This is a genomic window from Agreia pratensis (assembly GCF_900177685.1).
GTDB classification, from domain to species: Bacteria; Actinomycetota; Actinomycetes; order Actinomycetales; family Microbacteriaceae; genus Agreia; species Agreia pratensis.
In genome coordinates this window covers 224636-337663 of the sequence record NZ_FXAY01000002.1, presented here as the reverse complement: position 1 = coordinate 337663, position 113028 = coordinate 224636, and the positions used below count along the sequence as shown (strand labels likewise).

The 113028-nt window shown below is 66.0% G+C and carries 105 protein-coding genes, 1 tRNA gene and 1 pseudogene (2 of these 107 only partly in view); 53 read left to right on the top strand and 54 right to left on the bottom strand.

Annotated features, from left to right (window positions below; genetic code table 11):
• The 5 genes and pseudogenes from B9Y86_RS07010 to B9Y86_RS06990 all read left to right on the top strand — a co-directional run.
• Positions 1–1416, top strand: the 3' portion of a protein-coding gene (locus B9Y86_RS07010) for a gamma-aminobutyraldehyde dehydrogenase (RefSeq protein ID WP_085484395.1). Its footprint begins 24 nt before the window's first position; the window shows 1416 of its 1440 coding nt (coding positions 25–1440); its start codon lies beyond the left edge, outside the window; its stop codon occupies positions 1414–1416.
• Between the two features lie 10 nt (positions 1417–1426).
• Positions 1427–2773, top strand: a complete 1347-nt coding sequence (gabT, locus tag B9Y86_RS07005; RefSeq protein WP_085484393.1) for a 4-aminobutyrate--2-oxoglutarate transaminase — start codon at positions 1427–1429, stop codon at positions 2771–2773.
• A 91-nt stretch (positions 2774–2864) separates the two neighbouring features.
• Positions 2865–4796: pseudogene (locus B9Y86_RS07000) on the top strand (primary-amine oxidase); the annotation flags it as partial.
• Between the two features lie 34 nt (positions 4797–4830).
• The gene (locus B9Y86_RS06995) at positions 4831–5688 is read left to right on the top strand and encodes a universal stress protein (protein ID WP_085484389.1); all 858 of its coding nucleotides are present in this window, start codon (positions 4831–4833) and stop codon (positions 5686–5688) included.
• Positions 5689–5714: 26 nt separating this feature from the next.
• On the top strand, positions 5715–7283 hold the full coding sequence (locus tag B9Y86_RS06990; protein WP_085484387.1) for an APC family permease: 1569 nt from the start codon (positions 5715–5717) through the stop codon (positions 7281–7283).
• A gap of 96 nt (positions 7284–7379) precedes the next feature.
• On the opposite strand, the gene B9Y86_RS06985 is transcribed toward B9Y86_RS06990, so the two are convergent.
• Together B9Y86_RS06985 and B9Y86_RS06980 are read right to left on the bottom strand one after the other, a co-directional pair.
• Entirely contained in the window at positions 7380–8849 is a 1470-nt protein-coding gene (locus B9Y86_RS06985) for a GntR family transcriptional regulator (RefSeq protein WP_085484385.1), read from the bottom strand.
• A 47-nt stretch (positions 8850–8896) separates the two neighbouring features.
• The gene (locus tag B9Y86_RS06980; RefSeq protein ID WP_085484383.1) at positions 8897–10021 is read right to left on the bottom strand and encodes a class I SAM-dependent methyltransferase; all 1125 of its coding nucleotides are present in this window, start codon (positions 10019–10021) and stop codon (positions 8897–8899) included.
• Positions 10022–10097: 76 nt separating this feature from the next.
• Here B9Y86_RS06980 and B9Y86_RS06975 point away from each other — a divergent pair, with 76 nt between their 5' ends.
• From B9Y86_RS06975 to glpX, 3 genes are all read left to right on the top strand, one after another.
• Positions 10098–10931, top strand: a complete 834-nt coding sequence (locus tag B9Y86_RS06975; RefSeq protein ID WP_085484381.1) for a class I SAM-dependent methyltransferase — start codon at positions 10098–10100, stop codon at positions 10929–10931.
• 115 nt (positions 10932–11046) lie between these two features.
• Positions 11047–12393, top strand: a complete 1347-nt coding sequence (locus B9Y86_RS06970) for a glycosyltransferase family 87 protein (protein WP_139824786.1) — start codon at positions 11047–11049, stop codon at positions 12391–12393.
• A 30-nt stretch (positions 12394–12423) separates the two neighbouring features.
• Positions 12424–13302 carry a class II fructose-bisphosphatase gene (gene glpX, locus B9Y86_RS06965; RefSeq protein WP_085484377.1) on the top strand — a complete coding sequence of 293 codons (879 nt, stop codon included), beginning with the start codon at positions 12424–12426 and terminating at the stop codon, positions 13300–13302.
• 16 nt (positions 13303–13318) lie between these two features.
• Here glpX and B9Y86_RS06960 read toward each other — a convergent pair whose 3' ends face one another.
• The 5 genes from B9Y86_RS06960 to B9Y86_RS06940 all read right to left on the bottom strand — a co-directional run bounded on the left by B9Y86_RS06960 (position 13319) and on the right by B9Y86_RS06940 (position 18784).
• Entirely contained in the window at positions 13319–13741 is a 423-nt protein-coding gene (locus tag B9Y86_RS06960) for a heat shock protein transcriptional repressor HspR (RefSeq protein ID WP_085484375.1), read from the bottom strand.
• A gap of 48 nt (positions 13742–13789) precedes the next feature.
• Positions 13790–14779: a DnaJ C-terminal domain-containing protein gene (locus B9Y86_RS06955; RefSeq protein ID WP_085484374.1), complete on the bottom strand. Its 990-nt coding sequence runs from the start codon at positions 14777–14779 to the stop codon at positions 13790–13792.
• Positions 14780–14869: 90 nt separating this feature from the next.
• A complete protein-coding gene (locus B9Y86_RS06950) occupies positions 14870–15526 on the bottom strand; it encodes a nucleotide exchange factor GrpE (RefSeq protein ID WP_244894671.1) in 657 nt (218 codons plus the stop codon).
• A 2-nt stretch (positions 15527–15528) separates the two neighbouring features.
• Complete coding sequence (gene dnaK, locus B9Y86_RS06945) at positions 15529–17400, bottom strand: molecular chaperone DnaK (RefSeq protein ID WP_085484372.1); 1872 nt, start codon at positions 17398–17400, stop codon at positions 15529–15531.
• Between the two features lie 172 nt (positions 17401–17572).
• The gene (locus B9Y86_RS06940; RefSeq protein ID WP_085484370.1) at positions 17573–18784 is read right to left on the bottom strand and encodes an ROK family protein; all 1212 of its coding nucleotides are present in this window, start codon (positions 18782–18784) and stop codon (positions 17573–17575) included.
• Positions 18785–18884: 100 nt separating this feature from the next.
• Here B9Y86_RS06940 and B9Y86_RS06935 point away from each other — a divergent pair, with 100 nt between their 5' ends.
• Both B9Y86_RS06935 and B9Y86_RS06930 read left to right on the top strand, forming a co-directional pair.
• Positions 18885–20354: an MFS transporter gene (locus tag B9Y86_RS06935; RefSeq protein ID WP_244894670.1), complete on the top strand. Its 1470-nt coding sequence runs from the start codon at positions 18885–18887 to the stop codon at positions 20352–20354.
• A 564-nt stretch (positions 20355–20918) separates the two neighbouring features.
• Complete coding sequence (locus tag B9Y86_RS06930; protein WP_085484368.1) at positions 20919–21506, top strand: hypothetical protein; 588 nt, start codon at positions 20919–20921, stop codon at positions 21504–21506.
• On the opposite strand, the gene B9Y86_RS06925 is transcribed toward B9Y86_RS06930, so the two are convergent.
• From B9Y86_RS06925 to B9Y86_RS06900, 6 genes are read right to left on the bottom strand one after another with little or no spacing between them, the layout of a single operon-like run.
• Complete coding sequence (locus B9Y86_RS06925) at positions 21503–22363, bottom strand: prenyltransferase (protein ID WP_085484366.1); 861 nt, start codon at positions 22361–22363, stop codon at positions 21503–21505. The genes B9Y86_RS06930 and B9Y86_RS06925 overlap by 4 nt on opposite strands.
• A complete protein-coding gene (locus tag B9Y86_RS06920; protein ID WP_085484364.1) occupies positions 22360–22692 on the bottom strand; it encodes a lycopene cyclase domain-containing protein in 333 nt (110 codons plus the stop codon). Before B9Y86_RS06920 ends, B9Y86_RS06925 begins: the two co-directional genes overlap by 4 nt.
• On the bottom strand, positions 22689–23033 hold the full coding sequence (locus B9Y86_RS06915) for a lycopene cyclase domain-containing protein (protein WP_085484362.1): 345 nt from the start codon (positions 23031–23033) through the stop codon (positions 22689–22691). Before B9Y86_RS06915 ends, B9Y86_RS06920 begins: the two co-directional genes overlap by 4 nt.
• Positions 23033–24949 (bottom strand): phytoene desaturase family protein, encoded by a 1917-nt coding sequence (gene crtI, locus B9Y86_RS17760; RefSeq protein ID WP_244894669.1) that lies wholly within the window; start codon positions 24947–24949, stop codon positions 23033–23035. Before crtI ends, B9Y86_RS06915 begins: the two co-directional genes overlap by 1 nt.
• Positions 24946–25821 (bottom strand): phytoene/squalene synthase family protein, encoded by an 876-nt coding sequence (locus B9Y86_RS06905; RefSeq protein ID WP_085484360.1) that lies wholly within the window; start codon positions 25819–25821, stop codon positions 24946–24948. Before B9Y86_RS06905 ends, crtI begins: the two co-directional genes overlap by 4 nt.
• Positions 25818–26888 (bottom strand): polyprenyl synthetase family protein, encoded by a 1071-nt coding sequence (locus B9Y86_RS06900; RefSeq protein ID WP_085484358.1) that lies wholly within the window; start codon positions 26886–26888, stop codon positions 25818–25820. The genes B9Y86_RS06905 and B9Y86_RS06900 overlap by 4 nt, the downstream gene beginning before the upstream one ends.
• Positions 26889–27027: 139 nt before the next feature.
• Between B9Y86_RS06900 and idi the strand changes: the two genes are divergently transcribed.
• Entirely contained in the window at positions 27028–27564 is a 537-nt protein-coding gene (gene idi, locus B9Y86_RS06895) for an isopentenyl-diphosphate Delta-isomerase (RefSeq protein ID WP_085484356.1), read from the top strand.
• On the opposite strand, the gene B9Y86_RS06890 is transcribed toward idi, so the two are convergent.
• Entirely contained in the window at positions 27536–28000 is a 465-nt protein-coding gene (locus B9Y86_RS06890; protein ID WP_139824785.1) for a winged helix-turn-helix transcriptional regulator, read from the bottom strand. The genes idi and B9Y86_RS06890 overlap by 29 nt on opposite strands.
• 82 nt (positions 28001–28082) lie before the next feature.
• Between B9Y86_RS06890 and B9Y86_RS06885 the strand changes: the two genes are divergently transcribed.
• The 7 genes from B9Y86_RS06885 to mnhG all read left to right on the top strand — a co-directional run bounded on the left by B9Y86_RS06885 (position 28083) and on the right by mnhG (position 35433).
• Positions 28083–28799, top strand: coding sequence for an SDR family oxidoreductase (locus B9Y86_RS06885; RefSeq protein WP_085485293.1), 717 nt, complete (start codon positions 28083–28085; stop codon positions 28797–28799).
• A 183-nt stretch (positions 28800–28982) separates the two neighbouring features.
• Entirely contained in the window at positions 28983–32051 is a 3069-nt protein-coding gene (locus tag B9Y86_RS06880; protein WP_085484353.1) for a Na+/H+ antiporter subunit A, read from the top strand.
• Positions 32048–32497: a Na(+)/H(+) antiporter subunit C gene (locus tag B9Y86_RS06875; protein WP_085484351.1), complete on the top strand. Its 450-nt coding sequence runs from the start codon at positions 32048–32050 to the stop codon at positions 32495–32497. Before B9Y86_RS06880 ends, B9Y86_RS06875 begins: the two co-directional genes overlap by 4 nt.
• Before the next feature lie 8 nt (positions 32498–32505).
• Positions 32506–34071 carry a Na+/H+ antiporter subunit D gene (locus B9Y86_RS06870; protein ID WP_085485291.1) on the top strand — a complete coding sequence of 522 codons (1566 nt, stop codon included), beginning with the start codon at positions 32506–32508 and terminating at the stop codon, positions 34069–34071.
• Positions 34068–34718, top strand: coding sequence for a Na+/H+ antiporter subunit E (locus B9Y86_RS06865; RefSeq protein WP_085484349.1), 651 nt, complete (start codon positions 34068–34070; stop codon positions 34716–34718). The genes B9Y86_RS06870 and B9Y86_RS06865 overlap by 4 nt, the downstream gene beginning before the upstream one ends.
• A complete protein-coding gene (locus B9Y86_RS06860; RefSeq protein WP_085484347.1) occupies positions 34715–35050 on the top strand; it encodes an MrpF/PhaF family protein in 336 nt (111 codons plus the stop codon). Before B9Y86_RS06865 ends, B9Y86_RS06860 begins: the two co-directional genes overlap by 4 nt.
• The gene (gene mnhG / locus B9Y86_RS06855) at positions 35047–35433 is read left to right on the top strand and encodes a monovalent cation/H(+) antiporter subunit G (protein ID WP_085484345.1); all 387 of its coding nucleotides are present in this window, start codon (positions 35047–35049) and stop codon (positions 35431–35433) included. Before B9Y86_RS06860 ends, mnhG begins: the two co-directional genes overlap by 4 nt.
• 27 nt (positions 35434–35460) lie before the next feature.
• On the opposite strand, the gene B9Y86_RS06850 is transcribed toward mnhG, so the two are convergent.
• The 5 genes from B9Y86_RS06850 to B9Y86_RS06830 form a co-directional block, all read right to left on the bottom strand.
• Positions 35461–37245, bottom strand: coding sequence for a glycoside hydrolase family 35 protein (locus tag B9Y86_RS06850; RefSeq protein ID WP_085484343.1), 1785 nt, complete (start codon positions 37243–37245; stop codon positions 35461–35463).
• Complete coding sequence (arfA, locus tag B9Y86_RS06845) at positions 37238–38800, bottom strand: arabinosylfuranosidase ArfA (RefSeq protein ID WP_244894668.1); 1563 nt, start codon at positions 38798–38800, stop codon at positions 37238–37240. Before arfA ends, B9Y86_RS06850 begins: the two co-directional genes overlap by 8 nt.
• A 72-nt stretch (positions 38801–38872) precedes the next feature.
• Positions 38873–40225, bottom strand: a complete 1353-nt coding sequence (locus tag B9Y86_RS06840) for an ABC transporter substrate-binding protein (protein ID WP_139824784.1) — start codon at positions 40223–40225, stop codon at positions 38873–38875.
• A 63-nt stretch (positions 40226–40288) separates the two neighbouring features.
• A complete protein-coding gene (locus tag B9Y86_RS06835; protein WP_085484341.1) occupies positions 40289–41236 on the bottom strand; it encodes a carbohydrate ABC transporter permease in 948 nt (315 codons plus the stop codon).
• Position 41237: 1 nt separating this feature from the next.
• Positions 41238–42173, bottom strand: coding sequence for a carbohydrate ABC transporter permease (locus B9Y86_RS06830; protein ID WP_085484339.1), 936 nt, complete (start codon positions 42171–42173; stop codon positions 41238–41240).
• Positions 42174–42331: 158 nt separating this feature from the next.
• Here B9Y86_RS06830 and B9Y86_RS06825 point away from each other — a divergent pair, with 158 nt between their 5' ends.
• Positions 42332–43387, top strand: coding sequence for a LacI family DNA-binding transcriptional regulator (locus tag B9Y86_RS06825; RefSeq protein ID WP_425319465.1), 1056 nt, complete (start codon positions 42332–42334; stop codon positions 43385–43387).
• Between the two features lie 28 nt (positions 43388–43415).
• Here B9Y86_RS06825 and dcd read toward each other — a convergent pair whose 3' ends face one another.
• Positions 43416–44000, bottom strand: a complete 585-nt coding sequence (gene dcd / locus B9Y86_RS06820) for a dCTP deaminase (RefSeq protein ID WP_085485285.1) — start codon at positions 43998–44000, stop codon at positions 43416–43418.
• Between the two features lie 63 nt (positions 44001–44063).
• Here dcd and B9Y86_RS06815 point away from each other — a divergent pair, with 63 nt between their 5' ends.
• From B9Y86_RS06815 to B9Y86_RS06805, 3 genes are all read left to right on the top strand, one after another.
• Positions 44064–45458 (top strand): RDD family protein, encoded by a 1395-nt coding sequence (locus tag B9Y86_RS06815; protein WP_085484336.1) that lies wholly within the window; start codon positions 44064–44066, stop codon positions 45456–45458.
• 65 nt (positions 45459–45523) lie between these two features.
• Positions 45524–45594 (top strand) — tRNA-Gly (locus B9Y86_RS06810).
• 241 nt (positions 45595–45835) lie between these two features.
• Positions 45836–46342 (top strand): hypothetical protein, encoded by a 507-nt coding sequence (locus B9Y86_RS06805; protein WP_085484334.1) that lies wholly within the window; start codon positions 45836–45838, stop codon positions 46340–46342.
• Between the two features lie 54 nt (positions 46343–46396).
• Here the strand turns inward: B9Y86_RS06805 and B9Y86_RS06800 are convergent, their stop codons facing one another.
• Positions 46397–46717: a GlsB/YeaQ/YmgE family stress response membrane protein gene (locus tag B9Y86_RS06800; RefSeq protein WP_323743543.1), complete on the bottom strand. Its 321-nt coding sequence runs from the start codon at positions 46715–46717 to the stop codon at positions 46397–46399.
• 87 nt (positions 46718–46804) lie between these two features.
• On the opposite strand from B9Y86_RS06800, the gene B9Y86_RS06795 reads away from it, so the two are divergent.
• Positions 46805–47467, top strand: coding sequence for a response regulator transcription factor (locus B9Y86_RS06795; RefSeq protein ID WP_085484330.1), 663 nt, complete (start codon positions 46805–46807; stop codon positions 47465–47467).
• A gap of 68 nt (positions 47468–47535) precedes the next feature.
• On the opposite strand, the gene budA is transcribed toward B9Y86_RS06795, so the two are convergent.
• Complete coding sequence (gene budA, locus B9Y86_RS06790; protein ID WP_085484328.1) at positions 47536–48291, bottom strand: acetolactate decarboxylase; 756 nt, start codon at positions 48289–48291, stop codon at positions 47536–47538.
• Positions 48292–48320: 29 nt separating this feature from the next.
• Between budA and B9Y86_RS06785 the strand changes: the two genes are divergently transcribed.
• Complete coding sequence (locus B9Y86_RS06785; RefSeq protein ID WP_085484326.1) at positions 48321–48734, top strand: PPOX class F420-dependent oxidoreductase; 414 nt, start codon at positions 48321–48323, stop codon at positions 48732–48734.
• Here B9Y86_RS06785 and B9Y86_RS17505 read toward each other — a convergent pair whose 3' ends face one another.
• Complete coding sequence (locus tag B9Y86_RS17505; RefSeq protein ID WP_176223287.1) at positions 48735–48902, bottom strand: hypothetical protein; 168 nt, start codon at positions 48900–48902, stop codon at positions 48735–48737. It abuts the gene before it with no gap.
• A 98-nt stretch (positions 48903–49000) separates the two neighbouring features.
• Positions 49001–49333 (bottom strand): DUF7882 family protein, encoded by a 333-nt coding sequence (locus B9Y86_RS06780; RefSeq protein WP_085484324.1) that lies wholly within the window; start codon positions 49331–49333, stop codon positions 49001–49003.
• Between the two features lie 184 nt (positions 49334–49517).
• Between B9Y86_RS06780 and B9Y86_RS06775 the strand changes: the two genes are divergently transcribed.
• The 4 genes from B9Y86_RS06775 (at position 49518) to B9Y86_RS06760 (ending at position 52948) form a co-directional block, all read left to right on the top strand.
• A complete protein-coding gene (locus tag B9Y86_RS06775; RefSeq protein ID WP_085484322.1) occupies positions 49518–49781 on the top strand; it encodes a hypothetical protein in 264 nt (87 codons plus the stop codon).
• A 72-nt stretch (positions 49782–49853) separates the two neighbouring features.
• Positions 49854–50342 (top strand): NfeD family protein, encoded by a 489-nt coding sequence (locus B9Y86_RS06770; RefSeq protein ID WP_085484320.1) that lies wholly within the window; start codon positions 49854–49856, stop codon positions 50340–50342.
• Positions 50343–50376: 34 nt separating this feature from the next.
• Positions 50377–51840 (top strand): SPFH domain-containing protein, encoded by a 1464-nt coding sequence (locus tag B9Y86_RS06765; protein WP_085484318.1) that lies wholly within the window; start codon positions 50377–50379, stop codon positions 51838–51840.
• A gap of 142 nt (positions 51841–51982) precedes the next feature.
• Positions 51983–52948, top strand: coding sequence for a DMT family transporter (locus B9Y86_RS06760; protein ID WP_228515670.1), 966 nt, complete (start codon positions 51983–51985; stop codon positions 52946–52948).
• Here the strand turns inward: B9Y86_RS06760 and B9Y86_RS06755 are convergent.
• On the bottom strand, positions 52923–54179 hold the full coding sequence (locus B9Y86_RS06755) for an MFS transporter (RefSeq protein ID WP_085484316.1): 1257 nt from the start codon (positions 54177–54179) through the stop codon (positions 52923–52925). The genes B9Y86_RS06760 and B9Y86_RS06755 overlap by 26 nt on opposite strands.
• A gap of 102 nt (positions 54180–54281) precedes the next feature.
• Between B9Y86_RS06755 and B9Y86_RS06750 the strand changes: the two genes are divergently transcribed.
• Both B9Y86_RS06750 and B9Y86_RS06745 read left to right on the top strand, forming a co-directional pair.
• A complete protein-coding gene (locus tag B9Y86_RS06750; protein ID WP_085485281.1) occupies positions 54282–54953 on the top strand; it encodes a GntR family transcriptional regulator in 672 nt (223 codons plus the stop codon).
• A 34-nt stretch (positions 54954–54987) separates the two neighbouring features.
• A complete protein-coding gene (locus tag B9Y86_RS06745; protein ID WP_085484314.1) occupies positions 54988–55590 on the top strand; it encodes a hypothetical protein in 603 nt (200 codons plus the stop codon).
• A gap of 6 nt (positions 55591–55596) precedes the next feature.
• Here the strand turns inward: B9Y86_RS06745 and B9Y86_RS06740 are convergent, their stop codons facing one another.
• Both B9Y86_RS06740 and B9Y86_RS06735 read right to left on the bottom strand, forming a co-directional pair.
• Positions 55597–56289, bottom strand: a complete 693-nt coding sequence (locus B9Y86_RS06740; RefSeq protein WP_085484312.1) for a response regulator — start codon at positions 56287–56289, stop codon at positions 55597–55599.
• Between the two features lie 13 nt (positions 56290–56302).
• Positions 56303–57934, bottom strand: a complete 1632-nt coding sequence (locus tag B9Y86_RS06735; RefSeq protein ID WP_085484310.1) for a sensor histidine kinase — start codon at positions 57932–57934, stop codon at positions 56303–56305.
• Positions 57935–58141: 207 nt separating this feature from the next.
• Between B9Y86_RS06735 and B9Y86_RS06730 the strand changes: the two genes are divergently transcribed.
• Positions 58142–59572 carry a cation:dicarboxylate symporter family transporter gene (locus tag B9Y86_RS06730; protein ID WP_085484308.1) on the top strand — a complete coding sequence of 477 codons (1431 nt, stop codon included), beginning with the start codon at positions 58142–58144 and terminating at the stop codon, positions 59570–59572.
• Positions 59573–59680: 108 nt separating this feature from the next.
• Here the strand turns inward: B9Y86_RS06730 and yicI are convergent, their stop codons facing one another.
• The 5 genes from yicI to B9Y86_RS06705 all read right to left on the bottom strand — a co-directional run bounded on the left by yicI (position 59681) and on the right by B9Y86_RS06705 (position 66398).
• Complete coding sequence (gene yicI, locus B9Y86_RS06725) at positions 59681–61951, bottom strand: alpha-xylosidase (protein WP_085484306.1); 2271 nt, start codon at positions 61949–61951, stop codon at positions 59681–59683.
• A gap of 8 nt (positions 61952–61959) precedes the next feature.
• Entirely contained in the window at positions 61960–62808 is an 849-nt protein-coding gene (locus B9Y86_RS06720) for a carbohydrate ABC transporter permease (protein ID WP_244894666.1), read from the bottom strand.
• Between the two features lie 74 nt (positions 62809–62882).
• Entirely contained in the window at positions 62883–63794 is a 912-nt protein-coding gene (locus B9Y86_RS06715) for a carbohydrate ABC transporter permease (protein ID WP_244894665.1), read from the bottom strand.
• A gap of 143 nt (positions 63795–63937) precedes the next feature.
• Entirely contained in the window at positions 63938–65233 is a 1296-nt protein-coding gene (locus tag B9Y86_RS06710) for an ABC transporter substrate-binding protein (protein ID WP_085484300.1), read from the bottom strand.
• A gap of 139 nt (positions 65234–65372) precedes the next feature.
• The gene (locus B9Y86_RS06705) at positions 65373–66398 is read right to left on the bottom strand and encodes a LacI family DNA-binding transcriptional regulator (protein ID WP_176223286.1); all 1026 of its coding nucleotides are present in this window, start codon (positions 66396–66398) and stop codon (positions 65373–65375) included.
• A gap of 177 nt (positions 66399–66575) precedes the next feature.
• Here B9Y86_RS06705 and B9Y86_RS06700 point away from each other — a divergent pair, with 177 nt between their 5' ends.
• Entirely contained in the window at positions 66576–66809 is a 234-nt protein-coding gene (locus tag B9Y86_RS06700) for a hypothetical protein (protein WP_085484296.1), read from the top strand.
• Between the two features lie 14 nt (positions 66810–66823).
• Here B9Y86_RS06700 and B9Y86_RS06695 read toward each other — a convergent pair whose 3' ends face one another.
• Positions 66824–67189, bottom strand: coding sequence for a GntR family transcriptional regulator (locus tag B9Y86_RS06695; RefSeq protein WP_085484294.1), 366 nt, complete (start codon positions 67187–67189; stop codon positions 66824–66826).
• Positions 67186–68238 carry a hypothetical protein gene (locus tag B9Y86_RS06690; RefSeq protein ID WP_085484292.1) on the bottom strand — a complete coding sequence of 351 codons (1053 nt, stop codon included), beginning with the start codon at positions 68236–68238 and terminating at the stop codon, positions 67186–67188. The genes B9Y86_RS06695 and B9Y86_RS06690 overlap by 4 nt, the downstream gene beginning before the upstream one ends.
• A 149-nt stretch (positions 68239–68387) precedes the next feature.
• Between B9Y86_RS06690 and B9Y86_RS06685 the strand changes: the two genes are divergently transcribed.
• A complete protein-coding gene (locus B9Y86_RS06685) occupies positions 68388–68756 on the top strand; it encodes a PadR family transcriptional regulator (protein WP_085484290.1) in 369 nt (122 codons plus the stop codon).
• Positions 68753–69520 carry a hypothetical protein gene (locus tag B9Y86_RS06680; protein ID WP_085484288.1) on the top strand — a complete coding sequence of 256 codons (768 nt, stop codon included), beginning with the start codon at positions 68753–68755 and terminating at the stop codon, positions 69518–69520. The genes B9Y86_RS06685 and B9Y86_RS06680 overlap by 4 nt, the downstream gene beginning before the upstream one ends.
• A 118-nt stretch (positions 69521–69638) precedes the next feature.
• Here the strand turns inward: B9Y86_RS06680 and B9Y86_RS06675 are convergent, their stop codons facing one another.
• Genes B9Y86_RS06675 through B9Y86_RS06655 form a run of 5 tightly spaced genes read right to left on the bottom strand, consistent with a single transcriptional unit; the run spans position 69639 to position 74808 of the window.
• On the bottom strand, positions 69639–70418 hold the full coding sequence (locus tag B9Y86_RS06675) for an ABC transporter ATP-binding protein (RefSeq protein ID WP_085484286.1): 780 nt from the start codon (positions 70416–70418) through the stop codon (positions 69639–69641).
• Entirely contained in the window at positions 70415–71275 is an 861-nt protein-coding gene (locus B9Y86_RS06670; RefSeq protein ID WP_085484284.1) for an ABC transporter ATP-binding protein, read from the bottom strand. Before B9Y86_RS06670 ends, B9Y86_RS06675 begins: the two co-directional genes overlap by 4 nt.
• Positions 71272–72171, bottom strand: coding sequence for an ABC transporter permease (locus B9Y86_RS06665; RefSeq protein ID WP_217809180.1), 900 nt, complete (start codon positions 72169–72171; stop codon positions 71272–71274). The genes B9Y86_RS06670 and B9Y86_RS06665 overlap by 4 nt, the downstream gene beginning before the upstream one ends.
• Positions 72168–73223 carry an ABC transporter permease gene (locus tag B9Y86_RS06660; RefSeq protein WP_244894664.1) on the bottom strand — a complete coding sequence of 352 codons (1056 nt, stop codon included), beginning with the start codon at positions 73221–73223 and terminating at the stop codon, positions 72168–72170. The genes B9Y86_RS06665 and B9Y86_RS06660 overlap by 4 nt, the downstream gene beginning before the upstream one ends.
• A gap of 10 nt (positions 73224–73233) precedes the next feature.
• Positions 73234–74808 (bottom strand): ABC transporter substrate-binding protein, encoded by a 1575-nt coding sequence (locus B9Y86_RS06655; protein ID WP_139824783.1) that lies wholly within the window; start codon positions 74806–74808, stop codon positions 73234–73236.
• Positions 74809–75067: 259 nt separating this feature from the next.
• On the opposite strand from B9Y86_RS06655, the gene B9Y86_RS06650 reads away from it, so the two are divergent.
• Positions 75068–75652, top strand: coding sequence for an Lrp/AsnC family transcriptional regulator (locus tag B9Y86_RS06650; RefSeq protein ID WP_139824782.1), 585 nt, complete (start codon positions 75068–75070; stop codon positions 75650–75652).
• Here the strand turns inward: B9Y86_RS06650 and B9Y86_RS06645 are convergent.
• Positions 75624–76010, bottom strand: coding sequence for an avidin-fold protein (locus B9Y86_RS06645; RefSeq protein ID WP_085484280.1), 387 nt, complete (start codon positions 76008–76010; stop codon positions 75624–75626). The genes B9Y86_RS06650 and B9Y86_RS06645 overlap by 29 nt on opposite strands.
• A gap of 183 nt (positions 76011–76193) precedes the next feature.
• Here B9Y86_RS06645 and B9Y86_RS06640 point away from each other — a divergent pair, with 183 nt between their 5' ends.
• Both B9Y86_RS06640 and B9Y86_RS06635 read left to right on the top strand, forming a co-directional pair.
• Entirely contained in the window at positions 76194–77633 is a 1440-nt protein-coding gene (locus B9Y86_RS06640; protein ID WP_085484278.1) for an aminopeptidase P family protein, read from the top strand.
• Between the two features lie 79 nt (positions 77634–77712).
• On the top strand, positions 77713–78102 hold the full coding sequence (locus tag B9Y86_RS06635; protein ID WP_176223285.1) for a TraR/DksA family transcriptional regulator: 390 nt from the start codon (positions 77713–77715) through the stop codon (positions 78100–78102).
• A gap of 124 nt (positions 78103–78226) precedes the next feature.
• On the opposite strand, the gene B9Y86_RS06630 is transcribed toward B9Y86_RS06635, so the two are convergent.
• The gene (locus tag B9Y86_RS06630) at positions 78227–79117 is read right to left on the bottom strand and encodes a LysR substrate-binding domain-containing protein (RefSeq protein ID WP_085484274.1); all 891 of its coding nucleotides are present in this window, start codon (positions 79115–79117) and stop codon (positions 78227–78229) included.
• A gap of 90 nt (positions 79118–79207) precedes the next feature.
• Here B9Y86_RS06630 and B9Y86_RS06625 point away from each other — a divergent pair, with 90 nt between their 5' ends.
• A complete protein-coding gene (locus tag B9Y86_RS06625; RefSeq protein ID WP_085484272.1) occupies positions 79208–82696 on the top strand; it encodes a bifunctional proline dehydrogenase/L-glutamate gamma-semialdehyde dehydrogenase in 3489 nt (1162 codons plus the stop codon).
• 123 nt (positions 82697–82819) lie between these two features.
• Positions 82820–83158, top strand: a complete 339-nt coding sequence (locus tag B9Y86_RS06620) for a hypothetical protein (protein WP_085484270.1) — start codon at positions 82820–82822, stop codon at positions 83156–83158.
• A gap of 115 nt (positions 83159–83273) precedes the next feature.
• Here B9Y86_RS06620 and B9Y86_RS06615 read toward each other — a convergent pair whose 3' ends face one another.
• Positions 83274–84596 carry a M18 family aminopeptidase gene (locus B9Y86_RS06615; RefSeq protein WP_085484268.1) on the bottom strand — a complete coding sequence of 441 codons (1323 nt, stop codon included), beginning with the start codon at positions 84594–84596 and terminating at the stop codon, positions 83274–83276.
• 44 nt (positions 84597–84640) lie between these two features.
• Entirely contained in the window at positions 84641–85402 is a 762-nt protein-coding gene (locus tag B9Y86_RS06610) for a FadR/GntR family transcriptional regulator (protein WP_085484266.1), read from the bottom strand.
• Positions 85403–85505: 103 nt separating this feature from the next.
• Here B9Y86_RS06610 and B9Y86_RS06605 point away from each other — a divergent pair, with 103 nt between their 5' ends.
• The 3 genes from B9Y86_RS06605 to B9Y86_RS06595 are packed head-to-tail and all read left to right on the top strand — an operon-like array spanning position 85506 to position 88809.
• Entirely contained in the window at positions 85506–86453 is a 948-nt protein-coding gene (locus B9Y86_RS06605; RefSeq protein ID WP_139824781.1) for a proline iminopeptidase-family hydrolase, read from the top strand.
• A complete protein-coding gene (locus tag B9Y86_RS06600) occupies positions 86450–87841 on the top strand; it encodes an APC family permease (protein ID WP_085484262.1) in 1392 nt (463 codons plus the stop codon). The genes B9Y86_RS06605 and B9Y86_RS06600 overlap by 4 nt, the downstream gene beginning before the upstream one ends.
• Entirely contained in the window at positions 87838–88809 is a 972-nt protein-coding gene (locus B9Y86_RS06595; protein WP_085484260.1) for an acetamidase/formamidase family protein, read from the top strand. Before B9Y86_RS06600 ends, B9Y86_RS06595 begins: the two co-directional genes overlap by 4 nt.
• Here the strand turns inward: B9Y86_RS06595 and B9Y86_RS06590 are convergent.
• From B9Y86_RS06590 to B9Y86_RS06575, 4 genes are all read right to left on the bottom strand, one after another.
• The gene (locus B9Y86_RS06590; RefSeq protein ID WP_139824780.1) at positions 88806–89300 is read right to left on the bottom strand and encodes a hypothetical protein; all 495 of its coding nucleotides are present in this window, start codon (positions 89298–89300) and stop codon (positions 88806–88808) included. The two genes, B9Y86_RS06595 and B9Y86_RS06590, sit on opposite strands and share 4 nt — an antisense overlap.
• A gap of 46 nt (positions 89301–89346) precedes the next feature.
• Positions 89347–90996 (bottom strand): CYTH and CHAD domain-containing protein, encoded by a 1650-nt coding sequence (locus tag B9Y86_RS06585; RefSeq protein WP_085484256.1) that lies wholly within the window; start codon positions 90994–90996, stop codon positions 89347–89349.
• A 98-nt stretch (positions 90997–91094) separates the two neighbouring features.
• Positions 91095–91574: a MarR family winged helix-turn-helix transcriptional regulator gene (locus tag B9Y86_RS06580; protein ID WP_085485273.1), complete on the bottom strand. Its 480-nt coding sequence runs from the start codon at positions 91572–91574 to the stop codon at positions 91095–91097.
• Between the two features lie 61 nt (positions 91575–91635).
• Positions 91636–92523 (bottom strand): LLM class F420-dependent oxidoreductase, encoded by an 888-nt coding sequence (locus B9Y86_RS06575; RefSeq protein WP_085484254.1) that lies wholly within the window; start codon positions 92521–92523, stop codon positions 91636–91638.
• Between the two features lie 52 nt (positions 92524–92575).
• Here B9Y86_RS06575 and B9Y86_RS06570 point away from each other — a divergent pair, with 52 nt between their 5' ends.
• The 3 genes from B9Y86_RS06570 (at position 92576) to B9Y86_RS06560 (ending at position 94740) form a co-directional block, all read left to right on the top strand.
• The gene (locus B9Y86_RS06570; RefSeq protein ID WP_085484252.1) at positions 92576–93553 is read left to right on the top strand and encodes an aldo/keto reductase; all 978 of its coding nucleotides are present in this window, start codon (positions 92576–92578) and stop codon (positions 93551–93553) included.
• A gap of 96 nt (positions 93554–93649) precedes the next feature.
• A complete protein-coding gene (locus tag B9Y86_RS06565; RefSeq protein ID WP_085484250.1) occupies positions 93650–94093 on the top strand; it encodes a VOC family protein in 444 nt (147 codons plus the stop codon).
• A 5-nt stretch (positions 94094–94098) separates the two neighbouring features.
• Positions 94099–94740, top strand: coding sequence for a winged helix-turn-helix transcriptional regulator (locus B9Y86_RS06560; protein ID WP_085484248.1), 642 nt, complete (start codon positions 94099–94101; stop codon positions 94738–94740).
• Between the two features lie 107 nt (positions 94741–94847).
• On the opposite strand, the gene B9Y86_RS06555 is transcribed toward B9Y86_RS06560, so the two are convergent.
• The 4 genes from B9Y86_RS06555 to B9Y86_RS06540 form a co-directional block, all read right to left on the bottom strand.
• The gene (locus tag B9Y86_RS06555) at positions 94848–95117 is read right to left on the bottom strand and encodes an HPr family phosphocarrier protein (protein WP_085484246.1); all 270 of its coding nucleotides are present in this window, start codon (positions 95115–95117) and stop codon (positions 94848–94850) included.
• 80 nt (positions 95118–95197) lie between these two features.
• Positions 95198–97255: a PTS fructose transporter subunit IIABC gene (locus B9Y86_RS06550; RefSeq protein ID WP_085484244.1), complete on the bottom strand. Its 2058-nt coding sequence runs from the start codon at positions 97253–97255 to the stop codon at positions 95198–95200.
• Between the two features lie 16 nt (positions 97256–97271).
• Positions 97272–98261, bottom strand: a complete 990-nt coding sequence (locus B9Y86_RS06545; protein ID WP_085484242.1) for a 1-phosphofructokinase family hexose kinase — start codon at positions 98259–98261, stop codon at positions 97272–97274.
• Positions 98258–99055, bottom strand: coding sequence for a DeoR/GlpR family DNA-binding transcription regulator (locus B9Y86_RS06540; protein ID WP_085484240.1), 798 nt, complete (start codon positions 99053–99055; stop codon positions 98258–98260). The genes B9Y86_RS06545 and B9Y86_RS06540 overlap by 4 nt, the downstream gene beginning before the upstream one ends.
• 256 nt (positions 99056–99311) lie before the next feature.
• On the opposite strand from B9Y86_RS06540, the gene B9Y86_RS06535 reads away from it, so the two are divergent.
• The 3 genes from B9Y86_RS06535 (at position 99312) to B9Y86_RS17500 (ending at position 103534) form a co-directional block, all read left to right on the top strand.
• Positions 99312–99683: a TIGR02611 family protein gene (locus tag B9Y86_RS06535; RefSeq protein ID WP_085484237.1), complete on the top strand. Its 372-nt coding sequence runs from the start codon at positions 99312–99314 to the stop codon at positions 99681–99683.
• 42 nt (positions 99684–99725) lie between these two features.
• A complete protein-coding gene (locus B9Y86_RS06530; RefSeq protein WP_085484235.1) occupies positions 99726–102269 on the top strand; it encodes a phosphoketolase family protein in 2544 nt (847 codons plus the stop codon).
• A gap of 62 nt (positions 102270–102331) precedes the next feature.
• Positions 102332–103534, top strand: coding sequence for an SUR7/PalI family protein (locus B9Y86_RS17500; protein WP_176223284.1), 1203 nt, complete (start codon positions 102332–102334; stop codon positions 103532–103534).
• 70 nt (positions 103535–103604) lie between these two features.
• Here the strand turns inward: B9Y86_RS17500 and B9Y86_RS06515 are convergent, their stop codons facing one another.
• On the bottom strand, positions 103605–105089 hold the full coding sequence (locus tag B9Y86_RS06515) for an HNH endonuclease signature motif containing protein (RefSeq protein ID WP_085484231.1): 1485 nt from the start codon (positions 105087–105089) through the stop codon (positions 103605–103607).
• A 220-nt stretch (positions 105090–105309) separates the two neighbouring features.
• Between B9Y86_RS06515 and B9Y86_RS06510 the strand changes: the two genes are divergently transcribed.
• A complete protein-coding gene (locus B9Y86_RS06510; RefSeq protein WP_085484229.1) occupies positions 105310–106113 on the top strand; it encodes an alpha/beta hydrolase in 804 nt (267 codons plus the stop codon).
• 92 nt (positions 106114–106205) lie between these two features.
• On the opposite strand, the gene B9Y86_RS06505 is transcribed toward B9Y86_RS06510, so the two are convergent.
• Positions 106206–107831 carry a phosphatase PAP2 family protein gene (locus tag B9Y86_RS06505; protein WP_085484227.1) on the bottom strand — a complete coding sequence of 542 codons (1626 nt, stop codon included), beginning with the start codon at positions 107829–107831 and terminating at the stop codon, positions 106206–106208.
• A gap of 117 nt (positions 107832–107948) precedes the next feature.
• On the opposite strand from B9Y86_RS06505, the gene B9Y86_RS06500 reads away from it, so the two are divergent.
• The 3 genes from B9Y86_RS06500 to B9Y86_RS06490 all read left to right on the top strand — a co-directional run bounded on the left by B9Y86_RS06500 (position 107949) and on the right by B9Y86_RS06490 (position 111278).
• Complete coding sequence (locus tag B9Y86_RS06500; protein WP_085484225.1) at positions 107949–108392, top strand: MarR family winged helix-turn-helix transcriptional regulator; 444 nt, start codon at positions 107949–107951, stop codon at positions 108390–108392.
• 107 nt (positions 108393–108499) lie between these two features.
• A complete protein-coding gene (locus tag B9Y86_RS06495) occupies positions 108500–109948 on the top strand; it encodes an MATE family efflux transporter (protein WP_176223283.1) in 1449 nt (482 codons plus the stop codon).
• 79 nt (positions 109949–110027) lie between these two features.
• A complete protein-coding gene (locus tag B9Y86_RS06490) occupies positions 110028–111278 on the top strand; it encodes an EAL domain-containing protein (protein WP_085484221.1) in 1251 nt (416 codons plus the stop codon).
• A 13-nt stretch (positions 111279–111291) separates the two neighbouring features.
• On the opposite strand, the gene B9Y86_RS06485 is transcribed toward B9Y86_RS06490, so the two are convergent.
• On the bottom strand, positions 111292–111840 hold the full coding sequence (locus B9Y86_RS06485; RefSeq protein WP_139824779.1) for a hypothetical protein: 549 nt from the start codon (positions 111838–111840) through the stop codon (positions 111292–111294).
• A 215-nt stretch (positions 111841–112055) separates the two neighbouring features.
• Here B9Y86_RS06485 and B9Y86_RS06480 point away from each other — a divergent pair, with 215 nt between their 5' ends.
• Positions 112056–113028: the 5' portion of a permuted SH3 domain-containing protein gene (locus B9Y86_RS06480; protein WP_176223282.1), read on the top strand. Its footprint extends 74 nt past the window's final position; the window shows 973 of its 1047 coding nt (coding positions 1–973); its start codon is at positions 112056–112058; its stop codon lies beyond the right edge, outside the window.

Here is a 113028-nt window from a genome sequence, read left to right as displayed (position 1 = left end):
CTCCAGAACTTCATCGACGGCCAGTTCGTTCACCCGCGGGGCACAGAGCTGCTCGACATCGTCAATCCGGCCACCGGCGAGACAGTGGCACAGGCTCCCGTCTCTTCGCCAGACGACGTCGACCTCGCGATGAAGGCCGCCAAGGCCGCCTTCAAGCCGTGGGCCCGGCTCACGCCCAGCGCCCGCCAGCTCGCTCTGCTCAAGCTCGCCGACGCGATCGAAGCCAACGCCGACGCGCTCGTCGAGGCCCAGCATCGCAACACCGGACAGCCCCGTGACACCATTCGCACCGACGAGGTCGAGGCCGGCGCAGACCAGATCCGTTTCTTTGCCGGAGCCGCCCGCCTGCTCGAGGGCAAGAGCGCCGGCGAATACATCGAGGGCACGACCTCGTATGTGCGCCGCGAGCCGATCGGCGTGGTCGGCCAGGTCACCCCCTGGAACTTCCCATTCCTCATGGCGATCTGGAAGATCGGCCCGGCCCTCGCAACCGGCAACACGATCGTGCTGAAGCCCAGCGACACCACCCCGGAGTCCACGCTCGAGCTCGCTCGCATCAGCCAGGGCATTCTGCCCGACGGCGTGCTCAATATCGTTCTCGGCAACGGCTCCACAGGCGCCGCGATCGTCGATCATCCCACTCCGGGTCTGGTGTCGATCACCGGATCAGTGCGTGCGGGGATGGCCGTCGCATCCGGCGCGGCCAAGACTCTCAAGCGCGCCCACCTCGAGCTCGGCGGAAAAGCCCCCGCCGTGGTGTTCGGCGATGTCGACGTGGCGAAGACGGCCGCAGCCATCGCCGACTTCTCGTTCTACAACGCCGGCCAGGACTGCACAGCGATCACCCGCGTGCTCGTTCACGAGTCGATCCACGACGAGCTCGTCGAAGCGCTGTCGAGCGAGGCGAAAGAACGCAAGACAGGCAGTGCCGACGACAGCGAGAACTACTTCGGCCCACTCAACAACATCAACCACTTCACCGACGTCGTCACCAAGGTCGAGTCGCTTCCCGACCACGCCGTCATCGCTACCGGTGGCCACCGGGTAGGAACCACGGGCTTCTTCTTCGAGCCCACCGTCATCACGAATGTGCTGCAGAGCGACGACATCGTTCAAGACGAGACGTTCGGGCCGGTCATCACGGTGCAGAAGTTCAGCACAGAAGACGAGGCGGTCGAGCTCGCGAACGACGTGCGCTACGCCCTCGCCTCCAGCGTCTGGACGACCGACCACGCCACCGCGATGCGCGTCTCGCGCGATCTCGATTTCGGCGCCGTCTGGATCAACACGCACATCCTGCTCACCGCCGAGATGCCGCACGGCGGATTCAAGTACTCGGGCTACGGCAAAGACCTGTCGATGTACGGCGTCGAGGACTACACGCGCATCAAGCACGTGATGTCGTCGCTCGAATAAGGAGAGTCCCATGACCATCACGCATCGCCTGCCGCAGGAACGGCGCATCACGGGAGCTTTCCCCGGGCCGAAGTCGGCCGCTCTCACCGAGCGCCGCCGCAAGGCCGTGTCGGCCGGCGTCTCGTCGCTCGTTCCCGTCTATGCGGCGGATGCCGACGGCGGGGTCGTCGTCGATGTCGACGGCAACTCGTTCATCGACCTGGGCGCCGGCATCGCGGTCACCAGTGTCGGAGCATCCAACCCGGCCGTCGCCGCGGCGGTCACCGAGCAGTCCACCCACTTCGCGCACACCTGCTTCACGATCACGCCCTACGAGGGCTACGTCGAGGTCGCCGAACTGCTTGCAGAGCTGACTCCCGGTGACCACGAGAAGCGCTCGGCGCTCTTCAACTCGGGTGCGGAGGCGGTCGAGAACGCGATCAAGGTCGCCCGGCTCGCCACGGGTCGCGATGCGGTCGTCGCCTTCGACCACGCCTATCACGGCCGCACGAACCTCACCATGGCACTCACCGCCAAGGCCATGCCGTACAAGACCAACTTCGGGCCGTTCGCGCCCGAGGTCTACCGCATGCCCATGTCGTATCCCTTCCGCGATGAGGCCGGCCTCTCGGGCGTCGACGCCGCGAAGCGGGCCATCCTCGCCATCGAGAAGCAGCTGGGCGGCGACCAGGTCGCCGCGCTCATCATCGAGCCCATCCAGGGCGAGGGCGGCTTCATCGTGCCCGCGCCCGGATTCCTCCCGACCCTCAGCGCCTGGGCCACGGCCAACGGAGTCGTGTTCATCGCCGACGAGGTGCAGACGGGCTTCGCCCGCACGGGCTCCTGGTTCGCCAGCGACGACGAGGGCATCGTTCCCGACATCCTCACCCTCGCCAAGGGCATCGCGGGCGGGCTCCCGCTGGCAGCCGTCGTCGGCCGGGCCGAGCTGATGGATGCCGTGCATCCCGGCGGCCTCGGAGGCACCTACGGCGGCAACCCGATCGCGTGTGCCGCGGCAGTCGCATCCATCGCCCAGATGCGCGAGCACGACCTGGCCGGCCGCGCGCGACACATCGAGGAGATCGTGCTGCCCCGACTGCACGCCCTGGCCGATGCGACCGGCGTCATCGGCGACGTGCGCGGCAGAGGAGCGATGCTCGCGATCGAGTTCGTGCGTCCCGGCACCACAGAACCGGATGCCGACATCACCAGACGCGTCGCTGCTGCCGCTCTCGAGTCGGGCGTCATCATTCTCACCTGCGGAACCTACGGCAATGTCATCCGCCTCCTCCCCTCGCTGGTCATCGACGATGCGCTGCTTCTCGAGGGAATCAGTGTGCTCGAAGACGCCGTCCGCATGAACGCGCTGATCGAGTAGCGAGGCACGAACGTATCGAGATCACCGCGGCGGGTCTCGATACGCCGGCTCGTTCCTCGCGCGACTACTCGACCAGCGACAACAGAGAAAGACTGAACCCATGACATTCCACCCACTCGACCCGCTGAACGCCGACGAGTTTCGTGCGGCATCCGGCATTCTGAAGCGCGAGAAGGGCGTCGGCGACGGCTGGCGCTTCGCATCGATCGAGATGGTCGAGCCATCGAAGGCCGCCGTCAGGCAGTTCGAGACCGACGGCACGGTTCCCGACCGTCGTGCCCGACTCGTGGTGCTGAACCGTGCCGAGAACGCGACCTACATCGCGGTCGTCTCACTCGCATCCGACGCCCTGCTCGAGTACACGCACGTGCCCGATGTGCAGGCCAACTTCACCGTCGACGAGTGGGAGGAGGCCGACGCCGTGCTGCGCGCCAACCCCGAGGTGATCGCAGCCCTCGCCAAGCGCGGCATCACCGACCTCGACCTCGTGTTCATGGACACATGGACGTACGGCGCAGCCGTGATCCCGGAGAAGTACAAGGGGCGCCGACTCGGCTGGAGCGACACCTGGGTCAAGTCGCAGCCCGGCGCAAACCCCTACGCCGGCCCGGTGAACGGCTTCCACTGCGTGATCGACGTCAACAGCATGGAGCTGCTCGAGATCGAAGACAGCTTCACGGTCGACAAGCCCGAGATCATGGGCGAGTACGTGCCGCACCTGATTCCCGAGCGCATCCGCGAGCACTACAAGCGTCCACCACTCAAGCCGCTCGACATCGTGCAGCCCGAGGGCACGAGCGTCGAGGTCGACGGCAACCTCATCGAGTGGCAGAACTGGTCGCTGCGAGTGGGGTTCAACTACCGCGAGGGCATGACCCTGCATTCCATCTCGTACAAAGACGGCGACGAGGTGCGCTCGATCGCGAACCGTCTCTCGTTCTCCGAGATGGTGGTGCCGTATCGCGACCCGAGCGTCGACCACTTCCGCCGCACCGCGTTCGACATCGGCGAGTGGGGCCTCGGCTTCATGACAACGTCGCTCGAACTCGGATGCGACTGCCTGGGCGAGATCCGCTACATCGACGCCGTGATGCACGACTCGAAGGGTGAGCCGTACGCGATTCCGAACGCGTTCTGCGTTCACGAAGAAGACAATGCCGTGCTGTGGAAGCACGTCGACCACGATGCGGGCGCCGAGGTGCGCCGCATGCGCAGGCTCGTCGTTTCGTTCCACGTGACGGTGGCGAACTACGAATATCTCGTCTACTGGCGCTTCTACCAAGACGGCAACATCGAGTGCGAGGTGCGTGCCACAGGCATCATGGTCGTCACTCATATCGACGAGGGCCAGGCCCACCCTCACGGAACGCTGGTCGACAACCGCACGTACGCGCCGTTCCACCAGCACTTCATCGTGGCCCGCATGGACCTCGACATCGACGGCACAGAGAACACCGTCGTACGCTCCGAGACGCAGATCGTGCCGATCTCCGACGAGAACCCGCACGGGCTCGCTCTGGTGCAAGCGAACACCCCGATCGAGGTCGAGGGTCACGACGACTTCGACTGGAACACGCAGCGCGCGTGGAAGGTCGTCAACGAGAACAAGCGCAATACGATCGGCAACCAGGTCGCCTACAAGCTGGTTCCGGGAGGAGCGATCCCGTCGTTCTTCGCCCCCGGTTCGGCCGTTCTCGAACGCGCACAGGTGATCGGTCACACCGTGTGGGTCACACCGAACGACGAGAACGAGCGCTGGCCGAGCGGTGAGTTCGTGAACCAGAGCGGCGTCGACCACGGCCTGCCCGAGTGGATCCAGGCAGAACGCCCCGTCCGCAACACCGACCTCGTGCTCTGGTACGTCTTCGGCATCCACCACATCACGCGCCAGGAGGACTGGCCGATCATGCCGAGCGACACTGTCTCGTTCTGGATGAAGCCCGTCTCGTTCTTCGACCGCAACCCGTCGATCGACGTGGAGCCGAGTCCGGGCGCTCACTGCGCACCCGGTCACATGCACTGAGCAGCACACGTCTCGAGAGCGAAGGAGCTCACCAGTGACCCACACAGCCAATTACGTCGTGGCATACGAAGCGACCGAGCGCGGGCGGGAGGCCATCGAACTGGGCATCGCGCTCGCGCGGCTCACCGACTCCGAGCTCCGCATCTGCCTCGTTCTGCCGCAGAGCACCGGGGTGCCCGCCAAGGTGCCGACATCCGCCGCAGACTACGAGGGCATCATCGCCCAGCAGGCGCAACTGTGGCTGGATGAGGCCATCCAGAAAGTTCCCGCGGATGTGACGGCCACGACCCATGTGCTGTGGGCCGAGTCCACCTCGGAAGGCCTCATCGAAGCGGCCCAGGCATTCGACTCCGACCGCATCGTCGTCGGTGCGGCACGCTCGGGACTCCTGCAGCGCTTCTCGATCGGCAGCGTGGCGAACGCCCTCCTGCACGCCTCTCCCGTGCCCGTCGCACTCGCGCCGCGCGGCTATCGAGCGCCGGAGCGCATCAGCCGTATAACCTGCGCGATCGGAACGCGATCGGGCTGGCAGGCTCTGCTCGATTCGATGGTCTCGATCTCCGAGGGTCTCGATGTCGAGCTACGCTTCGTGACCCTGGTCGAGGTCGGAGCGGGAGAGTCTCGCCCCGTCACCAGCGATGAGCACCTTCTGACTGTGCTCGACTACTTCTCCGAGCGGGAGAAGACCGAGGGCATCCTCTCGACAGAGGTCGCGGAGGGCCCCACCGTCGAGGCCGCCGTCGAGGCCCTCGGCTGGCGCGACGACGAGATCGCCTTCGTCGGGTCGAGCCGACTCGCATCCCCGAGCCGCATCTTCCTCGGCACCACGGCGAATCGCATGCTGCACTCCCTTCCCGTGCCCCTCATCGTCGTTCCCAACGACGCCGCGTAGCGCCCTCTCAGCAGAAGGATTCGATCATGGCACGCAAGAACACAGCCCCATCGACAGGCTCAGGGAACGACGCCGGCGTTGATTTCATCGACGCCGCGGATGCGAAGACGGGTCTCTCGTCGAAAGGTCTCTCGGCCGGCTCCATCGGTCTGCTCGGAGCCACCGTCATCGGCATCTCGTGCATCGCGCCGGCGTACACGTTGACGGCGTCACTCGGCCCGACTGCCGCCGCCGTCGGAACGCAGATGCCCGGCATCTTCCTTGTGGGCTTCCTGCCCATGCTTTTGGTGGCGCTCGGCTACCGCGAACTGAACAACGCCATGCCCGACAGCGGCACGTCGTTCACCTGGGCGACGCGCGCCTTCGGTCCGTGGCTCGGCTGGCTCGGCGGATGGGGCCTGATCGTCGCCACGGTGGTGGTGCTCTCGAACCTCGCTGGAGTCGCCGTCGACTTTCTCTATCTTGCGATCTCGCAGATAAGCCAGAACCCCGACATCGCAGATCTCGCCGCAAACGTGCCCATCAACATCCTCACCTGTCTGGTCTTCATGGTGGGCGCCTGCTACGTCTCGTATCGAGGCATGGAGACGACGAAGTCACTGCAGTACTGGCTGGTCGGCTTCCAACTCGTGGTGCTCGTCTGGTTCGCGATCGCCGCCATCGTCCACTTCGCCGACGGCTCTGCCTTCGACGCGACGCCCTTCAGTATCGAGTGGTTCAACCCCTTCGGTGTTGCCTCATTCTCGGCCTTCGCGGCCGGCGTCTCGCTCTCGATCTTCATCTTCTGGGGCTGGGATGTGACGCTCACGATGAACGAGGAGACGAAGAACCCGAAGACCACGCCGGGTCGCGCGGCGACACTGACCGTCGGCATCATCTTCGTTCTCTACATCCTCGTGGCGGTCGCGAGCCTCATGTTCTCGGGCATCGGTGCCGGTGAACTCGGGCTCGGCAACGAAGACATCTCGGGCAACGTCTTCGCGGCGCTGGCCGGACCGATCATGGGACCCTTCGCCATCCTGCTGTCTCTCGCAGTTCTGTCGAGCTCGGCCGCCTCGCTGCAGTCGACCTTCGTCGGCCCCGCGCGCACGATGCTGGCGATGGGCCACTACCAGGCCTTCCCGAAGCGGTTCGCATCGATCAGCCCGCGCTTCAAGTCACCGGGCTTCGCCACCATCATCGCGGGCGTCGTGGCCTGGGGCTTCTACGCCGTGATGCGGGTGCTGTCGAACGATGTGCTCACCGACACCATCCTGACGCTGGGCATGATGATTTGCTTCTACTACGGAGTCACCGCTCTCGCGTGCGTCTGGTATTTCCGTAAAGAGGCCTTCTCCAGTGCCCGATCGTTCTTCTTCAAGTTCCTCGCGCCACTCGTGGGCGGGGTGATTCTCGCGGTGATCTTCGTGACCACCCTGATCGACTCGATGAACCCCGACTATGGCAGCGGCTCGAACATCGGCGGACTCGGCCTCGTGTTCATCCTCGGCGCATTCCTGCTGCTCGCGGGGGTCGCACTGATGTTCGTGATGCGCGCGGTGAACCCCGCGTTCTTCACCGGAAAGACGCTGAAGCGCGGAACATCGACCGACTGAGCGGTGCCGTCGCGCCGAGGTGCGGGAAATGGCCGCTTCGACACGAGGTGAAGCGGCCATTCTCCGCACTTCACCGACCGTTCGCAGCACGACACATCAGTGGCGCACGAGAGCGAGGGGCAGCGTTCCGCAGGGCAGCCGCTCACCGCCCTCGGCAAGCAGTGTTCCCGCCGCGATCGTGGGATCGGTCGACAGCACAACCCTCGACTGCGCGTTCACGAGAGTGACGCGCTCGCCGAGCCGGCCGAACGCGGCCAGGAAGCGGGCCTCGAGAGCCGACACCGTGACATCCACGCCCGCGACGCCCGGCTGCGCGCCCGACGTGTCGAACACGGGCATGGTGAGGGTCAGAATGAACTCGTCGGTGCAGAGGTAGTCGACGTACGGGCCCGTGATGTGGCTCGCCTCGCCCGACGCCACGCCCCGCCACCATTCGAGTCGGGTGTAGTCGCGAAAGAACTCAGATTCCGGGTCTTCGACGACAGCCAGCTGCCGAGGCGGCAGCCGCTGCACAAGAGGATCGCCGGCCTGACGCACCCACCACGCGAGGTGCCAGGCCGCGTCGGCGACGAATCCCGGGGTGGCCACGAAGCCGGCGCCGATCACGAGCTGGGCGCCGTCTGCCAGCTCTGCCTCGGCGAGGGCGCGCACGCTGCCGTCGAGGGCGGCCTTGGTGATCGGATGCGCGAGGCTCGCGAGGGTGGTGGCGAAAGCGTCGCGGGCCCGCCCCAGCGTGGTGAAGACGGTGTCGAAGGTCTCGACGACGAGGGATGCGCAGTCGGCGAGAACGACAGGAGCGAGCTGTGCGTCGTCGTCTGCGCCTGCCCGCGATCGATCTGCGAACGAGATGGCGCTGGCTGTCAGCGTCGACAGCTGCCCATCGACGATGGCCCGTGCTGTTGCGGCGTCGCGCACGCCGAGGGCTTCGATGAGTGAGAGCTGCGCGCGCCGAACAGTATCGCGCAGATCCTGATCGCGCATGCCGAACCAGAGCAGGGGGCCGTACTCCGCCTGCAGACGCAGCTCCTCGGCGACGAGCCGCGGCGACTGTGCGGCGGCCGCGACCTCGACGCGGAACAGCGCCTCCCCTCGGCGGGCCGAGACCTCGTCGCCGAAGTCGATCGACTGTGTGATCGAGCGCAGGTTCTCGAGGTCGCTCGACGTGGCGCGCGTCGCGGCCGCGGCCGCGACGGTGCCGCTGACCGCTGCGAGCTGAAGCGCGAGGTCGTGCAGTTGCGCCCGCGAGAACCCCGAGAGACGGGCCGCGAGGAGCTCCCGCTGCCCCTCCTCACTCGACGTGATGAAGCTGCCCCCGTCGCGTCCGCGGGTGGTGCGCACGAGTCCCTGATTGCGCAGTGCGTCGAGCGCCTCGCGCACCGTCGAGACCGCTACGCCGAACTGCCTGGCCAACTCGGTCTCTCTGGGCAGACGCTCGCCATGCCCGACCAGCCCGAGCACGATGGCCTCGCGCATCCGCTGTTCGACCTGCTCGCTGCGCCCCGGGCCGGCGAGCGGCGCGAAGACGGCGGAGCGAGCCTCCGCGGTGAGGCCGAGCGAACGCGACATCTGACCTCCCGGGGCTGCGGATTCGACGCTATCACCCGACGGGCGCGTCAGCGCTTGGTGCTGCGCGTCACCGTGAACTTCGTGTTCTGGCCGACAACGTCGGTCGGCCCGACGATCTTGCGCAGCGTCGTGGCGTGCGAGAGCGAGCTGTTGAACACCGTCCAGAGTTCGCCGCCCGAACGGAGCACACGCGACGCATCGCGGAACAGCCCGAGGGCCGCGTCGGCGTGCACGGCCGCGCCCACGTGGAACGGCGGATTGCAGAGGATCAGCCCGGCCGAGGCATCCGGCTGCGAGCGCAGCGCGTCGTCTCGCACCACGTCGACCCGGCCCTCGAGCCCGTTCAGTCGCATCGTCTCACGGGCCGATGCGACGGCCGACGACGACTGGTCGCTCGCGATCACCCTCGCCTCAGGGCGGGCCCGGGCGATCTCGGCGGCGAGAACGCCCGTGCCGCATCCGAGGTCGATGGCCACATCGGGATGCACCTGCATCTGCGGAATGAACGACAGCAGAAAGCGCGTGCCGATGTCGAGCTTCGTGCCGGCGAACGCGGTGCCCTGCGCTGCCACCCACAGCTGCAGATCGTCGTGGAACTCGCTTCGCATCGTGTCTTCGTGCGCGCCCTCGATGGGTCGCGAGGCGACGAGCACCCGCGACTTCTGCCGCGCCAGGCTCACCCGCAGCTCGGAGAAATGCTTGGCGAGCACCTCGTTCATGCTGATCGAGAGGTGCTTGATGCGCCCGCCGGCGAACACCACGACCGACGGATGCGCGTGGCGCGCGATGAGCGCCGCCGCCTGATCGAGCGCGGCGAGAGTGCGCGGAAGCTGCATGAGCACAACGGTCGCCCCTTCGACGAGCGAGGCGTCGAAGGCCATCGACTCGAAGGTGCCCGCGAGCTGCGTGCGGTCGGCGTTGCGAGCCAGCGCCCGCTCGCCCGTGAGCGCATCTTGCTGAACCCGGATGCGCGTCGCGCCGTGCAGCCCGGCCGCTCCGAGCGTCAGCGCCCCGTATCGGTCGCCGATCACGACGACCTCTCCGGGAGCCGCGGACGAGAGAGCATCGGCCGCCTCGTCGAGGATCAGCCGGTCGCTCGCGTCGACAGCGAACAGATTGGGAGCCTCGACGTCGGGAAAGCGGCGGAGGTCGTCGAACGAGAATTCGGGCATCCCCCCATCCTGACAGGGATGGGAACCGGATGTTATTCTGGTCGGCTCGCCAGACGGCGGCAGAAAGAAGCCGACGATGACCGACTATCTGAATGCGAACCGCGAGAACTGGAACGACCGTGCGTCTGCGCACGCCGTGCGCACCGGGGTGGGGTACCAGGTGCAGCGCTACATCGACGACCGGCAGCTCATCTCCGACGTCGTCAGATTCGACCGCGAGCGCCTCGGCCCTATCGAGGGGCTGCGAACCGCGCATCTGCAGTGCCACATCGGAACCGACACGCTCTCTCTCGCCCGACTCGGCGCCCACGTCACAGGACTCGACTTCTCGCCGGTCGCCCTCGACGAGGCGCGGGCCCTGGTCGCGGAGACGGGCGATGTCGTCGACTTCGTCGAGTCCGACGTCTACTCGGCGGTCGAGGCGCTCGGCGAAGGCGGCTTCGACCTCGTCTACACCGGCATCGGCGCGCTCTGCTGGCTCCCCAGCGTGGAACGATGGGCGGCTGTGGTCGCGAGCCTGCTCACACCCGGAGGACGTCTCTTCATCCGCGAGGGGCATCCGATTCTCTGGACCATGGACGAGAGACTCGACGACGACCTGCACCTGCGCTTTCCGTACTTCGAGCAGGCAGACCCCCTCGAGTGGAACGACGAGGCGAGCTATGTCGAGACGGACAAGCCGATCACGGCCACGAAGACCTACGAGTGGAACCACGGAATCGGCGAGATCGTGACGGCCCTGCTGGCCGCCGGCCTCACACTCACGATGCTCGTCGAGCACGACAGTGTGCCCTGGCGAGCTCTTCCTGGGCAGATGCTGATGCGCCCAGACGGTGAGTTCGCACTCGACCAGCGGGCGGGCGTCGCGCCGCTCAGCTACACGATTCAGGCGGTCAAGGCGGCGTCGTGAGCCGCCGAGAACGCGCCCGCCGGACGCCCCCGCAAGGTGTCCGGCGCGCGACGGTCAGGTAACCACAAGGTGAATCCCTGCTCGTTCGCAGGCGTTCGACACTACGGTCGCTAGAGTGGCGACAACTGAAATGACTGCACCGGGCATCGCCCGACCGACTCTGTACGACCGATTCGTCAGGCCGGCCATCCCCGAGTCCGAGGTCTTCGAGAAGCCGCGCACCCTGGTGTGGGGCTTCATCGGTCTGCACATCGTCTACTTCCTCGGCCTGCTGCCGAACATCATCGCCGGAACCGTCGAGGGCGATCTGCCGCTCTACCGCCGCTGGGCCGTCGCCGCAGAGACCTTCGGGCAGTGGCCGGGAATCCAGTTCGAGTGGGTCTACCCGATCGGCGCGATCCTGCCGATCTCCATCTCGAACGTCGCCGGCCCGCAGTTCTACCAGCTGCTCTGGTTCGTGCTGATCGCTGCGCTCAACGCCGCGTCCATCGTCGTGCTCTCAGACCGCGGTCGCTCGCGCCGCGGCATCCTCGCCTCGTGGTGGTGGCTCGGCATCCTCACACTCCTGAGCCCCGTGGCGCTGCTTCGCCTCGAGGGCATCACCGCTCCCCTGGTGATCATCGCCCTCGTTCTGATCGCGCGCCGGCCGATCATCGCATCCGCTCTTCTGGCACTCGCCACCTGGATCAAGGTGTGGCCCGCCGCCATCTTCCTCGCGATTCTCGGCGCATTCCCGCGTCGCCGCATCGCGATCGCCACGGGCGCCGCCTTCTCCATCGGCGTCGCAGCGATCGTGTGGGCGCTGGGCGGACTGCAGTACCTTCTCGGCTTCGCGCAGATGCAGACCTCACGGGGTCTGCAGCTGGAGGCTCCTGTGACCACGCCGTGGCTCTGGCTCGCGATCTTCGACCGGCCCGGCAGCCACATCATCAACAACACCGCGATCGCCACGCGTGAGGTCGTCGGTCCCTACGATCACCTCGCCGTCGCGCTGATGACGCCCGCCTTGGCGCTCGCCGTCGTCGGCGTGCTGGCTCTGGTCGTCTGGGCGAAGCACCGCGGCGCCGAGACCCAGAAGCTGCTGCTCGTCGCGTCGCTGGCGCTGGCCACCACGCTGGTCGTCTTCAACAAGGTGGGGTCGCCGCAGTACATGCTGTGGCTCGCCCCGATCATCGCCGTGGGCATCACACAGGGCTGGCGTGCGTGGCGCACCCCCGCTCTTCTGATGGTCGCGATCTCGGTGCTCACCACCTTCGTGTTCCCGATTCTGTACATGCCCCTCATCGCCGGAGACCCGGGAGTGGCCCTGCTGCTCACGGGGCGCAACGCGCTGGTCGTGGTTCTTCTCGGATGGGCGGTGCGTGAGTTGATCTACCTCGGCGCCCGTGCAGCCGGTGCCGAGCCGCGCTTCGAACGCCGCGCTCGCCTGCGCGAAGAGCGCAGCGCCGGGATCGCCGTCTAGGGCACGCAGCGAGCGGTAGCCTTTTCACCCATGGCCCCGCAACCGCCTCCCCTCGCTCCCACCACCGTCGTCGGGGCAGAGAACTACCCGGCCGATCTCGTGGCCGCCGTTGTTCGCGCAACCGAGGCAGCGGCATCCGCCTGCCTGCCCCTCGTGGGCTCGGGCGACAAGAACGCCGCCGATGAGCTCGCCGTCGCGGCGATGCGGGATGCCCTCGGTCTGGCCCCCTTCGACGGCACGGTGGTCATCGGCGAGGGCGAGAAAGACGAGGCTCCGATGCTCGCCAATGGCGAGCGGCTCGGAACGGGCATCGGGCCGGAGTGCGACGTCGCAGTCGATCCCCTCGACGGAACGCGGTTGGCGGCAGAGAATCTGCCCGGCGCGGTCGCGGTGATCGCACTGGCGCCTCGCGGGAGCATGTTCGATCCGCGCGACGTGTTCTATATGCAGAAGCTCATTGCGGGCTCGGCGGGTATCGGCGTGCTCGATCTGCGCGCGACGCCCGTGCAGAACGCCACGCGGCTGGCCGACGCGCTGGGCAAGCCGCTCAACGAGCTGGTCGTCGGCGTTCTCGACAAGCCCCGACACGCATCCCTCGCCGCTGAGCTGCGAGACGCGGGCATGCGCGTGCACCTGGTCGGAGAGGGCGATGTGTCGATCGCCATCGCCGCAGCCACACCAGGGTCGGGCATCGACGCCGTGATGGGAACGGGTGGCACGCCAGAGGGGATCATCGCGGCCTGCGCCGTGCGCTCACTCGGAGGTTTTATGCAGGGCTGCATGGCGCCGCAGTCGGAGTCGGAGCGGGCTACGGCCGTCTCAGCGGGCCACGATCTGAACCGCGTATTCGCGCTCGGGGAGCTGGTCTCGAGCGACCGCGTCCTCTTCGTGTCGACCCCGGTCACCTGATCAGCGCAACGACCTGTCAGTCGAGTTCTGCCCGCGTCGGGCGCCAGATCACGATCTCAGTGCGGCGTGCTGTGCGTGTTCCGTGCTTCAGAGACACCACGTCGCCCTGCACATCCGCCGCGAAGACGCGACGGTTGGGGCGATTGAGCAACTCGTCGGCCAGGGCGCTCTCGAGTTCGCGCACGCGACCGGTGAGCGCAGAGACCTGGTTCTCGAGCGTCAGGATGCGGGCGATGCCCTCGAGGCTGACCCCTTCGGCCGACAGCCGCGCTATTTCGCGTAGCTGAACGACGTTGCGCATCGAATAGCGCCTCGATTTGCCCGCCGTACGTGTCGGGCTGACGAGCCCGAGGCGGTCGTACTGGCGCAGAGTCTGCGGATGCATGCCGGCCAGTTCGGCGGCCATGGCGATAGCGAACACCGGAGAGTTCTCGTCCATGGCCTGCCTTCCTGTCTGGCTACTGTGGGATGAAGAAGTGAATCGGGGTTACTCGTGCGCCTTAGAGAGCAGTTCGAGGCGCGGGTTCTCCTGCGGCTCGACCGCGTGGAACGCTTCGAGGGCTTCGCGTGCCTCGGCGCTCAGGTGCGCCGGAACGGCGACCTGAACGACGGCGAGCAGGTCGCCCGTGCCCTTCGACGTCTCGACTCCGCGCCCCTTCACCCGCAGTACTCGCCCTGAGGGAGTGCCGGGGGCCACTTTGAGCTTCACGGGGTCGCCGCCGAGGGTCGGAACCTCGATCGTCGCGCCGAGAGTCGCCTCGACGAAGGTCACCGGAACGTTCACGCGCAGGTTCAACCCGTCGCGCTCGAATACAGGGTGTTTGCGCACGGTCACTGTCAAGACGATATCGCCTGCTTCGCCTCCGTCAGGACTCGTTTCGCCCTTGCCGCGCAATTTGATCTTCTGGCCGTCAGATACGCCGGCCGGAATCTTGACCGTGATAGGACGTCCGTCGGCCGTCTGCAGCTTGATCGTGTCGCCCTTGGTGGCGGTGAGGAAGTCGATGGTCGCGCGAGCCGTGACATCACGCCCACGAGTCGGTCCGCCGAAACCACGGAAGCCTCCCGACGAGCCGCCGAACAGTCCGCCGAGCAGATCGTCGTACTGGCTGCCGGCCCCGGGCTGCGTGTAGGTGTACTGCTGGCCTCCGCGCCCGCCTCCGCCGCCTCCGCCGAACATGCCGCCGAAGACGTCTTCGAAACCGCCGCCCTGCTGGCCCGGAGCCTGGAATCGTGCTCCGGAGCCCATGGCTCGGATCTGGTCGTACTCTTTGCGCTGCTCAGGATCGGAGAGAACCGAGTTGGCCTCGGAGATCTCTTTGAACTTCGCCTCGGCTTTGGGATCGCCCGGGTTGGAGTCGGGGTGATACTGGCGTGCGAGCTTGCGATAGGTCTTTTTGAGCTCGGCCTCGGAGATGTCCTTCGAGACACCGAGCACCTTGTAGAAGTCTTTGTCGAACCAATCCTGGCTGGCCATTCTTGTCCTTGTTTTGTTCAGCCCTTCGACAGGCTCAGGGAGCGGGATCCGCTCCCTGAGCTTGTCGAAGGGGCTCTACCAGGGGATTGCTTACGCGCTGACGGGTGCCGAGACGACGACCTTGGCCGCACGCAGAAGCGTGGAACCGAGGTAGTAGCCGGTCTCGACCACATCGGCGACCGTCTCGACCTCGACCTCGGCCGACGGCTGCTGGAAGATCGCCTCGTGCAGCTGCGGGTCGAAGGCATCGCCTGCGGCGCCGAAGGGCTTGAGGCCCATGCGCTCGGTGCCGCCGCGCAGCTTCTGCGCGATGGATGCGAACGGCCCGTCTCCGAGATCGCCGTGCTTCTCAGCGCGGTCGAGATCGTCGAGCACCGGCAACAGAACCTTCACGACCTCGCCGACCGTGCGCTCCCGCTCGATCTCACGGTTCGCCTCGGTGCGCTTGCGGTAGTTGGCGTACTCGGCCGTGACGCGCTGCAGATCGGCGAGCCGCTCAGCAGCCAGCACCTCGTCTGAAGCCGTCGAGCTCGACGCGGTCGACGCGTCTTCGAGAAAGCTCAGGTCGGCGTCGCTCAGCGAAGTCTCGACGTCGGGGCCTTCGGCCTCGACGAAGTTCATGTCTTCGGTGGCGCCTTCGACGGGCTGCCCCTCGGCAGGCTCGGGGAACGATTCGTTCCCTGAGCCTGTCGACGGGGTGTCGACCGATTCGTCAGGCCCGTTCTCGGGGTTTGACTTGTCAGTCACGATTACTTGTCCTTCTTGGGCTCGTCGTCTTCAACGACCTCGGCATCGACCACGTCTTCGTCAGACGCGGAGTCCTGAGGAGCGTCGGTCGGTGCATCGCCTTCGGCGGCTGCATCGGCCTGGCTCGAGGCGTAGATGGCCTCGCCCAGCTTGCCCTGGCTCTCGTTGAGCTTGTCGAACGCGACCTTCACGGCCTCGTCGTTGTCTTCGCCGGCAAGCGCCGTCTTGAGCTCGTCGACATCGGCCTGAACACTCGTCTTGACGTCTTCGGGCAGCTTGTCTTCGTTCTCTTTGATGAGCTTGTCGATCGAGTAGGCGAGCTGCTCGGCGTTGTTGCGCACCTCAGCGGCCTCACGACGCTTCTTGTCTTCGGCGGCGTGTTCCTCACCCTCGCGAACCATGCGGGCGATGTCTTCCTTCGACAGGCTGGAGCCGCCCGTGATCGTCATCGACTGCTCCTTGCCGGTGCCCTTGTCTTTGGCAGACACGTGCACGATGCCGTTGGCGTCGATGTCGAAGGTGACCTCAACCTGCGGGATGCCGCGCGGAGCCGGTGCGATGCCGGTCAGCTCGAACGTTCCGAGGTTCTTGTTGTCGCGGGTGAACTGGCGCTCGCCCTGGAAGACCTGGATCGCCACGGACGGCTGGTTGTCGTCTGCCGTGGTGAAGGTCTCACTGCGCTTGGTCGGGATGGCCGTGTTGCGCTCGATGAGCGTGGTCATCATGCCGCCCTTGGTCTCGATACCGAGGCTCAGCGGGGTGACGTCGATGAGCAGAACGTCTTTGCGCTCGCCCTTCAGCACACCGGCCTGCAGGGCAGCGCCGACAGCGACGACCTCATCGGGGTTGACGCCCTTGTTGGGCTCCTTGCCACCCGTGAGCTTCTTGACCAGCTCGACGACGGCGGGCATACGAGTCGATCCACCGACGAGCACCACGTGGGCGATGTCGTTGACCGAGACGCCTGCCTCGCGGATGACGTCTTCGAACGGCTTCTTGGTGCGGTCGAGCAGATCGCTGGTGAGCTCCTCGAACTTGGCACGGCTGAGCGTCTCGTCGAGGTTGGCGGGGCCGTTCTCGGTGAGCGACAGGTACGGCAGCTGGATGCTGGTCGAGGTCGACGACGACAGTTCTTTCTTCGCCTGCTCTGCAGCCTCCTTGAGGCGCTGCTTGGCGATCTTGTCGCCGGAGACGTCGACGCCCGTGGCGTCCTTGAAGCGCTTGATCAGGTAGTCGACGACGCGCTGGTCCCAGTCGTCTCCACCGAGACGGTTGTCGCCGGAGGTCGAGCGAACCTGGATCGTGGAGAAGTCGTCGTCCTTACCGACTTCGAGCAGCGAGACGTCGAACGTTCCGCCACCGAGGTCGAAGACCAGGATGAGCTCGTCTTCTTTACCCTTGTCGAGACCGTAGGCCAGGGCAGCGGCGGTGGGCTCGTTGATGATGCGCAGCACGTTGAGGCCCGCGATCTCGCCAGCCTCCTTGGTGGCCTGGCGCTCGGCGTCGTTGAAGTACGCCGGAACGGTGATGACCGCGTCGGTGACCGTGTCGCCGAGGTAGCTCTCTGCGTCGCGCTTGAGCTTGGCGAGAATACGCGCCGACAGCTCCTGCGGGGTGTAGGGCTTTCCGTCGATGTCGACGGTCCAGTTGGTGCCGATGTGACGCTTCACCGAGGAGATGGTGCGGTCGACGTTGGTCACGGCCTGGCGCTTCGCGGTCTCACCGACGAGCACCTCGCCGTCTTTGGTGAAAGCGACCACCGAGGGGGTCGTGCGGAAGCCTTCCGCGTTGGCGATGACGGTGGGTTCTCCACCTTCGAGGACCGCGACCACCGAGTTGGTGGTACCGAGGTCGATTCCTACTGCACGAGCCATGTGAGTGATTTCTCCTTGTTTGCTGGCGGGACCGAAAAGATAAGTTCGCACAAGGGTTGAGCCTTGTTGACTCAAGCTTGCCAGCGACCAAAATCAATGTCAAGCGCTCACAGCTAAAGTTGAGCTTGGTCGACTCAAGTTTTATCGTGCGTCGGTACGGCGCCGTGCGCAATCAGTTCCGGATGTGCAAGGGCTGAGCAAGGCGGGCGTCTCTGGCCGCGAAGACGGCGCCGTCGACGATTCGAGACGGGTGCGACCCGAGTGCGATCACGTCGACCGCCGCGTCGACCGGCGGGTCTACGAGCGATGCAAGGACACCCAGATATCCGTCGAGCATCACGACCTCGGCACCGAGCACCGCGACGGCGGATTCGATGGCCTGCGCGAGCGACCTCATGGCCGACGCGAGAACTGATGCCGCCCCGTCGTGCCCATCGGCCAACGCCGACACGAATGAGGCGAGCGCATCTCTGGGAAAGCGATCGACGAGGGCGACCGCGGCGTCGCGATCATGCACCGAGGCATCCGTGAGGAGCGTCGACAGCGCCACGACGCGGTCGAGGCGCTCGACGCCTCTGCCCTCGGCCAAGACACGGATACCGGCGAAGTCCGCTTCGCCCGGCGATCCGGAGACCAGCGATTCACCTCCGAGGAGGACGGCGCCGATGACGGTTCGCTCTCCCCCGAAGTACAGCGTCGTGCGGCGCCCGATGCGCTCATGCAACTCGCCTCGAGCGAGTCCGAGAGCAGCCACGGCGCTGTCGCGGGCGAGTTCGACCACGGCTCCGCCGCATCCGCCGGCGAGGAGCTGCTCTCGCACGGCCGCCAGAAGATCGATGTCGCTCCAGCCGAGTGATTCCGACCGCGCCACCGAATCGCCGCACGGGGAGATGATTCCGGGCACCGCGACGGTGATCGCCGTCAGGGTGCGCTGCGGGTCTATCGACTCGATGATCCAGTCGATCGCGGCCCGCAGCATCCGAATCGCCGGCGCCGCGTCACCGCCTCGCAGATCTGCTCTGTCGGCGTAGCTGCCGAGGTGATCGCCGCCGACCGTGGCGGTCTTCGCCTGCACACCATCGACATCCACCCGCAGCCCCGCGACGACCCACGCGTCGCCTGAGAGCGAGACGGAGTGCGTAGGGCGGCCGAGGCGTGATTGTGTCGGGGCGAGGCCCTCGTGCACGAGATCGAGTGCTTTCAACTCGCCGATCATGCCGGTGAGGGTCGACAGCCCCAGCGTCGACGACTCGGCGATCTGCGCACGCGACGAAGGCCCGTTGTCTCGCAGGTAACGCAGCACGAGAGAGAGATTGTGCTCGCGCAGATCCGCCGTATCTCCGCCGCGCGCTCGGCTGAAGAGGCCCCCCCGGTGCCGGTTCATGCCCACAACCTTAGACCCCACGATATGGGCGCCGTCACGATTCACCGGGCGTGCACGCGTTGTCTCCTGCCTCGACGCCTTGCGCGACTACTGTGTGAGCATGAATCAGAATTCCGGCCGTGCAGCCGGTGACTCGGCCGGCGACACGACCGACCCTCTCGACCCTTCGGCACCGCCCAGGATGCCCACCGTCGCCAACACCGGCGCCGCGCTCGCGATCGGTCTCGACCTGCAGGTCACTCCCGTTCCCGCCCGGCAGGTGCGGTCGTGGGCGCTGTGGGATTGGGCTACTCAGCCGTACAACTCGGTGATTCTCACGTTCATCTTCACGGCTCTCTACCTGACCACCGATGTGTTCCTCCCTGCCGATGTCGCGTCGCTGCCCGACGATGCTCCAGCCAAGGTCGCGGGCCTCGCCGACCTCGCCAGCGGGTTCGGCTTCGCCATCTTCGTTGCCGGGCTGGTCATCCTCGTTCTCGCACCCGTACTCGGCCAACGCGCCGACCGCGCCGGAAGTCGCAAGGCGGGACTGCTTCTCTATACGATCCTGCTCATTGCGAGCATGGGCGCGCTCTTCTTCGTGCAGGGGCAGCCGAGCTACTTCGTGCTCGGAGCATCTCTGGTCGCGATCGGCAGTGTCTTCAGCGAACTCGCCGGAGTGAACTACAACGCGATGCTCGTACAGGTATCGACCAAGAAGACGATCGGCCGCGTCAGCGGGCTCGGATGGGGGCTCGGCTACATCGGCGGCATCGTCGCGCTCGTGCTCGTCGTCGTGGCCTACAGCGCCGACTGGTTCGGACTGCCGCAAGACGACGGGCTGCCGTTCCGCATCGTCGCGGTCGGCTGTGCCATCTGGACGATCATCTTCGCGATCCCCATCTTCGTCTTCGTGCCAGAGCTGCCGGCGGCACGTTCGGTCGGCCCGAAGGTCGGCTTCTTCGCGAGCTACGTCGTTCTCGTGAAAGACATCGCACAGCTCTACCGCGAGAGCCGTCACACGTTCTGGTTTCTTGTGGCCAGCGCCGTCTATAGCGATGGCCTCGCCGGTGTCTTCGCCTTCGGAGCGATCATCGCGTCTGGCACCTTCGGCTTCAAGTTCCTCGAGGTGGTCGCATTCGGAATCGCTGCCAACCTGGTGGCGGGAGTCAGCACGATCATCTCCGGGCGTTTCGACGACCGCTTCGGGCCGCGCGCCGTCATTCTCTTCTCACTCATCGGCCTGGTCGTGGCCGGCACGGGCGTCTTCGCCCTGCACGACGCCGGCAAGATCGTGTTCTGGATCGGCGGCTTGGCACTCTGTCTCTTCGTCGGACCGGCCCAGACAGCGTCGCGCTCGCTGCTCGCCCGGGTGTCACCGGCAGGCCGCGAGGGCGAGATCTTCGGCCTCTACGCCACGACCGGCCGCGCGGCGAGCTTCATCTCTCCCGGCCTCTGGGCGCTGTTCATCGCCATCGCAGGAGCGCAGTACTGGGGCATCCTGGGCATCGTGCTCGTCGTCGCGGTGGGCCTCGTGCTGATGCTCTTCGTGAAGCTGCCCGATCTGCGCGCCACGGCGTCCGCGGAGTAGCCGCCCCAGACATCCGCGCCCGTTCGGCACCCACTTGAGCGACATGCTCACGGTGAGATGTCGCAAATGGCGACATGGTGGCCGCTCGCGCCCGCCATTCACGTCACCTCACGCGGCGAGCTCGCGGCGCTCCCCTGTGGAGAACCGAGGACGCACCGAGACGCTTTCGACGAAGCTAGGCGGATGCCGAACGCCTCACCCCTGCCCGATGATCTTCGCGGTGGCCCCTTCTCGGTCAGCGACGCGCAGAGTCGAGGCGTGACTCGGAGCAGGCTCCGCGCATCCGACCTCTACGCCCCCTTTCACGGCACTCGGCTGCCGTCGGCATCAACCAGCCTGCGGCAACGATGCATGGCCTGGCAGTCCATCGCTCCGGCCGACTCATACGTCAGCCATTCCACGGCTGCGCTTCTGTTCGGATGCCCTTTGCCGCGGTGACTCGAGACGACGAAAGACATCCACGTCACCGTCGTGCGGCCTCGCCGTCCACCCCGAGCGAGCCGTGTAGTGGGCCATTCCGTCGGCGCGGGCCGCGCCACACCCATAAACTCGCGCGGGCTCCGGATGTCGACCGCGGAGCAGACCTGGCTCGAGCTGGGGATACAACTGGACTTCCTCGAACTCGTCGCGGCAGGAGATTACCTCCTGCGCGGATTTCGGGAGCCGAACGGCACACGACGTCCTTTCACGACGGTTCGACGCCTGCGCGACGCGGCCGCAGCTCATCGAGGACGCCGCCACCGGAAGATGATCGACCGCGCCCTCGACGCCGTACGCGAGAGGGTGGACTCGCCTAAGGAGACGGAACTGCGGCTGCTTCTGCAGACTGCAGGCTTTCCCGAGCTCATCGTCAACGAACCCGTCCGGGATGACACAGGACGGGTGCTCGCCTGCCCAGACCTTCGTGTTCGCGGCTACAACCTCGGCATCGAATACAAGGGATTCGTGCATGCGACGAGCCACGACGCATGGGAGAACGACATCCGACGAGAACGCAACCTCGACGACATCGACTGGAAAACGATCGACGTGATGCGCTCAGACCTGAAGCAACCCCACCACATCATTCTCGTGATCGAACGAGAACTGCAGAAGCGAGGCTGGACTGGCAGCTCGACATGGCCCGGCCTGCACTACGAACCTGAAGCCTAGGGAACCAGCACCCAGAGCCAGATCAGCAGCATCGTGACCACGAACCCGCAGACGAAGTTGAACGTCAGGAAGCGGCGCCAGCCCGTGTTCGCATGCTCCGCATCCGCGTCGGCGATCGACCAGTACGGCAGAACGCTCAGCGCGTAGGGCAGAACCAGCACGCTTCCCAACGGGCCGGGCCACGTGGTGAACAGCATGAGCACGCCACCCAGCAGATACGCCACGAAGGCGATGCGCACCGTGGCCGCTCCCCCGATAACGGTGGCGATCGACGAGATGCCGCCCTCCCTGTCGGCGACGATGTCCTGCACCGCGCCGAACGCGTGGCTGGCCACACCCCAGAGGAAGAAGGCCGCGAGCACCGCCCAGAGGGCAGGCGTGAACGCGGCCCCGGCCAAGACGAGACCGTAAACGGCCGGGCTCACGAAGTGCGTGCTCGAGGTGAGCGAGTCGATGAAGGGGCGCTCCTTGAACCGCAGCTTCGGGGCGCTGTAGGCGAGCACGGCGAAGAGACTCACGGCCAGCACCAGCCACGACAGGGGCGAGCCGACCGCGATGAGAAACACGACGAACGGCACATTCGTGATGACGACGGCCCACAGTGTGATGCGATGCAACGACTTGTCGAGCACCGCGCCCTCGACACCGCCCTTGCGCGGATTGCGCATGTCGGACTCGTAGTCGAAGACGTCGTTGATGCCGTACATCGCGAGGTTGTACGGAATCAGAAAGTACAGCGTGCCCAGTACGAACACGAGGTCGACCTCGCGCGTGACCAGCAGGTAGCCGGCCGCGAACGGGAACGCCGTGTTGACCCACGACAGAGGCCGCGACGACAGAAGCAGCTGGCGGATCATGCGCCGGGCCTCGTGTCGACACCGGATGCGCGCGAGCCCGCGGGCAGCAGCATCCAGAGCGACGGAAGCAGAATGGCGGCGGCCACCGCATACGCGAAGTCCTCGAGCGGCGCTATGCCGATGAATGCGCCCGAGATGAGCGTGGGCTCGTAGCCGACGAGCCCCACGCCGATCATCACATTGTCGAAGACAGCGGTCATCACGAGCAGAACACCGAGGGTGATCGTCACGGCGACCCACGGCCTCACGCTCCGGATGCGCACGGCCGCGACGATCGCGATCAGTGCGACCACCGTGAGAAAGATCGCATTGAGCGCCCAGTAGTTCACGAGCGCACCGCCGGTCGGCGCGAGGCGCCCGCAGTCGCACGCTCTCTCGTCAGGAACCCGAACAGGTTCATGGCGAGATAGCAGAGCAGGGTCAGAAAGAAGAGCTCCTCGATGGGCAGCTCGGGAGCCAGCTGCAGCCCGGTCATGAACGAGGTCTCGCCACGAAAGAAGATGCCGAGGCCGATACCCGCCAGATCCCAGCCGACGAAGAACACCAGACCGGCGACCAGAACGATGGATGCCCGCCGCGCGTCACGAAAGAAGAAGAGCGTGAAGCGCCGGTCGAGTACGACCATGCCGGTGAGCGATACCAGAAGGGCCAGAAGGTAGAGCAGGCCCATCAGTCGTCCGCTGGCAGGTCCGTCGACGCGTCGGCCGGAAACGGCAGCGGCGCGATCTCGGCGGTCTCGTCGGCAGGCTCCGCCAACGCCCCCGTGCTCGTGTCGCCGCGCAGCCGCTTGATCACGAGCTCGGCGCTGATCAGACACATGGGCAGCCCGATTCCGGGGATCGTGGACCCACCGGCGTAGACAAGGCCGTCGACCTTCTTCGACACGTTGCCTGCGCGGAAGAACGCGCTCTGGCCCAGCGTGTGGGCCGGGCCCAGGGCAGTGCCCTTCCACGAGTTGAGGTCGTCGACGAAGTCGGCCGGCCCAACGGTGCGCCGAACCACGATGCGATCGGCGAGGTCAGGAACGCCTGCCCACTCGGCCACCTGTGCGATCGCAGCGTCGGCGATCCTCTCGACCCGCACATCCCCCTGGCCGTTCTCGCCGCCATGGCCGATGGCCGGGTCGGCAGGAATCGGAACGAGGATGAAGATGTTCTCGTGGCCCTCGGGAGCGACGCCGCTGTCGGTGGCGCTGGGGCGGCATACGTAGATCGATGCGGGTTCGGGAACCGAGGTCGGTCCCTTCGGTCCGAAACGTCCGAACTTGCTCGCTCCGAAGATCTTGCCGAAGTCGCCCTTCCAGTCCTTGGTGAAGAACAGCGAGTGGTGCGCCAGCTCGGGCAGCTCGCCCGTGACACCGAGGTAGACGAGCACGGCGCTGGGGCCCGCCGTCTTCTTCTGCCAATACGACTCGGGGTACGTCTGCAGCTCGGGCAGCAGCATCGTGGTCTCGACGTGACGCAGGTCGGCCGTCGCCACGACGAGGTCGGCCTCGAGCTCGTGAGCCCGTCCCTCGTCGTCGAGGTAGTGCACGCCGCCGACACGGCTGCGATCGGATGCGCGTGGCGCGGTCACGGAATCGGCTGCGGCGCCTGCGCCGGCCGTCGATGAGCCGGGCCCGCTCGGGGACGCGGCCGCGCCGTTGCCGTGCGCATCCACTTCGCCGGCCAGAACGCGCCGCAACTCGTCGCGGTCGATCACGTTCGTGTCGAACTCGGTGGTCTCGTAGTCGTAGACGCTCTTCTCGGGTTCCGGCGCACGAAGAGCCGGATCGAGTTCGAGCACGATGCGGGTGACGGTCGCTCCGGTGTGGATCTCGACCCCCGCGTCTCTCGCGATATTCGCGATGCTGGCGATCACCTGACCGAATCCGCCCTGGGGGTAAAGCACGCCATCGTTCATGTCGAGGTGACTCATCAGGTGATACATGCTCGGAGCGGCATACGGCGACGATCCGAGGAAGACGGCGGGGTATCCGAGAATCTGCTGCAGTCTGCGATCGTGCACCGCGCGACCGGCAAAGCTGGCCAGCGTCTCGGTGAGCAAGCGCACGAGCCTGAGCGTACGCGAGACCACGGGGCCGACCGCGAGCGGCTTGAGGTCTTCGAAGGTGGAGTAGAGGAAGTACTTCTTGGCGAGCTCGTAGGTCTCGGCAGCGGAGTCCAGGTAGCCGGCCATCTTCACCCCGGCGCCAGGCTCGATCGATTCGAACAGCTCGAGGTTGGAGTCGAGATCGCTGCGGATGTCGACCGTGGTCTCTTCTCCCTCGAAGAAGACGCGGTACCCGGGGTCGAGCCGGGTGAGGTCGAGCTGCTCTGCAGCCGAGGTGCCCATGAGCTTGTAGAAGTGGTCGAATACCTCGGGCATCAGGTACCACGACGGCCCCGTGTCGAAAGTGAACCCGTCTTTCTTCCAGACTCCGGCTCGGCCGCCGACAGACGCCTGCTTCTCGAGCACGGTCACCGAGTAGCCCTCGCGCGCGAGAAGCGCTGCACTCGCCAACCCGCTGATGCCGGCGCCGATCACGATGGCACGGCGCGGCACGCCCTGCGGATCGGTCTCTCCACCGGTGGGGATGACAGTCACTCGTGCTCCTTCGGTAGACGTCCCGCGGCAGCAAGGGCCGCGATTCGCATTTTAACGGGGTTGGGCACGCGGATGCGGGTGGTCACCAATACCGACGCCGGCGTTTCGCGTAGACGGCCGGTGAGCTCGGCGAAGAGGCCCTGCGCGAGTACCACGGCACGACGCGATGACGACGGCAGAAGCGTGAGGGTGCTGCAGGCGATGTCGAGGTCATTCTGAATATCGTCGATGATCGCGCTCTTCTGCGCCTCGGTGAACGAGTCGACGTCGACGCCAGGAAAATAGCTGCGGCCGAGGGCGGTGAAGTCTGCGGCGAGGTCGCGCAGGAAGTTGATCTTCTGAAAAGCGGCGCCGAGGTGGCGGGCGCCGTCGACGAGGCGGGCATCGTCGGCTTCTGAGTAGCGATGTCCTACGAGGAAGGCCTTGAGACACATCAGTCCGACGACTTCGGCCGAGCCGTAGACGTAGCGCTCGAACGAGTCCTGGGTGTGCGCGGTCTGGCTCAGATCGGCGCGCATCGAGGCGTAGAACGGCGCCGTGAGCTCCTCGCCGAATCCCGTCTCGCGGGCGGTCAGCGCGAAGGCGTGCACCACCAGATTTGTGCTGAAACCGCAGCGCATGGCCTCGTTGGTCTCTGCCTCGAGAGTGTCGAGTTGAGACCGGATGGCATCCGCCGCGAGACACGCCTCGGCGGCGACGCCGTCGACGACCTCGTCTGCGAGCCGCACGAGAGCGTAGATGTTCTCGACGTGCTGGCGCACGGGCTGGGCCAAGAGCTTGGAGGCGAGCCCGAACGAGGTGGAGTACCGACGGATGACGACGGCCGATGCCTCCATGGCGACGCGGTCGTAGAGCGAGCGTTGCTGAGTCATTTGGCCCGTTCCAGCACGGTCGACACGAAGCCGCGGAACTCTGCGCGAACCGAGTCGGGAAGAGAGGGCGAGGCCAGATGCTCCCAGGCTCGATTGGCGAAGTCGCTTGCGAGAGCCTCTGCGTAGCGCCGCGCTCCGCTTTCTTCAAGCAGAGCCCGGATGCGTTTCGCGCCCTGCTGATCGAGGTCGGGATCGCCGAACAGCGGTTCGATCTCTGACCACTGCTCAGTCGTCGCCGCATAGGCGATCAGCACGGTGCGCTTGCCCTCGCGAAGGTCGCCGAGTGTGGACTTTCCGGTGTCGCCCTCGTCTCCGAACACACCCAGGAGATCGTCGACGATCTGATAGGCGATGCCGAGATTGCGACCGAACGATCCGAGAGCCTGCACCGCGGCGTCATCGGCTCCCGCCAGCACGGCGCCGGCCTGCAGAGGAGTCTCGAAGGAGTACACGGCCGTCTTGAGTCTCTCCATGTCGACGATGTCGTCGACCGACGGTGGGTCTGGGTGCAGAGAGAAGTCGACGTCGAGCAGTTCGCCGGCGGCCGAGGCGAACATGGCCTCGTCGAGAATCTCGTGCAGACGCTCGCGCAGCTCGCCTGCCACTCCGCTGCGATCGAGCAGGCGGAAGGCGTTGAAGAGGGCGAGGTCGCCGGCGATGACGGCGACCGAGAGCCCCCGATGCTCCGCGGTGGGAATGGGGATTCCTGCCGTCTGGGCGAGATCGCGGTAGCTTCCCGAGACATTGGGGCCGCCGCGACGGATGAAGTCGCGGTCGATCACATCGTCGTGCACGATGAGGGCGGTGTGCAGCAGTTCGAAGGCTGCTCCGACATATGCGGCGGTCTCGGAGTCGGTTCCCCCGAACGACTCGTACGCCGCCAGGACCATCGACGGCCGAAAGCGCTTGCCGCCGGCGGAGTTCTTCTCGAGCGTCTCCCAGAGGGTGACGTAGCGCGGGCCGATGCCTGAGGCCCGCGACTTCGCGAGCCCGAAGAAGCGGTCGAGAACCGCGTCGACATGCTGCCGTCGCCGCTGAGTCACCACCACGAGATCATGCGTATCCACAGTCCGAGGCTAACTTACGAGACTGTCTAAGTAGTCCGCCTCGACAGGGGGATTGCACAATGCCGGCTTGCCTGCTCGATGAAACCGGGCCCGAACAGTCAGTCGGCTGACTATTCGCTCACTCTGGCAGACTGAAGCAATGTCTTCTCGCGAACAGGTGGTTCTCCTTTCTGAGGAGGGAACGCCGATCGGAACGGCCGACAAGGCCACTGTGCACACAACAGACACGGCGCTGCACCTTGCATTCTCGTGCCATGTCTTCGATGAACGGGGTCGGATTCTCGTGACTCGACGCTCGCTCGCCAAGGTGGCTTGGCCGGGCGTCTGGACGAATTCTTTCTGTGGCCACCCCTCTCCGGGAGAGCAGATGACCGACGCCGTCGCCCGACGCGCGGAACGCGAACTGGGCATCACGCTCGAGAACGTGACCCTGGTGCTGCCGGACTTCCGCTACCGGGCGACCGACGCATCCGGCATCGTCGAATACGAGATCTGCCCCGTGTTCACCGCCACCACGCGCGACGATATCGCGGCCAGTCCCGACGAGGTCGCCGAATGGAACTGGGTCGACGCGGGCTCTCTCGTCTCCGCTGTCGCCAGCACACCGTGGGCGTTCAGTCCGTGGCTGACTCTCCAGCTTCCACTGCTCAACGAGGCGAGCGCGCCGGCACGGTAACGCGCTCCACCGCGTCTGGAGCGACCTCTCGTCCTCCGCTCGTCACGAACGCGATGTGGAGTGTGTCATTCGTCGCGGTCTCGCGGTGCTCGACGACAGGGCCGAACCCTGTGGGCCGATGTCTGTCGCTCCACTGCGCCATACTCGCCAGCACGAGGCCGAGGTCTCGCCCCGCATCGGTGAGCAGATACTCCGAGCGCTCGCGCTCACCCTCGGCACGGTAGGAGCGTTTTTCGAGGACGTCGAACTCGACGAGGGTCGACAACCGAGCCGCCAGGACGTCTTTGGCGACCCCGAGTCGCTGTTGAAAGTCGGAGAACCTCGTCACCCCGGCCAAGGCTTCCCGCACCACGAGGATCGTCCACTTCTCGCCGAGCACCTCGAGGCTGCGCGCCACGGGACAGAGAGGATCTTTGCCCAGAACCGATGTCGTCATGTTCAGAGGATACCACCTGGGTTTGATATCGCTACCTAGGGTGCTAGGTTGTGAATTCCAACCCAGAAAGAAGATGGACATCATGACAACAGACATCGGCGGCGCAGTGGTTCTCGTCACGGGGGCAAACGGAGGCCTCGGTCGCGAGTTCGTGACCCAGGCGCTCGAGCGCGGCGCGATCAAGGTCTACGCCTCGGCCAGGACGCCTCGCGATTGGTCCGACAGCCGGATCGTGCCACTGACGCTCGACGTCACCGACGAAGACTCCGTGAGAGCGGCGGCCCGCATCGCGTCCGACACGACCATCCTCGTCAACAATGCCGGCGTGGCAGGCGACGTGCCCATGCTCGGGGATTCCACGGCACTGCGTCGCGTGTTCGAGACCAACTTCTTCGGCGCCGTCTCGGTCGCCCGAGAGTTCGCCGACGTTCTCGGTCGCAACGGCGGAGGCTCACTCGTCGACGTGCACTCGGCGCTGAGCTGGCTCGGAGTGGCCGGCGCCTACAGCGCATCGAAGGCGGCTTTCTGGTCGGCGACCAACTCGCTGCGCCTGGAGCTGGCACCCCAGGGAACCCACGTGGTCGGGCTGCACCTCGGCTACGCGGACACCCCGATGACCGAGGGTGTCACCGCCCCCAAAGCTGATCCGGCTGACATCGTCGCCCGAGCGTACGACGGTCTCGAAGCGCGAGAGTTCGAAGTTCTCGCCGACGACACAAGCGTTCAGGTGAAGGCAGGGCTCTCGGCTCCGCTCGAGGCGCTGTACCCGCAGCTCACCTCGACCGCTCCCTCCGCTTGAGCCAAGGCCGCAGCTCGACCCGTGAGTGATCGCTGCTCGGGCTGCGGCTCCTCGTCGCCAATCTCGCAGAACTTATGCCATCCGGGGCATTCATCTCCCTCGCGCCCGTAGACTGGAACTCCACACGGCCGCTTGCGACCGGGCGCGAACCGTTCCCCGGCTTGACTATCTGAGGGAGCCGCAATGATCATCTCTCTCGTCGGCTTCGCCCTCGCCGGTCTTGTTCTGCCATCACTCACCGCCCGCTTCGGCCCCCGGATGTTCGTGGTCGCGGCCGCGGTTCCGGCCGCCGTCTTCGCCTGGCTGCTCCTGCAGATTCCCGCGGTCGTCCGCGGCGAGACCCCCACCGAACTGCATCCCTGGGTTCCGCAGCTCGATCTCGCCCTCGCTTTTCGGCTCGACCCGCTGTCACTCACGATGGCCCTCATCGTCACCGGTGTCGGTGCGCTCGTCGTGCTCTACTGCGGTCGCTACTTCCGCCGAGGCGAAGACGGTCTCGGCCGATTCAGCGGTGTGCTCCTCGCCTTCGCCGGTGCCATGTTCGGACTCGTCGTCAGCGACGACATCTACGTGCTCTTCATGTTCTGGGAGGCGACGACCGTCTTCTCGTATCTGCTCATCGGTCAGTACACAGCGAAGCGCAAGAGCCGTGGCGCCGCACTCCAGGCGCTGCTCGTCACCACGGCCGGCGGCCTCGCCATGCTGGTGGGCGTCGTCATCCTGGCCGTCGAATCCGGCACCACCCGGGTATCGGAGATCGTCGCCGACCCGCCGCAGGCATCCGGACTCATCACGGTGGCCGTGCTCCTCGTACTCGCCGGAGCCCTCTCAAAGTCGGCCCAGGTACCCCTGCACTTCTGGCTGCCTTCGGCCATGGCCGCACCGACACCCGTGAGTGCATATCTGCACGCAGCGGCGATGGTCAAGGCCGGCATCTTCTTGATCGCACTGCTGGTTCCCGCGTTCGGTGAGACACCGGGATGGCGGCCGCTGCTTGTCGGCATCGGCGTTCTGACCATGCTGGTCGGCGGATGGCGTGCCCTCCGCCAGCACGACCTCAAACTGCTGCTCGCCTACGGAACGGTCAGCCAGCTCGGCTTCCTCACCGTGGTCGTGGGCTACGGCACCCGCAACGCCGCCCTCGCCGGCATCACCCTGATCACGGGCCACGCCCTCTTCAAGGCCACGCTGTTCCTCGTCGTCGGCATCATCGACAATCGCCTCGGCACCCGCGACCTGCGCAAGATCAGCGGGCTCGGTCGGCAGGCGCCGCTCCTGGCTGTCGTCGCCACGCTCGCGGCGGCGTCGATGGCGGGGCTTCCACCTATGCTCGGTTTCGTCGCGAAAGAGGCGGTGTTCACCGCGCTGCTCGAAGACGCGGAACACGGCGCCCCGCTCGGGCTCGTCGCCCTGATCGGCGTCGCCCTCGGATCGGTACTGACCGTCGCCTACACCGCCCGTTTTCTGTGGGGAGCGTTCGCGTCGAAGCCCGGCATCGAGCCCGCAGAGTTCGTGCACGAGCACGTCGACTTTCTCGTCTCGCCGGCCATCCTGGCGGTCATGAGCCTCGGCCTCGGCATCGCCTCACCACTGCTCGATCCGCTCTTCGGCCAGTATGCCGACACCGTGCCTCCGCTCAGCGGCGAAGCGTCGGCTGTCTCGGCAGAGACTCCGGATGCGGCCCATCTCGCCCTCTGGCACGGTCTCGAACCGGCCCTCGGTATCTCGGCGGTCACCCTCGTTCTCGGACTAGCCCTCTTCGCCGCACGAACCCGGATCTCCGCCATCCAGGGCCGCGTACCGGCGTTGATCGACTCTGCGCGTGGTTACAGCCGCATCGTGCACCTCGTGGATCGCGGGGCTGTGCGACTCACCCGCCTCACTCAGACGGGATCCCTGCCGATCTACGTCGCGACCATCCTCGTCGTGCTCGTGGCCGCTGTAGGAACGGCGCTCGCCCTGGTCGGCGAACTGCCCGGCTCGTTCAGACCCTGGGACTCCCCCGCTCAGCTGCCCATCGCCATCGTCATGGGCGTCGCCACGATCGCTGCCGCCCGCGCCCATAAGCGCTTCATGGCCGTGGTGCTCGTCGGCGTGACCGGCTACGGCATGGCCGCGCTCTTCGCATTGCAGGGCGCCGCCGATCTCGCGCTGACCCAAGCCCTCGTCGAGACGGTCACCCTCGTCACCTTCGTACTCGTACTGCGCCGCCTTCCGTCGGCCATCGGGCAGGATCACGGCAGACGACACCGCATCGTTCGAGCGGTCATCGGCGTGAGCGTCGGCATCCTGATGTCTGTCGTCGCCGTCGTCGCCCTCGGCTCGCGCATCGCCGAGCCCATCTCGCTTCGCTTCCCCGAACTCGCCTACGAAGGAGGCCACGGCCGCAACGTCGTGAACGTTCTGCTGGTCGACATCCGCGGATGGGACACCCTGGGCGAGATGAGTGTGCTCGTGGTGGCCGCCACCGGTGTCGCCAGCCTGGTGTTCCTGTCTCGCCGCAGCAGCGACATGCCGAGGCTGGGGCCCGAGACCGAGCGACCGCGTTGGTTCGCCCATCGCAAGCGCATGGCCGAGGCTCCGATCGAGGCGACCACGAGCGCTGGGGCGACCCCCGACGGCGCGGCTCCATCACAGGAGAAAGGCAACCAGCGCACACCGTGGCTGCTCGCCGGCAAGACGCTCGCACCCGAGAACAGGTCGATCATTCTCGAGGTCGTCGTGCGCCTGCTGTTCCACTCGGCCATCATCGTGTCGGTCTATCTGCTGTTCGCCGGCCACAACATTCCCGGCGGCGGATTCGCCGGAGGCCTCGTCGCCGGGCTCGCCTTCGTTGCCCGATACCTCGCTGCAGGACGCTTCGAACTCGGTGAGGCCGCGCCCATCGACGCCGGAAAACTGCTCGGCTTCGGTGTTCTGTTTGCGGGCGGCACGGCCCTCGTGCCGATCTTCTTCGGCGTCGACGCGCTCACCTCGACGTGGTTCGAGGCCGAGCTCCCCGTGATCGGCCACATCGAGTTCGTGACCTCGACCCTGTTCGACATCGGCGTCTACCTGGTGGTCGTGGGTCTTGCTCTCGACATCCTCCGAAGTCTCGGCGCAGAGATCGACAGGCAACAAGAAGAAGACCACGGCGACGAGAGCTCACCCGACGACGGCATTCCCGGCGCCCACGAGGTCAACACGCTGAGCCACACGCCCGACGAGCCCACGCCCGACACGCCCCCCACCACCGAGAGGAGCCCACGATGAGCGCCTCACTGGTTCTGATTCTGCTGATGGCCGTGCTGTATGCCGGCGGTGTCTACCTTCTACTCGGGCGCAGCATGACGCGCATGCTGCTCGGCTTCCTGCTGGTGGGCAACGCCACCAACCTGCTCATCCTGATCATCGCGGGGCCCGCGGGCCTCGCCCCTATCGTGGCCGACGGCGTCGAGCCATCCGAGATGCACGACCCGCTGCCCGAGGCGCTCATCCTCACCGCCATCGTCATCACCTTCGGCGTCTCCGCATTCCTGCTCGCACTCATCTACCGCTCGTGGCGCATCGCCCGAGCCGACGTCATCACGAGCGACGAAGCCGACGTGGCCGTGGGCGGCGCCGACAGCTCGATCGACGACGAGGCGAGCAACGAGGCTGAAGACGGCTCGGGCGAAGACACCGAATTCGAAGGGCGAGCGGAGGCGAAGACACCGTGAACGCACTGATGAATTCGCTCATTCCGCTCGTCGTCCTGCTTCCTCTCATCGGCGCCGCCGGCGCCCTCGTGGCGGGCCGTCGACCGAAGCTGCAGGTGACCTTCTCGATCACCGTGCTGTCGCTCGTGGTGCTCACGAGCGCAGCGCTCGTCTACCTCACCGATCAGACCGGGGGCCACGCCGTCGAGGTCGGAGGCTGGTCGGCACCGTTCGGAATCGTGCTGGTGGTCGACAGGCTCTCGGCTTTGATGCTGCTGATCTCGTCGATCGTGCTGCTCTGCGTTCTCGTGTTCTCAGTGGGTCAGGGTATGGCCGACGGCGATCGCGAGACGCCCGTGTCGATCTATCACCCGAGCTACCTGATTCTGGCCGCGGGAGTGTTCAACGCCTTCGTCGCCGGTGACCTGTTCAACCTCTACGTCAGCTTCGAGATCCTGCTCGTGGCGAGTTACGTGCTGCTCACGCTCGGCGGAACTCAGGCTCGAATCAAGGCAGGCATCACCTACATCATCGTGAGCCTCGTCTCGTCGATGCTGTTCCTCGCCTCGATCGCCATGATCTATGGCGCCACCGGAACCGTGAACATCGCCCAGCTGTCGGTGCGTCTCGGCGAGCTGCCCGCAGACATCCAGCTCGTGCTTCAGATCATGCTGCTCGTGGCCTTCGGCATCAAGGCGGCCGTCTTTCCCCTGTCGTTCTGGCTGCCCGACTCGTACCCCACGGCACCGGCACCGGTCACGGCCGTGTTCGCGGGTCTGCTCACCAAGGTCGGCGTCTACGCGATCATCCGCACCGAGACCGTCTTGTTCCCCGGCAACACCCTGCAGACCGTGCTGCTCGTCGTCGCGCTGCTGACTCTGGTGATCGGCATTCTGGGCGCCGTCGCGCAATCAGACATCAAGCGGATGCTGTCATTCACGTTGGTCAGCCACATCGGTTACATGATCTTCGGAATCGCGATCGGAACAGTGGCCGGTCTCGGCGCCACCATCTACTACGTGATCCACCACATCACGGTGCAGACCACGCTGTTCCTCGCAACGGGACTCGTCGAGCGACAGGGCGGGACAACCGCTCTCAACCGACTCGGTGGACTACTCAAGGCCTCGCCGGTCATCGCCGTGCTGTTCTTCATTCCGGCTCTCAACCTGGGCGGCATCCCGCCCTTCTCCGGTTTCATCGGCAAGCTGGGCCTGTTCGAGGCGGGTGCCCAGGCGCCCTCGCCACTCGTCTGGGTGCTGATCGGCGCGGGCGCGCTCACCTCGCTGCTCACGCTCTATGCCCTGATGCGCGCGTGGAGCCTGGCCTTCTGGCGGCCGAAGCGCGAAGCCCACGAAGAGGAGTCGCCGGCACTCGACCGCATCGAAGAGGCTCCTGAAGAGACCTCCGACGTGCAGGACACGAAGGCCTCGCCTCGCATCATGATCGGTGCGACGGTGGCGATGGTCACGGTGAGCATCGCCCTCACCGTCTTCGCCGGCCCCCTCTATTCCATGGCCACCCGAGCGGCCGAGGCTCTCGAGAGCCCCGCCGACTACATCTCGCTCGTGTTTCCCGAGGGAGGAGTGTCGTGAGCGGCGTGAAGGGCTCCATCTGGCGACAGGTTCCCCTGCTGGTGTGGCTCGTCGTGCTCTGGACCCTTCTGTGGGACGAGGTGTCCGTGCTCAGCGTCGTCACCGGCATCCTGCTCGCCCTGCTGGTGACCCGCGTGTTCTACCTGCCACCCGTCGAATTGCCCGACCGGGTCAATCCGCTGGGGCTCGTCATTTTCGTCGGGCACTTCGTGTTCGACCTGGTGCGCGCCTCCTTCCAGGTGGCATGGCTGGCGATCGACCCTCGCCGCGTGCCCACCAGCTCCATCGTCGCCGTGCAGCTGTCCACGAAGTCCGATCTGAGCCTCACGTTGACCGCGCTTGCCGTCTCGCTCGTGCCCGGTTCGCTGGTCGTCGAGGCCGACCGGCAGGACGACATCCTGTACCTGCACGTTCTCGGCACCGAAACCGAGGCTGACGTCGAGAAAGCTCGCGCCGATGTGGTCGCGGTCGAAGAGCGCATCGTTCGCGCGATCGGCTCGCGTGACGACGTGCGCCGGGTCAACCTCTCACGGGCCGAACGGTCTCTCGGGCCGGTCGTCACCGGTCGTCGACAGCGGGCGTGGGAAGAGCAGCATCCGATCATTCCGGTCGATCAGTACCCGAGCGAGGGAGGCTATCCCGAATGAGCATCATCGTCTACATAGCCGGGGCATTGTTCGCCGCGGCCGCCCTCTTCGCCGTCGTTCGAATCTGGCGCGGCCCCTCGATCCTCGATCGGATGGTCGCCGCCGACATGCTGCTCTCGACGCTCATCTGCGTGCTCGGAGCGGAGATGGTCTACAACCACCACACACGAACGCTGCCCGTGGCCCTGGTTCTCGCCATGTTCGCCTTCGTCGGCTCGGTGAGCGTTGCCCGCTTCGCGACGAAGCAGAAAGACGCTGAGGCGAGCAGGGCAGAAGAGGGAACCTCGCCGCTCGATCCATCGCTCGACGAGCTGGCGGGAGGCGAGAAATGACCGCTGATAGCTGGTTCGATGTCGCCTCGTCGGCGTGCCTGCTCATCGGCGCCCTGCTCAGCCTCGCCGCCGGCATCGGGCTCCTGCGTTTTCCCGATGCGCTCTCTCGCATGCACGCGGCAACCAAGCCGCAGATCGCGGGCCTGGCGTTCATCCTGCTCGCCATCGCTCTGGAGCAGCGCAACTGGGGCACGATCTCGACACTGTTCCTGGTGATGCTCTTTCAGATGCTGACGGCACCGGTCGCCGCGCACATGGTCGGTCGCGCCGCGTACCGCACCCGCCACCTGCGCCGCGAGCTGCTGCTCACCGACGAGCTGGCCGACGTAGTCGACCGAGCCAGCCACGACCTGGCGACAGACCCGGCGAAACGCCCGGAGTAGCCGCTTCGTTTGAGGCCCGTCGGCGCGTCAGTAGTCGGTGTGACCCAGGCTCGAGCCGGCGACGAACAGCGCGATGTTTCTCGCGGCACCGTGCAGCTCGAACAGCACCAACTCGTTGCGACCCTCGCGCACGAGGGCGCCAGGAACGTAGAGAGTTGTCGCCGGGCCCCGGCTCCAGTAGCGACCCAGGTTGAAACCGTTCACGAATGCCTGACCCTTGCCCCAGCCGTCGGTGCTCAAGAAGAGATCTCGACCGGCCGGCGCGGTGAAGCTGCCACGCACGAAGGAGGGCCCGGTCACCGCCTGACCGACCTCGAGAGGTTCATAGAGACCGGTGGCCCCTGACACGACGGCATCGAAGTCGAGCTCGAGCGCGCTCCAGCCGGCGATCTCCTCACCACTGATCGATACTCCGCCGATGAGGCCCTTGTGCTCGCCGATACGGTGACCGTAGTTCACACGACCCTGATCTTCGACGAGGATCGCCAGCGACGCGGCGTCGGATGAGGCCGGCAGACTGAGGCTGACATCGTGGTGGTCTCGTTGCAGCACACCGACGGGGGCTCGATCGACGAACACCTGCGCCCTGTCGCGCACCTCGCCGACAGTGAGCACTCGGTCGACGTGCCCGCTGGCATCGGCGACCGCGTCGATCTCGGTCGTGTAGAGCGCGAAGCCTCTGAACTGTCCACGCTCGTCCATGGTGGGCAACGCATCGACCGCCACCGTCTCGCCGAGCCGGCCGGCGGCATCCCACAGCGACACCCGCTCGTCGAGCACGACCTCGAGTTCGGCACCGGCTGCAGATGCCTCGGGAACCTCGTCGGGGACAGGCGCGTAGCGCGAGATCACCTCTCGGAACGCCCAGAACTTCTCGCCCGGCTCCCCCGACTCTGTGAGCGGGGCGTCGTAGTCGTACGACGTGACCGTGGGCTGGAAGACGCCCTTGTCGTTCGCGCCGTTCGTGAAGCCGAAGTTGGTGCCGCCGTGGAACATGTAGATGTTCACCGATGCCCCGGCAGCGAGCAGTGCGTCGAGCTCACGCGCCGAATCCTGTGCGTCGGTCACATGGTGGTGCGCACCCCAGTGATCGAACCAGCCGTCCCAGAACTCGGCGCACATCAGCGGACCGGTCTTCTGGTGCGAGCGCAGAGTGGCGAGCCGCTCGGCAGCGCGAGAGCCGAACGATCCTGTCTTGTGCAGCTCGGGAAGGCTGCCGTCGGCGAGCATCTGGTCGGTGGGCTGGTCGATGGTGGTGAACGGCACAGTGATGCCGCCGGCACGGGTCAATTCGACCAGCTTGCGCAGGTAGCTCTTGTCATCGCCGTACGCCCCATACTCATTCTCGATCTGCATGAGAATGACGGGCCCGCCGCGATCGATCTGACGCGATGCGACGATCGGCAGTAGTTCTTCGAAATACTCGGCGACTGCCGCCATGTACAGCGGCTCATCGCGACGCACACCCACGGCTGGGTCGCTGAACAGCCAGCCGGGGAACCCGCCGTTATCCCACTCGGCGCAGATGAAAGGGCCGGGGCGCACGATCGCGTACATGCCCTCCGCGGCGACGAGGTCGAGAAAGCGGCCCAGGTCGAGCCCGCCGCTCGTGTCGAACGTGCCCCGCTTCGGCGAGTGCTCGTTCCACGCCACGTAGGTCTCGATCGTGTTGAGGCCCATGAGCCTGGCCTTGTGGATGCGATCGGCCCAGTAATCGGGGTGCACGCGGAAGTAGTGCAGCGCGCCCGACAGAATGCGGAAGGGCTGGCCGTCGAGAAGAAAGTCGTTATCGCCGATGCGGAATTCAGGCATTGTCGTTCCCCCAGGTCGAGGCGGTCAGCGAAGGTCGGAGAGTTGCGAGCCGCACGATCGACCACGACAACGGCGGCAGAACCGCCTGCGCCCCGCCGTCGTCGACCGTGACGATGCCGAGGTCGAGCGGAAGCACGGCATCCGGGTCGGCCTGTGTGTTGCTCGTGTGCCGATCGCCGTTCGCCGGCACGCCGAGCGTGCGCTCGTACAGAACGGATGCGATGGGTGCGCCCTCGATGTCGATCGCCACCTCGAGCGGCTCGGTCGTCGACCGGTTGACCAGGAGCAGGGTCAGCTCATCGCCATCGGTCATGGCGACCGCGTCGAGCAGTGAGACATCGCCGTAGCTCGATGTGTGCTGTCGATCCGAGTACACCCGCGCGCTCACCACGTCGCCCGCGGCGAAGCGTGCGGTCAGAGCGAACGGGTGGAAGGTGGTCTGCCGCCAGGCGGGTCCGTTCGGCTCCGACCGGATCGGCGCGATCACGTTCACGAGCTGGGCGAGGTTGGCCATGCTCACCACGTCGGAGTTGCGCAGCAGCGACATGAGCAGGCTTCCGACGACGACCGCGTCGGTCACGGTGTACTCGTCTTCGATGATGCGCGGGTGCTGATTCCATTCCCCGGCGAACAGCGGCGGCTTGTCGACCTCGTTGAACCGGGTCTGGTTCCAGACGTTCCACTCGTCGACACTGATGCCGACCGTGCGCTCGGAGCCGTGTGCCTCGAGGGTCTCGCGGATGATGTCGGCAACCGTGCGGATGTAGCGGTCGAGCCCAACGCCGGAGGCGAGAAAGCTCTCGAGATCGCCGTTCTCCTCGTAATAGGCGTGCAGCGAGATGTGGTCGAACACGTCGATGCCGTGCTCGAGCACGGTCTTCTCCCACGTGCCGAAGGTGGGCATGTCGGCGTTGGAGCTTCCGGCGGCGACGAGCTCGATCGACGGGTCGATCCATTTCATGACCCGGCCGGTCTCGGCGGCGAGCCGGCCATATTCATCCGCTGTCTTGTGGCCGATCTGCCACGGACCGTCCATCTCGTTGCCGAGGCACCAGAGCGTGATGCCGAAAGGCTCGTCGCGTCCGTTGCCCCGCCGCTGTTCGGCCAGCGCTGTGCCCGCGGGGTGATTGCTGTATTCGAGAAGCGCGGCGGCGTCTTCGATGCCGCGGGTGCCGAGGTTGACCGCGTTCATTACTTCGACGCCGGCCTTTTCGGCCCAGTCGGCGAACTCGTGCAGCCCCACCTCGTTGCTCTCGACACTGTGCCACGCCACCTCGAGGCGTGTGGGTCGTTCGGAGACGGGGCCGACGCTGTCTTCCCAGCGAAACCCCGACACGAAGTTGCCGCCGGGGTAGCGGATGACGGTGGCACCGAGTTCTTTCACCAGGTCGAGCACGTCTGAACGGAACCCCTGCTCGTTCGCTGTGGGGTGGCCCGGCTCATAGATGCCCGTGTACACGGCGCGGCCCATGTGCTCGACGAAGGAGCCGAACAGGCGGGGCGACACCGGGGCGATGATGTCGGAAGGGGTAACGGTGACGCGGGCGTGGGCCACGGAGGAGTCTCTTTCGGGTGTGCGTGAAGACGGCCCCCGCCAGCGCACTGACGGGGGCCGCAGGACATGGAGCTAGTTGCCGGTTTTGACGGTGAAGCCCTGTTCGTTGCCGTAGTCGGCCGTGGCCTTCTGCCACGCTTCGAGTCCGGCGTTCAGGTCGGACTTGTTCGCGTAGGCCTTGCCGACGGTGTCATTGAAGATGCTGTTCGAGTAGACCTGGAAGGGCAGGTACTGCCATCCCTTCACGACGTCCTTCGACGACTGGACCAGAACCTGGTTGATCTTCTGTCCACCGAAGTAGGGGCTCTCGTAGTTCAGGAACGAGTCGTTGTTGAGGTCGGCGACCGTCGAGGGGAATCCGCCCTTGGCGATCGACGTCTGGGTGCCGTCGCCCTCGTTCATGTACTGCAGGAATCCGGCTGCGGCGAGCTTGTTCTTGCTCTGCTTGAGGATCGCGTCGCCGCCTCCGCCGTTCTCGGCGCTGGCAGCCTGACCCTTCTCCCAGGTGGGCATGGGGGCTACGCGCCAGTCACCGGAGGCCTGTGCGACGCCCGACTCGAGGTTTCCGGGCATCCATGCGCCGATGGTGAGGGTGGCGATGCTGCCATCGCCGAGGCCCTTGTACCACTCGTCGCTCCACGAGGTGATGGGCGAGACGAGTCCGCCCTCGACCAGCTGGCTCCACGTGTCGGCGAACTTCTTCGAGCCGGCGTCCTGCAGGTTGATCGAGACGTCGGTGGACTTCTCGGTCTTGTAGGGCTGGCCGCCAGCCTGCCAGATCATGCTGGTGGTGAAACCGGCGTCACCGGTGTCGTTGGTGATGTACTTCGTGGGGTCTGCGGCGTGCAGCTGCTTGGCCGCCGCCACGTACTCGTCCCACGTCGTCGGAACCGCGATGCCGTACTGGTCGAAGACGGCCTTGTTATAGAACAACGCCATGGGGCCGGAGTCCTGCGGAAGGGCGTAGATGCCGTTGTTCAGGCTCACCGAGTTCCAGGTGCTGTCGGTGTACTTGTCGGCGAAGGAGTCGAAGCCGAAGCCCTTCAGATCGACGAGCGAGTCACTGAGCGCGAACTGGGGCAGCGCGTAGTACTCGATCTGGGCGACGTCGGGCGCGCCCGATCCGGCCTTGATCGCGTTCTGCAGTTTCACGTACTGGTCGTTGCCGGTTCCGGCGTTCACGACGTTGACCGTGATCTTCGGGTGTTCTTTCTCGAAATCCTTGGCGATCTGCTCGACGGCCGGGGCCCACGCCCACACCGTGATGGTGGTCTCGGTGTCGAGGGCCTTGGCGATGTCGTCGGCGTTGCCGGTCTCGGCGCTTCCGCCCGCTGAGGAGCAGGCCGAGAGCGCGAGGCCCAGGGCGAGAACGCCGGTGAGGGCTGCGGCGCCCCTCCGGAGTCGTCGTGTGCTGCGAATCTTCATGATGTGCCTTTCACTTCCTTGTGGTGTTGAACAGGTGATGCTGGGAATGGGTAGATGGGTGGATCACGCCTTGACGCTTCCGGCCGAGAGGCCTGACTGCCAGTACTTCTGCAGGAACAGGAACGCCACGATGATGGGAACGATCGTGAGCAGCGAGCCGGTGACGACCAGGTTGTAGATGGCGTCGCCGCCCACCGTCTGCGACTGCTGATTCCACTGGTTGAGTCCGACGGTGAGCGGGTACCAGGTGGGCTCCGACAGCATGATCAGGGGAAGGAAGTAGTTGTTCCACGTCGCCACGACCGTGAACAGCAGAACCGTGACGATGCCCGGGGTCAGCAGGCGCAGAGAGATCGTGAAGAAGGTGCGCATCTCTCCGGCGCCGTCCATCCGGGCAGCCTCGAGCACCTCGGTCGGTACCGCATCGAGGGCGTAGGTCCAGATCAGATAGAGGCCGAACGGGCTGATCAGCGAGGGCAGGATGATCGACCACGGCGTGTTGGTCAGGCCCAGCTGGCTGAACATCAGGAAGGTCGGAACCGCCAGGGCCGTTCCCGGAATCGCGACGGCGCCCAGCACCACGGCGAAGACCAGCTTCTTGCCGGGAAAGTTGAACTTGGCGAGGCCATAGCCGCCGAGAGCGGCGAGCAGAGTGGCTCCGCCAGCGCCCACCACGACGTACAGCAGCGTGTTGCCGAACCAGCGAACGAACTCACCGTTGCCGTAGGTCAGGGTCTGCGAGATGTTGTCGAAGAGCGAGAAGTCACCGCTGAACCAGAGACCGAAAGAGCTGAGCAGCTCGGACTGGGTCTTGGTCGAGCTGACGAAGAGCCAGAACAGGGGGAAGAGTGCGTACACCACCATGACGGCCATGACGATGGTGAGCAGCACTGAGCGGCGCTGGTGCACCCCACGACCCTTGAGGGAACGCGTGTACCTCGTGGCGCGCGACGATGCTCGCTTGCTCGATCGAGCATCAGCAGCAGGAACGGAGATTGTGGCCTGGGTCATCTCAGACCTCCTTTCGCGAGCCGCGATTTTGAACGACGAGAGCGATCACGGCGGTGGCGACACCCATGACGATCGCTATCGTGGCCGCGTAGTTGTACTGCTGGCCAGAGAACGACAGGTTGTAGGCATACATGTTCGGCGTGAACGACGTGACGATGGTGTTCTTCGCCAGGGGCTTCAAGATGTTCGGCTCGTTGAAGAGCTGGAAGCTGCCGATGATCGAGAAGATCGTTCCGATCACGATGGCGGGCCGGAGCGCCGGCAGCTTGATGTTGCGGATGATGCGGAGATGGTTGGCGCCGTCGAGCTCTGCCGCCTCATAGAGGTCGGTGGGAATGACCCGGAGAGCCGCATAGAAGAGCAGCATGTTGTAGCCGACGAACTCCCACGTGACGATGTTTCCGATCGAGGCCAGAACCCACTCGTTCGAGAGCGGGTCGGGCAGCGAGATACCGAAGAAGTCGTTGATGTTGGCGACGAGGCCGAAGCGCACACCGTACATGAATCCCCACATCAGCGTCGCGACGACGGCAGGCACGGCGTAGGGCAAAAAGATTCCGATGCGGAAGAATGCCGGGAAGTGCAGACGCGCGCTGTCGATCGCGAGGGCCGCGAACAGCGCGAGCAGCAGCATGATCGGCACCTGCACGACGAGGAAGATCGACACCCGACCGAGTGACTCCCAGAACTTGGAGTCGCCGAGCACCTGGATGTAGTTGGCGAACCCCACGAAGGAATTGCCGCCGACAAGCTGATCCTTGAAGAAGCTCAGGTAGATCGAGTAGACGACGGGTGCGATCAGCACGAACGCGAAGATGAGCATGAACGGGCCGATGAACTTCCAGCCTGTCCAATCCAGCTTCGCCTTGTGCGAGGCTGACCCTCGGCCCAGCCGTCCCGCGACCGCCTTGGGCGGATCCTGTGACACCGTCGTCATTTCACATTCTCATTCTTCTCTTGAGTCTCGCGTCGGGGGTGAGCGTTCATCCGCTAGGTTCGGATGTTTACGCAAACACGATTCAATCACGCTAGCATGTTTACGCAAACAATTAGCACGGGCAGCTGGGATTCGGCGCGTGCAGATTTCGGAGAACAGTGAACTCTCGGTCAGACAGTGTCGTCTCTGATGCGCAGCAGCGCCCACCGCGGGGGCCGTCGATGGCCGACGTGGCGGCGCTTGCGGGAGTCTCCGCCCAGACCGTCTCACGGGTGGCGAACGGGCTGACCAACGTCGACCCATCGACCAAGGATCGCGTCGTGGCGGCCATGAACGAGATCGGCTACCGACCGAACAGTGCGGCTCGCGCTCTGAAGACCGGGCGCTTCAAGTCGATCGGCGTCATCATGTTCACCCTGTCGACCTTCGGCAACATGCGAACCCTCGACGCGATCGCGACCGCCGCAGCCCAGGCCGGCTACTCCATCACTCTGATCCCCATCGCCTTGCCCACCCAGGTAGAGCTGCTCGGGGCGTTCAGCCGCCTTGGCGAGCATGCCGTCGACGGCGCCATCGTGATCGTCGAGTCCCACATCCTCGACCGATCAGATGTGTCACTGCCCACGGGCCTGCCCGTTGTGATCGTCGACTCCGACGCGGGCGACACCTACAGCGTCGTCGACACCGACCAGGCAGCCGGGGCCCGCGACGCCACCCGGCATCTGCTCGAACTCGGCCACCGCACCGTCTGGCATGTATCCGGGCCAGAGGGTTCCTTCAGCGCGTCCCGGCGCCGAGACTCCTGGGAGGCGACTCTGGTCGCGGCGGGCGCCGAGGTACCCGAGGTTCTGATCGGCGACTGGACAGCGAACTCCGGCTACCTCCACGGTCTCGAACTCGCGAAGAGAGACGACGTCACGGCCGTCTTCGCGGCGAACGACCAGATGGCGCTCGGGCTGATGCGGGCCTTTCACGAGAACGACATCGCCGTGCCCGACCACATCAGCGTCGTCGGTTTCGACGATATGCAAGAGGCGAGCTCGTTCTGGCCGCCGCTGACGACCGTGCACCAGGACTTCAGCGCTGTCGGCCGGCTATGCCTCGAGAAGCTCCTCGACCAGATCGACGGCTCCGGCACCTCGCGCGGAGTGGCCGTTATCCCGACCACCCTGATCGAGCGCCAGAGCACGGCCGCACCCGCCTCGGCGATCTAGCCTGAAGCAGGCGCGCATGCGCCTCTGCCTAGTCGCGTGAGACGTCGGTGCGGTGGAAGTTCAGATGCGAACGCGAGGCCGTGGGGCCGCGCTGACCCTGGTAGCGCGAACCGTACTCAGTGGAGCCGTAGGGTTTCTCCGCCGGGCTCGACAGGCGGAAGAAGCAGAGCTGGCCGATCTTCATGCCTGGCCAGAGCTTGATGGGCAGCGTTGCGACGTTCGACAGCTCGAGGGTCACGTGACCCGAGAATCCGGGGTCGATGAACCCTGCGGTCGAGTGGGTGAGCAGTCCGAGTCGGCCGAGCGAGCTCTTTCCCTCGAGCCGCGCCGCCACGTCGTCGGGCAGTGTGACGAGCTCGAAGGTGGAGCCTAGAACGAACTCCCCCGGGTGAAGGATGAACGGCTCGTCTGCCTTGGCCTCGATCAACCTCGTGAGTTCGGGCTGGTCTTCGGCCGGGTCGATGAACGGGTACTTGTGGTTGTCGAACAGCCTGAAGAAGCGATCGAGGCGCACATCGATGCTCGACGGCTGGATCAACTCGGGCTGGTAGGGGTCGAGGCCGATACGGCCCGCGTCGAGTTCGGCTTTGATGTCACGATCGGATAGCAGCACGGCCATAGCCTAGCCAGTGCACACCCCTGCCGAGCTGATGAACGCTCGCACTATGGTGGTCGAATGGATGCCGTCGACCTCTTCTCCCGGGCGCTCTCCGCACGGTCGACGCTCCCCTCGGAGCTCAGAGGACTCGACTCAGACCCGCTCTGGGCGGCTCTGCTGACAAGCGTGCAGAATGTCGTGCTCAGCGAGATCCGTGCTGGGCGATACCCCGAGCTCGGCGATGAGACCCAGCGATCGGCGTGGCCCACGCTCCTCGATCGACTCGGCGACGATGCCCGCGTGCGCATCGGCCGTGAGATCGTCGATCAGCTCACAGTCAGCACGGTCGACGAACTCTGGGTGACCTGCATGCGCGTCATCGGCAGATCCGGTGATGGGCATGGCGCGGGTGGGGTCGCCGGTGCGAGTGCCACAGGTCCGGATGCCCGTGGCGAGTCGATCGCCGTGACGAGCCGCGACCCTGTGGTCGAGGAGCGCATCGTCGACCTGCTCGAGCTGCTCGGCGAGGTCGTCGAGACTCAACTCGCCGACCGCTTCGGAGTGCTCGCAGAAGAACCGCGTTCGGAGTCGGTGGAGTTGTCGCTGTCTGATGCCGGGCCCGCACCCGAGCCGATGACAGAGCCCCGCGCCGCCGTCGCTTCTGGGTTCGCCGCGCCGGTTCCCGTGGCCGCCGCCGACGCCGACGCCGGACTCGTCGTGTCGTTGCCGCCGACGTTGGCGGAGCCGCCGACCCGCCCCGCGGCCGTGCCGGTGTTCGACTGGGCACCCGCCCCGTCGCATCCGGCGTCGATGCCCACCGAAGCGCCCGACGAAGCACCGACAGACCAGACGGTGGCGCGAGCCCCGAGTACGCCTGTCGCACCGCCCGCCTACCCGGATGCCGCAGCGCCGCCTGCGCCCACCGCTCCCGCTGCTCCCGCTGCGGCGATCGGGCACCCGACTCCTCCGGGCGCTCCAGGGTGGCGCCCGCTTCCCACGATGACGACGACGCGCACACCAGCACCGATCGGTCGGCGCGCGGGGGCGTTCCTCATCGACAGGGCCATCACGATTCTCATCACCACCGCGGCCGCACTGCTCTTCGTGTGGCCCGCGGCCGCTTCGGCGTCGTCGAGGCCAGAGGCGGGTGGACTCGTCGTCGCTCTGGCCTTCGTCGGAGTCGGAGCGGTCAGCCTCAGCTGGTTCGTCGTGGTGGCCTGGATGGTGGGCGCCCGCGGAGCATCACCCGGAAAGCGCATCATGCGCATCGAGGTCACGGGGTTCTCGTCGCCGGGCCCCATCGGATTCGGCCGAGCCCTGCTTCGCGAGCTGATCCTGGCCGCCTTCACGATCGGCACCGCGCTCACCGCATGGCTGCCCTACGCATCCGTCTTCTGGGATCAGACGAAGCAGTTGCGGGGCTGGCACGACAAGGCCGTCGACGACATCGTGGTCGAGGTCGCACGGCTCTAATGGGTCGTGCTGCGCCGCTGATCGTCGGTTAGGCTATGGATGCCTGCGGCTCGATCGCAGGCCACGCGGATGTAGTTCAATGGTAGAACTTCAGCTTCCCAAGCTGATAGCGCGGGTTCGATTCCCGTCATCCGCTCTCACAGGCCGCCCTAACAATGCGGGCCGTCACCTCGAGCAACGCACAACGCTTCGCGTCGTGGGGTTCGATTCCCGTCATCCGCTCTCACAGACCGCCCTAACAATGCGGGCCGTCACCTCGAGCAACGCACAACGCTTCGCGTCGTGGGGTTCGATTCCCGTCATCCGCTCTCACAGACCGCCCTAACAATGCGGGCCGTCACCTTGAGCAACGCACGAGGCGAGTTAGGCTCTGGAGCGTGGCCACTCTCACTCGCGTGCGCATCTGGCTGGTGCTCTTCATCGTGTGCCTCATCGCCAGCGGGGTCACCGCGTTCCCCCTCGAGACCGAGCTCCGACTCGCGTCGAGCGTGCTGCACGCCGACTGGTCGCCGGTTCCTCAGCTGCTTCCCGACTTTGTTACGTGGGTCGACCGCGTTCGCGACGCGCTCATCGACACCAACAACCGCTATCCATTCATCGCCTACGCCTCAGATTGGCTGGCGTTCGCCCACCTCGTGATCGCGGTTGCGTTCTGGGGGCCGTTGCGCGACCCCGTGCGCAACATCTGGGTGGTCCAGTTCGGCATGATCGCCTGTGTGGGCATCATCCCGCTTGCCCTCATCGCCGGCTCGATTCGTGGCATCCCACTCGGCTGGCAGCTGATCGACATGTCGTTCGGAGTCATCGGCATCATCCCGCTCATCATCGTCTATCGACTGATCCGCCGCCTCGAGCGCGAGCAGGCTACGCCGACGCCTGCATAGAGAACGCCCATCAGAACGTCGAGTTCTGACGGGCGTTTCGCGTTGTGCAACAGGCTACGAGCGGCGGCTCGCGCCGCGGCCGCGCACCTGGATCCAGATGATCAGCACGATGATCGCGCCGATGATCGATCCGATGATGCCGGCGGGCTGGAAGAAGCCCTCCTGGGCGTCGGCGCCGAAGATCAGGAAGCCGAGGAAGCCGCCGACGAACGAGCCGACGACGCCCAGCACGATCGTCATCCCGATCGACAGGTTCTGCTTGCCGGGCACGACGAGGCGGGCGATGGCGCCGGCGATGATGCCGACGACGAGGATGCTGATGATGAGTCCGAGCATGGTGATGACCTCTTCAGGTGAAGTGCGTTGTGAATGCACGGTGTCGCCGCCCGGTGCCGGACGGTTATCCCAATCAATCAGCAAACGGGGCGGCAAAATACACCCCTAGGGGTGTAAGTTCTACCCATGCAGAGCACTCGACCGCTCACGGTTGCGCTCGTCGACGACTACGACGTGGTGCTCGTCGGGCTCGCGCACATGTTCGACTCCTACTCCGACCGCGTCGTCGTGGCGGAGATCGACGCCACCACGGGGCTCAGCGACACTGTCGACATCGTGATGTACGACTCCTTCGCTCAGCCGGAGTCGGACCACGACGAGATCAGCGCTCTCGTCGGAAACCCGCGAGCGGGCAAGGTCGTGATGTACACCTGGAATTTCCACCCCGACCTCGTCGCCGGCGCACAGCAGCAGGGAGTTCACGGCTACCTCTCTAAAACGCTGCCGGCCCGCGAGCTGGTGGCGTCGCTCGAGCGCATCCACGCGGGCGAGACCGTGGTCAGTGACCCACCCCGTCGCACGAGCCCGGCATCCGGTCTCGACTGGCCGGGTCGCAGCGAGGGCATCGCCGACCGCGAATCAGAGATTCTCGCCCTGATCACCCAGGGCAAGAGCAATGCCGAAGTGGCCCGACTCACCTATCTCAGCCCCAACACCGTCAAGAGCTACATCCGCAGCATCTATCGCAAGATCGGCGCGACCAGTCGCACGCAGGCGGTTCTCTGGGGTGTGGCCCACGGCTTCTCGCCCGACAACCACCGCATCGACCATTGGCGCGGCGGCCCCTGACGTCAGTTGTCCCCGCTGCGGACTAGAGGTACCGGTACGCCGGTACTTCTAGTCCGCAGCGGTACCTGTTACGAGCGAGGCGAGCGGTTCTCCGCGTTGCGCACCTGGTCGTCGAGGTCGGCGGGGTCGAGGTCGGCTTCTCCGAACGAACTGCTGAGCGGCAGGCGCAGCTGCAGATCACTGCCCTTGCAGATGTCGACCCGACCATGCTCGAGCACGAAGTCGAGCACGTGCCCGCCGGTCGAGAGTTCATCGTCGATGAAGTGAACGTGCCCTCCCGGAACGCCGATCCCCCGCTCGTACAGCGGAGTGCGGAAGCCCGCGACAGTGCCCGAGATCGATGAGAAGGTGACGATCGCCTCGTCTTTGACCGCTTCGCGCATCGGCGGATACGGCTTCTCCTGGCGCCTGACCGTGCGCGTCGTCACGGTCTCGAAGCGGCCCTGCACCCGCACGGCGAACAGGTAGTTCTGCGAATCCTCGAGCTCGATGATGCGCGCCACCACGTCCGCGCGCGACATGCGCGTGGTGACATCGAATCCGGTGACCGGCTCGAACGGCATCACCACGGCGAAGGGCGTGAGATCGTCGTCGGATGCCCGTTCCACCGATCCGTCGGCGCGCAGTCGGTGACACACCCCGTCGAGCACGAGCATCTCGCCGTCGAGCGCGTTGAAGGTTCCGAGTCCGAAGTCGCCGTGCTCGAGCAGCTCACCCACGGTGAGATCGCCGTCGTAGACGCCGTCGAGAAGCGCGCTCATGAGACTGGTCTGGAACACTGTTCGCCGCTGATCGTCCACCCGCCCAGTATGCCCGTCAGGCATCCGGTCACACCTGACGTAGCCTGTGGATCATGAGCACATCAGTCGCCCTGACCGCCGAGGGCCAGCAGTTCGTCACCGAGCGGCACCTCGCCATCCTGTCGACCATCTCGCCGAGCGGCCGCATCCATTCGGTGCCCGTGGGCTTCACCTACGCCGACGGAGTGCTGCGCATCATCACCGGTGACGGCACCCAGAAGGTGCGGAACATCGAGCGCGCGGGTCACGCAACGGTGAGCCAGGTCGACGGCATCAGGTGGCTGACCCTGTCGGGGCCGGCTCGAATCGAGCGCGACCCCGAGGCCGTTGCGGATGCCGTGGCCCGGTACGCGGTCAGGTATCGGCAGCCGCGGGTCAACCCGATGCGGGTCGTGATCCGGGTGGATGTCGACGGCCTCCTGGGTTCCAGCGGGCTGCGTGCTACGCCGGCCTCGGCAGAGGGTTGATCAGCGAGGCGGAACGACCGTGTGGTTGATCTCCCAGCCCGATTCCCACTCGTCGGAGAAGAAGCCGGACATCTCCTCGGTTCCGTACGGAATCGCCTTCGAGTTCATCGACCGACGTGACCGCGCAGGCGAGGGCGGAGTCTCGTCGTGCTCCTCAGCGTCATCCATCAGATCGCTCCCGTTTGCTCGTTGCCCTGCATAGGCTACGTCGCCTAACAACGATGCAACAGGCCTAGCGGGCTACTTCGCAGAGAGAGACAATCCGCTTAAACGTGACCACGCGGTTTCCATGTGGGAGGCACGCCTGGCTCCTCGGTATAGACCAGGCCCTGCCCACTGTTCGCAGACGCGGCCAGGAGCTCGATCCACTCACGATTGACCGACCCCAGATTGGATTCGCGAAAGCGAAAGTAGAGAGGCAGAGCCGGCGTCAGCCAGATGCTCGATCGACCGCTCCCCACCGATACGTCTTCTTTCCATGAGAAGAAGAAACTTTCGCCCCGGCGGAGCTTGGCCCCGATGACGAGTTGAAGGTGTACCAGCGCCCGGTCAGCGATGTCGATCTCGAGTTCGGATCGAGCGTAAATCAGTTTTCCCATTGCTCTTTTCTCAGTGCGGGCGCCCCGAAAGGCGGGCCCGGATAACTGTAGAGAAAATCCCGCTGCCGCTTTCTGGGACTTGACAAAGCTCTTTTCGGTTCCGAATAAACACACCTTTGGCGTGTCGCGAAGGGGTGCGTATGCTCGACGTTACTCGAACATATATTCGAAGGAGTAGAAGCGGATGAGCATTTCGTACACGGCCGAAGCGGTCTCCCTCTGGGTCGACGACGACGTGCCCTCGCGCATGGTCTGGAACGGTCGGCGATGGCGAGTCTCCGACATGCCCACACCCCTTGAAGATCTCGCCTGGTCTCGGGTCACCCATCCGCCCATCATTCGCGGGTGGCGATTCCAAGCCACCAACGAACTCGGCGTGAGCTTCGTCTTCGACGTGGTCTGGTCGGCCTCCGACAGAGAATGGTCGCTGGTTCGGGTCTACGACTGAGCCGGAGTCCGACCTGGCAGGCCCACCCCCGAGTAGGGCATGCTAGAGGAGCTACGACACGAAGGGTGCCGCATGCTTCCGTTTCTCATCGTCGGCGCGATCGGCCTGCTTCTGCTGCTCACGAGCATCATCATCGGTGATCTGCTCGACCTCATAGGCATCGGCGATGGCCTGGTCTCGGGAATCGCGATCGGCGCTGGGCTGTCGATCTTCGGCGTCGCCGGCATCATCACGGTCTCGAACGACCTGCCCACCTGGCTCACCTACGTCATCGCGATCGGGCTCGCGCTCGTCTCGCTCGTCGCCATCCAGCTGTTCGTCAGTCATATCGCCAAACAAGAGAGCGGCGGGCACTATTCACCGGTCGGCCTCGTCGGATTCACGACGGTGAGTACAGGCCCCGTCGGCGGCGAGGTGCGGCTCGACGACGTGCGCGAACTCGAACGGCGACCCGCCATCAGCGACGCGGCCATCGCGGCGCAGACGCGCATCCGGGTCGTCGAAGAAGACGGCTACCGGGTCAAGGTGGAGCCGATCGTCGAAGACAGCGCCGCCTCCTAAAACCACAGTCCCCTACAGAGAGGAAGCCCAGTACATGGACTTCATCAGCAGCAACACGTCCATCGTCGCGGTGGTCGTCGTCATCGTCATCATCGTGGCGTTGCTCGGATTCGTCGCCAGCCGCATCCGACGCGTTCCGCCGAACCAGGCACTCATCGTCGTGGGTCGCGGCGCGGCGAAGGACGCGGCTTCCGGCATCACGTCACCACAGAAGGTCATCATCGGTGGGCGCACGTTCATCTGGCCGATCTTTCAGGAGGGCTTCAAGCTCTCGCTCGAGCAGTACCAGACCTCGGTCGACGTGACCGCGATCGACAGCAACTTCATTCGCACCTCGGTGAAGGCCACGGTCAACTTCAAGGTCACGGGCAGCGAAGACGGCGTGCGTCGCGCCGCCCAGCGCTACCTGCTGCAGCAGGCGAAACTTCCCGAGATCGTGCAGCAGTCGCTCGAAGGCTCGCTGCGTGGCCTCATCGGCGGCCGCGCGGTCGACGAGCTCGTCAAGAGCTTCGCGCAGCTGGCACAGGATGCCGTCACCGAGACCAAGGGCGAACTCGCCGAGCTGGGTCTGCAGATCGAGACCCTGAACATCCGCGAAATCGAGACACCGGGCTCGACGTACCTCGCCGACCGTGGTCGCGCCGAGGCCGCCCAGGCCCGCCAGATCGCCGAGGTTCGCGAGGCAGAGACCGTGCGCGCCGCGGCCCTGTCGCGCATCGAGAACGAGCAGCTCACGGCCGAGCGTCAGCGCGAACTCGACATTCGGGTCGCATCCATCAAGGCCGACACCGAACGGGCGAACGCCGAGGCGAACGCCGCGGGTGAGCTGGCGCGCGCCGAGCAGGCCACCTTCGTGGCCGGCAAAGAGCGCGAGGCCGTGGTCGAGCAGGCCAAGGTCGCCGAGCAGCGACTCAACATCGAGGTTCGCCAGCCCGCCGAGGCCGCCGCGTACGCCGCGGTGCAGAAGGCCCAGGCCGATCGCGACACCGAGAAGGCAGCCGTCGACGTCGAGGTCTACCGTCGCCAGCAGACGGCAGAGGCGGCACGCACCGCCGCCGTCAACGAGGCCGAGTCGATCACCGCTCTCGGTAACGCCAATGCGGCCGCCACCCGCGCAAAGGGTGAGGCCGAGGCCGCCGCAGTCAAGGCGCTCGCCGAGGCGCAGAACCTGCTCAGTCGCGAAGCGCTGGCCTCGCGGGCCATCGACGCGATGCCCGAGGTCGCCCGCCGCATGGCCGAGCCGCTGTCGAACGTCGACAACATCTCGATCATCTCGACCGAGGGCGCGAGCGCGCTCACGAAGTCGGTGGCGCAGAACATGACCGAGCTGCCCGAGGTCATCAAGCAGGCCACGGGCCTCGACCTCAGCGCACTGCTCGCGGGCATCGGAGGAGGCCTCGCGGCCAAGTCCGCAGGAACCGGTGCGAGCAGCGCCGGTCGCCCGGCCACTGCGACAGCCACGCCGCCCACACCTGAGACCGAGTCGCCGGTCATCTAGAGCAGTACCCCGCCGAGCGCGGGAGTTCGCGCCTGTCGCGGTGGCTCAGCCGCCGCGGTCAGCGCGAACTCCCGCGCTCGTCCGTCACTGCGAGGTCGAAATCCCGCCAGAGTCAGTGCCCATCTGCCGCTACCGTGAGTGAATGAGCACCACGCACCCTAAAACCGAAGGCACATCGAACCTCTCGGCCGGCATCCAGTTCGCCGCGATGGGAATCGTGTGGGGCGCGAGCTTTCTCTTTATGAAGGTGGCCCTCGAGGGCACATCGTTCGGTCAGGTCGCGTGGAGCCGCCTGGTGCTCGGCGGCCTGGCCCTCGGCATCGTGATGTTGATCACCCGCAGTTCGCTGCCCCGTTCACCGAAGGTCTGGGCCCACTTCGTGGTGGTGGCCATCTCCGGCTCAGTGCTGCCCTATCTGCTCTTCGCCTGGGCAGAGCAATACGTGTCGAGCGGCCTGGCCAGCATCTACAACGCCGTCACACCGATCACCACCGCCATCATGGCAACCCTGGTGTTCCGCGTCGAGAAGCTCTCTCGCGCGCAGATTCTGGGCGTGGCGGTCGGCATCGTCGGCGTGGTCGTGATCATCGGACCCTGGCGCTTCGTGCCCACAGCCGCCGCAGCCGGCTCACCTGTGACCGAACTCGCGGGCCAACTCGCCTGTCTCGGGTCGGCGGTCTGCTACGGATTCACCTTCAGCTATCTGCGACGCTTCATCACGGGGCGAGGCGTGTCCGGCGTCACCACCGCATTTCTGCAGATCGGCCTCGGCGGAGCGATCATGCTGGTGCTCACTCCGATCGTGGCGATCGGCGCGGTGCAGCTCACGCCCGCCATCATTTCCAGCCTCCTCGTGCTGGGCATCATGGGCACCGGCTTCGCTTATCTCTGGAACATCAATGTGCTTCTCACATGGGGCCCGACCGTGACCTCCACGGTCACCTACCTGACACCGATCGTGGGAGTCGCCCTGGGCATCCTGGTTCTGGGCGAGACACTCTCGTGGAATGAGCCGCTGGGCGCGGTTCTCGTCTTCCTCGGAATTCTGCTCGCCCAGCGCCGCCTCCGCCTCCCCCGTCGATTCAGAGGCGATCGCGTTCCTCGCTGATGCGAGGCACCAGCGCGATCGCCGCAGCCGGGAAGAGAGCCACTGCCACGAAGGCGAGCGGATAACCCACCAGTCCGATGAGTGCCCCCACAGCTGGCCCCACGATCGACGCCGCCACGTACTGGCCCGTATTCTGCACGCCGAGTGCGCGGCCGCTCCATGCCGGCCCCGCGGTCTCGGCCACCGAGGTGAATGCGAGTCCGTTGTCGGCGACCACCACGACGGTGGCGATGACGAAGACCACGGCGGCGGCACCCCACGACGCAGCATCAGACAGCGCGAGCAGCAGCATCACGAGCCCGGCCGACAGGGCGACCCAGCGCAGCGGCCGCACACGACTGCCCAGCCTGTCGCTCCACACACCTACGAGAATGCGTCCGATCGCGCCCACGAACTGCGCAACACCCACGAGTACACCCGCGGCGAGTGACTTCCAGCCGAGCTCGGTGACCAGCCACACCAGCCCGAACGTCGAGACCGTGAATTGGGGCACGACCAGCAGAACCGACACCGCATGGATGCGCCAGAGAAAGGCGCTACCCCGGTAGGGATTGGCGGCTCGGGTGACCGGCGCGGCGGGGCCCGGGGTCGTGGCAGCCGGAGCAGATGTGGGGCGTGCATCCGAAGCTCCCGGCGGTGCGGTGCGAATACCCACCCCGCAGGCCAGCGCAAAGACCGCCGCGATCAGCCCGGGAACAAGCAGCGCCAGTGGCACGCCACCGCTCTCGGCAGCGACAGGAACAGATACCGCCGCGATCGTCACCCCAAGCGGAACCGCCATCTGACGGATGCCCATCGCGAGCCCCCGACGGTTGCTCGGAAACCAGCGCACGACAAGGGAGCCGCTCGCCGAATTGGTGCTGGCAGCGGCCATGCCTCCGACGAGCAGGAAGGCTCCGATGGCGACATACCCGTCGACCGCCATTGCCGCGAACGCTGCCAGCGCGGTGACCGCGAGGCCCACGGCGATGACCCAGCGCTCTCCGATGCGGTCGACGAGGGCGCCCCAGGCGAAGAGCGTCAGAACCATTCCCACCGTCGGCGTCGCCGCCAGAAGCCCGGCCTCTGCGAGGGTGAGTCCGCGCTGGGTGTGCAGCAGCAGAATGAGGAACGCGGGGGTATTGATGAAGAGCGTTCCCGCAGCCTGGGCGGCGACCCCGAGCGCGAGATTGAGCCAGGCGCGGGGGTGGATGCCTGCGGCGGCGGCACGGACCGAAACGGTCGACGTCATGGGATGCTCCTTCGTGCGGCTCCTCGAGCACGCACGTTAATTGGTATACCATTACGGTATACCAATCAAGTCGAACTACTTCCAGGTCGGATGGACCCAGACATGACAGGCGACACAGAGCGCACGACGCAGACGACGCAGCTGTACGAGCGACTCCGCACCTCGATCCTCACTCTCGATCTACTGCCCGGCCAGAGCCTGGCCGAGCGGGGCCTCGAGGCGCGGTTCGAGGCATCCAGAACGCCGGTTCGGGCAGCGCTCGTTCGTCTCGAGGCCGAGGGGCTGGTGCGGCGCGACGGCCGCAGCTTCGCCGTCGCGCCGATCGACCTCGCCGAGATAGGCCAGCTCGCCGAGTATCGCGAAGCTGTCGAGACCGCGGCGGTGCGACTGGCAGTGCAACGAGCATCCGACGACGATCTCGACGCCTTGGCCGACGAGCTCACCTCGACGGCAGACGCGAACGCCGCTGGCGAGAGCGTGCAGGCGGGCGGCGACTTCCACTCGCGGCTGGCCGAACTCGCCGGCAACCCGTTCTTCAGCACCGCGGTCGCCGCGTCTCTACGCCGCCTCGAGCGCACCCGCTGGCTCGAGGCCAGCTCTGCCGGTTCGCGCGACCACGCACGAGACGAGCATCTCCGCATCCTCGAGGCCGTTCGTGCGCGCGATGCCGACCGTGCCGCAGCGCTGATCGCCGAGCACATCCGCGGAACCCACGAACGGTTACGCGAGGCCCTGAGCTCAGAGGATTGGCGCCGGGCGCACGCGGTTTCCTGATTCCGACACAAGGCTCGCGGCTTATGCTGGCCCGATGGTCACCGAACACCGCTTCTCTGGTCGCATCGCAGGCTTCGGCACGTCTTCCGGCACGCGCATCGTGGTGGGAATCTGGGCCGAGTCCCCGCTCGGCCCCTTCACCGATGTGATGCTCGAGGACGCCTCCGGCCACCGCACGCTGCTCGCACCCAGCGACGAGATCGCCGAGTTCGTCTCGTCGACCTACTCTTTCGACGAGGTACGGGTGGTGCCCATCACCACCAGGCGCGTCGACGGCGGCCTTGCCGTGTCCGCGGGCGATCTGTCGGTGCGGATTCGCGTGGGCGGCCTCTCGACGCTCGGCCGGCTTCTGCGGGTTGTTCCGTCGCTGGTGGCGACGCACCCCGCCTGGCTGAGGGTCATCGATCCCGTCGCTAGTCGACTCGTCGCGGGCGTTCATACGGCCGGATCTGCGGGCAACGGGCGGCAGGAGTTCTACGGCGTGACGCTTATTCGTGCACTCGATGACGCGGTCGTGACCCGAGGAGGAGAGAGCCTGGGCGCGATGGCTCCGCTTCATCCGCCGGTGACTTTCGGCTTCGGGTCGGCCCCGCCCGCCCCCTCGATCGTCGACGTCGTCACCACGATCCGGGAGTAGCGCGCGTCACTGCCGCCAGCGGTACTCCACCTCGGGGCGGCCAGGGGTTCCGTAGCGCGGCGCCCTCTCGGCACGCCCCGAGTCGGCCAGGTACTCCAAGTAGCGCCGAGCAGTCACCCTCGAAGCGTGGATCTCATCAGCCAGTTCGCGCGCCGATACTCCCTCGCCCGACTCCGCGAGCAGGGTCGACACGGCACTGAGCGTCTCCGGGCTCAGCCCCTTGCCGAGCCCGGGATCGTTCGAGGTGCGCAGCGCGGCGAACGCCCCGTCGACGTCCCTCTGGCTCGCCACGGTCGGTGACTGCGCGAACAGGCTGCGGAAGTCGCGATAGCTCGTGAGCTTGTCGGTGAACACCCCGAAGGTGAACGGCTTGATCAGGTACTGCACGATTCCGGCCGCGATGGATGCCCGCACCACCTCGGCCGAGCGCACCGCCGTTATCGCGATCACATCGACATCGACACCGCCGGCCCTGATGCGCCGGCACAGCTCGAGACCGTCGATGTCGGGCAGATTCATGTCGAGCAGAATCAGGTCGATGCGTTCGCCCTCCTGCCCCAGAGAGGCCTTCAACAGACGCACTGCTTCGGCGCCCGTGTGGGCTACCCCGCCCACCTCGAAGCCGTCGAGCCGTGCGACGTAGAGAGCATGCGCCTCGGCCGTGATCACCTCGTCTTCGACGATCAGCACCCGGATCATGCCCAGCCCTCGATCACGAGTCGACCCGGGCGGTCATCGGCAGCGTCACTGTGAACACCGCGCCCACGTGCTCGCTGAGCTCGATGGTTCCGCCGAGGCGGGCGACCGTCTGCCGAACGAGAGCCAACCCGATGCCGCGGCCCAAGGCATCCGTCTCTTTCGTCGAGTAGCCGCGGCCGAACACGCGCTCGCGTGCATCGTGGTCGATGCCCGGCCCAGAGTCCGAGACCTGCACGACGAGGTCGTCTTCACCGTCGCCGAGGCCGAGATAGACCTCGACCCACGGCTCCACGCCCGGGGCGGTCCCGGATGCGGCCGCATCGAGCGCGTTGTCGACGAGATTGCCGAGAATCGTCACGACATCGGCGGGCTCGAAGCCCTGCGTGCCGGGGTCGAGATGTGTCTCGAGCTTGAGGGCCACCCCGCGCTCCCGCGCCTGAGCGGCCTTTCCCAGCATGAGCGCGGCGATCACGGGTTCGTCGACCGACACGAGCACACGGTCGGCGAGACGCTGGCTCAGATTGAGCTCGTCGGCGGCGAAGCGCAGCGCCTCGTCGCTTCGTCCGAGCTCGAGCAGCGAAGCGATGGTGTGCAGGCGGTTGGCGAACTCGTGGGTCTGCGAGCGCAGCGCATCCGACATCGTTCGCATCGACTCGAGCTCACCCGTGACGCGCAGCAGCTCGGTGCGGTCACGCAGTGTGGTGACGGTGCCGAGCGACCGGATGCGGCCCGCGCCGCGCTGCGCCTCGGTCGGCAGGGCCGGCTGATGGTTCACGACGAGAACGTGGTCGCGGGTCACGAAGACCTCGTCGCGGGCCTCCTCGTCTTGCAGCAGCAAGGCCTTGAGCGAGGCGGGGATGTCGAGCTCGTCGACGGGCCGCGCGGGGCCACCCGCGGTGAGGCCGAGCAGATCGGCGGCGTGGTCGTTGTAGAGCACCAGAACCCCGTGCGCATCGACGAGCACCAGCCCTTCGCGCACCGAGTGCAGAACCGACTCGTAGTAGGCGAACACCTGCCCGAGTTCTTCTGCGCCGCGGCCGGCCGTGACCCGGCGTAGATAGCGGCTGAACAGCCACGAGACGAGAGCACCCAGTGCGATCATCACCGCGCCCGCACCCAGCAGCAGGTGCACCCGCGGCCAGAAGGTGGCGTCGACCTGGCTCAGAGTGATGCCGGCCGAGACAAGAGCCGTGACGCTGCCGTCGTCGCCCCGGATGGGCACGACCGCGCGCACCGATGGTCCCAGGGTGCCGGTATAGGTCTCGGTGAACGACTTTCCCGCGAGCGCCGGGGCGATCGTGCCGATGAATGGCTTGCCGATCTCTTCCGGATCGCGATGGGTGTAGCGCGTGCGGTCGGGCGCCATCACGGTGATGAAATCGACGTGGGTGTCGTCCATGAGCGTCACCGCGTAGGGCTGCAGCACACTCGAGGGATCCGGCTGCTGCACCGCCTCGATGACGAACGGGTTGTGGGCGACCGCCTCGGCGGTGACCATGCTGCGGGCCGACGCGTCTGCGGTGGCCCGGCCACGGGCATCCAGAGCAAGAAGGGCGACGGCGAGACCCACGGCCGCGATCACGAATACGGCCTGCACGGCGAAGAGCCGCGCGGCAATGCTGACCCGTCGTCGTCGACCGTTCATCGAAAGCTCCCCTGCGTCCTGCCGACATACGCTACGCGCCTCACGCGTTGACGTCGAATGCAGCGCCGTCGAGCACGTCCGACAGACGTGTCGCGAACAGTATGAACACAAGCGTCGGATGCCGAGCTGACGCCCGCAGGATGACGTCAGTAGTTCAGGCAGAGTCGCCACGGCGTTGTGGCGGCCCCTCACAAAGGCAGGCATTCCATGAGCACCTCATCTGCAGCATCGGGTCGCAAGAGCCGTAAGAAGCTCGATAAGAACCACTATCTCTACATCGCGGTGATCATCGCCGTGGTCGCGGGCGTGATCGTCGGGCTCGTCGTCCCCGAGTTCGCGAAGACGCTGGCCCCCATCGGCACCGCTTTCGTGGGGCTCATCAAGATGATGATCGCCCCCATCATCTTCTGCACCATCGTGATCGGCGTCGGCTCCATCGCGAAGGCCGCGACCGTCGGCAAGGTCGGCGGGCTCGCACTCGGCTACTTCATCGTGATGTCGACCTTCGCCCTGGCGATCGGCCTCGTCGTGGGCAATCTGCTGCACCCGGGCGAGGGCCTCGACATCTCGTCGGCCAGCTACGACACCAGCAACATCGTGGCCGAGTCGACGCAGGACTTCTTCCTCGGCATCATTCCGGTGTCGCTCTTCTCGTCGCTGGTCGACGGCAGCATTCTGCAGACCCTGTTCGTGGCCCTGCTCGTCGGCTTCGCGCTGCAGAAGATGGGCGACAAGGGCGCCCCCATTCTCGGAGCGATCAAGTCGCTGCAGGCGCTGATCTTCCGCATCCTGTCGATGGTTCTCTGGGTCGCACCGCTCGGCGCGTTCGGAGCGATCGCGGGCGTCGTCGGTTCGACCGGATGGGGCGCCGTCGTGGCACTCGCGACCCTCATGATCGGTTTCTACATCACCTGTGCGATCTTCGTGATCGTCATTCTCGGCACCCTGCTCAAGCTCGTCACCGGCGTGAACATCTTCTCGCTCATGAAGTACCTGGCCCGCGAATACCTGCTCATCGTCGGTACCTCGTCGTCTGAGGCTGCGCTGCCCCGCCTGATCGCCAAGATGGAGCACCTCGGCGTCTCGAAGCCCGTCGTCGGCATCACCGTTCCCACCGGATACTCGTTCAACCTCGACGGCACCGCGATCTACCTCACCATGTCGTCGCTCTTCATCGCCGCGGCCATGGGCACGCCGATGTCGATCGGCGAGCAGATCGGCCTGCTGCTGTTCATGATGGTCGCCTCGAAGGGAGCCGCGGGCGTCACCGGAGCCGGACTCGCCACCCTCGCCGGCGGCCTGCAGTCGTTCCGTCCCGACCTCGTGAACGGCGTCGGCGTGATCGTAGGAATCGACCGCTTCATGTCTGAGGCCCGCGCCGTGACGAACTTCACCGGCAACGCCGTGGCGACCCTGCTGGTCGGAACGTGGACACGCGAGGTCGACAAAGACCAGGTGCGCCTGGTGCTGTCTGGTCGCGACCCGTTCGACGAGAAGAGCATGAACCCGGATGCGCACGCGGTGGACGCACCGGCCGACGCATCGACGGCGTCGAACGTCGATCCGGCGGTTCCGTCGACGGCCTCACTGCACGCCCTCACCGGAGTCGAGCCCACGAAGGCCGCGCCCCGCCCCTGAGCATCTCGATACGCCCGCTGCGTGGGCTACTCGATCAGCGCACCAACCCCGCGCCGGTCGAGTAGCCCCCGAGGAACGAGCGGGCGTATCGAGACCACCGACGACCGATCAGCGCACCACCGTGGTCGTGACCTCGACTGCGGCATCCGTCGCCACCGCGGCCGTACCCGACGAGCGCGTCACCGTGAAGGTCGCTTCGGCGCCATCCGGGTTCGTGATCGTGAGCGAGGTCTCGCCGTCGAGTCCCGGGTACACCCGCAGCTCGAGCCCGTCGAGGTAGTCGTAGTCGGGGCGGTCTGTGCGCCCACCGATGGGCAGCACCGCCGACTCGCGAACGTACAGGGGCAGCGAGAGAAAGCCGTGCCGCTCGGTACGCCATCCACCGCCCTGCACCACCTCGCCACTGAAGTAGTTCGTCCAGCGGCCGGCGGGCAGGTAGAACTCGACCTCACCGAGCTCCGAGAACACCGGCGCCACCAGCAGATCGTGCCCGAGCATGTACTGGGTATCGAGGTAGGCGGCGCCCCTGTCGTTCGGAAACTCCAGTGCCATCGGTCGCAGGATCGGCGTTCCTCGCCGACCGGCCTCGATCCCCGCGGCATAGAGATACGGCATCAGCTCGAGCTTCAGCTTCGTGAAGAATCGGGTGACCTCGACAGCCTCCTCGTCGAACATCCACGGCACCCGATGCGAGCTCGACCCGTGGAAACGACTGTGGCTCGACAGCAGACCGAACGCGGTCCAGCGCTTGAAGACCCCGGCATCCGGCGTTCCTTCGAAGCCTCCGATGTCGTGGCTCCAGAAGCCGAAGCCGCTGAACGCGAGCGACAGGCCGCCGCGCAGCGTCTCTGCCATCGACTCGTAGCTCGACGTGGAGTCGCCGCCCCAGTGCACGGGAAGACTCTGGCCGCCGACCGTCGCCGAGCGGGCGAACAGCACGGCATCCCCCACCCCACGCTCATCTTCGAGCGCCTCGAACACGGCCTTGTTGTAGAGCTGCGCATAGTAGTTGTGCATGCGCTCCGGGCTCGATCCGTCGAAGTAGTCGACCTCGAGCGGGATGCGTTCGCCGAAGTCGGTCTTGAAGGCGTCGACCCCCTGGCGCTGCAGCACACGCAGCTTCTCGGTGAACCACGCGGCGGCGGCGGGGTTGGTGAAGTCGACCAGCGCCATGCCGGCCTGCCACAGATCCCACTGCCACACCGAGCCGTCGGGACGCTTCACGAGGAAGCCGGCATCCTTCGCCTCGGCGAAGAGCGGAGAGCGCTGCGCGATGTACGGGTTGATCCACACCGACACACGCAGGTCTTTCTTGTGCAGCCGCTCCAACATCCCATCGGGGTCGGGGAACACCCGCGGGTCCCACTCGAAGTCGCACCAGTTGAACTCGCGCATCCAGAAGCAGTCGAAGTGGAAGACGCTCACGGGAAGATCGCGCGCGGCCATCTCATCGATGAACGACGTGACGGTCTCTTCGTCGTACGAGGTCGTGAACGAGGTCGAGAGCCACAGTCCGAACGACCAGGCCGGCACGTGGGCCGGTCGGCCGGTCAACGCCGTGTACCGCTCGAGGATGTCGGCGGGCGTCTCGCCGTGAATGATGAAGTACTCGAGACCCTCGCCGGCCACCGAGAACTGCACTCGCTCCACCGCCTCGGATCCGACCTCGAACGAGACGTGCCCGGGATGGTTGACCAGCACGCCGTAGCCGCGGTTCGTGAGATAGAACGGCACGTTCTTATAGGCCTGTTCGCTGGAGGTGCCGCCGTCGGCGTTCCAGATGTCGACGGTCTGGCCGTTCTTCACCAGGGGCCCGAATCGTTCGCCGAGTCCGTAGACGAGCTCTCCGACCCCGAGCGACAGCTGCTGCAGCGTGTAATTCGCAGAGAACGCGCGCGCTGTTCCGCCACGCGCATTGCCTACCGGCGCGCCGTCGAGCTGCGCATCCGGTCGCACCTGCATATGCGCGGTCGACTTCGCGCCCGCGGTGGTGAGTACCCGCCCGGCCGCTTCGAAGGCGAAGCCATAGGGCGCACCCTTCTGCACGGTCACGCTGAGTGCCCCCGAGGTGAGCACGCCCTTCTCATCGGTAATCGAGACGACGCCGTGTCCTTCCTCGGCACCCACGAGATCGAAGCCGAGCTCGTCGCGACCGCCCGTGAAGTGCGAGACCTTCACGCCGATGATGTTGGGAAGCGGCGACGATAGCCGCACGGTGAGCACGGGGCGGTTCAGCACATCGCCACGCTTCTCGATGACCATGGTCGGCGCCGTCACAACGATGCCGTTCTCGCCCTCGGGCCAGATGTCGTATGCCTCTTGGGCGTAGAGAGGCGTGACTCCCGGGCGCAGCTGCCAGAAACCGTCGGTGAACTTCATGTGTGCCCCTACTTGGTAGAACCGGCGGTGATTCCGCGGGTCAGCGTTCGTTGGAAGATGAGGAAGAAGATGAGGGTCGGGATGAGACCGAGCAAGGCAGACGCACTCGTGGTCGTCACATCCATGAGCCTGTCGCCCTGAAGGGCGGTGATGGCGACCGGAACCGTCTGATTCGCGTTCGACACGAGGAAGGTGAGCGGAATCAGGAACTCGTTCCAGGTCCAGATGAAGAAGAAGATCAGCAGCACCGAGAGCGTGGGCCGGCTGATGGGAACCACCACGCGGCGAAGAATCTGCCAGCGGCTCGCGCCATCGAGCGAAGCGGCCTCGATGATCTCTTTCGGGAACGTTCCGAACACGGCCGACAGCAGATAGGTGCCGAAGGCGCTCTGCACCACGGTGAAGATGATGATGACGCTCCACACGTTGTCGTAGAGGCCGACCTGCTTGAACATGAAGTACAGCGGGTAGAGCATCGCCTCCTGCGGCAGGGTGTTGGCGATCATGAACAGCACCAGAACCCAGACGCGGCCCTTCACCCGGCCGATTCCGATGGCGTAGGCGTTGAAGACCGAGACGATCACGGCGAAGACGGCGACGGTTCCGCTGATGAAGAAGCTGTTCCACAGCTTCTCGGGAAAGTTCACCCGCTGCCAGAAGTTGGCGATGCCATCGGTGTAGATGCTCGACGGAAGGCTGAGCGGGCCGCCGTTGGCGTAGTCCGTGGGCGACTTGAACGAGTTCACCAGAATGATGAGAAAGGGCACGGCGATCAGGGCGGCGACCAGAACGACGGCGATCAGCAGAATCCAGTCGCCTACTGTGCGTCGCGGCTTCTGCCGGTGCGGTTTGAGCACGGCGTTCCCTGAGCGCCCGTTCCCTGAGCCTGTCGAAGGGCGGCCTGCCGAAGAGCGTTGCAGTGTGGCAGTCATCAGCGTTCGTTCTCCAGACGTTCTGAACGGTTCTGAGCAAGGATGAAGATGATCGTGAGCACCACGATCACGACAGTCAACGCGGTGGCGATGGTTGCTCCATAACCCACCTGCTGGCTCTGGAAGAACTCGCTGTACGAGTAGTAGCTCGGCACGATCGTGGAGTCGCCGGGGCCGCCGCGGGTGAGCGCGTAGATCGGGCCGAAGACCTTGAGGGCAGCGATCGTGGCGGTGAGCACCACGACGTAGATCTCGGGTCGGATGATGCTGACCGTGATCGCGGTGAAGCGCTGGAACCAATTGGCGCCATCGAGCTCTGCTGCTTCATATAGCTCCGGATCGACGCGCTGCAGGGCCGCCATGAAGATCACGACCGGGTAGCCGATCTGCACCCAGACCATCACCACCATCACGCTGAGGAGTGCGGTGTCGGGGCTGCCCAGCCAGTTGTGCTGCAGCGCACCGAGACCCACGGCATCCAAAACCGTATTGAGCGCGCCGTTCTCGGGCCGCAGAATCCAACCGATCACGATGGCGGCGATGGCCACGGGCAGAATCTGCGGAAGGTAGTAGGTGGCGCGCAGGAAGCTGGCGAACTTGCCGCCGAACTTCTTGCCCACGAGATCGAATAGCAGGGCGGCGAGCACCAGGCCGAGAAGCGTGGGCACCACCACCATCGCGACGATCATCGCGACGCTGTTCTGGAACGACACCCAGAATTTGTCGTCGCCCATGAGCTTGACCCAGTTGTCGAGGCCGATCCATTCGGGCGGGCGGATGCCGCGGTACGACGTGAAGCTGAGGTAGATGTTCCAGACGAGGGGAACGAGGATGATGATCGTGAACAGCACGAGGCCGGGAATCAGGTAGAGCCAGAATCCTCGTTTGCGCACTCCAGGGAGGAGGCTCATCTCCGGTGCTCGGCGACTCCGCGTTATGACGGAAGCGGGTGGCAGCGTTGCCATGGAAAGTCCCTTTCGTGCGAGGTGGATGGCCCTTCGACAGGCTCAGGGAGCGGGCGTTCCCTGAGCCCGTCGAAGGGCCGGGAAGCGAACTACTTGCCGGTGATGTCAGCCACGCCGGACTCGTACTGATCTCCGAGTTGCGTGTTCATCTCTTCGGGCGTGGTCGATCCGTTGATCAGCTCCTGCGTCGCAGCGACGATCTGGTCGTAGAACGTCGAGGTGGGCCAGTCGGGGTAGAACGCCAGTCCGTCGCGCTCGGTGAGCGTGTTGAAGTTGGCGATCAGTTCCTGGCTCTTCGGATCGGTGATGTCGGCCGTGTTCGCCGCCACCGGAACGCCACCGTTGTTGCCGATGAGCGCCTGGATCTCGGGGCGCATGGTGATGTCGATGAACTTGTACGCCAGGTCTTTATTGGCGGCGTTCTCGGGAACCACCCACAGGTTTCCGCTCGATCCGGGAGCCAGCTCAGAGCCGGGGAACAGGAATGTTCCCCAGTCGAAGCTCGTGGCCTCCTTGATGATGCGGCCGTACCACCACGAACCGGAGACCATGATCGGGTACTTGCCCGAGATGAACGAGGTGCCCATGTCTTCAGCCTTGAGGCCGGTCGTGTCTTTCGATATGTAGCCCTTGTCGACGTATTCCTTGAGCTTGTCACTGGCGTAGCTGAGCTCGGGGCCCTGCCAGTCGACCGGGTTCTTGTAGAGCTGGTAGTCGTCGACGAACGACCGGTCCGCCTTCGACAGCGCGAGCTGGTACCAGAGCTGACCGATAGGGTACTCGGCGCCTGCTTCTGCCAGCGGAGTCACTCCGTTGTCGGTGAACGTCTGAAGGGCCGCCTCGAATTCGTCATAGCTCGTCGGAACGGCGATGCCGTACTTCGCGAACATGTCCTTGTTGTAGTAGACCTCGACGTACTCGCCGTAGTTCGGGATCCCGTACCAGGAGCCCGAGCCCATCACACCCTTGTCGTCGTAACGGGCCGTCGTCTGCAGCGATGGCGCCAGTTTGTCCGCCCATCCGTACTTCTTCACAGCATCATCGAGCGGCGACAGCAGGCCCTGGCTCGCAAGCAGGCCCGCGGTGGCGTTGCCTTTGTTGTATTCGAGAATGTCGGGGGCCTCATTCGAGTTGAGCACCTGGCTCGATGTCGAGCGGATCTGCTCGAAGCTCTTCGCCTCGAACTCGACCTTGGCGCCGGTCTCCTCTTCGAATGTTTTGATCGCCTGGTTCCAGGCGATGCCCATCGCGCTGTCTTCGCTCTCGAAATGCCAGAGTTTGAGTGTCTTTCCGTCTTCGGCCGGGGCTGCGGTCGAGCAGCCAGAGAGCAGTGCTCCCGCGGCGGCCATGGTCGCGAGCACGGCGAGTGTGCGTTTCAGTTTCATGTGTCTACCTCCTTGTAGTGATGAGCTGCCGGATCCTCCGGCGGTCGTACTGACGAGCTGTGGTGCTGTGGATCGGCGATCGTCGGCGATGCGTCGAAGCGCTTCGATAATGCGCGCAGAACTCCCTTCGATTCGAATGTCAGGCCGGGTGGACGGCGGGTCGGGGCGCCGCGATGGAGCCGCGGTCGAGGAACGTCGGGGCGATGAGCGTGACCTGTGGGTCGCCGAGCGAGTCGACCAGAGCCAACGCGTTCTCGACGGCCGAGTGGCACATCTCATCGAGGGGAAGGGGGATCGCGCTGAGCGGCGTCTCGAGCTCGTCGGCGGCATAGCTCGCGCAGGCGGCGAGCACCGAGAGGTCTCCTGGAATCGACAGCCCGAGCTGGCTGATGCGACGCAGGGCCCCTTCGACGATCGGCTCGTTGCAATGGAAGACGAGCGCGGTCATGTCTGGAAGCTGCTCGCGCAACAAGTCGTACGCCTGCGCGCCTCCCGTTCGTCCGATCTCCGGCCACTGGGTAGCAGTACGCACACCTCGCGCCCGGCACTCGTCGTCGAAGCCGTGCGTGAAACGGCGGATGAAGTTGGTGTCGCGGTCGACATAGCTGTGCGGATGACCGATCACGCCGATCGAGGTATGCCCGGCCTCGGCGAGCATAGTCACGGCTTCACGCCCCGCCCGATCGAAGTCGAGGTCGATGCACGACATGTCGTCGACGCCGGGCGGAATGCCGATGAAGGCCGACGGGAGACCGAGGCGACGCACCAGCGGAACCCGCTCGTCGGTGGTGGCGACACCCATCACAACAACTCCGTCGATCAGCGACCGCGAGGCGGCACGACGGATGCCGGACACTTCGTCGTCGGTCGCGAGCAGCAGCACGTCATAGTCGTGCGCACGCGCCGCCTCGACGACGCTCGTCACGAAACGCATGTGCGTGGGCAAGTGACCGTCGGGGCCGAGGGGCGCGCTCAGGGCGAGGATGTTCGTACGGGCTCCCGCAAGCATCCGAGCGCCGGCGTTGGGCTCGTACTCGAGCTCGTCGATGGCGCGCATGATGCGCTGACGCGTGGATGCGGCGATGGAGCGCTTGCCAGAAAGTGCGTACGAGACCGTGGAGATCGACACGCCCGCGGCCTGCGCCACGTCGTTGATTGTCGCCATTGTCGGACTCCGGTGTCTCGAGGATGTGCTTGAGCTGTTTAAGCGCTTCGATACTGAACGCGCTCTCAGCAGAGTACGACGCGAAGCGCTTCGACACAAGAGATATTGCGGACTCGTCCAACAAATCGTCAACCCTCGCAGGGGACGCGATTCGGTCGCCTCTGTACAGTCGAATAGATGAGCCCCCATGACGACGACCGCGAACCGCTTGCCGATCCCGCCGCCGCCCCGAAGAAAGAGGCTCCCTACGAGGCCCTGTTTCCCAACCTCGACAAGGTCTCGTCGTCGACGTTCAAGAAGGGCACACTCAGCCGACGCCGAGTCATGATCGCCGTGGGCATCCTGGCCGCCGTCGCCGCCGTCATCGTTGTGCTGATCGTCGTATCCGAAGCGCTGCTCGGCCCCAGGTAGGACCGATCGATGACTCAGTGACTCTCGGGCCCCGGCTGATCTGCTGCCCAGACGGCGCGAAGAATGGCCACGACATCCTCCAAGGACACCCCCGCATCTTCGCCCGCTTCCGCAAGTGCGCGCGCGCGTTCGATGACCGCCTGCGGAGCTCGTGATGCTCCGGGTGCGACGCGGGTTCCTGCAGCGGTGCGTGTTACGACGAGACCCTCGTGCTCCAGAGCTTTGTACGCCTTCGCCGCAGTTGCCTGAGCGACGTCGAAGTCTTTCGCCGTCTGGCGCACGGTAGGAAGTCGTTCGCCGTCACCGAGGCGCCCCGAGCGGATCGCCCCTCGAAACAGCGCCGCGATCTCGTCGGCGGTACTCGGGGTCGTGCCGCTCATCGGCGAACGCCCGAGAGTGCCGTCTCGTCGTTCGAAGTGCCGGCCGCGGCCGCGGCGCGACGCGACGCGACCAGAGCTCGCGCAGTGTCGACCGCGAGTCGCAGCAGGAAGGCCACGCCCGCCGTCTGGAGAAGATGACCCACCAGATTCATGGGTCGTGCGATCGCGTAGTAACCGCTGCCAACGATCACAGGCTCGGCAGCGAGATCAGCCCCCTCGCTCGGCCTCACCTCGTTCAGTGCGATATTGCCCTGGCCGATCGAACCCGCATGCATCCACACCGCACCCAGGGTCGTGATCAGGCCTCCCAGAAGAAGGAACGTGAGCACACGGGCCGTCAGCTCGCGTTCTGCACGAACACTGGATGCCGACGACCGGGCGAACAGCGGCCGATTGGCATCCGCACGGAGGCCCACGATGAAGACGACCGCGGCAACAGCCAAGACGACGAGCGTGGGCAGGTAATTGGGCCAGCCCGCGCCAGCGACAAAACCGTACCCACTGTTGAAGGTCATGAAGATGGGCAAGTCGGTCGGCAGGGGAACATTTCCGAGGAATTGCGCATCGCTGGGCGCGGACGCTCCGATGGCACCCTGCCAGACCGCGGTGCCGGCAAGCAGCACGGCTGCGATGCCCGAAATCCAGAGCAATACCCTCGACACGAAGGTATGCCACGGCCGCCGCGGAGCGATCGCCCGCTCCCCCGGGGCGGGCAGCGGCATCCGGCGCAGGGCGAGGGCAGCAACGGCGACAACGAGGGCTGCCACGAAGAGCGGAGCCGGTCGACGCCACCACCCGTCGAAACCGGATGTCGAGTGTGCGTACGACGCGACGGCGACGGCACTCACGACGGTCGCGACAACGACGACCAGCAGCGATCCCGCTATTCCGACCCATGCGAGCAGCTTCGTGCGGGCCCCCTCTCTCGGAAGAGAGATGATGCGTCGAGGTCGAATCCACGACAGTGCGAACAGCACGACGCCCAGAGTCAGCGCGATCTCCGGCGGCGGCATCAGGTTCTTGATCGTGATGAGCAGAGACAGGAACATTCGACCTCCAGCGATAGGCGTTCGACCCGTGCGAGCCACTCGACTTGTACTGGAAAGCTAGCACAATCTTGTACTAGATAGAAAGCACAACATTCTGACCTCACGTAGCAGTATTGACAAAAAGGAAGCTATCTTCCTATTCTGTGACCATGCCGAGACGCAAAGCGGGAGTAATCCTACCGATGGAGTATTCGATTCTGTCTGCAGTGGTCGAGTTGTCCGCATCACGGACCGACCCCTACGGGTACACGATTGCAGCCTCGATCGCGAGAGCAGACGAGGGCCGAGGGCTCACCGCCCACGGCACCCTCTACAAGGCCCTCGGTCGATTGGTCGAGAGCGGGATGCTCGTGGCGGCCTGGGAGGCGCCGGAAACGGCCGAGGGCGAAGGCCGCCCACGGCGCCGGCTCTACGAGGTGACGGCAGCTGGCGCTAAAGCACTCCAGACGCACGCGAACGAGAAGCTCTCCGCGAGTACCGCTTTCACCCCAGTGCCTGGCCGATTGGCCACATCGTGAAAGGCCGCGCCGGGTTGCCGAACCCCGGTCTGACGGTCTGGGTGCTGCGCTGGGTCGCCCTCTACACGCGAGGCCTTCCCGAGGGTGCAGCGCGGGATCGCGCCGACGAGATCGCGTCCGACCTCTTCGAGCACAACGCCGCCGCCGTCGCGGCCGACCAGTCGAAGCGAGCCACCACGTTGAGCATCCTTACTCGCGCGCTCACCGGAATGGGCGCCGATGTGCTCTGGAGAGAGCGCCAACTGCAGCAGGAGCACCGGCGACAGCTGTCCGTCGCCTCGCCTGCGCTGCGCACCCGATACTCCCGAGTGGCCAGAGGCGCGGTCGCCCTGGGCGCCGCCGTCGCCATCCTGACCCTGGCCTCCACGATCAGAGTGCTGACAAACGTTCCCACCGCGTGGGGAGTTTCGTCGGTCACGGGCCAGATCGCCGTGACCGTGGGCGTTCTTCTGGCGCTACTGGCACTGCTGCGCTCGAGCAGCCGCATCCTTGGCGCCCTGTTTTTTGCAGCGCTATCACTGCCGCTCTGCCTTGCGGTTGCCCAGAACACGATGTACATCAGCCTGACGCTCGCCCAGGTCATGCAATCGGCGCTCGCACCGTTCGCGGCGACGTCGTACTACCTGGCCTTCGCCGTTCTATTCATCCCAGCCTACCTGCTCATCGCCGTCTTCATGACGATCGCGGTGAGGCTGCGCGCCCTTCATCGACGCATACGCCTCGAGGCATACACCCCCGCTCACGAAACAACGATGCTCTACTAAGGTCGCGCCGCCGCACGTGGACGATCGTGATTCGGTCGTCAGCGCGGGTCTTCTCGCCGAGCGCGGTGGTTGCGCCACCGCGCTGCGCGCGAAGTCCCACGTTCGGCAACGGCGGCGGTCAGCCCGGCAGAATCCCCAGGCCGTCGACCTTCGGAATCGCCGCCAGCAGCTGCTGCGTGTACGGCTGCTGCGGGTTCGACCACACCTCGTTCACGTCGCCGCGCTCCACGATCTGCCCCGCCTTCATCACGGCCACGTCGTCGGCGATGACCCGCACCACCGAGAGATCGTGGCTGATGAACAGCAGCGAGGCCCCGGTCTCGAGCGCGAGATTGCGCATGAGCCCCGCGACCCGCGCCTGCAGAGACGCGTCGAGGGACGCGATGGGCTCGTCACCGACGAGCAGGTCCGGCCCCGAGGCGATCGCCCTGGCGATGGCGATGCGCTGGCGCTGCCCACCCGAGAACTGGTGCGGAAAGCGCGACCGGGCCGACGCATCCAATTCGACGTGCGCGAGCAGATCGGGAACGGTCCAAGCCGAGCTGTCGGGGTTGACCTTCAGCCCGTCTTCGATCTGCTTGCCGATCGTGCGTCGCGGGTTCAGCGAAGCGTACGGGTTCTGAAACACCATCTGGATGCGCAGCAGTTTGCGATCGCGGGTGCGCATTCCGAGTCGGGTCACAGGAGTGCCGTCGAACGTGATCGATCCGCTGTCGAGGCCTTCGAGTCCGCAGATCGCGCGCGCGAGCGTGGACTTTCCGCACCCGGACTCGCCGACGAGCCCCAGCACCTGACGGGTGCCGAGAGTGAGGCTCACGTCATTCACCGCGACGAGCCGGGGCTTGCCCGCGACGCGGTAGCTCACCTTCACACCATCGAGTTCGAGCAACGACGTCATGATGCGTCTCCTGTCGAGGTCGAGTCTGGCGAAGTGGGCGCAGAACCGTCGTGCGGCAGCGCGTCGATGAGCGCCTTCGTGTAGGGATCGCGGGGAGCAGTGATCACCTGGAACCGGTCGCCGTGCTCCACGATCTCGCCCTCGCGCATGACCGCGATGGTGTCGGCGAGCGCGCTCATCACACCGAGATCGTGCGTCACCAAGAGAATCGCCAGACCGAGGTCGTCGCACAGCTCGCGCAGCAGCCGCAGGATTCCGGCCTGCACGGTCACGTCGAGGGCGGTCGTGGGCTCGTCTGCGATGAGCACGCTCGGGCTGCACATGATCGCCGAGGCGATGGCCACCCGCTGCAGCTGCCCGCCCGAGAACTGGTGCGGATACTTCTTCAGCGCGCCGGCGGGGTCGGGCACCTTGACCTGTTCGAGCACGACGCGGGCGCGCTCGAGAGCCTCGCGCCTCGACATGCCGGTGTGCTGGCGCAGGTGATCAGTGAGCTGAGATCCGATCGAGAGCATGGGGTGCAGGCTCGACGTGGGGTCTTGGAACACCATCGCGATGTCATTGCCACGCAGGCTGTTGAGCTTCTTCGTGGGCAGCTCGTGCAGGTTGCGTCCGTCGAACTCGATGACGCCGCCGACCGTCGCCTGAGCGGGCTGCAGACCGAGAACGGTCATGCCCGTCATGGTCTTTCCCGATCCCGACTCCCCCGCGAGGCCCGTGATGCGACCGGCGGGAATGTCGAGGGAGATGCCGCGCAGAATGTGCTTGGCCTTGTCGCCGCGACCGATCGAGAGAGTCAGGTCGCGAATACTGAGACCGCCGGATGCCGCGGGCTGGCTCGCGGGGATCGCGCTCACAGGGCTCGTCCTTTCACGGCGTCGGCCGTGCGCGGATCGAGACCGTCTCGCAGCGCATCGCCGAGGAAGTTGAACGCCAGAACGACGGTGAGGATGGCGAGGCCCGGGAACACCGAGATCCACCACGACGAGAAGTTCTGCACACCATCGGAGACCATCGCGCCCCAGTCGGGAGTCGGCGGAACGGCGCCGAGACCCAGGAACGACAGCCCCGCGAGCAGCAGGATGGCCGTGCCGACATCGAGGGTGGCGAGCACGACGACGGGCGCGATGATGTTCGGCAGGATGTCTTTGCCGAGCGACGTGAAGGGACTGTTGCCGAGCAGGCGGCCGGCCACCACGTACTCCGATCGCGAGGCCACGACCACGAGAGAACGCGTGACGCGCGCGTACGCCGGCCACGACACGATGAGCATGGCGATCACCGCGTTCGTGAGGCTCGGGCCGAGCGATGCCGCGATGACCATGGCGAGGATGATCGTGGGGAACGCGAAGACCAGGTCGGCGATGCGCATGATCACCTCGTCGGCGACCTTGCCGAAGTAGCCGGCGATCGAGCCCGCGATCGTTCCGACGAACAGCGACGACACCACGAGAAGCAGAGGCAGGATGATCGACACGCGCGCGCCGTCGAGAACGCGCGAGAGCACATCCCGGCCCAGCTGGTCGGTGCCGAACAGGTGCGCAGCACTCGGCGGCTGCAGCCGGTCGAAGTCCTGAGCCAGCGGATCGGCTGGGCTGATCATCGGCGCGAACAGGGCGAGCAGCAGCCAGATGACGATGATCGCCGTTCCGGTGACCGCGAGCGGATTTCGAAGAGCTGCCGGGAACCGCATCCGGCGTCTGGCTGCGACAGCCAGAACATCCGGCTGGGCGGGCGCTGTGGTCTGGCTCATGCGGCTCTCACTCTCGGGTCGATGAAGCCATAGGCGATGTCGACGATGAAGTTCAGGCTGATGTAGACGATGCCCACCACGAGGCCGACGCCCATGATGGCGGGAAGGTCGAGCTTGGTGGCCGACGAGAAGGCGTATTCGCCGAGGCCGTGCCACGAGTAGACCTTCTCGACGAGCACGGTTCCACTGAGCAGTGAGCCGAACGCGATACCGAGCACCGTGATGATGGGCACGAGGGCACCACGCAGCACGTACTTGAGCACGACCGTGCGACCGGTGAGCCCCTTGGCCCGAGCGCCGCGCACGTAGTCGGCGTCGAGCACCTCGAGGATCGCGGAGCGCGAGAAGCGCGTGAGCAGGCCGATCGTGTACAGAGCGAGAACGGATGCCGGCAGCACGAGGTGATACACCGCGTCGCCGAACGTGGCCCACTGTCCGGCGAGCAACGAGTCGACCGTGTAGAGGCCGGTTACATGGGGAGGGGCGATCGCTGCCGGATCGAGCCGACCCGAGCCCGGGAAGAGCTTGAGCTGGAAGAAGAAGATGAAGTACACGAGCAGCGCCATCCAGAACGCGGGAACCGAGAGCCCGATGAGGCTCACGACGCGGATGATCTGGTCGATGAAGGTGCGCTGGCGCAGAGCGGCCCAGAGGCCGAGGCCGATTCCGATGATGGCCGAGATCAGGATGGCGCCGACCGCGAGCTCGATGGTGGCGGGAAAAGCCTTGCCCAGCTCGGTCGCCACGGAGGTGCGGGTCTGGGTAGAGGTACCGAGATCGCCCTGAAAGAGGTGGCCGAGGTAGGTGAAGTACTGCACCGGCAGCGGCTTGTCGAGGCCCGCGTTCTCGCGGAACTGCGCCACGATCTCGGGATTCGCCGCCGCCTGCTCGCCGAGGGCCGCCTGCACGGGGTCGGCAGGCACGAGGTTGGTCAGGATGAAGGTCACGAGGGTGACGCCCAGCATGAGCAGGGCCGTCACCCCCAGACGGATGGCGAGGTAACGCGCCAGCGGGGGGATGCCCGCCGGCGCGCTACGCTTCTCCGCTTTCACGGCGGTGCTGTTACTTGATTCCGGCAAGATCGATCGTCCAGACCGGGTTCAGGCTGACCGCGGTGATGCTCTTCGAGGTGACCACGTTCTGAGCCGGCTGCAGCAGCGGAACGAACGGACCGGATGCGTTCTGCGCCTTCTGCAGTGCGGCATAGGCGCTCTGTCGCTCATCGGTCGAGACAGCAGCCTTGGCGGCGGTGGCCAGGTCGGTCACCGTCGAGTCTGCGCCAGCGGCCCAGCCTGCACGCAGGCCGACGAGTTCGCCAGGCGTGAATGCCAGGTAGTTCGACGGGTCGGGGAAGTCGGGGCCCCAGTACCAGAGACCGACGGTCTCCTTGCCGCCGCGGTAGGCATCCAGTTCGGTGGCGACCGGCGCGGGGGCCAGCACGATGTTGATGCCGACCTCCTTCAGCTGTGCCTGAACCGACTCGGCGACGCTCTGCAGCGATAGACCCTGAACGGTGATGTCGTTCGGGAAGTTGAGCGTGACATCCTCGCCCTTGTAGCCCGACTTCGCGAGCGCCGCCTTGGCAGCCGCGGCATCGTGCTGGTTGCCGTCGGACGCGTCGATCGCACCGACGAACAGCGACGGAATGAATCCGCCCGGCTGCACGGATCCGTCACCGGCGAGGTCGACGATCTTGTTGTAGTCGATGCCGGCCTTGACCGCCTTGAGGAAGTCGGGGTTGCTCGTGATCGCCGAGACAGAAGGATCCTGGTTCAGAAGCAGGAAGATCATGTAGCGCGAGGGGCTCGAGAGCACGGTCACGTCGGAGCTGCCGACCTCGGCGACCTGGTCGGGGTTCAGATCGAGAGCGACCTGCGACTCGCCGGCCTGGATGTTGAGCTTCTGCGTGGGGCCCTGCACATTGCGCAGAACCACACGGTCGTAGGCCGGGGCGTCACCGGTGTACTTCGGGTTCTTGGTGAAGACCACCTGCGAGGCCACGTCGAACGACTCGAGCATGTACGGGCCAGAACCTGCGGATGCGCCGTTCAGGTAGGCCTCGGCGCCGTCGGCGTCGGTCGCTGTTCCGCCGTTTGCTTCGACGACCTTCTTGTTCACGACGCTAAGCGCGGGGTTCGGGAGGATGTACGGAAGCGCCGGGTTGGGCGTGGCCGAGGTGAGCGTCAATGTGGTGTCGCTCGTCTTGGCGACGGTGATTCCCCCGAGCAGGAACGAGGGGTTGCCCTTGATTCCCTGCACCCGCTGCAGCGAGAAGACAGCATCGTCGACGGTCACGGGGGTGCCGTCAGAGAAGACGTGGCCGTCTGCCATCGTGAGAGTCATCACCGTGTTGTCGGCGTTCATCTCGTAGCTCGCGAGTCCGTCGATCGGCTTCGTCACGTCGTCACCCTTGAAGGTGAGGAGCGTTTCGTAGAGCGCCTTGGCGACGATCGAGCCCGTCGTCTCGTATTCACGGTTGGGGTCGGCCGTCTTCAGGTCGAACGACGAGTCGACGACGACGGACTTGCCGCCGGACGAGCTCGAGTCGCTCGATCCCGCGCTGCAGGCGGTGATGCCGAGCGTGGCGACGACGGCGATGCCGACGATGCCGACGACGCGGCGGAGTGGTGACAACACGAGGGTGGTCTCCTATCGGGTGATGAAGGTGCTTATCGGGTGAGGAAGGGTGCTGGGCGAGTATTGCTGTGCGGTCGGTCAGTGAATTCTGCACCAACCAGATGTGGAATGTTGTCTTGAAATTACTTCTCACACAGATCAAGTGTCAATCTGAAGGTTCGATGTCAAGACAAAGTGGTGACAAACCTCTGTATTCCGACATAACATCTCTAAACGAGAGATTCTGCAGCAGCAGACACGGACAAAACAGGGGGTCGTCTTGGATCTTGATGAGACGCACGTGCGCATGCTGGAGATCCTGAGAGACAACGGGCGAATCTCCATCGCCACGCTGTCTGAAGAATTGGGCATCTCACGATCGAACGCCTATACGCGTTACGAGTCGCTGGTGCGCAATGGAGTGATTCGCGGGGTGCACGCCGACATCGATCCGACCGCTGTCGGGCTGAACGTCGCCGCCATGGTGTTCGTCACGGTCAGGCAGAGCCAGTGGTCTGATTTTCGCAGCCGCCTCTCTACCCTCGACGAGCTCGAGTCCTTCACCGTGATGACGGGTGAGCACGACGCCATGCTGCTGGTTCGCGGTTCGGGGGTCGCCGCCATCCACGATCTCGTCGCCACGCGGCTGGCGCAGTGGCCCTCCGTCAAGGCCACCGTGACCGTCTTCATCATGGACGAGATGGCGTCGAACGTGTCGCTGCGCATGGGAGAGTCAGCCAGCGACACGCTGCAGCAATCGGGCGAGCGCTACGGAATGACGCGGTTCGTGCGCACCAGCGACGAACGGGCGAAGAGCGCAGAGAACGCTCAGAACGCTAGGCGCGCACCTCGCGGCACACGCTGACATGGTCGGCCCCGTCAGGTCCGACGAAGTCCTCGGTCAACTCGAGCACGCCATCGGCGGCGCGGCTCACGACCGAGGTCGCCGAGCCGGCGGTCGTAGATCCGTCGACGCCGAGGTGCACGAATGACACGTGCAGCACGTTGCGGTCGCGGTATCCGCTGAAGCGCCCCACGACCACTGTGTCACCGGTGTATTCACCCCAGATGACGCCACGATCCTCGCGATAGTGAAAGCGCGACGGCGCCGTCGTCGACACCGCGCTCGCAGTCGACGAGACCATGTCGAACACCGTGTCGTCGATCGATTCGTCGAAGGTGCTCGAGGCTGCGGCAGAGGATGCGTCGGAGGGGGTGCTCATGATCGCCCACTGTTCCGGAGTGCGACTCGACTCGTCAATTCGTGCGCAGAAAGTCCATCGCCAGATGTCAGCTACATGACATCAGTGGACGATTGAACGCCAGCACTCGAATACACAGGACGAATTGTCGAGAGCGGCGTAACGAGCTTGAAACGTGCTCGAGGAACGGGCTAATTTGCAGACATGACTACTCTTTCGCCCGCCCCGCGCGACCCCCGGATGCCTCGGCTCCCCACCTCCGAGACGTTCCGCGAGTTCATGGCCAGCGGCTGGGCAGAGCCCGATCGCACCGCCAGGGTCACGCCCGGCGCGGCCGAGGCCGCCTCAGATCACCGCGCAAGACTCTCGGCCCGATTCCCGGCAGATGCCCTCGTCGTCGCGAGCGGACGCAGCGCGGTTCGCTCCAACGACACCGAGTTCGGCTTCCGGCCGCACAGCGACTTCGCCTGGCTCACGGGATGCGTCGCCGAGGCGGCCGTCGTCGTGATGCGGCCCACCGCATCCGGCCACGACGCCGTGCTCTACCTCACCGAGCCCGCCTACGCGGGAGAGGAGGCCTTCTACGCCGACGCGATGCGGGGCGAGCTATGGGTGGGAGCCGCCCCGGGTCTCGACGACTGGGCGAGCGCACTGCAGATCGAGGTGCGTTCGCTGGCCGTGCTCGCCGACGATCTTCGCGCGCTTCACGGCATGATTCCTGGCGAGGTTCTCTCTGCCGGAGCGGCCGAACCCGCACTGGCCGAGAGCGGCATCGACACCGGTTCGCCCGCCCTCGAGCGGGTGCTCTCCGATCTCAAGCTCGTGAAAGACGAGTGGGAGATCACTCAGCTGCGCGCCGCTGTCGACGCCACGGTCGACGGCTTCGCCGCCGTCGTCGCAGAGCTTCCCACAGCACTCTCCGGCCGAGGAGAGCGCTGGCTGCAGGCCACGTTCGAACGCCACTCCCGCCAGGGCGCGAACGGCGTCGGGTACACCACCGTCATGGGCTCGGGGCCGAACGCGGCCACACTTCACTGGTCGCGCTGCGACGGCCCGGTGAGCGCCGATCACCTCGTTCTGCTCGACGCGGGCGTCGAGGTCGACACCCTCTACACGGCGGATGTCACGCGCGTCTTCCCGGCATCCGGCACCTTCTCGCCAGCCCAGCGCCGAGTGTACGAGCTCGTGCTCGAGGCGCGGGCGGCGGCGCTCGCCACGCTGCGACCAGGAGCACTGTTCTCTGACTTTCAAGAGGCGGCGCACGACGTGATCGCCCGCGGCCTGCACGGCTGGGGCATTCTGCCCGGCACGCTCGAGGAGGCCCTCAGCCCCGAGGGCCAGTACCACCGCCGCTATGCGATCTGCGGCAACGGGCATCACCTCGGCCTCGACGTGCACGACTGCGCCAAGACCAGCGAAGAGCTCTATCTGCGCACGCCTCTCGTTGCGGGCATGGTGCTCACGGTCGAACCGGGCATCTATTTCCACGCCAACGACCTCACTCTTCCCGAGGAGTTGCGCGGCATCGGGGTTCGCATCGAAGACGACCTGCTGATCACCGAGTCGGGCTACGAGAACCTCTCCGGCGCCCTGCCGGTGGAGGTCGACGATGTGGAGGCATGGGTGCGCTCGCTGACGCAGTAGCTGCGCGCCGCAGACGGCGCGTTCGGCGGTTTCGCGGCCACGGGTCACCTCGCCTCGCGGCCGTGCGAGCATGAATACTGTGCAATCACGAGCGTCCGAATCAGCGCTCACGGATGCCGAACTGCGGCTCCTCGAGGCGCAGTTGCGCGGGCGCCGGCTCGACATCGATAGAGAACTCGGCGGGCTGGCGCAGACACTCGTCGAGGTGCGCGAGGCGCGCGGCGCGGAGTCGGTCGACGACGAGCACGACCCCGAGGGTCCGACGCTGTCGAGCGAGTGGTCGCGCATCCACGGGGTGCATGGCGAGCTCGCGGCCGCATCGGAGGCGGTCGAAGCAGCCCTCGAGCGCATCGCGTCGGATAGCTACGGAGTCTGCACCCGATGCGGCCAGCCGATCGGGTTCGCACGCCTCGAGGCTCGACCCGAGGCAACGCTCTGCATCGAGTGCGCCCGAGCCGCAGAGCGCTGAGCGCTGTGCCCGGCGCCGCGCCCGAGCCCGAGCCCGCCATCGAGATGACAGTTCGCGTCACCTCATGGCCCCGAGATCGCGGTTCGATGCAGCGGAAGTGTCATCTCGGCATCCAGAAGAGGCCTCACGCCGCGACTTCTTCGAGCACCTCTCTGAACGCCACGGTCGCGGGGTGATGCGCGCCGCTGTCGCGCACCGAGGTGAAGATCGACCGACGCGCATCCCCCGCCAGCGCGAGGAGCCGGCAACTGGTCTCGCGCCCCGCCCACACGAGCTCGGGCATCAGCGCCACGGCATTGCCCGACTCGATCAGGCGGATCTGCGCCTGCAGGTCGGCGGTCTCGTAGCGCACATCGGGCTCGAATCCGGCGATGCGGCAGCGCTGCAGCGCCCAGTGTCGGGAGGCGGCACCCGCCGGCTCCATCACCCAGGGCAGGTCGTGCGCATCCTCGATCGACTCGACTCCGTGGATCTGACGCGCGAGGGGAGGAACGGCGAGAGAGACCGCGTCAGACGTGAGCCACTTCTTGTCGAGCTCCGGATGCCGCGGCGCCGCGTGCGCCGGGTATTCCTCGGCGACCACCATGTCGAAGTCGCGGGCCCAGGTCTCGTAAAGGGCCGTCTCGGGCTCGCGCTGCACCATCTCGACCCGCACCTCGGGATAGCGGGAGCGCATGAGGCTCAGCGCATCCGGCATCAGTGCCAACGCGGCCGACTGGAACACGGCGACCCGCACGCTGCCGGTGACGGCGGTCAACGAGGCTGCGAGCGTGGCTTCGGCGCTCTCGAGGATCTCGAGCATCGCGGCGGTCTGAGCGACGAGAATCTCGGCCTGAGGCGTGAGTTGCACGCGGCGGCCGACTTTGCGCAGCAGCTCGACACCCGTCTCTTTCTCGAGCAGCGCAAGCTGCTGCGACACCGATGACGGGCTGAAATTCATGGCCGACGCGACCTCGGCGAGGGTGCCACGAATCTTGAGTTCACGCAGGATGCGCAAGCGCCGGGCATCGAGCATTGTCGCGCTCTCCATTCATCGGCTGAACTGATGTTTATTGGTTACAAAAGGTCACTTTATCTAAAGTGACCGTGATCCCATACTGAACCCATGACCGACATTGCCTCTAACCCGGAAGCGACAATCGAGGCCCCCAACGCCGCGACCCGTTCACGCCCCGAATCCCCCACCGACCTGCCCACTCCCGAGGCGGTCACCGCCCTCGTGCGCCGTTGGCTCACCGAAGCCGCGGCCATCCCCGCCGACGCGTCGGCCCAGCGCCTGGCCGGCGTTCTCAAAGACCCGAAGGGGCTCGACTTCACCGTCGGATTCGTCGACGGCGTCGTGCGCCCCGAGGACCTCGGCGTGGCCGCGCGCAACCTGCGCGCGCTCGCTCCCGATGTACCGGCGTTCCTGCCCTGGTACCTGAAGAGCGCCGTTCGCCTCGGCGGCATGGCAGCTCCCATCGCGCCGGCCATCGCCATCCCGATCGCCCGCAAGGTGCTGCGCGGCATGGTGGGCCACCTCATCATCGATGCCACAGACGCCCGTCTCGGCTCGGCCATCGCGAAGCTGCGCAGCCACGGCGAGGGAACGAAGCTCAACGTGAACCTGCTCGGCGAGGCCGTGCTCGGCGAGGCCGAGGCCGCCCGTCGCCTCGAGGGCACGCACCGACTACTCGCCCGCGACGACGTCGACTACGTGTCGATCAAGGTCTCCTCCACCGTCGCCCCGCACTCGGCCTGGGCCTTCGACGAAGCCGTCGCCCACATCGTCGAGCGCCTCACGCCGTTGTTCGAGCGCGCTGCCAAGGCGACGCCGGCCAAGTTCATCAACCTCGACATGGAGGAGTACAAAGACCTCGACCTCACCATGGCCGTGTTCATGCGCATCCTCGACGACCCTCGCTTCTTCGGTCTCGAAGCGGGCATCGTGCTGCAGGCCTATCTGCCGGATGCCCTCTCCGCGATGATCCGCCTGCAGGACTGGGCATCCGCTCGTCGTGCCGCCGGTGGTGCCGGGGTGAAGGTGCGCATCGTGAAGGGCGCGAACCTGCCCATGGAGGAGGTCGAGGCGAGCCTGCACGGCTGGCCGCTCGCGACCTGGTCGACGAAGCAGCAGAGTGACACGAACTACAAGCGCGTCGTGACCTACTCGCTGCACCCCGATCGCATCGACAACGTTCGCATCGGAGTCGCCGGACACAACCTCTTCGACATCGCCTTCGCCTGGCTGCTCGCTCAGAAGCGTGGCGTGACCGACGGGCTCGAGTTCGAGATGCTGCTGGGCATGGCCCAGGGGCAGGCCGAGGCCGTGCGCCGCGAAGTCGGATCGCTGCTGCTCTACACGCCCGTCGTGCATCCGCAGGAGTTCGACGTGGCGATCGCGTACCTCATCCGCCGCCTCGAAGAGGGCGCAAGCCAACAGAACTTCATGTCGGCCGTCTTCGAACTCAGCGAGAACGAGGCGCTGTTCACCCGTGAGCGCGAGCGCTTCGAGGCGTCGCTTGCCGAGCTCGACGACGCCGTACCGCAGCCGAACCGCACACAGAACCGCGGCGCCTCAGAGGCACCGGCGGCGCGTACCGGCTTCGACAACACTGCCGACACCGACCCCGCACTGCCCCAGAACCGTGCGTGGGGTCTCGAGATTCTGCGCCGCGTTCCGTCGTCGCTGCTGGGCGATGACACGATCGCCGAGTCGATCGTGCACGACGAAACCGAATTGGATGCGGTGATCCAGACCGCGGCCGAGGCCGGTTCCGCATGGGGTCGGCTCTCTGGCGCCGAGCGTGCCGAGGTGCTGCACCGCGCGGGCGACGAACTCGCCCTCTCGCGCGCCGATCTGATGGAGGTCATGGCCTCGGAGACAGGCAAGACCCTCGATCAGAGCGACCCGGAGGTCTCGGAGGCGATCGACTTCGCCCACTTCTACGCCGAGCGCGCCCGCGAACTCGACAGCGTCGACGGCGCCACCTTTGTGCCCTCGACCCTCACCGTCGTCGCTCCTCCGTGGAACTTCCCCGTCGCCATCCCCGCGGGCTCGACCCTCGCCGCCCTCGCGGCCGGTTCAGCTGTGGTCATCAAGCCTGCCCGCCAGGCCCGCCGCTCCGGTGCCGTGATGGTCGAGGCTCTCTGGCGGGCGGGTGTTCCCCGCGAGGCTCTTCGACTCGTGCAGCTCGCCGACCAGTCGCTGGGTCGCACGCTCATCGCTCACGACTCCGTCGACCGTGTCATCTTGACCGGCGGATACGAGACGGCCGAACTGTTCCGCTCGTTCCGCCCCGACGTGCCCCTGCTAGCCGAGACCAGCGGCAAGAATGCCATCATCGTGACGCCGTCGGCCGACCTCGACCTCGCTGTCAAAGATGTGGTCGCCTCGGCCTTCGGTCACGCCGGGCAGAAGTGCTCGGCGGCATCCCTCGTGATTCTGGTGGGATCGGTCGCGACCTCGCGCCGCTTCCGCACCCAGCTGGTCGACGCGGTGTCGTCGCTCACGGTCGGTTATCCGGCCGATCCGAGCACGCAGATGGGCCCGATCATCGAGAAGGCGAAAGGCAAGTTGCTCTCCGGCCTCACCACCCTCGGTGATGGCGAGAAGTGGCTCGTCGAGCCGAAGAAACTCGACGACAGCGGCGCCCTCTGGAGCCCGGGAGTGCGCGCTGGCGTGCGTCGCGGATCCGAGTATCACCTCACCGAGTACTTCGGCCCGATCCTCGGCATCATGACGGCCGCCACGCTCGAGGAGGCGATCGAGATCCAGAACGAGATCGATTATGGACTCACCGCCGGGCTGCACTCGCTGAACTCGGCCGAGCTGGGCGTGTGGCTGTCGCGCATCCAGGCCGGAAATCTGTATGTCAATCGCGGAACCACCGGCGCGATCGTGCGCCGCCAGCCCTTCGGTGGCTGGAAGAAGTCGGTCGTCGGGCCAGGCTCGAAGGCCGGAGGCCCGAACTACCTGCTCGGTCTCGGCTCGTGGCAGACGGCCGTGAGCCACGCCGACGCGCCCGTGGCCAACGCATCGGTTCGACGACTGATCGACGCCGCCGCGACCGAGCTGAGCGCCGATGACTTCGGCAGCCTGCGCCGCGCCGCTGCGAGCGACGCCGCTGCGTGGGCATCGGAGTTCGGCCTCGCCCGCGACGTCTCTGGCCTCAGCGCCGAGCGCAACGTGTTCCGTTACGTGCCGCGCCCCGTGACCGTGCGATTCGGCAGCGACGCGACCGACGCATCCGTCGTACGCGTGCTGGCGGCCGCGTTCGTCTCGGGCGCGCCGATCGAGGTGTCGGCCGCGGTCGCGCTTCCGGCGCAGCTGCGCGCAGCCGTCGCCGAGTGCGGCCTCTCGATGCGCATCGAGAGCGACGAGGCGTGGCTGGCTCGGGCGAACACAATGATGGATGCGACGGTGCGGCTGGTCGGGGCATCTGCAGGCGAGCTCGCGATCGCCACGGGCGGCCGCCCGGATCTCGCCGTCTACGCCGGCGAGGTCACGGAGTCGGGCCGCATCGAGCTGCTGCCGTTCCTGCACGAGCAGGCGGTGTCGATCACGGCGCACCGCTTTGGAACGCCGAACCACCTGAGCGACAACCTGATCTAGCGGCGGGATCTCGATACGGTCGCTGCGCGACCTACTCGATCAGCGCAGACGTGTGCGCTGGTCGAGTAGTCGCGTGAGGAACGAGCTCGACGTATCGAGACCACCCACCGCTACGCTGAGGCGGTGGACGCCCTGGTCACCATCCTCTTCGTCGTGCTCATCGGCGCTGCGGTTCTCCCCCTGCTCGCGCTGGTCGTCTACATCGTTGCCAGCGCATTCGGACTCGGTTTCGCAGACCGGGTCCTCGACGCGACCATGGCGCTTCTGACAGCTCAATGGAGCATAGGCGGCGTGCTCAATGCGATCGTCGGCGTGGCGCTCATCGCGCTCGGCGTCTGGTGCGTGATAACCGTGGAGCCCGCTGTCGCGAAAGGATTGTGCCTCGCGCTCATCCCCCTGGGCATCTGGCGTCTCGTGCGAGGAGCGCACATTCTCCGAGCCGCACGCGGAACACCCAAATGAGCTCGACTCGGATCTCGATACGGTCGCTGCGCGACCTACTCGATCAGCGCCGACCTGTGCGCTGGTCGAGTAGTCGCGCGAGGAACGAGCTCGACGTATCGAGACCACGCGCCCGCTACGCTCCCGCGAAGAACGCCCCGACCGCGGCCGACAGCGCCACGGGGTCGTTCACATGGCACAGCTCGCGCGCCGAGTGCATCGACAGCAGCGGAACTCCCACGTCGACCGTACGGATTCCGAGCCTCGTCGCGGTCAGTGGTCCGATCGTCGATCCGCACGGAACAGCGTTGTTCGACACGAACTCCTGATAACTGACGCCCGCCCGCTCGCAGGCGCGCGCCCACAGGGCCGCACCGAACGCATCCGTCGCATAGCGCTGGTTTGCGTTGATCTTGAGCAAAGGCCCGCCGCCCGCAATCGGAGTGTTCACGGGGTCGTGCCGCTCGGGATAGTTCGGGTGGATCGCGTGGCCCGCGTCGGCAGACAGACACCAGGATGCGGCGTACGCGCGCAGACGGTCGCTCTGGGTGGAACCGAGACCGGCCCCGATGCGGCTGAGTACGTCGTCGAGCAGGGGGCCGGATGCGCCGGAGCGCGACTGGCTGCCGAGTTCTTCGTGGTCGAACGCCGCGAGCACGCTGATGTGCTGCTGCTCAGCCTGAGCCTCGTCGGCGGCCGCGATCAGCGCAACGAGCCCCGCGTAGACCGACGACAGGTTGTCCATGCGGCCGGCGGCGAAGAGTTCGCCATCTTTGCCGAAGCGAGCGGGCGCTTGGGTGTTCGCCGTCAGCAGGTCGTAGCCGGCGACATCCCAGGCCGGCACTCCCGCCAGGTGCGCCAGATGGGCCAGCAGATCGCCGGCGTGCCCCACCCCGAAGACCGGGGTCATATGCCGCTGTTTGTCGAGCACGAGCCCCGAGTTCACCTCGCGATCGAGGTGGATGGCGAGCTGGGGAATGCGCAGGTAGGGCCCGGTGCGCACAAGATGCTCGCGACCATCGTGGGTGACGAGCCGACCGGCGAGTTCGAGTTCGCGGTCGAGCCACGAGTTGAGCAGCGGGCCGCCGTAGACCTCTACGCCGGCCTGCAGCCATCCGCGGTTCGCGATCGTGGGCTTCGGCTTGAGCTTGAAGCCGGGCGAGTCGGTGTGCGAGCCGAGAACGCGGAATGGCGTCGTCTTCGTCGCTCCGGCGGGCATCAGCCACGCGATGATCGCGCCGTCGCGCACCACATAGTGCCGAGCGGATGCGGCGGGCTCGGTGCCGCCACCATCGCCGTCGGCGCCGGCCGCCGGCCAGTCGCTCGCCTCCTCGAGTCGCGAGAATCCGGCCTCGTCGAGCCGACGGGCGGCCTCGGCGACCGCGTGATACGAGCTCGGAGATGCTTCGATGAAACGGGCGAAGTCGTCGATGTACGCGTCGGTGATGTGGGCATCCATAGAGTCAATCCAACCACTGCAATCGGGTGGCGAAGGCCTCCTGCTCAGCGGGCGGCGAGCGAGCGGGCCAGCGCGGCCTCGATGAGTTCGAGGTCGATGTGCACGTGTTCCGATGCGATGCGACCGGCGTCGTCGGCTCTGCCGTCGACGATGGCTGCGACGAGCTCCTCGTGATCGCCCAGTGCGCGCAGCTCCATCTCTCGCATTCCTTCGGGCGAGCCCCAGAGGTGCGCCGGGGCCGAGATGCTGATGCGCGATTCGAGCTCGAGCAGCAGAGACGGCAGAGTGGCGTTGTGGGTGGCGCGGCCGATGGCGAGGTGCAGCTGCTCGTCGGCCTTCTGCGATGCCAAGCCTGACTCGGCGGAGCGATAGCCGGCGAGGCATTCCTGCATACGCTCGACGTCGTCGGGCGTTCGCCGGTTCGCGGCCGCACCGGCGATGGTGCCGTGCAGCCACGCGATGGCCTCGAGGGTGTCGCGCAGGTCGTCGAGCCGGGCCGAGAGGGTGCGCTGCACCGGGGCATCCGACTCTGCCCCCCATTGCTCTCGCACGAACGACCCACCACCTCGCCCGCGTTGGGTCTCGAGCAGCCCCTTCTCGACGAGCACGGCGAGCGCCTGCCGCACGGCCATGCGGCCCACCTTGAGCGAGGCCGCAAGAGTTCGTTCGGGCGGAAGCTTGGAGCCGGGAAGATACTCGCCGACAGCGATGGCGGTGATGAGCCGGTCGGTGATCTCGTCGGACCTCGACGAGCTCACGATCGGGGTCCCGAGGTGAGAGGCGACGGGCGTCTGGTCCGCGGTCATCGGATCCTCCGTTCGCGTGTCATCGGGCGGCCGAATGTAACGCTCATGTTAACGGAGCCAAATGGTCTTCTGGTGAGACCTTTTCTTGTGCACAATGACTCTCATGTCTTCTGTGACCACCCGTCTCATCCCGTTCGGCGAGTACTCCACCTGGGTTCGAATCGAGAAGCCCGACGCGCCACGAGAAGACGCGCTCCCCCTCGTCGTTCTGCACGGCGGCCCCGGGATGGCGCACAACTACGTGCGCAACATCGGCCTGATCGCCGACGAGACCGGTCGCACGGTCATTCACTACGACCAGCTGGGCTGCGGCAACAGCACTCACCTACCCGATGCGCCGGCCGACTTCTGGACGCCGCAACTCTTCGTCGACGAGTTCGAGAATCTCGTCGACGCGCTCGGGCTCGACCAGGTGCATCTGCTGGGCCAGTCGTGGGGCGGGATGCTCGCTGCCGAGATCGGGGTGCGACGCAACCCTGCGCTGGCGAGCCTGAGTATCTGCAACTCCCCCGCCTCGATGCCGCTCTGGTCGCAGGCCGCGAGCGCCCTGCGCGACGAGCTGCCGCCCGAGGTGCAGAGCGCGCTCGACCGGCACGAGGCCGCCGGAACGCTGGACGACCCCGAGTACGTGGCGGCATCGGCCGTCTTCTACGAGCGGCACGTGTGCCGCGTCACCCCGACACCCCCCGATTTTCAGGAGAGCGTCGACCAGATGGAAGCGGAGCCCACGGTGTACCACACCATGAATGGGCCGAACGAGTTCCATGTCGTCGGCACCCTGGGTTCCTGGACCGTCGTCGATCGCCTCGATCGCATCGACACCCCCACACTCGTCGTCGCCGGCGAGTTCGACGAAGCGACGCCCGCCACCTGGGAACCCTTCGCCACCCGCATCGCCGGAGTCACCACCCATGTCTTCGCCGGAGCCAGCCACTGCGTTCACCTCGAGCAGCCCGAGATCTTCCGGGCCGAGATAGCGCACTTCTTGAGCAAGCATGACCTCAGCACGCACGACTACAGCCCCTCCGGCAGAAGAGACCTCACATCATGACCCAGTCCGACCCCGCCCTGACCGCCCAGCAGGAGCTCGAATCGCTCGGCTACAAGCAGCAACTCAAGAGAAGCGTCTCGACCGTCGATCTGCTGATCTACGGTCTCGTCTTCATGGTGCCCATCGCGCCGTGGGCGATCTTCGGCGTCGTGTACAACGCGGCCGGCGGCATGGTTCCGCTGGTCTATCTCATCGGCCTCGTCGCCATGATCTTCACGGCCCTGGCCTACCAGCAGATGGCCAAATCGATCCCGCTGGCCGGAAGCGTCTTCTCCTACGTGGGCCGCGGCATCCACCCCACGGCCGGATTCTTCGCGGGCTGGGCCATTCTGCTCGACTACCTGCTCGTGCCGACCCTCCTCTACGTCTTCGCCGCCGAGTCGATGGTGGGCATCTTCCCCGACACTCCACGCTGGGTCTGGGCTCTCGTCTTCGTCGCCATCAACACGGTCGTCAACCTGTTGGGCATCGGTTCGCTCAAGCTGATGAACCGCATCTTTCTCGCGATCGAGCTGATCTTCGTCGTGATCTTCATCGTCATCGCCGTCACCGCTCTCTCGGGCAATACGGTGCCCGGAGCGGCCTTCACGATCGATCCGCTGTGGGACGCGAGCAAGGTGACCGGGCCGCTCATCGCATCCGCCCTGTCGATCGCCGTGCTCAGCTTCTTGGGCTTCGACGGCATCTCGACCATGTCGGAGGAAGCCACCGGCGGACGCAACTCCGCCGGCCGCGCCATGATCCTCGCGCTGATCATCGTCGCCGTGCTCTTCATCGTGCAGACCTGGCTGGCGAGCGCCCTGGCCGGCGGACGCGAGTCGTTCAGCGACGACGAGGCGGGCAATGCCTTCTTCACCATCGTGCAGGCGGCCTCGAACAGTGGATGGATGACCGCCTTCCTGGTCGTGAACGTACTCGCCGTGGGCATCGCCAACGCGATGGCCGCTCAGGCCGCCACCAGCCGGCTGCTCTTCTCGATGAGCCGCGATCGCCAGCTGCCTCGCTTCCTCAGCACCATCAACAAGCGCCAGGTTCCCCAGAACGCCATCCTGCTCGTGTCGGCCCTCTCTGCCGTTCTGGTGCTGTTCTTCGTCGGGCAGATCGACTTGATCTCGGCACTCGTCAACTTCGGGGCGCTCTTCGGCTTCATGCTGCTGCACATCGCCGTGATCGTCTTCTACATCGTGAAGAAGAAGTCCAAGAACTACCTTCTGCACCTCGTCGTGCCGGTCATCGGATTCCTGATCATCGGCTACGTGCTGTTGAACGCGGCCATCGAGGCCAAGATAGGCGGGCTCGTCTGGCTCGTCATCGGAGCCGCCGTCTTCGCCTATTACAAGGTCACCGGTCGAAAGACCGAGCTGACAGAAGAGGATGCTCACGCATGAGCGACAGAGACCACGGCAACACGACCTGGATCGTCGACCCTTCGGGAATCGACCACCTGCTCGGCAAGGAGAACGGCCGCTTCGGCTTCGAGGCGTCAAGCCCCGCCCTCAGGATCGCCCCGGGAACCGGCGAGCGCATCGGCTTCGAGACGAGCGACGAGGTGTATCGCCAGCTTCACGAGCACAAAGACATGCAGAAGCTCACGGCGGGCATCAACCCCGTCACCGGCCCCGTTCATGTCGAGGGGGCCGTCCCGGGCGACACCCTCGCCGTGTCGATTCACGAGATCAGGTTGAAGGACTGCGGCTGGTCTGTGAGCCTGCCCGGCACCGGCGCACTGTCCGAGGTCATGGGACCGGAATTGTTCAGCCGTCGCGTTCCGCTCGACGCGGACGGCGCCCATGTCACCGATCGGCACACGTTCGCCGTGCGTCCGATGATCGGATGCATCGGCACGGCTCCCGCAGAGGGCTCGAACTCCACCATCATGCCGGCCTATGCACAGGGCGGCAACATGGACCTGACCGAGTGCCGCCCCGGATCGGTGGTCTACCTTCCCGTGATGGTCGAGGGCGCGTACCTCTCGATCGGCGACATCCACGCGCTGATGGCCGAGGGAGAGTCGTCGTTCGTGGCGATCGAGGCCGAGGGTGTCGCCGTCGTCAGCATCGACCTGATCCCGGGCAAGCGCATCCGGGCACCCCGGGTTGAGACCGACGACGAGTGGATCTTCGTGGGCCTGGGCGACCCCGTCCAGCAGAGCGTCACTCGAGGCTACGAAGACCTCTTCGAGTTCTTGACCATCGACAACGGCTGGACGAAAGGCGATGCCTACGCCGTGATGAGCGCCGTGTGCCACTCGAGGCTCGGTGGGCCGACCGGATCGGAGACTCCCGATCCGCTGCATCCGATGGCGCCTGTCGGAGCGGTGACCCTGCACATCCTGCCGAAAAGCGTTCTGCTCTAGGAGGAAGGAGCCTCGTCGGGGAACACTCGCTTGTACGTGCGCCCGTCGGACAGCGTCACGGTCTCGGCCCGCAGCTGACCGCGGCTGACGCGCAGATACACCGCCTGGGCGCTTATCCCGAGTTTCGTCGCCGCCTCCGATACCGACATGCCCGGCAGGTCGGTGGGCACGCTGCTCGGCCTCGCGGAGCGCTTGCGGCCCGCCTCGTGCCGTTCGAGGATCTCGGCGTCGGTGCCATGCCAGCGCCACTTCGCGGCCGCAGCTCCGAGCCCGGCCGCACTCGCGATCTCCTCCCACGTTATTCCGGACGCGCGGGCCTCACGCACAGCGTGGAGCGTCGCGGCGTCTTTCTCGAGTTCGCCGGCGAGCATGCGCACGGCGCGAATGCGATCGAGGGGCGGAGGGGGCGATTGGGGCGATGCGACAGCGGCGGCATCGAGCTCGGCCACGCGGGCGAGCCACAGGCGACTTTCGTCAGACAGGAAGGACACGCGGTCATGTTAGCCTCCCATTTCTGTGCATGACTGGGAGTCGCCGTCAGAGACTCTCGGCCCGCCGATCGAGGCGTTTGAGCGCCTTCGGAGACTCGTTGAGAGCAGCCGACCCTCTGTTCTGCGCGCGAACAGACATGGCGCCATAGACGAACGTGTTCTCGCCCGCAGCGTGGGCGCGGTTCGAGTTCAGCAGCAGGTGCTCCACGAACAGGGCGTTGTCGCGGTGGTCGCCGAGAGCATCCTGCACGCGTTCCGCCTCGCGCGAGATGTGCCGGTACCTCTTGCCGAGCACGGCCGTGCCGCCCTTCGATACCGCGTCTGCCGCGAACCGCAGTCGGCGCGCAGCCTTACGGGCGCTGTGCAGCGCACGATCACCGCGGGCGTCGATGTCGCCGCCCGGCCCGGATGCTCCGGCGAAGGCGGCCGCACCGGCTCGCTTTCGCAGCCGCGCCAGTTCGCTCGCGATCACTTTGGCAGCGACGACCTTGATCGGCGTGCGCTTCTCGCCCAAAGCCGAGAGGGGCGGATTCGCCACGAAGTCGTCGAGTTCATCGAACAGCCGGTAGTAGCTCGCGCTCGACAGCATGCGCAACGCCGCAGCGTGCGCCTGACGGTATTCCTCGAGCGAGCCTTCGACCAGGCGACGGTGCGAGGCATCGCTCGTGCGGTGCCCCAACTCACTGAGCTCGTCGCCGGCGAGTTGCGCACGGACTTCGGCATCGCGAGCCGTGCCGAGCACCCCTCCCAGTGTGCGGAGCTGATCACGCAGCGACGACACCCGCTCGTCATCGAACAATCGCCGGTACGCCGCGAGCACGCTGCGCAGTCGGCGAACGGCGGATCGCATCTGATGCACGGAGTCGGGCTGATCGGCGCGAGCCTGGGGATCGAGTTGCTCGAGCTGCTCGACGAGCTGGCGCAACGCCTCGACGATCACGTCGGCGGCGGGGCTCTTCGATGTCAGCTCAGACGCGGGCGCGGGGCGGGCGCTCGGGACCGCGCGCTGCACCTCGACTGCGTCTTGCTCCCCGGCATCGTCTAGCGCATCGCTCAGCGAATCATGGCCGAGCGCCCGCGCGATCTTGGCCGGCGACGACGATACGGTGGCGGCCTCGGCGAGCACGGCCACCTCGATGGCATCGAGCAGGGCCGTCCGCCCCTCCTCGCTGTCTGGCGCCCCAGGCAGAAGCTCCACCTCCCACTCGCGCCAGGCCCGCACGGCGCCACCCCGAACATCCGATGCCGTGACCTGATCGTCGGCGAATTCGGCGACGGCCTCGCCGCCCGCGCCGACCAGATGCGTCGCGGTGCGTCGGGTCGAGATGCGGGCGAGCGGGGTCAGGATGCGATCACGCACGATCGCGCGCACAGGCTCGAGAACCGACTCGGGCACGGCGTCTGACGACGAATCCGCGGCTCCGTCGACGTCGAGCGGCCAGTGTAATTCCGTGCGACCTTCGCCCGCCGGACGCTTGATGTGCCACCCCTCGTCGCCTCCGCCCTCGCGGCGGCGCACGATGTGGCGCTTGCGCAGAAGATCGAGTCCTTCGGTGTCGTAGTACACAGCCTCGAGCTGCACGGCGTCGTCGACGGAGACACTCTCGATGCCCTCGACACTCGTGAATGTGGGCACGAGCGCATTCTCGTCGACGTCGTATTTGCGCTCGATCTCGACCTGGCTGGTGTGCTTCATGGCTTCTCCGTCGGGGCTGACTGTCGCCGGAGCGGACAGTTGCGACCGGCACACCGGGCACAGTAGTCCGCACCGGTATCCATTGTCGCCGACCGAGGTCAGCGCTGCACGCGCAACCCGTGCTCGGGGTCGAGTTTCGCCAGAATCTTTCCCATGACGCGGTGCAGGTCTTCTACATCCTGCGCGTCAAGCGGATCGATCACGTAGTCGCGCACGGTGCCGACGTGACCGGGCGCGGTGGCGCCCACCTTCTCCCAGCCCGCATCCGTGAGGCGGGCATTCGTGGCACGACGATCGTCGGTGCTCGGAGATCGCTCAATGAAGCCGCGCTTCTCGAGCCGCGAGACCACGTGCGAGAGGCGGGGAAGGGTGGCGTTCGTGACCAGGGCGAGTTCGGTCATGCGAAGCGTGCGGTCGGGTGCCTCCGACAGCATCGCGAGGGTGAGATAGTCGAAGTGCGTGAGGTCGGCATCGTGTTGCAGCTGAGTGTCGAGCACTCCCGGAAGCCGCTCGACCACGGAGATGAACCTCACCCAGGCGCGCTGCTGCTCATCGTTCAGCCAGACATCGTCACTCATGAGCACCATTCTATCGAATGGTTGATGCTACAACTAAGTGGACGCACAGCAAGCAGTCGCCTCACGAGGAGATCTGCGAGAGCCTGCCGACCACCGTGGTCGTGAGCCGTTCCGTCCACGGCACGGGGTCGACGTATCGGGGCGGCACGACGCCGACGAGGGTGATGCCCACCTCGGAGTAGCGCTCCATGTCGGCGAGGAACGCGTCCGTGTCGCCGGTGGGATCGCCCTGATAGAGCATGGTCTTCTCGATCGCGTCGTAGTCGGTTCCGAGCGCATCGCAGTGCCCGCGCAGCACGTCGAGCTTGTGCTTGACCGTGCCGAGCGCCGCGTCGCCCGGCGCGCCGAAGAGGTTGCACGCCTGGGCGTACTGCGCCACGAACTTGAGCGTCTTGCGCTCGCCGCCCCCGCCGATGAGGATCGGCACCGAGCCGCGCACCGGCTGCGGAAGACTGATCGTCTCGGCGAGCGAATAGTGCTCGCCCTCGAACGGTCCGTTGTTGGGCGACCACATCTGCCGGCAGATCTGCAGGGTCTCCTCCAGGCGCTCGAACCGCTCCTTCGTCGAGGGGAACGGCACTCCGAGAGCAGCGTGTTCCCGCTCGTACCAGGCCGCCCCGATGCCGAGAACGGCCCGACCCTTCGAGAGAACGTCGAGGGTCGTCACGGTCTTGGCGAGCAGGCCCGGATGCCGGTAGGTCACGCCGGTGACCAGCAGGCCCAGCCGCATCCGGTTCGTGATGCCGGCGAGGTAGCCGAGCGAGGTGTAGCCCTCGAGCATCGGCTCGAAGGGGCCGCCGGCGTCGAGCATCTGGAACCAGTGGTCCATGAACGAGAAGAGCGCGACGCCGCCCTCATCGGCGATCCGCGCGGTCTCGGTGAGGCGATCAGTGAGAGTGGTCTCCCACTCCGGGGCGGTGAACGTGAAATAGTGCAAGCCGAGATCCATAGGCTCACACTAATCCCGCAAAAGGCAATCTCCGCCGCAGTACTCTCGAACCATGCGCTACACCCGCCTCGGAAACACCGGTATGCAGATCAGCGAAGTCGTGCTCGGCTGCATGAGCTTCGGCACTCCCGACCAGGGCGGCCACGCCTGGACTCTCGACGAGGAGGCGAGCCGCCCGCTCATCCGCCGCGCTCTCGAGAAGGGCATCACCACCTTCGACACGGCCGATGTCTATTCCGACGGGTCGAGCGAAGAGATCGTGGGTCGCGCCCTGGCCGACTTCGCCCAGCGTGACGACGTGGTGATCGCTACGAAGGTGCACGGCCGCATGGGCAGCACCCCCAACCGTGGAGGTCTGTCACGCCTGCACATCATGTCGGCGATCGACGACAGTCTGCGCCGCCTGGGCGTCGACCACGTCGATCTCTATCAGATCCACCGCTGGGATCCCGAGACACCGATCGAAGAGACCATGACCGCGCTCGACGACATCGTTCGATCGGGCAAAGTGCGCTACATCGGCGCGTCATCGATGTGGGCGTGGCAGTTCGCGAAGGCTCAACGCGTGGCGGAGGTGAACGGCCTGACACCGTTCGTCTCGATGCAAGACCAGTACAACCTTCTTCAGCGTGAGGAAGAACGAGAGATGCACCCGCTCTGCCTCGACGAGAAGGTCGGAGTCCTGCCCTGGTCGCCGCTGGCGCGCGGACGGCTCACCCGCGACTGGGAGGTCGAAACCGACCGCACAGGCAAAGACCTCTTCGGGGCCAAGCTCTACTCCTCTGACGACGCGTCCAATCGCGCGATCGTGGATGCCGTGGCCGGCATCGCGGCCGAGCGCGGCGTCTCGCGCGCTCAGGTCGCCCTCGCCTGGGTTCGTCAGCAGTCCGCGGTGACCGCCCCCATCGTCGGCGCCACGAAAGCGAACCACATCGACGACGCCGTCGCCTCGCTCGACATCGAGTTGAGCGGGTCGGAGCTCGAGCGCCTCACCGCCCCGTACACACCGCGAGACTCCGAGGGCTTCTAGCGAGTCGTACCGACTGGCCGTCGCCCCTTGACGGTTCACTTGCTTTTTGCAAGTATCAGCGCATCACACTCCGTGACCGTTCTGAGGAGCTCCACAATGAAGTCGATGTTCGTCAACCTGCCCGTCACCGATCTCGAGCGCGCCAAGGCGTTCTACGAAGCGCTCGGATTCTCGATCAATCCCAAGTTCACCGATCACAATGCGGCTTGTGTCGTCGTCGAAGACGGCCATAACTACTTCATGATCCTGGTGCGCGAGTTCTTCCAGACGTTCACGAAGCTGCCGATCGGTGACAACGCGGTCAACCCCGCCGTCTCCACCGCGATCTTCCTCGACAGTCGCGACGCAGTCGACGAGGCCGTGACGAATGGAATCGCTGCCGGCGGCACAGAGCCGCAGCCGGCATCCGATTACGGCTTCATGTACCAGCGCCAGATCACCGACCCCGATGGAAACCTCATCGAGTTCGGTTGGATGGACCCCGTCGCCGCGGAGCAGGGGCCAGAAGCCGCCATGAACCCGCAGCCCGAGCAGGCCTGAGGCCGATGGCGGCACGGGACTACGGGCAGTACTCCGGAATCTCGCGCGCGGTCGAGCTCATCGGCGAACGCTGGGCACTGCTCATCGTGCGCGACCTGATCGTAGGGCCTCGGCGCTACGGCGAGCTCGCCACGGGGCTCCCCCGCATCCCGAGCAACATTCTGGCGGCCAGGCTCAAGGAGTTGCAGGCGGTCGGCATTATCCGTCGCGCGCCGCGCTCACGCGTCATCGTCTACGAATTGACACCCTATGGCCGCGAGCTGGAGCCCGTGGTACTTGCTCTGGGCGCCTGGGGGTTCAAGGCGTTGGGCGATGCGCGAAGCGAGCAGGTCATCACTCCCGATTCGCTGACCATCGATCTGCGCACTGCTTTTCAGCCCGCTGTGGCGCTCGAGTTGCCGGCCACATCGTATGCAGCGCGTCTGGGTGACAACGAGCTCATCATCCGTGTAGACGGATCAGCACTCGATATGACCCGCGGTGACGGCCCTGTCGACGTCGCCTTCGCTACCGGCCCGGCCATCCATCGGCTCATTTCGGGCGAGCTGGCCCCGCTGCGCGCCATCGAAAGCGGCGAGGTCGAGGTGCTGCGCGGCCGGGCCGAACTGCTCGGCCGCTTCGCGAGCACCTTCCACCTCGCCGCCTGACAGAGATCTCGATACGGCAGCTTCGCGGCCTACTCGATCAGCGCAGATGCGCTGGTCGAGTAGACGCGCGAGGAACGAGCCGTCGTATCGAGACCACTCGGAGCAAGCTATTCGGCGTCGAGGTCGGTCTCGAGCAGCGTCGCCAGCTCCTCGAGTGCGGCCTCGGCTCCATCGCCCTCTGCCGCGAGGGTGACGATGTCGCCGTTCGCGGCGCCCAGGCTCATGATCGACAGGATGCTCGCAGCATCGAGCGGCGTGCTGCCGCCCTTCGAGATGGTCACTTTCATGGGCTGGCGCTTGACCGCCTCGATGAAGACGGAGGCGGGACGGGCGTGAAGTCCGACGCGGCTGGCGATAGTGGCGTTGCGTTCTGGCATGGGGGTTCTCGTTTCGTTGGAGTGAAGTGAAGTGAAGTGAAGGTGTGTGGTGAGTATCTCAGCGGATGCTCGGGGCCGGCTCAGCGAGCGGCTGCCGGCACAGCCGTCGTGGCAGCCGATCCCGCGACCACTGAATCGGATGCGGCTGCGCCCTCGGCACCCTCGATCGGGCGACGACGCACCCACTTCTTGAGTGCGACGACGAGCAGGCCCGACACGATCGTGCCGGCGAGGATCGCCACGATGAACATGGCGAGGTTGCCGATCGCGAAGAACACGAAGATGCCTCCGTGGGGAGCCTGCGAGGTGACTCCCGTGCCCATGACGATCGCGCCGGTCAGCGCACTGCCCACGATGCCGGCAGGAATGACACGCAGCGGGTCGACGGCGGCGAACGGAATCGCGCCCTCAGAGATGAAGGCGGCACCGAGCAGCCACGCGGCCTTGCCGTTCTCACGCTCAGCCATGCTGAACAGTTTCTTGTCGATCACGGTGGCGAGGGCCAGGGCGAGCGGCGGAACCATTCCCGCGGCCATCACCGCAGCCATGATCTGCCAGGGCGCCTGGTTCGTGATCGAACCGGCCGAGAGACCGGCCACGGCGAAGGCGTACGCAACCTTATTGATGGGGCCACCGAGGTCGGCGGCCATCATCACTCCGAGAATGAGTCCCAAGATGATGGCGCTGGCGCCTGTGAGCGAAGACAGCCAATCGCTGAGGCCAGTCATCAGGAGCGCGATCGGTCCGCCGAGCACGATCACCATCAGCCCCGACGCGAAGATCGAGCCCACCAAAGGAATGATCACGACGGGCATCAGTCCGCGCAGCCAGCGCGGAACCTGAAGTCGTCCGAGCGCCCACGCGATGAATCCGGCGAGCAGACCTCCGACGAGGCCTCCGAGGAATCCGGCGTTCATCAGCAGGGCGACCGCACCGGCAGTGAAGCCCACCGCGATACCCGGCCTGTCGGCGATCGCGTAGGCGATGTAGCCGGCGAGAGCGGGCACGAGGAAGCCCATCGATGCCGCTCCGATGGCGAAAGCGACCGCACCGAGGTACGTTCCGAGTCCGCCATCGGGCAGGTTGAAGAGGCTGTTCTGAAGGATGATGTCCTTCGCGTGGTCACTGATCTGGTAGCCGCCGAGCAGGAAGCCGAGGGCGATCAGCAGACCGCCACCCGCGACGAACGGGATCATGTAGCTGACACCGGTGAGCAGCCAGCGCTTGATCTTCTGGCCGACGTGCTCGTTGGTCGCGGTGCCGGTGGATGCCGCGGCCCCGTCACCCGAAACGCGTCGCGCCTGCGGGTCGTTGGCGGCTGCGAGCGCCTCGGCGATCATCTTGTCGGGCTCGTCGATGCCGCGCTTGACCGGCGACTGGATGACGGGCTTGCCCGCAAATCTGCCCTTGTCGCGAACATCGACGTCGACCGCGAAGACGACGGCCACGGCGCTGGCGATCACGGCAGGGTCGAGAGGCGTCACGCTCGACGAGCCCTGCGTCTCGACGTGCAACTCGGCGCCGGCACGCTTGGCCGCTGCTACGAGCGAGTCGGCGGCCATGTAGGTGTGCGCGATACCGGTCGGGCAGGCAGTGACGGCAACGAGAATCGGCCGGGCCGCGGCGGACGAGCCGTCGGAAGCCGGCGCGGACGCCGCAGAAGTGGGCGTGGCATCCGCTACCGGCTCGTCGGCGAGAGCTCCGTCGACGAGCTCGACGATCGCTTCGGCGCTCGTCGCCTCGCGGAGGGCGGTCACGAACTCCGGCTTGATGAGCGAGCGCGCGAGCTTCGAGAGCAGCACGAGGTGCGCCTGGTCTGCGCCGTCGGGAGCAGCGATGAAGAAGATGATGTCGGCCGGGCCGTCGGATGCGCCGAAGTCGACCGCGGGCGCGGGTCGCGCCATGGCCAGGGTCGGCTCGAGAACCGCCGTGGAACGGCAGTGCGGAATGGCGATTCCGCCCGGGATTCCCGTGTCGGTCTTGCTTTCACGTGCCCAGGCATCCGCGAACAGCGCCTCGGTGTCGCTGGCGCGACCGGATGCGGTGACCAGCTCGGCAAGGCGCCTGATGACGCCCGCGCGTTCGGTGCCGAGATCCTCGTCGAGGATCACCAGCCCGGGGGTGATGAGTGAAGACATCCTTGTTCTCCTTTGTTTAGATCTGCCCCGCGGCGATGCGCGGAATCGTGGTGACGACGATGTCGCCTGGATGTGTCTGTTCGAGTGTCGGCACGGTCGTGCCAGGGAGAGAGGCGGCGGCGGCACCGTGGGCCACCGCTTGGGCGAGACGCCCGGCCGGGGAATCGCCGCGCTGGTCCGCGAGCACATAGCCCGCGAGCGAGCAGTCGCCCGCTCCGACGGTGCTGCGGGCCACGATGCGAGGAGCAGGAGCACGCCAGGCGCCCTCCGCATTTACCAGCACCGCGCCGTGCGAACCGAGAGTGACGAGCACCGCTCCAAGCGAGGGCGACAGAAGAGACTGCGCCAGCGAAACCGCGAGCTCAGGGTCGGCCTCGAGCTGCTCGTGCGTCGCAGATCCGGTGTCGAGACCCTGCGACTCGGCCAGCTGCAGCAGTTCTTCGGCGTTCGGCTTGATGAGGTCGACCCTCTCGCCAGAGGCCACGAGGGCGGCAAGTGGCGCACCCGAGCTGTCGACGGCGATGCGCGGCGCTGTGGGCGAGAGCCGCACCGCACGCACGAGCGCGGCATAGAAGGTGTCGGCCACGCCGGGCGGCACGGAGCCCGCCAATACGAGCCACGACGCAGACGCAGATTGCGTCACGACCACGTCGATGAGTTCGGCGATGACGGCCTCCGAGAGGCGCACGCCCGGGTCGTTGAGCTTCGTCGTCGTTCCGTCGGGCTCGGCCAGGGTGATATTCGACCGGATGGGCGAGTCGATCGCGACCGCGGCTGTCGGAATGCCCGACACCTCGAGCGCCACGACCAGCGGGTCTGTCGACGCGCCGGGCAGGATCGCGAGGGTGTCGCATCCGGCCGCGTGCAGCGCCCGCGAGACGTTCACGCCCTTGCCGCCGGGCTCTTGGCCTGTGACGACGGCGCGCTGCACCTGGCCGCGCTCGAGAGGAGCGGCAAGCTCGACTGTGCGGTCGAACGATGGATTCACGGTGAGAGTCACGATCACGGCACGATCACCTCCACGCCCTCGGCGTCGAGGGCTGCGGAGAGCGTTCCGGCGGGATCGACGTCGGAGACAAGAGTGTCGAGGTCGCGCAGTTCGGCGAAGCGGTAGAGCGCCTCTTCGTCGAGCTTGCTCGAGTCGGCCAGCACCACCGAGCGGCGCGAGCGACGGATCATGGCGGCCTTGACCGCGGCCTCTCGCTCTTCGGGAGTACTGAGGCCGAAACCGGCGCTCACGCCGTTCGTTCCGATGAAGGCGATGTCGGGGCGCAGCCGGTCGAGCTGTTCGATGGTCGACGCTCCGACGGCGGCGCTCGTGATGCCCCTGACGCTGCCGCCGAGAAGGTGCAGCTCGATGGCGGGGTTGAGGTGCAGTAGGGCCGCGATCGGCACGGAGTTGGTGATGATGGTCAGCGGATGCCCGTCTGAGACGCCGCCGACCGGGCTCCAGTCGGCCAACAACTGGGCCAGCGCAGCGGTCGTCGTGCCCGCGTCGATGAGGATCGAGCCGCGGAAGGACTCCCCGATCATGCCGAGGGCGGCGCGGGCGATCAGGAGCTTGGAGTCGCGCGCCTTGTCTGAGCGCACGGCGACGGTCGACTCGGCGAGGCTGATCTTCGATCCGGCCACTGCGCCGCCATGCACGCGCTGCAGCACACCCTGCTGCTCGAGCAGGTCGAGGTCTCGTCGCACGGTCTCGGGGGTGACACCGAATCGCTCGGAGAGCTCGGTCACGGTGACACGGCCCTGGGCGCCGATCTCTTCACCGATCTTCTGGTGACGCTCTATCGCGTACATGTCGTCGTTGACCTCGTCCTTCGATTCGTCTGCGAACCCGCTTGTGCCTGTGTTGTGATGTGACTTTATGTCTGTTTTCCTGTGAAAGCAAGATAAACACAGATTTCAGATGTGATCTCGATACGTCGGCTCGTTCCTCGCGCGACTACTCGATCAGCGCAGAGGGCGCATCCGCGCTGGTCGAGTAGGCCGCCTGCGGCCGTATCGAGACCACATTCCTCAGCCAAAAAGGAGGGTTCTCACTTAACGTGAAGCGATGACCGACACCCTCACCCGAGAGATCGAGATCGGCGAGAGCCCGCAGAATCCACTGCGCCGCGCACTGCGCCGAGCCCGGGCCTGGGTCGAACGGCACCCGCGCATCCGATTCGCCTACCGGTTCGCGGTAGCGGTTCTCGGGGTGACCGTCGCTGTCATCGGCCTGATCCTCGTGCCCCTGCCGGGTCCGGGCTGGCTGATCGTGTTCTTGGGCATCGCCATTCTCGGCACCGAGTTCCCCGCCGCCCACCGCCTGGGTCAGTGGCTCAAGCGCGTGCTCGCGAAGGCTGTCTCGCACTGGAAGACATGGCACGCATCCCGTTCCGCACGGGCGTCAAGCACCTCCCGGATGGACACACCCCGGGCCTAGGATGAGCAGCACTTCGCCAGTGCAGTGCAGAGGAGACGTTCCATGACCGGTTCCGCATCCACACCCTCGCCCACCGTCGGCGGGCTCCAGTCGCCCGTCATCCCGCGCGACGCGCACAACCCCTGGTACCAGCGCCCGGCAGAACCGCTCGAGGGCGACGCTCTTCTGCAGGTAGATGCCTGGTGGCGGGCCGCGAACTACCTCTCAGTCGGCCAGATCTACCTGCTCGACAACCCCCTGCTCGAGCAACCGCTCAGTCGAGACGACGTGAAGCCGCGCCTGCTCGGGCATTGGGGAACCACGCCAGGCCTCAACTTCGTCTACGCGCATCTGAACCGCATGATCCGGCAGCGATCGCTGCCCACGCTCTACATCGCGGGACCAGGCCACGGCGGCCCGGGCATGGTGGCCAACGCATGGCTCGACGGCACCTACTCCGAGATCTACTCGAAGATCGATCAGTCGACCGACGGCATGCGCGCCCTGTTCCGTCAGTTCAGCTTTCCGGGCGGCATCCCGAGCCACGCCGCGCCCGAGACGCCCGGCTCGATCAACGAGGGCGGCGAGCTGGGGTACTCGCTCTCGCATGCCTACGGGGCCGCCTTCGACAATCCGAACCTGCTGGTCGCCGCGGTCATCGGCGACGGCGAGGCCGAGACCGGCCCGCTCGCCACGGCCTGGCACTCGAACAAGTTCATCGATCCGATGCAAGACGGCGTCGTACTGCCGATCCTGCACCTCAACGGCTACAAGATCGCCAATCCCAGCGTTCTCGCGCGTATCCCCGAAGACGACCTGCTCGCGCTGATGCGCGGCTACGGACACAACCCGCATATCGTGTCGGGCGGCTTCGACGGCGAAGATCCGCTGCTCGTGCACGCCCGCATGGCCGAGACGCTCGACACCGTGCTCAACGAGATCGCTGCGATCAAGCAGGATGCCGCCGACGGCACTCTCGAGGGAACTCCGCGCTGGCCCATGATCATTCTGCGCACACCCAAGGGCTGGACCTGCCCCGTCGAGATCGACGGCCTGCCGGTCGAGAACACGTGGCGGGCCCACCAGGTTCCGCTGGCCAGCGCCCGCGATACCGAGGCGCACACCCGGCTGCTCGAGTCGTGGATGAAGAAGTACAAGCCCGAGGAACTCTTCGACTCTGCCGGTAGACCCACACCGTTCGTCACCGGTCTCGCACCGGAGGGCTACCTGCGCATGAGCGCCACGCCGTATTCGAACGGCGGGCTGTTGCGACGCGAGCTCCGGATGCCGGACTTCCGCGAATACGGCGTCGACGTCACGGCCCCCGGCCACGAGACGGCCGAGGCGACCAAGGTTCTGGGCGGGTGGCTCGCCGACGTCATTCGTCTCAACCCCGACAACTTCCGCATCTTCGGGCCCGATGAGACGGCATCCAATCGCCTGCAGGAGGTCTACACGGCCACCGACAAGCAGTGGAACGCCGAGATCCTGCCGGTCGACCTGAACCTGGCCCGTGCCGGACGGGTCATGGAGATGCTCTCGGAGCACCAGTGCCAGGGCTGGCTCGAGGGGTATCTGCTCACCGGCCGGCACGGACTATTCAACTGCTACGAGGCATTCATCCACATCGTCGACTCGATGTTCAACCAGCACGCGAAATGGCTGCAGGTCGCCCGGTCGATTCCGTGGCGACGCTCCGTGTCGAGCCTCAACTACCTGCTCTCGAGCCACGTCTGGAGGCAGGACCACAACGGGTTCAGCCACCAGGACCCGGGATTCATCGACCACGTCGTGAACAAGAAGGCCGACGTCGTGCGGGTCTATCTGCCCGTCGACGCGAACACGCTTCTGTCGACCTATGACCACTGCCTGCGCAGCGTCGACTACATCAACGTGGTCGTCGCCGGAAAGCAGCCGGGCCCGCAGTGGCTCAGCATGCCCGAGGCCGTGGCACACTGCACCCGCGGACTCGGTATCTGGGACTGGGCCGGCACCGAACGGCCGAGCGACGAACCCGACATCGTGCTCGCGTGCGCCGGCGATATTCCGACCATCGAGACGCTCGCGGCCGCATCCCTGCTGCGCAAGCATCTGCCCGAACTGCGGGTGCGAGTCGTCAACGTGATCGACCTGATGCGTCTACAAGACGAGACCGAGCATCCGCACGGCCTGTCTAACCGCGACTTCGACACCATCTTCACGACCGACAAGCCCATCGTGTTCGCGTATCACGGCTACCCGTGGCTCATCCATCGTCTGACCTATCGTCGGGCGGCGAACGCCAACCTGCACGTGCGCGGCTTCATCGAGAACGGCACGACGACCACGCCGTTCGACATGCTCATGCTCAACAACCTCGACCGGTACCACCTGGTAATCGACGCGATCGACCGTGTTCCCGGACTGGGTTCGAAGGCCGCCGCGCTGCGACAGGAGATGCAGGATGCGCGCATGCGCGCCCGGCAATACACGCGCGAGCACGGCGAGGACATTCCCGAGGTCGCCCAGTGGCTGTGGTCGGGCGAAGACGGGGTCGGCTTCGACCGGCAGAACTATTCTGCGCGCGACGAGGTGGGGGCAGATCAGACCGGCGGTGACAACACCTAGGGGCGGGCGGTCGCTTCTCCTGAGGGTGTTGCGGACATGGCCTCCTCTGCCACACTCGGAACATGCCAGCCACACAGCCTCCTGCATTTCCGGGAAGTCCCGAAGAGCCCAAGACGTCAGCTTCTTCCAACGCACCTGAGACTCCCGACGCACCGAGCGCTCCTCCGGCACCGAGCACCCCACAGTTCCCGACCGTTCCGCAGTTCTCATCGGCGCCGCCCGCGCCCAGCGCTCCGCCAGCGCCGGTTGTTCCTGCCGCGCCGCAGTTCTCCGCTGCACCTCCCGCGCCGAGTGCACCTTCGGCCCCGCCCACGCCCCCTGCCCCGCCCGCACCTCCGGTCAGCGACTACGGAACGCCTCCCCCGCAACCACCCCAGCCCTACCGCTCAGCTGCGCAGAATGGATCGGGGCAGTATGCATCTACCCAGTACCCGGCCGCCCCCTACGCACCGGGAACCATCAGCCCGAAGACCGGGCCGAGTGGCCTCGCTCTCACGTCGTTGATCCTCGGAGGCCTGGCTCTTCTCGGATCGTTCATCCCCGTCATCAACTACATCACCGGCTTCTTCGCGTTCGTCGCTCTGGTGCTGGGCGTGATCGCGATCTTTCTCAAGGGGCGCAAGAAGACGCTTGCGATCGTCGCAAGCAGCGTGTCACTTCTGGCGCTCATCCTCTCGATCGTTCTGTCGATCACGTACACGGGTCTCTTCGTCGACAGTGTGAACGACACCCTCGAGACCACCTACCCGTCGGTGACCTCCGAGCCCGTCGTGCCGGGCGACGACACCACGACCGGCGAGCAAGGAGCCCCGGCACCAGGAGACGCCGGGTCGATCGAGAACCCCGCCCCGCTCGGATCAAGCGTGGATCTCTCGCAGTTGGGTGAGCCGGCCTGGACGGTGACGGTCAATGCGCCCACTCTCAACGCCGATGCAGCAGTGGCGGCCGAGAACTCGTTCAACGAAAAGCCTCCGGCCGGAACGTCGTATGCGCTGGTGCCCATCACCGCCACCTATACCGGAACCGACAACAACGGATACCCGACCCTGGTGCTGGTGAGCTTCGAGGCTGCCGACGGCAAGACCTACAACCAATACGACACCGTCGCGATCGCGCCGGGCGGATTGGACTCCATCGCGGCGCTTTCTCCGGGCGAATCCGCCACGGGCAACGTCGCCATCGCCGTGCCGACAAGCGGTATCGACCAGGGACACTGGGTCGTGTCGAGTCTCGACGGCACGAAGTTCTACTTCGCAGCCAAGTAGTCGAGGCAGAGACACTGCGGGGGCCGGCCGGCCAGTTCATCACGGCCACCCCGTTCGCCACGGCCGCCGTTCACCAGGGTCGACGCGCACGTTGATGTCCGGCTGGTCTTGGTGTGCGGCCCGGATCTCGCCAGCCGGGCGGCTTCACGTGGGGTTTGCCGTTGATCATGACAAGCGTCCATGCCGATGTGTGGATCGTGGCGTGGTGGAACGGGCAGAGCAGTGCCAGGTTGTCGAGATCGGTCTTGCCCGGCAGGTATCTCGGGCTGACCCATGGGATGACATGGTGCGCCTGACATCGTGATGGTGGCACCGTGCATCCCGGCATCACACATCCGCCGTCGCGGGCAGCGAGTGCCCTGCGTTGTCGCCGAGTCGCCAATCGTTGAGTCTTGCCGTGGTTCAGCACTTCGCCGTGCTGGCCGAACAGGGTGGGAACGGTATCGCCATCGCATTGGAGTTGCACAACGGTGCTGATCGGTATGGGTTCGGTGCTGCCGTCGATCCAACCGACGCCGCGGCCCGAGGCGAGGTCGTCGAGAGTGACATGCACGTTCACAGTCGGTGCTGCACCATTCAGCCGGGATACGGCAGAAGACGCTGCGGCCATTTCGATCAAGCTCATGACGGCGTCGAGGATCTTCTGCTCGAAGGTGCGTGTATCAACGACGGCTTCGACGTCTGTCGAAGAGGAAGCGCCGCCGTCTTCTTCAGCCTCTTCCGCCGGGCGCGAGGCGGTGCCTGACTCGCTGTGATCAGGGGTGCGCGGGCTGAGAACCGAGTCGATCGCTGTCAGGAACACGCCCAGCTGCAGGGGTGGGAGGGCGTAGCGGCCGCGGGCCATGCCATCGGCTCCGACCTTCGGGTAGCTGAACCCGCGAAGGGACTGCTTGATCTGGTCGCGGGGTTCGGCACCATCGGGATCGACGTGCTCTCTGATGCGGATAGCCAGCCGGGCGATCTCCTCGACCGTGTAGAGCCGAGGCGCTCTCTCGAATGCGTCGCCGCCGACCGCGTGCGAGATGCTGCCGACGGTGGCCGCGGCGGCCTCGACCAGGTGCCGTTCTGCCTGCTCGGTAGTGTCCGACCATCCGGTGCGGTCCACCATCTCGGACAACGTGCGGCAGATCACCGACGCCGCATCGACTCCGACCCGGCCGGCGAAGAACGCCGACTCGACCACGGGGAAGAAACTCGGATTCGGAGCGCCCGACAACGACACAGACGAACGCAATTGTTGACCCAGAACGATTCGAGTCGCAGCCGTGCGCTCAGACACGTTCGTCGACGCCGCGAGGAGTTTCTTCGCCGACGAGAACCCGTGTTGATATGCCAGGCCCGTGGTGTCGAGTTCACGGCGCGACTCGTACGCGATCTCTGCCGCGACCCAGGTGCGGGCAGCATCTCCGGCGCGGCCGATGGCCTCCCAATCGTGAGCCGACTCCAATAGGGCATCGCCCGATATCGCACCGATAGCCGTTGCTGCCCGGTCGATTTCAAGGAGCTCGAGCAGCCGCGCGGCGATATCGCCGAGGGATGCGTCGAGGAGGTCCATACGAGAATTCAAACAGTAGCCACTGACATTGCATTCTCACACTCAATCGACATTTGATCAGGTTTTTATGCTGTGGATAACCGCATGTTGTCGGTTGCTGTGCAGGAGGACTGAAGACGCCCCAAGCGGGCGATTGCACGAGACCCGCGACAACGCCATAGCCGCAGTCCTATGGTGGTGACCACAGTGTTCTTTCCGTTCGATCGAAAGGAAGTCGCTCATGTCTTCACCCCAGCCCGTCGTCTTCATCCATGGCCTGTGGGTGCACGCATCCAGCTGGCAGCCGTGGATCGATCGGTTCGAGAAGGAGGGCTACACCGCCGCGGCCCCGCTCTGGCCGGGTGAGCACGACACCGTCGAAGCATCTCGAGCGCACGCAGACGATGCAGCAGACAAGACCATCGACGACGTCGTCGAGCATTTTCAGACCATCGCCGACTCGTTCGAGGTGCAGCCCATCCTCATCGGCCACTCGTTCGGCGGCCTCGTCGTGGAGAAGCTGTTGGGCCAGGGCTACGGCGCCGCCGGCGTGGCCATCGACCCGGCACAGATCAAGGGCGTGCTCCCGCTTCCGCTGAATCAACTGCGCTCGTCATTCCCGGTGCTCGGCAATCCCGGCAATCTTCATAAAGCGGTATCGCTCACTGAGGAGCAGTGGCGCTTCGGGTTCGGCAACGCCCTGAGCGCAGAGGAGTCGTCTGCGCTGTGGAACGCGTGGAACATCCCCTCACCCGCAAGGCCTCTCTTCCAGGCGGCCGTAGCGAACTTCGCCCTGCACTCAGAGGCCGAGGTGGCGACGGGCAACGACGATCGCGCTCCCCTGTTGCTGATCGCCGGCGGCCAGGACCATACCGTTCCCGAGACCGTCGTCGACGCGACACTCAGGCAGTATCGAGACTCGAATGCGGTGACCGAGCTCATCACCTTCACCGACCGCGGTCACTCACTCACGATCGACCACGGCTGGAACCAGCTCGCCACCGAGATCCTGGTATGGCTCCGCCAGCAATCGCTCGGGCAGTAGACGCTCCGCACGCACGAACGCGGGCGTTCGCGCCCAACGCGGCGGTCACACCACCGCGCTGGGAGCGAACGCCCGCGCTCACTCCTGCGATGTCAGCGAGTGCGCCTGCGTCGCACGCTCAGCGCGGCGACGATGCCCAGCCCGAGCAGCGTGGCCGCAACGGAACCGGCCAGAATCGGCTCGGCATCCAGGCCGGTCGCCGCGAGCGACGACGAGGTCGACGACCCGGATGCGTCGGTCGCCGACCCGGGGTCGGACACGTTCGACGCCGCGACAGGCAGAACAGCAGCCTTCCCACCGACGGAGGCAACCGTCACGGATCCGTCGGCGTTCAGCTGCACCGTGGCGCTCGTCGCAGCGGCGAGGTTCAGCCGCTGCCACGATCCGGCGGCAGAACCACTGAGATCGAGCGGGTCGCCAGACGCGATCTGGGTCTGCGCGAGAACAGACGCACGCTGGGCGTCGCTCAGACTCGGGAACGTGCTCAGCAGGAGGTTCTCCGCGCCGGCGGGCACCGAGGGCGCCTGGTTCGCTGCACCGGTCTTCGCGAAGCCATAGTCGAGCCGCTCGCCGTATACCGCGACCGCGCTGGCACGGTCGGTCACGATCTGCGACGTGCCGCCCGGGATGGCCTGGCCACCGTAGGGGTTCGACTGGTAGGCGGCGCCGCGAGCCAGGCAGGCGTCGAGGGTTCCGCCGCACTGCTGCTGCAGGTAGTCGGTCAGTTCTTTCTGGGCGGGCTCGAGCACCTCGGTGCGGTACTTCGTGTCAGACCAGCGGGCCGCGAGCGCGGCTTCACCGCTGATGCGCCCGCCCATGATGTCGAGCGGGTAGTGCACACCGAGAACGATGCGGTCGTTACCGGCTTCGGATGCGCGGGTCAGGATCTCAGGGGCAAGGCTCGGCAGCAGCGTGGCCAGAGTGATGCCTGCCTGATAAGCGGTCGTCGTGTGACCGCTGGGGAAAGCGCCGCCGGTGCAGATTCCGGTGCCGCTGTACGAGGCGTTGAGGCTCACGTCATTGGTCGAGAACTGGTGCGTCGTGTCGACGACCGCGGGCACGCGCGTGATCAGCAGGTTTCCCTGCGATGAGGCATAGGGAGTGCCGACGCGGTTCGCGGTGAGCGATGATGCGTTCACGATGGTCGGCGCGCATCCGGCATCGTCACCGGCTACAGCGGGGGTCGTCGGGTCGGTCGGCAGATACGGGCGGGGATAGCTGAAAGCAGCCTTCGAGGCGCCCGTGCTCACATAGGCGCCGCTGGTGCCGTTCGAGCTGTTGATCAGGGCGCTCGTCAGAGGCAGTGATCCGTTCTGCCGCCCCGTCACGTAGATCGGAGCGAGCACAGATCCGAGCGCCGTCGCGATGGTGATCGACTGGTCGTAGCTCGTGTTGCCCGTCGTCTGATACTCGGAGTCCTGCAGCGCGAGGAACTGCTGCGCCGGCGTCGCGTGGCCGTTGATCCAGACAGCGAGCTCATCGTTGCGGGCGAGCGTGGGGCCGTCGACGACTGTTCCGCGCAGATCGTTCACCCCGTCGGACTTCCACAGCGAGGTGTAGCCGCTCAGCAGTGACGGCAGATCAGGCTTGGCCGTGTCGCTGGGATAGGGGGCGGCGGCCGTGGCGGCGAGAGGTGCACTCAGGGCGAGGAGTGCGACGGTGACGAGGGGAAGCGTCACGGCACCGGAGAGGCGAAGGAATCGGGTTCGTTGGTTCACGGAGCAACGCTAGATCGATCCGGATCGAGCGTGGGTGAACGTTGCGTGAACGGGCGTGAGTAGAAGATGCGGTCATCAAACTTGACAGTTAGATCTCTAACCATTAGCTTTCTAACTATGGCCGGACCCGAGATTCCCATCATCAGAACCGTCGATCTGTTCCGCTGGATCGGCTGGGCTCAGATGAAGGCGGGCGAGGACTGGATTCGTGAGCGCGAGCTCAGCCGGGCGCAGTCATTCGTGCTCGGCTACCTGGTGCAGAATCCCGGCGCCATTCAGAGAGACATCGCCGAGGTCAGCCGAACCACGGCCGCGAGCGTCTCGAGCCTTCTGCAGGGGCTCGAAGATCGCGGCCTGGTGGAACGCCGCGCTGATGACGCCAACGCGCGCACCAAACGCGTATACGCCACTGAATCCGGGGCAGAACTCATCGCCGGGTTCGACGAGGCGATGGCCGGCACCGAGGACACGATCCTCGCGCCGCTGACAGCTGCCGAGCGGTCCACGCTTCACGCTCTGCTCACCAAGATCACCGCCGAGCTGCCCCAACCCAGCCGCTGATCACTCGCGCCCTCCGGTAACACCCGGCCCGCGCATCCAGCACCACCCATCACGCCGTGCCGGCGCTCGCCGGCGCGCCCTCGAACGCGCCCAAAATGGAGCACCTCATGACCTCACCAACCACGCAGTCGATGACGAACACGTCCGCACCAAAGCACAGCAGCCTCTGGTACCTCTCCACGGCGCCGATCGTGCGCGCCCTCATTCATCTCTGCGTACCTATGGCCATGGCGTTGATGATCACCGCCGTCTACAACCTGATCAACGCCGGCGTCGTCGGCTCGCTGCACGACACCGCGCTGCTCGCCGCCATCACCTTCGGCTCTCCTCTTCTCGTTCTGGTCATGGCCATCGGGAGCGTGTTCGGAACCGGGGGCGGCGCATTCATCTCGCGCCTCCTCGGAGCGGCGCAGAAGCAGCCCGCTCAAGCCTCGGAGATCAAGCACGTCGCATCGTTCTCCGTCTGGGGAGCCGTGATCTCCGGAGCGTTCGTCGGCGGACTGGGCCTGATCTTCCTGCGACCGCTCGTGTCTCTGCTCGGCGCCGACTCCGACGCCGCACCGGCGACGACAGCCTTCGTGGGAGTCATGCTCGCATTCGTTCCCATCTTGGCCGCCGCCTTCTGTCTCGAACAGCTCGTTCGCGCCGAGGGTGCTGCCCGACAGGTGATGATCGGACTCATCGGGTCGACCGTCGCCAGCCTCGTATTCGACCTCGTTTTCATCGTCGGATTGCGTTGGGGAGTCGCGGGGGCCGCTCTCTCGATGGGACTCGCGAACCTCGGCGTCGTCGTCTATTTCGTCACCTGGCTCACGAGGAACAGCGAGCACATGAGCGTCGCTCCGAGATGGTTCACTCTGCGGCCGGCTGTGCTCAAGCCCGTTCTCGGAGTCGGAGCGAGCACGCTTCTCCAGTCCATCTTCCTGATCGTCACTGCTCTGGTGCTGAACAATCTCGCGGCGGCCTACGGCGACGGGCCCCTCGCAGCGATGGGCGTCGCGGTGCGGATCGCTCAGGTGCCCGAGTTCCTGCTGATGGGAGTCTCTCTCGGCATCCTGCCGCTCCTGGCCTATTCGTTCGGACGGGGCGACCGCGACCGACTCTTCTCCGCACTGCGAGCGTCTGTCGTCACCGTCGGTGGCATCGGGCTGCTCTTCTCTGTGGTGGTGTTCGTCTTCCGCGACCAGGTGTTCGCAGGTTTCGTTCACGACGAGACCGTGCTCTCTATCGGGGTGACCGTCCTCACCGCACAACTCGTCGCCATGATCGCCAACGGGTTCACGGGCCTTATCACCTCCCTTTTTCAAGCGACAGGCCAGGCTCTCGCGGCGACCGTGATGTCGGTGACCCAGGGCATCCTCTTCGTGCCCATCGTTCTGCTCGGCAACCTGTGGTTCGGGCTCGGCGGCATCATCTGGTCGCTGACGGCCACCGAGACGCTTGTGCTCGTCGCCGGACTCGTCATGTGGCTGGCCTCGCGCCGCGCCATCGATCGGGGACTCGCGGAGGGCGACCCGGAAGCGCCCGAAGAACCGCTCGCGACGTTCGAGGGCTGAACACCGCGACGCCATTGCCCCGAATAGGGGGCACCGTTCCACCCCATTGAGAGCGCTATCGGTGTCATGATTAATTTCCGTGAACGCCTTTCCGAGATCCGACACCGCAGCACCCTCTGCAGCGAGTGCGGAGCTCGATCGCATCCTCGAAGGCGGCCTCGTTCACACCAGCTTTCAGCCCATTTTCGATCTCGACTCCATGTCGGTCGTCGCCTACGGCACGAGCACTCGCGGGCCTCAGGGGTCTCTCCTCGAATCGCCCGACGCACTGTCCACGGCGGCCGCCGAAGCCGACAGGGTGATCGAGTTCGACACGGTCAGTCGTACCGAGGCGATCCTCACATCGGAGCGTTCGGGCCTCTCAGCTCCTCGAAGCCTGTTCTTCAGCGCGGCTCCCTCGACCGTCACACGGCTCGCAGATGACGAGACGGCGCTGGCGCATCCCATGGTTCTCGAGATCGCGGGCCACACGCTCGTCGACGCCGATCTCGTCCCCCTCCTTCAGGCGATCGTGCGCATCCGCGATCAGGGATGGGCGATCGCCATGACAGAAGTAGGCGTCGACCCGCACACCCTCGCCCTGCTGCCCGCCGTGGCGCCGGATGTGATCTGCCTCGACCTGCAGATCATCAGCGATCTGCCCGACCAGCGACTCGCATCCGTTCTGAGTGGCGTCTCGGCCTACGCCGAGGCGACCGGATGCCTGGTGCTGGCTCACGGAGTCGAGACCGAACAGCAGGTTCTCACGGCCAGAGCGCTCGGGGCAACGCTCGCGCAGGGACCGCTGTACGGCTGCCCCGACAAACTGCCCGATACTCTGCCGTATCTATCGGGCGTGCGGCCAGCCCCATCGGGACGACTCGCCGGGCTTCGTCAGGACACTCCGTTCTCTGTAGCCGCCGAGCGGCGCGAAGCGCACGTTTCGAATCGCGGCCTGCTCCTGCAGATCAGTCTCTTCTTAGAGGCCCGCGCCGCGGCCGAAGACGATGCTGCCCTCGTGTTCGGCACCTTTCAGCACCGTGACAATTTCGACGATTGGGCGGTGGAACGATACTTTCCTCTCGGGCTCACGGCTGCGTTTGTCGGCGTCTTCGGCCACCGATTCAGCGAGCTCGGCCTCACCGGCTCCGTGTGCGGCGTCGACCTCGACGAGGCCGACCCCCTCGTCGCCGAGTGGAATGTCGTGGTGATCTCACCGAACTTCGCGGCCACACTGACGGCTCGCCAGTTAGGCGAACCCTCGCCGACGAATGACACCTACGAATTCATCCTCACTCACGATCGTCGACTCACGATCGAAGCGGCGCGCACCCTCGTGGCACGGCTGTAAGGGCGAGAACCGATCAGACCTCTGTGCTGCTCATCAGTCGGGGAAGGTCGGCGAGAACGGTTCGCGCGTTCTCTTCTGCCGTGAGGTCTCGCGCCACCGCGAAGAGCCGGATCGCATCTTCTATTCGGGAACGCGCCTCGAGACGCCGACCGTCTTTGATGGCGTGACCGGCGAGCAGGAGCGCGGCGCGGCCGCCGTAGCGCGCGTCATCGGTGGCGTCGGCCAGCTGACGAAGCAGGTGCGACAGCTCGGCACTGGCCGTTCGGTCCGCGCGATCGACTTCTGCCGTGGCCCGCATGTAGATCGCGAACATCAGTGCATCGAGGAACACCTCGAGAGGTGAATCGACAGGCCCGAGCACGGGCAGGCTGCGGCCCTTCGCTGTATCGAGTTGCAGATGCCACTCGCCGTCGACGACCTGCAGCACGGCGGAATGCGCGGAATCGGCGCCGAGATCGAACCTGCCCGCATGCCGTCGAGACGGCGGCTGCCATCCGACCGTCTGCGCGTGCTGCGCCATCCAGTCTTCGACGGCACGCACGCCGTGAACTGCCGGTTTCATCGATCATGCTCCTTCCGCGACCGAATCTAATCTCGCATGTGATGTCGACACAGAGGAGCGCAGCTTGGGACTCGATGTCTCATGATGGTCGACAGTACGCCACACAGAAGCAACACGCCGCGTGAGAGCCTGATGCGAACAGATGTACCCTCGGCGTCACAGTGCGACATTCTTCTTTCTGCAATAGTCGGTGGGTACCGAACGAAGGAGTGGGCGTGGGCGTGGTTCGAAAATGGGTCTTTCCCGTGCTGCGGATTCTGCTCATCGCGGCGATCGCCGTGGCGCTGGGCAAACTCGCCTTCTTTCCCGACAAGACCGAAGAGGTATCCGCGGTTCCCACCGGAGAGGTCGTCGAACCTGTTATCCCGGTCGCCCTGGGCACGATCGTGAACGACGTCGTCGTTCAGGCGAACGTCACCGCTGATCCGGCCTCACCACTCAAGTCGACCGCCGCCGGAACGGTCGACGAGATCTTCTTCCCGCAGGGTTCCGTGGTCGCCGCCGGCGACACCGTCTTCGACGTCAAGGTCGAGATCGTGCGCACCCCCGAAGACAGCATCGACTCGGAAGGCAAGACCAAGCCCAAGATTTACCGCTACGAGCAGGTGCTCGCCCCCGCGGCCGGTGTGCTCAGTTCGCTCGGCGTGATCTCGGGGCAAGACGTGACCATCGGCATGGTGGCCGGGCAGATCGCGCCGCCCACCTTCTCGGTTTCGGGATCGCTGAAGCCCGAGCAGCGCTATCGGCTGGTCGATCAGCCGACGGAGGCCTCGATCGCCATCACCGGCGGGCCCGCCGCGTTCACCTGCACCGGACTCCGCATCACGACTCCGCTGGCCGGCAGTGAAGGCGGCAATGCGGGCGGCGACGAGACCGCTGGAGGAACGGGCGGAGCCGGAACCGGAGGAACGAGCGGCGGCTCCACCACCACAGTCAGCTGCCCGATCCCCGGCGAGGTCACCGTCTTCTCCGGCCTCGCCGCAGAGATGACGATCTCTGGCGGCAAGGCGGAGAATGTGCTCGTCGTGCCCACCACCGCCGTGCGGGGAGCCGCCCTGAGCGGCACCGTCTGGGTTTCTCTGGCCGACGGCAGCACCGAAGAGCGGGCCGTGGGACTCGGGTTGAACGACGGAAGCCAGGTCGAGATCACCGGTGGGCTGGCCGAAGGCGATCAGATTCTGCAATTCG

Coding starts and splice junctions, on each gene's coding strand:
- B9Y86_RS06605 (WP_139824781.1), top strand. CDS start 85,506: ATGTCTTCTGTGACCACCCGTCTCATCCCGTTCGGCGAGTACTCCACC.
- B9Y86_RS06560 (WP_085484248.1), top strand. CDS start 94,099: ATGGCGGCACGGGACTACGGGCAGTACTCCGGAATCTCGCGCGCGGTC.
- B9Y86_RS06580 (WP_085485273.1), bottom strand. CDS start 91,574: ATGAGTGACGATGTCTGGCTGAACGATGAGCAGCAGCGCGCCTGGGTG.
- B9Y86_RS06940 (WP_085484370.1), bottom strand. CDS start 18,784: ATGAACCGGCACCGGGGGGGCCTCTTCAGCCGAGCGCGCGGCGGAGAT.
- B9Y86_RS06595 (WP_085484260.1), top strand. CDS start 87,838: ATGAGCGACAGAGACCACGGCAACACGACCTGGATCGTCGACCCTTCG.
- dnaK (WP_085484372.1), bottom strand. CDS start 17,400: ATGGCTCGTGCAGTAGGAATCGACCTCGGTACCACCAACTCGGTGGTC.
- B9Y86_RS06510 (WP_085484229.1), top strand. CDS start 105,310: ATGTCTTCACCCCAGCCCGTCGTCTTCATCCATGGCCTGTGGGTGCAC.
- B9Y86_RS06495 (WP_176223283.1), top strand. CDS start 108,500: ATGACCTCACCAACCACGCAGTCGATGACGAACACGTCCGCACCAAAG.
- B9Y86_RS06915 (WP_085484362.1), bottom strand. CDS start 23,033: ATGGGCCTGCTCTACCTTCTGGCCCTTCTGGTATCGCTCACCGGCATG.
- B9Y86_RS06630 (WP_085484274.1), bottom strand. CDS start 79,117: ATGCTCGATGCCCGGCGCTTGCGCATCCTGCGTGAACTCAAGATTCGT.
- B9Y86_RS06770 (WP_085484320.1), top strand. CDS start 49,854: ATGCTTCCGTTTCTCATCGTCGGCGCGATCGGCCTGCTTCTGCTGCTC.
- B9Y86_RS06705 (WP_176223286.1), bottom strand. CDS start 66,398: ATGGCGACAATCAACGACGTGGCGCAGGCCGCGGGCGTGTCGATCTCC.
- B9Y86_RS06905 (WP_085484360.1), bottom strand. CDS start 25,821: ATGACTCAGCAACGCTCGCTCTACGACCGCGTCGCCATGGAGGCATCG.
- B9Y86_RS06815 (WP_085484336.1), top strand. CDS start 44,064: ATGGATGCCGTCGACCTCTTCTCCCGGGCGCTCTCCGCACGGTCGACG.
- B9Y86_RS06840 (WP_139824784.1), bottom strand. CDS start 40,225: ATGAAGATTCGCAGCACACGACGACTCCGGAGGGGCGCCGCAGCCCTC.
- B9Y86_RS06830 (WP_085484339.1), bottom strand. CDS start 42,173: ATGACGACGGTGTCACAGGATCCGCCCAAGGCGGTCGCGGGACGGCTG.
- B9Y86_RS06690 (WP_085484292.1), bottom strand. CDS start 68,238: ATGTTCCTGTCTCTGCTCATCACGATCAAGAACCTGATGCCGCCGCCG.
- B9Y86_RS06735 (WP_085484310.1), bottom strand. CDS start 57,934: ATGAACGGTCGACGACGACGGGTCAGCATTGCCGCGCGGCTCTTCGCC.
- B9Y86_RS06980 (WP_085484383.1), bottom strand. CDS start 10,021: ATGCCCGAATTCTCGTTCGACGACCTCCGCCGCTTTCCCGACGTCGAG.
- B9Y86_RS06880 (WP_085484353.1), top strand. CDS start 28,983: ATGATCATCTCTCTCGTCGGCTTCGCCCTCGCCGGTCTTGTTCTGCCA.
- B9Y86_RS06990 (WP_085484387.1), top strand. CDS start 5,715: ATGGCACGCAAGAACACAGCCCCATCGACAGGCTCAGGGAACGACGCC.
- B9Y86_RS06685 (WP_085484290.1), top strand. CDS start 68,388: ATGCCGAGACGCAAAGCGGGAGTAATCCTACCGATGGAGTATTCGATT.
- B9Y86_RS06750 (WP_085485281.1), top strand. CDS start 54,282: ATGACAGGCGACACAGAGCGCACGACGCAGACGACGCAGCTGTACGAG.
- B9Y86_RS06850 (WP_085484343.1), bottom strand. CDS start 37,245: ATGCCTGAATTCCGCATCGGCGATAACGACTTTCTTCTCGACGGCCAG.
- gabT (WP_085484393.1), top strand. CDS start 1,427: ATGACCATCACGCATCGCCTGCCGCAGGAACGGCGCATCACGGGAGCT.
- B9Y86_RS06615 (WP_085484268.1), bottom strand. CDS start 84,596: ATGGATGCCCACATCACCGACGCGTACATCGACGACTTCGCCCGTTTC.
- B9Y86_RS06535 (WP_085484237.1), top strand. CDS start 99,312: ATGACCGACACCCTCACCCGAGAGATCGAGATCGGCGAGAGCCCGCAG.
- B9Y86_RS06835 (WP_085484341.1), bottom strand. CDS start 41,236: ATGACCCAGGCCACAATCTCCGTTCCTGCTGCTGATGCTCGATCGAGC.
- B9Y86_RS06875 (WP_085484351.1), top strand. CDS start 32,048: ATGAGCGCCTCACTGGTTCTGATTCTGCTGATGGCCGTGCTGTATGCC.
- B9Y86_RS06575 (WP_085484254.1), bottom strand. CDS start 92,523: ATGGATCTCGGCTTGCACTATTTCACGTTCACCGCCCCGGAGTGGGAG.
- B9Y86_RS06585 (WP_085484256.1), bottom strand. CDS start 90,996: ATGAAGCACACCAGCCAGGTCGAGATCGAGCGCAAATACGACGTCGAC.
- B9Y86_RS06675 (WP_085484286.1), bottom strand. CDS start 70,418: ATGACGTCGTTGCTCGAACTCGATGGTGTGAAGGTGAGCTACCGCGTC.
- B9Y86_RS06930 (WP_085484368.1), top strand. CDS start 20,919: ATGTCGACCGCGGAGCAGACCTGGCTCGAGCTGGGGATACAACTGGAC.
- B9Y86_RS06740 (WP_085484312.1), bottom strand. CDS start 56,289: ATGATCCGGGTGCTGATCGTCGAAGACGAGGTGATCACGGCCGAGGCG.
- B9Y86_RS06665 (WP_217809180.1), bottom strand. CDS start 72,171: ATGAGCCAGACCACAGCGCCCGCCCAGCCGGATGTTCTGGCTGTCGCA.
- B9Y86_RS06780 (WP_085484324.1), bottom strand. CDS start 49,333: ATGGGAAAACTGATTTACGCTCGATCCGAACTCGAGATCGACATCGCT.
- B9Y86_RS06755 (WP_085484316.1), bottom strand. CDS start 54,179: ATGACGTCGACCGTTTCGGTCCGTGCCGCCGCCGCAGGCATCCACCCC.
- B9Y86_RS06530 (WP_085484235.1), top strand. CDS start 99,726: ATGACCGGTTCCGCATCCACACCCTCGCCCACCGTCGGCGGGCTCCAG.
- yicI (WP_085484306.1), bottom strand. CDS start 61,951: ATGAAGTTCACCGACGGTTTCTGGCAGCTGCGCCCGGGAGTCACGCCT.
- B9Y86_RS06715 (WP_244894665.1), bottom strand. CDS start 63,794: ATGAGCCTCCTCCCTGGAGTGCGCAAACGAGGATTCTGGCTCTACCTG.
- B9Y86_RS06500 (WP_085484225.1), top strand. CDS start 107,949: ATGGCCGGACCCGAGATTCCCATCATCAGAACCGTCGATCTGTTCCGC.
- B9Y86_RS06785 (WP_085484326.1), top strand. CDS start 48,321: ATGAGCACATCAGTCGCCCTGACCGCCGAGGGCCAGCAGTTCGTCACC.
- B9Y86_RS06485 (WP_139824779.1), bottom strand. CDS start 111,840: ATGAAACCGGCAGTTCACGGCGTGCGTGCCGTCGAAGACTGGATGGCG.
- B9Y86_RS06985 (WP_085484385.1), bottom strand. CDS start 8,849: ATGTCGCGTTCGCTCGGCCTCACCGCGGAGGCTCGCTCCGCCGTCTTC.
- B9Y86_RS06890 (WP_139824785.1), bottom strand. CDS start 28,000: ATGACGACATCGGTTCTGGGCAAAGATCCTCTCTGTCCCGTGGCGCGC.
- B9Y86_RS06955 (WP_085484374.1), bottom strand. CDS start 14,779: ATGGCCAGCCAGGATTGGTTCGACAAAGACTTCTACAAGGTGCTCGGT.
- B9Y86_RS06870 (WP_085485291.1), top strand. CDS start 32,506: ATGAATTCGCTCATTCCGCTCGTCGTCCTGCTTCCTCTCATCGGCGCC.
- B9Y86_RS06745 (WP_085484314.1), top strand. CDS start 54,988: ATGGTCACCGAACACCGCTTCTCTGGTCGCATCGCAGGCTTCGGCACG.
- B9Y86_RS06860 (WP_085484347.1), top strand. CDS start 34,715: ATGAGCATCATCGTCTACATAGCCGGGGCATTGTTCGCCGCGGCCGCC.
- B9Y86_RS06700 (WP_085484296.1), top strand. CDS start 66,576: ATGAGCCCCCATGACGACGACCGCGAACCGCTTGCCGATCCCGCCGCC.
- B9Y86_RS06555 (WP_085484246.1), bottom strand. CDS start 95,117: ATGCCAGAACGCAACGCCACTATCGCCAGCCGCGTCGGACTTCACGCC.
- B9Y86_RS06625 (WP_085484272.1), top strand. CDS start 79,208: ATGACCGACATTGCCTCTAACCCGGAAGCGACAATCGAGGCCCCCAAC.
- B9Y86_RS06645 (WP_085484280.1), bottom strand. CDS start 76,010: ATGAGCACCCCCTCCGACGCATCCTCTGCCGCAGCCTCGAGCACCTTC.
- B9Y86_RS06975 (WP_085484381.1), top strand. CDS start 10,098: ATGACCGACTATCTGAATGCGAACCGCGAGAACTGGAACGACCGTGCG.
- B9Y86_RS06610 (WP_085484266.1), bottom strand. CDS start 85,402: ATGACCGCGGACCAGACGCCCGTCGCCTCTCACCTCGGGACCCCGATC.
- B9Y86_RS06640 (WP_085484278.1), top strand. CDS start 76,194: ATGACTACTCTTTCGCCCGCCCCGCGCGACCCCCGGATGCCTCGGCTC.
- B9Y86_RS06775 (WP_085484322.1), top strand. CDS start 49,518: ATGAGCATTTCGTACACGGCCGAAGCGGTCTCCCTCTGGGTCGACGAC.
- B9Y86_RS06600 (WP_085484262.1), top strand. CDS start 86,450: ATGACCCAGTCCGACCCCGCCCTGACCGCCCAGCAGGAGCTCGAATCG.
- B9Y86_RS17500 (WP_176223284.1), top strand. CDS start 102,332: ATGCCAGCCACACAGCCTCCTGCATTTCCGGGAAGTCCCGAAGAGCCC.
- glpX (WP_085484377.1), top strand. CDS start 12,424: ATGGCCCCGCAACCGCCTCCCCTCGCTCCCACCACCGTCGTCGGGGCA.
- B9Y86_RS06540 (WP_085484240.1), bottom strand. CDS start 99,055: ATGTACGCGATAGAGCGTCACCAGAAGATCGGTGAAGAGATCGGCGCC.
- B9Y86_RS06960 (WP_085484375.1), bottom strand. CDS start 13,741: ATGGACGAGAACTCTCCGGTGTTCGCTATCGCCATGGCCGCCGAACTG.
- B9Y86_RS06935 (WP_244894670.1), top strand. CDS start 18,885: ATGAATCAGAATTCCGGCCGTGCAGCCGGTGACTCGGCCGGCGACACG.
- B9Y86_RS06795 (WP_085484330.1), top strand. CDS start 46,805: ATGCAGAGCACTCGACCGCTCACGGTTGCGCTCGTCGACGACTACGAC.
- B9Y86_RS06710 (WP_085484300.1), bottom strand. CDS start 65,233: ATGAAACTGAAACGCACACTCGCCGTGCTCGCGACCATGGCCGCCGCG.
- B9Y86_RS06550 (WP_085484244.1), bottom strand. CDS start 97,255: ATGTCTTCACTCATCACCCCCGGGCTGGTGATCCTCGACGAGGATCTC.
- mnhG (WP_085484345.1), top strand. CDS start 35,047: ATGACCGCTGATAGCTGGTTCGATGTCGCCTCGTCGGCGTGCCTGCTC.
- B9Y86_RS06765 (WP_085484318.1), top strand. CDS start 50,377: ATGGACTTCATCAGCAGCAACACGTCCATCGTCGCGGTGGTCGTCGTC.
- B9Y86_RS06885 (WP_085485293.1), top strand. CDS start 28,083: ATGACAACAGACATCGGCGGCGCAGTGGTTCTCGTCACGGGGGCAAAC.
- B9Y86_RS06760 (WP_228515670.1), top strand. CDS start 51,983: ATGAGCACCACGCACCCTAAAACCGAAGGCACATCGAACCTCTCGGCC.
- B9Y86_RS17505 (WP_176223287.1), bottom strand. CDS start 48,902: ATGGATGACGCTGAGGAGCACGACGAGACTCCGCCCTCGCCTGCGCGG.
- B9Y86_RS06730 (WP_085484308.1), top strand. CDS start 58,142: ATGAGCACCTCATCTGCAGCATCGGGTCGCAAGAGCCGTAAGAAGCTC.
- idi (WP_085484356.1), top strand. CDS start 27,028: ATGTCTTCTCGCGAACAGGTGGTTCTCCTTTCTGAGGAGGGAACGCCG.
- B9Y86_RS06925 (WP_085484366.1), bottom strand. CDS start 22,363: ATGATCCGCCAGCTGCTTCTGTCGTCGCGGCCTCTGTCGTGGGTCAAC.
- B9Y86_RS06695 (WP_085484294.1), bottom strand. CDS start 67,189: ATGAGCGGCACGACCCCGAGTACCGCCGACGAGATCGCGGCGCTGTTT.
- B9Y86_RS06515 (WP_085484231.1), bottom strand. CDS start 105,089: ATGGACCTCCTCGACGCATCCCTCGGCGATATCGCCGCGCGGCTGCTC.
- B9Y86_RS06570 (WP_085484252.1), top strand. CDS start 92,576: ATGCGCTACACCCGCCTCGGAAACACCGGTATGCAGATCAGCGAAGTC.
- B9Y86_RS06565 (WP_085484250.1), top strand. CDS start 93,650: ATGAAGTCGATGTTCGTCAACCTGCCCGTCACCGATCTCGAGCGCGCC.
- budA (WP_085484328.1), bottom strand. CDS start 48,291: ATGCCTGACGGGCATACTGGGCGGGTGGACGATCAGCGGCGAACAGTG.